Annotated in this window: 104 protein-coding genes and 1 pseudogene (2 of these 105 running past the window's edge); 36 read left to right on the top strand and 69 right to left on the bottom strand. The window is 72.5% G+C overall.

From position 1 onward, the window contains the following. From O7627_RS10295 to thyX, 4 genes are all read right to left on the bottom strand, one after another. Window positions 1-463 carry the 5' portion of an alpha-lytic protease prodomain-containing protein gene (locus O7627_RS10295; protein ID WP_278093268.1) on the bottom strand. It extends 1,103 nt beyond the left edge of the window, so only the first 463 of its 1,566 coding nucleotides appear in the window; the start codon lies at window positions 461-463; the stop codon falls past the left edge of the window. 149 nt (window positions 464-612) lie between these two features. Further along, window positions 613-2,301 carry a ribonuclease J gene (locus tag O7627_RS10290; protein ID WP_278093267.1) on the bottom strand — a complete coding sequence of 563 codons (1,689 nt, stop codon included), beginning with the start codon at window positions 2,299-2,301 and terminating at the stop codon, window positions 613-615. Next, entirely contained in the window at window positions 2,298-3,224 is a 927-nt protein-coding gene (gene dapA / locus O7627_RS10285; RefSeq protein WP_278093266.1) for a 4-hydroxy-tetrahydrodipicolinate synthase, read from the bottom strand. Before dapA ends, O7627_RS10290 begins: the two co-directional genes overlap by 4 nt. Window positions 3,225-3,310: 86 nt before the next feature. Beyond that, window positions 3,311-4,063, bottom strand: a complete 753-nt coding sequence (gene thyX, locus O7627_RS10280) for an FAD-dependent thymidylate synthase (protein ID WP_278093265.1) — start codon at window positions 4,061-4,063, stop codon at window positions 3,311-3,313. A 199-nt stretch (window positions 4,064-4,262) separates the two neighbouring features. Here thyX and O7627_RS10275 point away from each other — a divergent pair, with 199 nt between their 5' ends. Next, window positions 4,263-7,589, top strand: coding sequence for a S8 family serine peptidase (locus tag O7627_RS10275; protein WP_278093264.1), 3,327 nt, complete (start codon window positions 4,263-4,265; stop codon window positions 7,587-7,589). A 13-nt stretch (window positions 7,590-7,602) separates the two neighbouring features. Here the strand turns inward: O7627_RS10275 and O7627_RS10270 are convergent, their stop codons facing one another. The 4 genes from O7627_RS10270 to O7627_RS10255 all read right to left on the bottom strand — a co-directional run bounded on the left by O7627_RS10270 (window position 7,603) and on the right by O7627_RS10255 (window position 12,303). After that, window positions 7,603-9,294, bottom strand: coding sequence for a serine/threonine-protein kinase (locus O7627_RS10270; RefSeq protein ID WP_278093263.1), 1,692 nt, complete (start codon window positions 9,292-9,294; stop codon window positions 7,603-7,605). Window positions 9,295-9,405: 111 nt separating this feature from the next. Then, on the bottom strand, window positions 9,406-9,876 hold the full coding sequence (locus O7627_RS10265; protein WP_347404651.1) for a DUF2752 domain-containing protein: 471 nt from the start codon (window positions 9,874-9,876) through the stop codon (window positions 9,406-9,408). Between the two features lie 5 nt (window positions 9,877-9,881). Then, window positions 9,882-11,108: a crosslink repair DNA glycosylase YcaQ family protein gene (locus O7627_RS10260; protein ID WP_278093262.1), complete on the bottom strand. Its 1,227-nt coding sequence runs from the start codon at window positions 11,106-11,108 to the stop codon at window positions 9,882-9,884. Further along, window positions 11,095-12,303 carry a glycosyltransferase 87 family protein gene (locus O7627_RS10255; protein WP_278093261.1) on the bottom strand — a complete coding sequence of 403 codons (1,209 nt, stop codon included), beginning with the start codon at window positions 12,301-12,303 and terminating at the stop codon, window positions 11,095-11,097. The genes O7627_RS10260 and O7627_RS10255 overlap by 14 nt, the downstream gene beginning before the upstream one ends. Window positions 12,304-12,337: 34 nt before the next feature. On the opposite strand from O7627_RS10255, the gene O7627_RS10250 reads away from it, so the two are divergent. Continuing rightward, a complete protein-coding gene (locus O7627_RS10250) occupies window positions 12,338-12,928 on the top strand; it encodes a GNAT family N-acetyltransferase (RefSeq protein ID WP_278093260.1) in 591 nt (196 codons plus the stop codon). Between the two features lie 81 nt (window positions 12,929-13,009). Here O7627_RS10250 and dapB read toward each other — a convergent pair whose 3' ends face one another. The 6 genes from dapB to truB form a co-directional block, all read right to left on the bottom strand. Beyond that, complete coding sequence (gene dapB / locus O7627_RS10245) at window positions 13,010-13,801, bottom strand: 4-hydroxy-tetrahydrodipicolinate reductase (protein WP_278093259.1); 792 nt, start codon at window positions 13,799-13,801, stop codon at window positions 13,010-13,012. Between the two features lie 78 nt (window positions 13,802-13,879). After that, entirely contained in the window at window positions 13,880-15,208 is a 1,329-nt protein-coding gene (locus O7627_RS10240; RefSeq protein WP_278093258.1) for a pitrilysin family protein, read from the bottom strand. 10 nt (window positions 15,209-15,218) lie between these two features. Continuing rightward, on the bottom strand, window positions 15,219-17,567 hold the full coding sequence (locus tag O7627_RS10235; RefSeq protein WP_278093257.1) for a polyribonucleotide nucleotidyltransferase: 2,349 nt from the start codon (window positions 17,565-17,567) through the stop codon (window positions 15,219-15,221). A 227-nt stretch (window positions 17,568-17,794) separates the two neighbouring features. Beyond that, complete coding sequence (gene rpsO, locus O7627_RS10230) at window positions 17,795-18,064, bottom strand: 30S ribosomal protein S15 (RefSeq protein ID WP_278093256.1); 270 nt, start codon at window positions 18,062-18,064, stop codon at window positions 17,795-17,797. 175 nt (window positions 18,065-18,239) lie between these two features. Further along, complete coding sequence (locus O7627_RS10225; RefSeq protein WP_278093255.1) at window positions 18,240-19,187, bottom strand: bifunctional riboflavin kinase/FAD synthetase; 948 nt, start codon at window positions 19,185-19,187, stop codon at window positions 18,240-18,242. A 42-nt stretch (window positions 19,188-19,229) separates the two neighbouring features. Then, the gene (gene truB / locus O7627_RS10220) at window positions 19,230-20,123 is read right to left on the bottom strand and encodes a tRNA pseudouridine(55) synthase TruB (RefSeq protein WP_278093254.1); all 894 of its coding nucleotides are present in this window, start codon (window positions 20,121-20,123) and stop codon (window positions 19,230-19,232) included. Window positions 20,124-20,377: 254 nt separating this feature from the next. Here truB and O7627_RS10215 point away from each other — a divergent pair, with 254 nt between their 5' ends. Beyond that, entirely contained in the window at window positions 20,378-20,686 is a 309-nt protein-coding gene (locus tag O7627_RS10215) for a hypothetical protein (RefSeq protein ID WP_278093253.1), read from the top strand. A gap of 9 nt (window positions 20,687-20,695) precedes the next feature. Here the strand turns inward: O7627_RS10215 and O7627_RS10210 are convergent, their stop codons facing one another. Next, window positions 20,696-21,991: an MATE family efflux transporter gene (locus tag O7627_RS10210; RefSeq protein ID WP_278093252.1), complete on the bottom strand. Its 1,296-nt coding sequence runs from the start codon at window positions 21,989-21,991 to the stop codon at window positions 20,696-20,698. A 110-nt stretch (window positions 21,992-22,101) separates the two neighbouring features. Continuing rightward, the gene (locus O7627_RS10205; protein ID WP_278093251.1) at window positions 22,102-22,854 is read right to left on the bottom strand and encodes a TetR/AcrR family transcriptional regulator; all 753 of its coding nucleotides are present in this window, start codon (window positions 22,852-22,854) and stop codon (window positions 22,102-22,104) included. An 89-nt stretch (window positions 22,855-22,943) separates the two neighbouring features. Between O7627_RS10205 and O7627_RS10200 the strand changes: the two genes are divergently transcribed. The 3 genes from O7627_RS10200 to O7627_RS10190 all read left to right on the top strand — a co-directional run bounded on the left by O7627_RS10200 (window position 22,944) and on the right by O7627_RS10190 (window position 25,827). After that, window positions 22,944-23,906, top strand: coding sequence for an ATP-binding cassette domain-containing protein (locus O7627_RS10200; protein ID WP_278093250.1), 963 nt, complete (start codon window positions 22,944-22,946; stop codon window positions 23,904-23,906). 5 nt (window positions 23,907-23,911) lie between these two features. Then, window positions 23,912-24,649, top strand: coding sequence for an ABC transporter permease (locus O7627_RS10195; RefSeq protein WP_278098236.1), 738 nt, complete (start codon window positions 23,912-23,914; stop codon window positions 24,647-24,649). A 164-nt stretch (window positions 24,650-24,813) separates the two neighbouring features. Continuing rightward, window positions 24,814-25,827, top strand: a complete 1,014-nt coding sequence (locus tag O7627_RS10190; protein WP_278093249.1) for a DUF5954 family protein — start codon at window positions 24,814-24,816, stop codon at window positions 25,825-25,827. A 324-nt stretch (window positions 25,828-26,151) separates the two neighbouring features. Here the strand turns inward: O7627_RS10190 and O7627_RS10185 are convergent, their stop codons facing one another. The 9 genes from O7627_RS10185 to rimP form a co-directional block, all read right to left on the bottom strand. Then, window positions 26,152-26,370 (bottom strand): DUF6186 family protein, encoded by a 219-nt coding sequence (locus tag O7627_RS10185; RefSeq protein WP_278093248.1) that lies wholly within the window; start codon window positions 26,368-26,370, stop codon window positions 26,152-26,154. Continuing rightward, complete coding sequence (locus O7627_RS10180; RefSeq protein WP_278093247.1) at window positions 26,367-26,774, bottom strand: hypothetical protein; 408 nt, start codon at window positions 26,772-26,774, stop codon at window positions 26,367-26,369. The genes O7627_RS10185 and O7627_RS10180 overlap by 4 nt, the downstream gene beginning before the upstream one ends. A gap of 51 nt (window positions 26,775-26,825) precedes the next feature. Beyond that, window positions 26,826-27,893, bottom strand: coding sequence for a bifunctional oligoribonuclease/PAP phosphatase NrnA (locus O7627_RS10175; RefSeq protein ID WP_278098235.1), 1,068 nt, complete (start codon window positions 27,891-27,893; stop codon window positions 26,826-26,828). A 32-nt stretch (window positions 27,894-27,925) separates the two neighbouring features. Further along, complete coding sequence (gene rbfA, locus O7627_RS10170; RefSeq protein ID WP_278093246.1) at window positions 27,926-28,444, bottom strand: 30S ribosome-binding factor RbfA; 519 nt, start codon at window positions 28,442-28,444, stop codon at window positions 27,926-27,928. A 74-nt stretch (window positions 28,445-28,518) separates the two neighbouring features. Beyond that, window positions 28,519-28,812, bottom strand: a complete 294-nt coding sequence (locus O7627_RS10165) for a DUF503 domain-containing protein (protein ID WP_278093245.1) — start codon at window positions 28,810-28,812, stop codon at window positions 28,519-28,521. 81 nt (window positions 28,813-28,893) lie between these two features. After that, window positions 28,894-31,887, bottom strand: coding sequence for a translation initiation factor IF-2 (gene infB / locus O7627_RS10160; protein WP_278093244.1), 2,994 nt, complete (start codon window positions 31,885-31,887; stop codon window positions 28,894-28,896). A gap of 121 nt (window positions 31,888-32,008) precedes the next feature. Then, window positions 32,009-32,317, bottom strand: coding sequence for a YlxR family protein (locus O7627_RS10155; protein WP_347404706.1), 309 nt, complete (start codon window positions 32,315-32,317; stop codon window positions 32,009-32,011). Between the two features lie 34 nt (window positions 32,318-32,351). Next, entirely contained in the window at window positions 32,352-33,395 is a 1,044-nt protein-coding gene (gene nusA, locus O7627_RS10150; protein ID WP_278093242.1) for a transcription termination factor NusA, read from the bottom strand. Beyond that, window positions 33,392-34,021: a ribosome maturation factor RimP gene (gene rimP, locus O7627_RS10145; protein ID WP_278093241.1), complete on the bottom strand. Its 630-nt coding sequence runs from the start codon at window positions 34,019-34,021 to the stop codon at window positions 33,392-33,394. Before rimP ends, nusA begins: the two co-directional genes overlap by 4 nt. Before the next feature lie 216 nt (window positions 34,022-34,237). Here rimP and O7627_RS10140 point away from each other — a divergent pair, with 216 nt between their 5' ends. Genes O7627_RS10140 through O7627_RS10115 form a run of 6 tightly spaced genes read left to right on the top strand, consistent with a single transcriptional unit; the run spans window position 34,238 to window position 39,861 of the window. After that, a complete protein-coding gene (locus tag O7627_RS10140; RefSeq protein ID WP_278098234.1) occupies window positions 34,238-34,717 on the top strand; it encodes a hypothetical protein in 480 nt (159 codons plus the stop codon). After that, complete coding sequence (locus O7627_RS10135) at window positions 34,714-35,136, top strand: ferritin-like domain-containing protein (protein WP_278093240.1); 423 nt, start codon at window positions 34,714-34,716, stop codon at window positions 35,134-35,136. The genes O7627_RS10140 and O7627_RS10135 overlap by 4 nt, the downstream gene beginning before the upstream one ends. Window positions 35,137-35,182: 46 nt before the next feature. Beyond that, a complete protein-coding gene (locus O7627_RS10130) occupies window positions 35,183-35,893 on the top strand; it encodes a PadR family transcriptional regulator (protein WP_278093239.1) in 711 nt (236 codons plus the stop codon). A gap of 41 nt (window positions 35,894-35,934) precedes the next feature. Beyond that, complete coding sequence (locus O7627_RS10125; protein WP_347404650.1) at window positions 35,935-36,633, top strand: ABC transporter ATP-binding protein; 699 nt, start codon at window positions 35,935-35,937, stop codon at window positions 36,631-36,633. After that, entirely contained in the window at window positions 36,630-39,326 is a 2,697-nt protein-coding gene (locus O7627_RS10120) for an FtsX-like permease family protein (RefSeq protein WP_278093237.1), read from the top strand. The genes O7627_RS10125 and O7627_RS10120 overlap by 4 nt, the downstream gene beginning before the upstream one ends. Before the next feature lie 49 nt (window positions 39,327-39,375). Further along, entirely contained in the window at window positions 39,376-39,861 is a 486-nt protein-coding gene (locus tag O7627_RS10115; protein WP_278093236.1) for a nitroreductase/quinone reductase family protein, read from the top strand. Window positions 39,862-39,973: 112 nt separating this feature from the next. Here the strand turns inward: O7627_RS10115 and O7627_RS10110 are convergent, their stop codons facing one another. Together O7627_RS10110 and map are read right to left on the bottom strand one after the other, a co-directional pair. Next, window positions 39,974-40,690, bottom strand: coding sequence for a VIT1/CCC1 transporter family protein (locus O7627_RS10110; RefSeq protein WP_278093235.1), 717 nt, complete (start codon window positions 40,688-40,690; stop codon window positions 39,974-39,976). 10 nt (window positions 40,691-40,700) lie between these two features. Beyond that, window positions 40,701-41,558 carry a type I methionyl aminopeptidase gene (gene map / locus O7627_RS10105; protein ID WP_278093234.1) on the bottom strand — a complete coding sequence of 286 codons (858 nt, stop codon included), beginning with the start codon at window positions 41,556-41,558 and terminating at the stop codon, window positions 40,701-40,703. 102 nt (window positions 41,559-41,660) lie between these two features. Between map and O7627_RS10100 the strand changes: the two genes are divergently transcribed. Then, the gene (locus O7627_RS10100; RefSeq protein ID WP_278093233.1) at window positions 41,661-41,975 is read left to right on the top strand and encodes an STAS domain-containing protein; all 315 of its coding nucleotides are present in this window, start codon (window positions 41,661-41,663) and stop codon (window positions 41,973-41,975) included. Window positions 41,976-42,000: 25 nt separating this feature from the next. Here O7627_RS10100 and O7627_RS10095 read toward each other — a convergent pair whose 3' ends face one another. The 10 genes from O7627_RS10095 to O7627_RS10050 form a co-directional block, all read right to left on the bottom strand. Then, entirely contained in the window at window positions 42,001-45,720 is a 3,720-nt protein-coding gene (locus tag O7627_RS10095; protein WP_278093232.1) for a SpoIIE family protein phosphatase, read from the bottom strand. 147 nt (window positions 45,721-45,867) lie between these two features. Then, window positions 45,868-46,425, bottom strand: coding sequence for a pyridoxamine 5'-phosphate oxidase family protein (locus O7627_RS10090; RefSeq protein WP_278093231.1), 558 nt, complete (start codon window positions 46,423-46,425; stop codon window positions 45,868-45,870). A gap of 29 nt (window positions 46,426-46,454) precedes the next feature. Further along, window positions 46,455-47,156: a gamma-glutamyl-gamma-aminobutyrate hydrolase family protein gene (locus O7627_RS10085; protein ID WP_278093230.1), complete on the bottom strand. Its 702-nt coding sequence runs from the start codon at window positions 47,154-47,156 to the stop codon at window positions 46,455-46,457. Then, on the bottom strand, window positions 47,153-47,923 hold the full coding sequence (locus O7627_RS10080) for a 3-oxoacyl-ACP reductase (protein WP_278093229.1): 771 nt from the start codon (window positions 47,921-47,923) through the stop codon (window positions 47,153-47,155). The genes O7627_RS10085 and O7627_RS10080 overlap by 4 nt, the downstream gene beginning before the upstream one ends. 26 nt (window positions 47,924-47,949) lie before the next feature. Next, on the bottom strand, window positions 47,950-49,350 hold the full coding sequence (locus O7627_RS10075; RefSeq protein ID WP_278093228.1) for an aldehyde dehydrogenase family protein: 1,401 nt from the start codon (window positions 49,348-49,350) through the stop codon (window positions 47,950-47,952). Next, on the bottom strand, window positions 49,331-50,701 hold the full coding sequence (locus O7627_RS10070; RefSeq protein WP_278093227.1) for a glutamine synthetase family protein: 1,371 nt from the start codon (window positions 50,699-50,701) through the stop codon (window positions 49,331-49,333). The genes O7627_RS10075 and O7627_RS10070 overlap by 20 nt, the downstream gene beginning before the upstream one ends. Before the next feature lie 126 nt (window positions 50,702-50,827). After that, complete coding sequence (locus O7627_RS10065; protein ID WP_278093226.1) at window positions 50,828-51,655, bottom strand: FCD domain-containing protein; 828 nt, start codon at window positions 51,653-51,655, stop codon at window positions 50,828-50,830. 424 nt (window positions 51,656-52,079) lie between these two features. Next, entirely contained in the window at window positions 52,080-52,580 is a 501-nt protein-coding gene (locus tag O7627_RS10060; protein ID WP_278093225.1) for a DUF456 domain-containing protein, read from the bottom strand. A gap of 4 nt (window positions 52,581-52,584) precedes the next feature. Continuing rightward, window positions 52,585-54,759, bottom strand: a complete 2,175-nt coding sequence (locus O7627_RS10055) for an EAL domain-containing protein (protein WP_278093224.1) — start codon at window positions 54,757-54,759, stop codon at window positions 52,585-52,587. Window positions 54,760-54,763: 4 nt separating this feature from the next. Further along, a complete protein-coding gene (locus O7627_RS10050) occupies window positions 54,764-55,582 on the bottom strand; it encodes an SAM-dependent methyltransferase (protein ID WP_278093223.1) in 819 nt (272 codons plus the stop codon). Window positions 55,583-55,726: 144 nt separating this feature from the next. Between O7627_RS10050 and O7627_RS10045 the strand changes: the two genes are divergently transcribed. Beyond that, the gene (locus O7627_RS10045) at window positions 55,727-56,692 is read left to right on the top strand and encodes a glutathione S-transferase C-terminal domain-containing protein (RefSeq protein WP_278093222.1); all 966 of its coding nucleotides are present in this window, start codon (window positions 55,727-55,729) and stop codon (window positions 56,690-56,692) included. Next, a complete protein-coding gene (locus tag O7627_RS10040) occupies window positions 56,685-57,428 on the top strand; it encodes a DUF998 domain-containing protein (RefSeq protein WP_278093221.1) in 744 nt (247 codons plus the stop codon). Before O7627_RS10045 ends, O7627_RS10040 begins: the two co-directional genes overlap by 8 nt. 10 nt (window positions 57,429-57,438) lie before the next feature. Here O7627_RS10040 and O7627_RS10035 read toward each other — a convergent pair whose 3' ends face one another. Beyond that, complete coding sequence (locus O7627_RS10035) at window positions 57,439-58,278, bottom strand: GNAT family N-acetyltransferase (protein WP_278093220.1); 840 nt, start codon at window positions 58,276-58,278, stop codon at window positions 57,439-57,441. Between the two features lie 134 nt (window positions 58,279-58,412). Here O7627_RS10035 and O7627_RS10030 point away from each other — a divergent pair, with 134 nt between their 5' ends. Further along, window positions 58,413-58,859 (top strand): SRPBCC family protein, encoded by a 447-nt coding sequence (locus O7627_RS10030; protein ID WP_278093219.1) that lies wholly within the window; start codon window positions 58,413-58,415, stop codon window positions 58,857-58,859. A 74-nt stretch (window positions 58,860-58,933) separates the two neighbouring features. Here the strand turns inward: O7627_RS10030 and O7627_RS10025 are convergent, their stop codons facing one another. The 4 genes from O7627_RS10025 to O7627_RS10010 all read right to left on the bottom strand — a co-directional run bounded on the left by O7627_RS10025 (window position 58,934) and on the right by O7627_RS10010 (window position 63,169). Beyond that, window positions 58,934-59,962, bottom strand: coding sequence for a LacI family DNA-binding transcriptional regulator (locus O7627_RS10025; protein WP_278093218.1), 1,029 nt, complete (start codon window positions 59,960-59,962; stop codon window positions 58,934-58,936). A 69-nt stretch (window positions 59,963-60,031) separates the two neighbouring features. Continuing rightward, window positions 60,032-60,904 (bottom strand): carbohydrate ABC transporter permease, encoded by an 873-nt coding sequence (locus tag O7627_RS10020; RefSeq protein WP_278093217.1) that lies wholly within the window; start codon window positions 60,902-60,904, stop codon window positions 60,032-60,034. Continuing rightward, window positions 60,901-61,833, bottom strand: coding sequence for a sugar ABC transporter permease (locus tag O7627_RS10015; RefSeq protein WP_278093216.1), 933 nt, complete (start codon window positions 61,831-61,833; stop codon window positions 60,901-60,903). The genes O7627_RS10020 and O7627_RS10015 overlap by 4 nt, the downstream gene beginning before the upstream one ends. 37 nt (window positions 61,834-61,870) lie before the next feature. Then, the gene (locus O7627_RS10010; protein ID WP_278093215.1) at window positions 61,871-63,169 is read right to left on the bottom strand and encodes a sugar ABC transporter substrate-binding protein; all 1,299 of its coding nucleotides are present in this window, start codon (window positions 63,167-63,169) and stop codon (window positions 61,871-61,873) included. A gap of 201 nt (window positions 63,170-63,370) precedes the next feature. Here O7627_RS10010 and O7627_RS10005 point away from each other — a divergent pair, with 201 nt between their 5' ends. The 3 genes from O7627_RS10005 to O7627_RS09995 all read left to right on the top strand — a co-directional run bounded on the left by O7627_RS10005 (window position 63,371) and on the right by O7627_RS09995 (window position 68,810). Further along, window positions 63,371-65,461, top strand: coding sequence for a beta-galactosidase (locus O7627_RS10005; protein ID WP_278093214.1), 2,091 nt, complete (start codon window positions 63,371-63,373; stop codon window positions 65,459-65,461). 182 nt (window positions 65,462-65,643) lie between these two features. After that, the gene (locus O7627_RS10000) at window positions 65,644-67,215 is read left to right on the top strand and encodes an arabinogalactan endo-1,4-beta-galactosidase (RefSeq protein ID WP_278093213.1); all 1,572 of its coding nucleotides are present in this window, start codon (window positions 65,644-65,646) and stop codon (window positions 67,213-67,215) included. A gap of 26 nt (window positions 67,216-67,241) precedes the next feature. Next, window positions 67,242-68,810 carry an arabinogalactan endo-1,4-beta-galactosidase gene (locus O7627_RS09995; RefSeq protein WP_278093212.1) on the top strand — a complete coding sequence of 523 codons (1,569 nt, stop codon included), beginning with the start codon at window positions 67,242-67,244 and terminating at the stop codon, window positions 68,808-68,810. Between the two features lie 66 nt (window positions 68,811-68,876). Here O7627_RS09995 and O7627_RS09990 read toward each other — a convergent pair whose 3' ends face one another. The 4 genes from O7627_RS09990 to O7627_RS09975 form a co-directional block, all read right to left on the bottom strand. After that, window positions 68,877-71,300 carry a hypothetical protein gene (locus O7627_RS09990; RefSeq protein ID WP_278093211.1) on the bottom strand — a complete coding sequence of 808 codons (2,424 nt, stop codon included), beginning with the start codon at window positions 71,298-71,300 and terminating at the stop codon, window positions 68,877-68,879. Next, window positions 71,297-72,349 (bottom strand): patatin-like phospholipase family protein, encoded by a 1,053-nt coding sequence (locus tag O7627_RS09985; protein ID WP_278093210.1) that lies wholly within the window; start codon window positions 72,347-72,349, stop codon window positions 71,297-71,299. The genes O7627_RS09990 and O7627_RS09985 overlap by 4 nt, the downstream gene beginning before the upstream one ends. Before the next feature lie 255 nt (window positions 72,350-72,604). Continuing rightward, the gene (locus O7627_RS09980) at window positions 72,605-73,786 is read right to left on the bottom strand and encodes a serine hydrolase domain-containing protein (protein ID WP_278093209.1); all 1,182 of its coding nucleotides are present in this window, start codon (window positions 73,784-73,786) and stop codon (window positions 72,605-72,607) included. Window positions 73,787-73,877: 91 nt separating this feature from the next. Beyond that, window positions 73,878-74,372, bottom strand: coding sequence for a type II toxin-antitoxin system PemK/MazF family toxin (locus O7627_RS09975; RefSeq protein ID WP_278093208.1), 495 nt, complete (start codon window positions 74,370-74,372; stop codon window positions 73,878-73,880). Window positions 74,373-74,487: 115 nt separating this feature from the next. Here O7627_RS09975 and O7627_RS09970 point away from each other — a divergent pair, with 115 nt between their 5' ends. From O7627_RS09970 to O7627_RS09955, 4 genes are all read left to right on the top strand, one after another. Then, on the top strand, window positions 74,488-75,810 hold the full coding sequence (locus tag O7627_RS09970) for a PIG-L family deacetylase (RefSeq protein ID WP_278093207.1): 1,323 nt from the start codon (window positions 74,488-74,490) through the stop codon (window positions 75,808-75,810). Window positions 75,811-75,887: 77 nt separating this feature from the next. Next, on the top strand, window positions 75,888-76,805 hold the full coding sequence (locus tag O7627_RS09965) for a sulfotransferase domain-containing protein (protein ID WP_278093206.1): 918 nt from the start codon (window positions 75,888-75,890) through the stop codon (window positions 76,803-76,805). A gap of 149 nt (window positions 76,806-76,954) precedes the next feature. Continuing rightward, window positions 76,955-78,382 (top strand): hypothetical protein, encoded by a 1,428-nt coding sequence (locus tag O7627_RS09960; RefSeq protein ID WP_278093205.1) that lies wholly within the window; start codon window positions 76,955-76,957, stop codon window positions 78,380-78,382. An 83-nt stretch (window positions 78,383-78,465) separates the two neighbouring features. Continuing rightward, window positions 78,466-79,197 (top strand): hypothetical protein, encoded by a 732-nt coding sequence (locus O7627_RS09955; protein ID WP_278093204.1) that lies wholly within the window; start codon window positions 78,466-78,468, stop codon window positions 79,195-79,197. Window positions 79,198-79,625: 428 nt separating this feature from the next. Here O7627_RS09955 and O7627_RS09950 read toward each other — a convergent pair whose 3' ends face one another. The 3 genes from O7627_RS09950 to O7627_RS09940 all read right to left on the bottom strand — a co-directional run bounded on the left by O7627_RS09950 (window position 79,626) and on the right by O7627_RS09940 (window position 81,988). Then, the gene (locus O7627_RS09950) at window positions 79,626-80,267 is read right to left on the bottom strand and encodes a hypothetical protein (protein ID WP_278093203.1); all 642 of its coding nucleotides are present in this window, start codon (window positions 80,265-80,267) and stop codon (window positions 79,626-79,628) included. Window positions 80,268-80,369: 102 nt separating this feature from the next. Next, entirely contained in the window at window positions 80,370-81,365 is a 996-nt protein-coding gene (locus tag O7627_RS09945) for a phosphotransferase (RefSeq protein ID WP_278093202.1), read from the bottom strand. A gap of 197 nt (window positions 81,366-81,562) precedes the next feature. Further along, window positions 81,563-81,988, bottom strand: a complete 426-nt coding sequence (locus O7627_RS09940) for a nucleoside deaminase (RefSeq protein ID WP_278093201.1) — start codon at window positions 81,986-81,988, stop codon at window positions 81,563-81,565. A 106-nt stretch (window positions 81,989-82,094) separates the two neighbouring features. Here O7627_RS09940 and O7627_RS09935 point away from each other — a divergent pair, with 106 nt between their 5' ends. Beyond that, a complete protein-coding gene (locus O7627_RS09935) occupies window positions 82,095-82,604 on the top strand; it encodes a GNAT family N-acetyltransferase (RefSeq protein ID WP_278093200.1) in 510 nt (169 codons plus the stop codon). A 22-nt stretch (window positions 82,605-82,626) separates the two neighbouring features. On the opposite strand, the gene O7627_RS09930 is transcribed toward O7627_RS09935, so the two are convergent. Both O7627_RS09930 and O7627_RS09925 read right to left on the bottom strand, forming a co-directional pair. After that, window positions 82,627-82,842, bottom strand: a complete 216-nt coding sequence (locus O7627_RS09930; RefSeq protein ID WP_278093199.1) for a GNAT family N-acetyltransferase — start codon at window positions 82,840-82,842, stop codon at window positions 82,627-82,629. Window positions 82,843-82,861: 19 nt separating this feature from the next. Next, window positions 82,862-83,728, bottom strand: a complete 867-nt coding sequence (locus O7627_RS09925) for an alpha/beta hydrolase (RefSeq protein ID WP_278093198.1) — start codon at window positions 83,726-83,728, stop codon at window positions 82,862-82,864. A 180-nt stretch (window positions 83,729-83,908) separates the two neighbouring features. Between O7627_RS09925 and O7627_RS09920 the strand changes: the two genes are divergently transcribed. Continuing rightward, complete coding sequence (locus tag O7627_RS09920) at window positions 83,909-84,241, top strand: helix-turn-helix domain-containing protein (RefSeq protein ID WP_278093197.1); 333 nt, start codon at window positions 83,909-83,911, stop codon at window positions 84,239-84,241. 48 nt (window positions 84,242-84,289) lie between these two features. After that, window positions 84,290-85,876: a hypothetical protein gene (locus O7627_RS09915; RefSeq protein ID WP_278093196.1), complete on the top strand. Its 1,587-nt coding sequence runs from the start codon at window positions 84,290-84,292 to the stop codon at window positions 85,874-85,876. A 286-nt stretch (window positions 85,877-86,162) separates the two neighbouring features. On the opposite strand, the gene O7627_RS09910 is transcribed toward O7627_RS09915, so the two are convergent. From O7627_RS09910 to O7627_RS09900, 3 genes are all read right to left on the bottom strand, one after another. Further along, window positions 86,163-86,597 carry a PIN domain-containing protein gene (locus O7627_RS09910; RefSeq protein WP_278093195.1) on the bottom strand — a complete coding sequence of 145 codons (435 nt, stop codon included), beginning with the start codon at window positions 86,595-86,597 and terminating at the stop codon, window positions 86,163-86,165. After that, entirely contained in the window at window positions 86,594-86,854 is a 261-nt protein-coding gene (locus O7627_RS09905; RefSeq protein ID WP_278093194.1) for a ribbon-helix-helix protein, CopG family, read from the bottom strand. The genes O7627_RS09910 and O7627_RS09905 overlap by 4 nt, the downstream gene beginning before the upstream one ends. A 174-nt stretch (window positions 86,855-87,028) precedes the next feature. Beyond that, window positions 87,029-87,979: an NAD(P)-dependent oxidoreductase gene (locus tag O7627_RS09900; RefSeq protein ID WP_278093193.1), complete on the bottom strand. Its 951-nt coding sequence runs from the start codon at window positions 87,977-87,979 to the stop codon at window positions 87,029-87,031. 139 nt (window positions 87,980-88,118) lie between these two features. Here O7627_RS09900 and O7627_RS09895 point away from each other — a divergent pair. After that, window positions 88,119-88,748: pseudogene (locus tag O7627_RS09895) on the top strand (GyrI-like domain-containing protein); the annotation flags it as partial. 124 nt (window positions 88,749-88,872) lie between these two features. On the opposite strand, the gene O7627_RS09890 reads toward O7627_RS09895, so the two are convergent. Continuing rightward, entirely contained in the window at window positions 88,873-89,361 is a 489-nt protein-coding gene (locus O7627_RS09890) for a DUF2690 domain-containing protein (RefSeq protein ID WP_278093192.1), read from the bottom strand. Window positions 89,362-89,835: 474 nt separating this feature from the next. On the opposite strand from O7627_RS09890, the gene O7627_RS09885 reads away from it, so the two are divergent. After that, window positions 89,836-90,849, top strand: coding sequence for a winged helix-turn-helix domain-containing protein (locus O7627_RS09885; protein ID WP_278093191.1), 1,014 nt, complete (start codon window positions 89,836-89,838; stop codon window positions 90,847-90,849). Window positions 90,850-90,906: 57 nt separating this feature from the next. On the opposite strand, the gene O7627_RS09880 is transcribed toward O7627_RS09885, so the two are convergent. From O7627_RS09880 to O7627_RS09865, 4 genes are all read right to left on the bottom strand, one after another. Then, window positions 90,907-91,416 (bottom strand): ATP-binding protein, encoded by a 510-nt coding sequence (locus O7627_RS09880; RefSeq protein WP_278093190.1) that lies wholly within the window; start codon window positions 91,414-91,416, stop codon window positions 90,907-90,909. A gap of 76 nt (window positions 91,417-91,492) precedes the next feature. Next, the gene (locus tag O7627_RS09875) at window positions 91,493-91,909 is read right to left on the bottom strand and encodes a Uma2 family endonuclease (RefSeq protein WP_278093189.1); all 417 of its coding nucleotides are present in this window, start codon (window positions 91,907-91,909) and stop codon (window positions 91,493-91,495) included. 65 nt (window positions 91,910-91,974) lie between these two features. Continuing rightward, complete coding sequence (locus O7627_RS09870) at window positions 91,975-92,169, bottom strand: DUF397 domain-containing protein (protein ID WP_278093188.1); 195 nt, start codon at window positions 92,167-92,169, stop codon at window positions 91,975-91,977. Continuing rightward, window positions 92,160-92,963 (bottom strand): helix-turn-helix transcriptional regulator, encoded by an 804-nt coding sequence (locus O7627_RS09865; protein WP_278098233.1) that lies wholly within the window; start codon window positions 92,961-92,963, stop codon window positions 92,160-92,162. The genes O7627_RS09870 and O7627_RS09865 overlap by 10 nt, the downstream gene beginning before the upstream one ends. 684 nt (window positions 92,964-93,647) lie before the next feature. On the opposite strand from O7627_RS09865, the gene O7627_RS09860 reads away from it, so the two are divergent. From O7627_RS09860 to O7627_RS09850, 3 genes are all read left to right on the top strand, one after another. Further along, window positions 93,648-94,028, top strand: a complete 381-nt coding sequence (locus O7627_RS09860; RefSeq protein ID WP_278098232.1) for a YciI family protein — start codon at window positions 93,648-93,650, stop codon at window positions 94,026-94,028. 18 nt (window positions 94,029-94,046) lie between these two features. Then, complete coding sequence (locus tag O7627_RS09855; RefSeq protein WP_278098231.1) at window positions 94,047-95,261, top strand: RNA polymerase sigma factor; 1,215 nt, start codon at window positions 94,047-94,049, stop codon at window positions 95,259-95,261. Window positions 95,262-95,498: 237 nt separating this feature from the next. Beyond that, entirely contained in the window at window positions 95,499-96,074 is a 576-nt protein-coding gene (locus O7627_RS09850) for a PadR family transcriptional regulator (protein WP_278093187.1), read from the top strand. Window positions 96,075-96,081: 7 nt separating this feature from the next. On the opposite strand, the gene O7627_RS09845 is transcribed toward O7627_RS09850, so the two are convergent. From O7627_RS09845 to O7627_RS09825, 5 genes are all read right to left on the bottom strand, one after another. Continuing rightward, complete coding sequence (locus tag O7627_RS09845) at window positions 96,082-97,011, bottom strand: LLM class flavin-dependent oxidoreductase (RefSeq protein ID WP_278093186.1); 930 nt, start codon at window positions 97,009-97,011, stop codon at window positions 96,082-96,084. 28 nt (window positions 97,012-97,039) lie between these two features. Further along, window positions 97,040-98,209, bottom strand: a complete 1,170-nt coding sequence (ispG, locus tag O7627_RS09840; protein WP_278093185.1) for a flavodoxin-dependent (E)-4-hydroxy-3-methylbut-2-enyl-diphosphate synthase — start codon at window positions 98,207-98,209, stop codon at window positions 97,040-97,042. A gap of 7 nt (window positions 98,210-98,216) precedes the next feature. After that, window positions 98,217-99,464: a M50 family metallopeptidase gene (locus O7627_RS09835; protein WP_278093184.1), complete on the bottom strand. Its 1,248-nt coding sequence runs from the start codon at window positions 99,462-99,464 to the stop codon at window positions 98,217-98,219. Beyond that, on the bottom strand, window positions 99,464-100,687 hold the full coding sequence (gene dxr / locus O7627_RS09830) for a 1-deoxy-D-xylulose-5-phosphate reductoisomerase (protein ID WP_278093183.1): 1,224 nt from the start codon (window positions 100,685-100,687) through the stop codon (window positions 99,464-99,466). The genes O7627_RS09835 and dxr overlap by 1 nt, the downstream gene beginning before the upstream one ends. A 93-nt stretch (window positions 100,688-100,780) precedes the next feature. Continuing rightward, window positions 100,781-103,339 carry a class I tRNA ligase family protein gene (locus O7627_RS09825; RefSeq protein WP_278093182.1) on the bottom strand — a complete coding sequence of 853 codons (2,559 nt, stop codon included), beginning with the start codon at window positions 103,337-103,339 and terminating at the stop codon, window positions 100,781-100,783. 255 nt (window positions 103,340-103,594) lie between these two features. Here O7627_RS09825 and leuS point away from each other — a divergent pair, with 255 nt between their 5' ends. Then, window positions 103,595-106,078, top strand: coding sequence for a leucine--tRNA ligase (gene leuS / locus O7627_RS09820; protein ID WP_278093181.1), 2,484 nt, complete (start codon window positions 103,595-103,597; stop codon window positions 106,076-106,078). A gap of 29 nt (window positions 106,079-106,107) precedes the next feature. Continuing rightward, entirely contained in the window at window positions 106,108-107,109 is a 1,002-nt protein-coding gene (locus O7627_RS09815) for an aldose epimerase family protein (protein WP_278093180.1), read from the top strand. Here O7627_RS09815 and O7627_RS09810 read toward each other — a convergent pair. Then, window positions 107,085-108,047, bottom strand: a complete 963-nt coding sequence (locus tag O7627_RS09810; protein WP_278093179.1) for an LLM class flavin-dependent oxidoreductase — start codon at window positions 108,045-108,047, stop codon at window positions 107,085-107,087. The genes O7627_RS09815 and O7627_RS09810 overlap by 25 nt on opposite strands. Window positions 108,048-108,148: 101 nt before the next feature. Between O7627_RS09810 and O7627_RS09805 the strand changes: the two genes are divergently transcribed. Continuing rightward, complete coding sequence (locus O7627_RS09805; protein WP_278093178.1) at window positions 108,149-108,640, top strand: GNAT family N-acetyltransferase; 492 nt, start codon at window positions 108,149-108,151, stop codon at window positions 108,638-108,640. Window positions 108,641-108,682: 42 nt separating this feature from the next. On the opposite strand, the gene O7627_RS09800 is transcribed toward O7627_RS09805, so the two are convergent. From O7627_RS09800 to O7627_RS09785, 4 genes are all read right to left on the bottom strand, one after another. After that, a complete protein-coding gene (locus tag O7627_RS09800) occupies window positions 108,683-110,179 on the bottom strand; it encodes a class I adenylate-forming enzyme family protein (protein WP_278093177.1) in 1,497 nt (498 codons plus the stop codon). Continuing rightward, a complete protein-coding gene (locus tag O7627_RS09795; RefSeq protein WP_278093176.1) occupies window positions 110,176-110,418 on the bottom strand; it encodes an acyl carrier protein in 243 nt (80 codons plus the stop codon). Before O7627_RS09795 ends, O7627_RS09800 begins: the two co-directional genes overlap by 4 nt. A gap of 71 nt (window positions 110,419-110,489) precedes the next feature. Then, window positions 110,490-111,467 carry an SIS domain-containing protein gene (locus O7627_RS09790; protein WP_278093175.1) on the bottom strand — a complete coding sequence of 326 codons (978 nt, stop codon included), beginning with the start codon at window positions 111,465-111,467 and terminating at the stop codon, window positions 110,490-110,492. Beyond that, window positions 111,460-112,275: a BtpA/SgcQ family protein gene (locus tag O7627_RS09785; RefSeq protein WP_278093174.1), complete on the bottom strand. Its 816-nt coding sequence runs from the start codon at window positions 112,273-112,275 to the stop codon at window positions 111,460-111,462. Before O7627_RS09785 ends, O7627_RS09790 begins: the two co-directional genes overlap by 8 nt. Before the next feature lie 130 nt (window positions 112,276-112,405). Here O7627_RS09785 and O7627_RS09780 point away from each other — a divergent pair, with 130 nt between their 5' ends. Continuing rightward, window positions 112,406-113,233 carry a TauD/TfdA family dioxygenase gene (locus O7627_RS09780; RefSeq protein ID WP_278093173.1) on the top strand — a complete coding sequence of 276 codons (828 nt, stop codon included), beginning with the start codon at window positions 112,406-112,408 and terminating at the stop codon, window positions 113,231-113,233. Beyond that, a protein-coding gene (locus tag O7627_RS09775; RefSeq protein WP_278093172.1) for a pyridoxal phosphate-dependent aminotransferase crosses the window boundary here: on the top strand, window positions 113,230-114,272 show its 5' portion. Its footprint extends 607 nt past the window's final position; the window shows 1,043 of its 1,650 coding nt (coding positions 1-1,043); the start codon lies at window positions 113,230-113,232; its stop codon lies off the right edge, out of view. Before O7627_RS09780 ends, O7627_RS09775 begins: the two co-directional genes overlap by 4 nt.

Genomic DNA, 114,272 nt, shown 5'->3' with positions numbered 1-114,272 from the left:
CGACGTACCAGCCGGCGACGTCCGGGCTGGCCGCGGCGGCGTTGCGGTCCAGGCTGGCCTTGATCGTGTCGAGCTGCCCGGCGCTGCGGCCGACGGTCTTCGGCTCGGCGCCCACCGCCCGGACCCGGGCCGCCTCGGCCGGGTCGGTGACCGCCACGGTCAGGGTGGTGCCGTCCGCGGAGAGCCAGCTTCCGCCGTAGTCGGCGCCGAGTTCGACGCTGAGTTGGCGGGTCATCCGGCTGGCCCACTCCTCCTTGCGCAGCCGTTCGTGAGCCTGGTCCGCGCTGAGGTCCAGATCGCGGCGCAGCGCGGCGATCAGCTCCGGGGCCGGTCCGGCGGCGTCAGCCGACGGGGCCGACCGCCTGGTCGGGCCCTCCTCGGCCACCGCGGGGATCGCTACCGCCGCGACGGCCAGCACGGCCGCCGTGGTGATCCCGGTGACTATCGCCCGTCTGCGGTCCATCGATGCGACTCCCTCCGCCGTGGCGGCGCCGCGGGTGGGCGCCGCCACGGGGTACGGGAAGCGGCCGCAGATCGATGAAACAATCGGTAATGGACAATTTCACAGCCGATCGGGTGAACCGGCGCCGGCTGGCGTGCGTGTAATCCGGGTCAGACCTCGACGACGGTGGGGACGATCATGGGGCGGCGGCGGTAGGCGTCGTTGACCCAGCGCCCGACGGTGCGCCGGACGATCTGCTGGAGTTGGTGCGGGTCGGTGATGCCCTCGGTGGCCGCCCGGCCCAGCGCCTCGGTGATCAACGGGACCACCGGGCTGAACGCCTCCGGGTCGTCGGAGAAGCCCTTCGCCGAGACCGTCGGCCCGCCGACCACCTTGCCGGTGACGGAGTCGACGACCACGGTGGCCGAGATGAAGCCGCCGTCGCCGAGCATCCGGCGCTCGGTCAGCAGCGACTCCCCGACGTCGCCGACGGCCAGCCCGTCGACGTAGACGTACCGGCTCTTGACGTGGCCCACCACCCGGGCCTGTCCCTCGACCAGGTCGACGACGTCGCCGTCCTCGCAGAGCACCACCCGGTCCGGCTCGACCCCGCTCTCGATCCCGAGCCGGGCGTGCGCACGCAGGTGCCGCCATTCGCCGTGTACGGGCATCAGGTTGCTCGGCCGGACCACGTTGAGCACGTAGAGCAGCTCGCCGGCCGGGGCGTGCCCGGAGACGTGCACCTTCGCCACGTCCTTGTGGATCACGGTGGCGCCGGCCCGGGAGAGCTGGTTGATCACCCGGTAGACGGCGGTCTCGTTCCCCGGCACCAGGGAGCTGGCCAGCACCACGGTGTCACCGGGGGCGACGGTGATGTGCCGGTGGTCCCCGGTGGCCATCCGACCGAGCGCGCTCATCGGCTCGCCCTGCGAGCCGGTGGACATCAGCACGATCCGGTCCGGCGGCAGGGTGGTCGCCTCGTCCAGCCCCACCACCAGGCCGGGCTGGATCCGCAGCAGCCCGAGGTCGCGGGCGATGCCCATGTTGCGCACCATCGACCGGCCGATCAGGGCGACCTTGCGGTCGTGCTCGTACGCCGAGTCGAAGACCTGCTGCACCCGGTGCACGTGGGAGGCGAACGACGCGACGATGATCCGCCCGGTCGCCTTGGCGAAGGTCGCGTCGAGGACCGGGCCGATGTCCCGCTCGGGGGTGACGAAGCCGGGGATCTCCGCGTTCGTGGAGTCCGACAGCAGCAGGTCGACGCCCTCGGCGCCGAGCCGGGCGAAGCCCGCCAGGTCGGTCACCCGCCCGTCCAGCGGGAGCTGGTCCATCTTGAAGTCGCCGGTGTGCAGCACCAGGCCGGCGGGAGTGCGGATGGCCACCGCCAGGGCGTCCGGGATCGAGTGGTTGACGGCGAAGAACTCGCACTCGAAGGGTCCGAGCGCCTCCCGGCCGCCCTCGCGGACCGTCAGCGTGTAGGGCTCGATGCGCCGTTCGGCCAGCTTCGCCTCGACCAGGGCCAGGGTGAACTGGGAGCCGACCAGCGGGATGTCGGGCTTCTGGGCGAGCAGGTAGGGCACCGCGCCGATGTGGTCCTCGTGCCCGTGGGTCAGCACGATGGCCTGGATGGCGTCGAGCCGGTCCAGGATCGGCGCGAAGTCGGGCAGGATCAGGTCGACACCGGGCTGCTCCACGTCCGGGAACAGCACGCCGCAGTCGACCACCAGCAGCTTGCCGTCGTACTCGAAGACGGTCATGTTCCGCCCGATGGCGCCGAGACCGCCGAGCGGGATGATCCGAAGGCCGCCCTCGGGCAGCGGTGGGGGTGGCGTCAGATCGATGCCGGGTTGACTCATTCGGGCAGCTCCAGACCCGCGTCCGCGCAGTCGGCGCGCAGCTGCGCGACCTCCGCGTCGGTGGCGTCGACGAGGGGTGGCCGGACCGGACCGGCGGGTAGGCCGAGCGCGGTCATCGCGGCCTTGACCAGGATGGTGCCCTGGGTCCGGAAGATTCCGGTGAACAGCGGCAGCAGCCTGTGGTGCAGGGCCAGGGCGGCGGCGGTGTCGCCCCGGTCGTACGCGGCGATCAGCTCGGCGGTGAGCGCGCCGGTGAGGTGCGTGGAGGTGCCGACCAGGCCGACCCCGCCGATGGCCAGCATCGGCAGGGTGAGGGCGTCCTCGCCGCTGTAGTAGGCCAGGTCGGTGCGGCGCAGCACCCAGGAGGTGGCGGCCAGGTCGCCCTTGGCGTCCTTCACCCCGACGATCCGCTCGTGTCCGGCGAGCCGGACCAGCGTTTCGGTGGCGATCGGCACGCCGGCGCGGTGCGGGATGTCGTAGAGCAGCACGGGCAGGCCGGTGGCGTCGGCCACCGCCCGGAAGTGCCGTTCCAGGCCCGCCTGCGGGGGCTTGTTGTAGTACGGGGTGACCACCAGCAGGCCGTCCGCGCCCGCCTTCTCGGCGGCGGCGGCGAGTTCGATGGTGTGCCGGGTGTCGTTGGTGCCGACCCCGGCGACCACCTTGGCCCGGTCGCCGACGGCCTCGACCACGGCCCTGACCAGGCGCTCCTTCTCGGCGTCCGTGGTGGTCGGCGACTCGCCGGTGGTGCCGTTGACGACGAGCGCGTCGTTACCCTGCCGGTCCACCAGGTGGGTGGCGAGCCGGGCGGCGCCGTCGAGGTCGAGCGACCCGTCCGGGGTGAACGGCGTGACCATGGCCGTGAGCAGGCTCCCGAAGGGGCGCGGCGCCCCCGGCCCGGGAGGGGCAGGATGGTCGTGGGTCATGCAAACAACCTAGCGGACGGTCGCCGTCGGCCTGCCGTGGAACCGGCGGAGCCGGGTGGGATCGCCGGTCCCCGGCGGACGACCGGTCAGGAGCCTTCGGCGTACGGGCTGGCGGCGACCTCGGTGCCGTCGGCGAGGGTGCTGATGGTGAAGTCGGCGAAGACGTTCGGCGCCACCCGGTTCAGCTGGCGCAGGCACTCGATGGCCACCTCGCGGATCTCCACGTCGGCGTGCTCGGTCGCCCGCATCCCGATGAAGTGCCGCCAGGCCCGGTAGTTGCCGGTGACGACGATCCGGGTCTCGGTGGCGTTGGGCAGCACCGCCCGGGCCGCCTGCCGGGCCTGCTTGCGGCGCAGGGTGGGGTTCTCGATGTCGGCGAAGCGCTGCTCCAGCCCGGCCAGCAGTTCGTTGTAGGCCCGCAGGCTCGCGTCGGTGGCCTCGACGAACCGCTTGTGCAGCTCGTCGTCGGCGGCGATGACGGCTGGCTCGACCATCGCGGCCTCCCGCTCCGGCACGTAGCGCTGGGAGAGCTGGGAGTACGAGAAGTGCCGGTGCCGGATCAGCTCGTGCGTGAACGACCGGGACACCCCGGTGAAGTAGCAGGTGACGGTGCCGTGTTCGAGCACCGAGAGATGCCCCACCTCGAGGATGTGGGCCAGGTAGCCGGCGTTGGTGGCGGTGGCCGGGTTGGGCTTGCGCCAGGACTGGTAGCAGGCCCGGCCGGCGAACTCGGCCAATGCCTGCCCGCCGTCGGCGTCGGTCGACCAGGGCACGTCCTCCGGCGGCTCGAACTGCGTCCAAGCGATGACCTTGACCTGCGGCGGGACGATCTGCGGCATTCCCGGGACTGTAGTGGCCGGACCGACGGCGGCGCCAGTCGACGGCCCGCCGCCGGCCGCGCCGGGCCGGGGTGCGGCCCGACGGACACAGACATATGCTTCGGTCGATATAACGTTTGCCCGTATAGACCGGATCAAGGGGAGGCACGTCATGCATCCGCTTAGAAGGCTTAAGGCGGGATCAGCGGCTATCGCACTGTTGATCGCTATCGGCCTGCCGATCGCTGGCGAGCCGACCCGGGTCGCCGCGGCGACCACCAACGCCGCAGGTGCCACCAGCGCCGTGGCGGCCGGCGCACCGGCCGGCCACGACGCCGCCGGGACCCGGACCGTCACCCTGCTCACCGGCGACCGGGTGAGCGTCAACAGCGCTGGCGTGCCCGCCGTCCGGCCCGCCGCCGGCCGGGCCGACGTCCGCTTCGTGACCCGGCGCCTCGGCGAACGCCTGCAGGTGCTGCCGGCCGACGCGCTGCCCGCGCTGCGGGCCGGGCAACTCGACGAGCGGCTCTTCGACGTCACCGCGCTGCTCGACTTCGGCTACGACCGGCGGCCCGACCTGCCGATCCTGGTCACCTACAGCGAGACCGACGCCCGCACGATGGCCCGGGAGAACGTGACCGCGGCCGGCGCCCGGATCACCCGGGACCTGCCGGCCGTCGACGGCTTCGCCGCCACCGTCACCGCCACCGACCTGACCGGCTTCTGGACGGCCCTGACCACCCCGGATCCGGCCGGCCGCACCCTCGGTACCGGCCTGGAGACCGTCTGGCTGGACGGCCTGCGCCGGCCCGCCCTCGCCGACAGCGTGCCGGCCGTCGGCGCCCCGGCCGCCTGGGCCGCCGGCCTGGACGGCACCGGTGTCACCGTCGCCGTCCTGGACAGCGGAATCGACGCCGACCACCCCGACCTGGCCGGTCGGGTGGCCGGCCGGCGGAACTTCACCGAGGGCGCCGAGGACGACCGGGACCGCACCGGCCACGGCACCCACGTCGCCTCCACCGTGGCCGGCACCGGGGCGGGCGGCTCCCCCGGCGTCGCACCCGGCGCCGAACTGCTCGACGGCAAGGTCTGCGTCGACGGCGGCTGCGCCGAGTCGTGGATCCTCGCCGGCATGCAGTGGGCCGCCGAACAGGGCGCCGCGGTGGTCAACCTGAGCCTCGGCGGCCCGGACACCCCCGAGGCCGACCCGGTCGAGCAGGCGGTGCAGTCGCTGACCGCCGCGCACGGCACGCTCTTCGTCGCGGCCGCCGGCAACATCCCCGGCCCCGGCACCATCGGCTCCCCGGCCAGCGCCGACGCCGCGCTCGCCGTCGGGGCGGTGACCAAGAACGGCGAACTGGCCACCTTCTCCAGCCGCGGACCGCGAGCCACCGACGGCGCGATCAAGCCGGACCTGACCGCGCCCGGGGTCGACATCGTCGCCGCCCGGGGCGCCGACTCCGGGCTGGGCGAACCGGGCCAGGTCACCACAGCGCTCTCCGGGACCTCGATGGCGGCGCCGCACGTCGCCGGGGCGGCCGCGCTGCTCGCCCAGCGGCATCCCGACTGGTCGGCCGGCCGGCTCAAGTCCACCCTGATGGCGGCGGCCCGACCCGACCCACGACTCGACGTCTTCGCGCAGGGCGCCGGCGGACTCGACGTCGCCCGCGCCATCGCCCAGTCCGTCGTCGCCGAGCCGGCCAGCCTCAGCTTCGGCCGGCAGTTGTGGCCGCACGGCGACGACGCCCCGACCACCCGCAAGGTGGTCTACCGCAACCACGGCGACGCGGCGGTCACCGTGGACCTCTCGGTGCGGGCCGCCGGGCCGGACGGCGCGGCGGTCCCGGCGGCGATGTTCACGGTGGAGCCGGCCACGGTGACCCTGCCGGCCGGCGCCGCCGTGGAGGTGACGGTCACCGCCGACACCCGGGTCGACGGCCCGGAGGGACAGCTGACCGGCCAGGTGGTCGCCGTGCCGACCGCCGGTGGGGGCGCCGGCGCCGACGACCCGGCCGTGGTGACCCCGCTCGCGATCGACCGCGAGGTGGAGAGCTACGACGTGACCGTCCGGCATCTGGGCCGCGACGGCGCGGCCACCGCCGGCTACGTGAGCCTGCTGGCGAGCTGGGACGGCGAGTTGGGCCGCAGCCTGGCCGCCAGCGACGACGGCACCGTCACCACCCGCCTACCCAAGGGCCGGTACGCGGTGCTCAGCTCGATCACCAGCCCGGAGGGGGACGGCTACACCAACACGATGCTGGCCCAGCCGGAGTTGACGGTCACCGCCGACCGCAGCGTCGTCCTGGACAGCCGGATCGGCGAGCCGGTGTCGGTCGGCATCGGCCGCACCGACGCCGAGCAGGTCTTCGCGGAGGTGGCGAGCACCGTCTCGGCCCAGGGCCGGACCGTCGAGGTGGGCGCCCTGGGGCGGACCTTCGACGCCGCCTACCTGGGGCGGGTCGGCCCGGATGTCGCCGCGCCCGGTTTCGTCTCCCGGGTCAGCGCGACCTTCACCCCGACGGAGGCCGCCGACCGGTCCTTCGCGTACCTGCTCTGCTGGCTCACCGAGGATCGGATGGGCACCGGCTTCACCCGGCAGGTGTCCCCCGCCGAGCTGGCCACCGTCCGCGCCAACCACGCCCAGGAGACCAGCGGCAGCACCGGTCAGAAGCTCTCCTGGGCGGTGCTGCCGGAGTCCGTGCTCGGCGGGTTCGCCCACCCGGTGCCGGTCGCCCTGCCGTCGGAGCGCACCGAGTACTACAACGTGGACGGCCGGGCCCGCTGGTTCCGGTCCTTCGACGAGATCACCGGCACCGGCGATCAGCGGAAGTACCTGACCAGTTCGGTGGCGCCGCCGGCGGCGTACCGGGCCGGTCAGGCGTACCAGGAACAGTGGAGCCGGGGCGTGTTCGGGCCGACCGTGGCGGCGCCGCCGTACGAGCACCAGTGGGTGACCCGGCGCGGCGACACCCTGTCGGTGCTGGCCCCGCTCTTCGGCGACGGCCTGGGCCGGGCCGGCTACTCCTCGATCGCCACCGGACGGATCACGGTGTTCCGGGACGGCGAGCCGTTCGCCGAGCTGGACGGGCTGCACGGCGAGTTGACGGTGCCGCCGCAGGAGGCGGACTACCGGCTGGAGATGGTCGCCGAGCGGGCCGGACCGGCCACGTTGTCGACCCGGGTGGAGGTGGCCTGGACGTTCCGCTCCGGACACCGGGCGGGGGACGAACCGGTCCGGTTGCCGCTCTCCACGGTGCGCTTCTCGCCCGCTGTGGACAGCAACAACACCACCCCGGCGGGAACCACCGCGAGCGTGCCGATCGCCGTGACGGCGCAACCGGATTCGCCCGCCGGCGGCAACGACGAACTGCGGGTGGAGGTCTCCTACGACGACGGGGCCAACTGGACGGTCGCCACCGTCGTGGACGGCCGGGTGCAGCTGCGGCACCCGGACTCGCCGGGCTACGTGTCGCTGCGGGCGGCGGCGACCGACACGGCGGGCAACACGGTACGGCAGACGGTGCTCCGGGCGTACCGGATCGAGTGACGCGCCGGCCCGGTCACCGGCGGTAGGTCTCAATGGTCGCCTCGGGCGTGCCGGTGGCACAGGTGATGGTCACCCGCTCGTTCTGGTTGCCCTTGCGGAAGACCACCGTGGGTGTCCGGGCCGGCCCCGGCGCGACGGCGTCCACGTGGTAGGTCCGCGCCGCGGACCAGGAGAGCAGCCGCCCCCGCCCGGTCGACTCGCAGCTCGCCCGGACCGTCCCGCCGGCGGTCGTGAAGCTGCGCTCCGCGGGCGGTGGCGGCGGCTGCGGAGAGTCGACCGGCGCCGGCTGGGTCGCCGACGTGCCGGGTGGGGAATCCGGTACGGCCGGACCCCGGTCGGTGGCCGGTGGGACGCTCGCGTCGCCGGCGGCCGGCGGCGGGACGACGCCCGGACCGGCCTGACCGGACCGACCGTCCTGGCGGTCCGGTCCCGCCGAGGGTGCCGGCCGGCCGCTGGGACCCGGCGCCGCCCCGGTCGACGGCGACCGGGCCGGCGCGCCGGAGCCGAGGCCGAGCGGGCTGGACAGCCCCAGGGTGAGGGCGACGGCGGCCACCAGCGCGCCGGCCACGGCCAGCAGCACCGGCCGCCGCCGGCCCGACCACCGGCCGCCCGGTCCCGACGCCGCCGACACCGGCTCCGCGCCAGCCGAGATCGGCCTCGCGCCAGCCGAGATCGGCCTCGCGCCAGCCGGCCCCGGCTCGGCGCCCACCGGCATCGGCCCGGCCCCGGCCGGCACCCGCTCGGCGCCGGCGGCCGGCGGTCCGGCCACCGCCGGGCTGGCCGGCTGGGACCCGGCCGGCCCGGACCCGGCCAGCCCAGACCCGGCCAGCCCGGACCCGGCCAGCCCGGACCCGGCCGGCGCTGGCTCCGCCGGTGCCGGTCTGGCCGGTGCGGCGTGGGTCAGGATGGCCGCCATCTCGCGGGCGGTGGGTCGGTGCGCCGGTTCCTTGCGCAGGCAGCGCTTACACAGCTCGATGATCTCGGCGGGCACGTCGGGCAGCGGCGGCAGCGGCGCCGGCTCGACGTAGACGTGCGCCATCAGCATCTGGGTGGCGGTGTCGGCGCTCCACGGGGCCCGGCCGGCGAGCAGACGGTAGAGCAGCACCCCGGCGGCGTACACGTCGGACGCCGGTTCGACGGAGTCGTCGGTGACCCGCTCCGGGGCCACGTACGCGGGAGTGCCGAGCAGTTCGGCGTCCACCCCCCGGGGGCCACCCGGCCGGACGGCCGCGGCGATGCCGAAGTCCACCACCTTCGCCCCGGCCGGGGTCACCATCACGTTGGCCGGCTTGATGTCCCGGTGCACCAGCCCGTGCTCGTGCGCGGCGGCCAGCGCCGCGGCCACCTCGGCGCAGATCCGGAACGCGTCGCCGGCCGGCAGCGGGCCGGCCTGCAGACGCTGCTCCAGCGTCTCGCCGACGACCAGCTCCATCACCACGTACGGGACGTGGAAACCGTCCTCGATCGACTCGCCGAAGTCGTACACCTGGGCGATGTGGGGATGCGAGAGCAGGGCCGCCGCGCGGGCCTCGTCGCGGATCCGCCGCCGCGAACGCGGGTCGAGGGTGTGCCGTTCGGAGAGGAGCTTGACCGCCACCGGCCGCCCCAGCACCTCGTCGCGGGCCCGCCAGACGACCGCCATCCCGCCGCGGCCGAGCTCGTCCTGAAGCCGGTACCGACCGCCGAGCACCCGCCGCGCCGCCATCTCGATCGTCCGCCCCCATCCACCGGCCGCCCACGCGTTCCGACGACGAGTCGTACGCGCCCGGTCACCTTAGGACCGTGCGCCGGCCCGGGCAACCGGAGTGGACCTGGGCTAGACGTAGAACCAGGTGAACGGCGCCCAGGGCAGATTGCGCAGCACCGAGAAGACCATCCAGCCGCCGAGGAAGACCCCGAGCATGGTCGGGGTCACCCGCAGCTCGGGCAGCCGCCAGCCGAACAGGTGCCGGCCGGCCCAGGCGAGGTAGAGGTAGAGCAGGAACGGCAGCACGAAGACGAACATGATGTGGTGCCGGGCGGCGGCGGGCAGGTCGCCGTTGAGCAGGTACCAGGCGGCGCGGGTGCCGCCGCAGCCCGGGCAGTCCAGCCCGGTGGTCAGCTTCACCACGCAGGTGGAGATGGCGTCCGGGGCGCTGCGGGTGGGGTCGGAGTAGAGGGTGTAGCCGACCGCGGCGGCGGCGCAGCCCAACACGGCGACCGGCGCCGCCCAGCGGGGCGCGCGGGCCTGCACCCGGTTGACCAGGCGGGTGAGCCGATCCGGCTCGGGATAGTCATAACCGACCACCCGACTCACGGTACACCGACCGGGCTCGCGGCCAGGGCCGCGGTCAGCGGTCCGGCCAGGTCTCCCCGGGCCGGCGGCGCCACCGCCGACAGGCCGAGCCAGCCGGCCAGCCGGCGCAGCTCGGCGGCGAGCGCGAGGGCGGTCCCGACCGGGTCGGCGCCGGGCTCGCCCCAGGCCGCCGGGATCAGCAGGACGCCGGCCTTCCGGTCGGCCTTCAGGTCCACCCGGGCGGTGAACCGCTCCCCCTGCAGGAACGGCAGCACGTAGTAGCCGTGCACCCGCTGCGGCGCGGGCACGTAGATCTCGATCCGGTACGCGAGGTCGAACAGCCGTTCCGTCCGGCCGCGTTCCCAGATCAGCGGGTCGAACGGGCTGATCAGGGTGTTGACCCGCGCCCAGCGGGGCAGCCGGGCGTCGGCGTGCAGGTAGGCCGGCTGGCGCCAGCCCTGCACCCGCACCGGCCGCAGCTCGCCGGCCTCGACCAGCTCGGCGACGGCGGTCCGGGCGCCGGCCACCGGCAGCCGGAAGTAGTCGCGCAGCTCCGGCTCGGCGGCCACCCCGAGGGCCCGCGCCGCCACGGCCACCAACCGCCGGTGGGCGTCCGCCGTGCTCGGCGTCGCAGCGTCGAGTACGGCCGCCGGCAGCACCCGTTCGGGCACGTCGTAGCGGCGGGCGAAGGAGGTGGTGCGGCTGGCGGCGGTGACCTCACCGGCCCAGAAGAGGTGTTCCAGCGCGGTCTTGACCGCGGTCCAGTTCCAGCCCCAGTTGCCGGTCTGGCGGGGGGCGTCGTGTTCGATCTCGGCGGCGGTCAGTGGGCCGTTGGCGTGGACCTCGTCGCGGACCCAGGCGACCAGTTGCGGCTGTTCGGCGGCGATCCGCCCGACGCCGCCCCAGGCGTGGCCGCGCGCCATCCGCCAGCGCAGCGCGGGGTGCAGGTCCAGCGGGATCAACGACGCCTCGTGTCCCCAGTACTCGAAGAGCTCGCGGGGTCGCCGGTAGGCCGCCCGGTCCAGCAGGTCGGTCGGGTAGGGGCCGAGCCGGCTGTAGAGCGGCAGGTAGTGGGCACGCTGCAGCACGTTCACCGAGTCGATCTGGAGCAGCCCGATCCGGCCCAGCACCCGGCGCAGGTGCCGCATGGTCGGCACACCGCCGGGCGCCGGGTCGGTGAAGCCCTGGGCGGCGAGGGTGATCCGGCGGGCCTGTGACAGCGAGAGTGATTCAGGTACGGGCATCGGCGAGCACCCTATCCGCGGGGTCCGACACCCGGCTGCGGATCGGCAGCGCGACCAGCAGGGCGATGCTGATCCACACGTACGCGTTGCTGCCCAGGAAGCCGGTCACGCCGTCGGAGCCCCACTCCCAGATCCAGACCAGCCGGCTGATCAGCAGCAGGTAGCCGACGACGGCGAAGGTGAGCAGCCCACGCCGCCGGCGGCTGCCCGCCGGGGCGGCGTACGCGTTGTCGATGAGAAGGATCAGCGCGGGCAGCAGCCAGACCAGGTGGTGGACCCAGGTGACCGGGCTGACCAGGCAGCCCACCACGCCGGTCAGGGCGAAGCCGGTGGCCTCGTCGCCGGCCCGGACGGCCGCCCGGCTGCGCACCGCCCAGATGGCGAGGGTCACCAGGACCAACCCGAGCCAGGCCAGGGAGTTCGGCTCGGCCGGGTTGAGCCTGGCCACCACGCCCTGCAGCGACTGGTTGGAGATGAAGGCCAGCGAACCGACCCGGTCGGTGTCCCAGAGCGCGGCGGTCCAGAACTCGCGGGAGGCGTCCGGGGCCAGCGCGCCGGCGAGCAGCGTCGCGGCGGCGGCCGTCCCGCTGGCCACCAGCGCGGCCCGCCACCGGCCGGTGACCAGCAGGTAGACCAGGAAGATCCCGGGGGTCAGCTTGATCGCGGTGGCCAGCCCGATGCCGACGCCACCCCACCGGCTGCCCCGGCCGACCAGCCACAGCAGGTCGACCGCGACCAGGAAGAGCAGCAGCATGTTGACCTGGCCGAAGTCGACCGTCTCGCGCATCGGTTCGAAGGCCGCCGCCAGGCAGAGCGCCACGGCCAGGGCGAACCAGCGGGTCCAGCCCTGCCGGCGGGCCACCGGATCGACGAACCACCAGATCACCAGCGCGCTGGCCAGCACGGTCGTGGTGACGCTCAGCACCATCGCCACCGGCCAGGGCAGGTAGGCCAGCGGCAGCATCAGCAGGGCGGCGAACGGCGGATAGGTGAAGCCGTACTTGCTGGCGGGCTTGAGCCAGTCGTAGAGCTGGCCGCCGTCGTGCGCCCAGTGCCGCAACGCGCCGTAGTAGATCTTGAGGTCGAAGAACCCGTGCCCGACCGCGGCCACCGCGAGGAAGGCCGCCACCACCAGCGCCAGCGCGACCACGATGAGCACCTGCCGGCGGGTCGATCCGCGGGCACCCTGCGTCATCGCCGCCCTCCCCGCCTCCGTACGCTGCTCAGTCATGGCTCTCGGGTACGTCCGCCCGGCGCGTCCGGAGGACGCCGCCGAGATCGCCCGCATCCAGCTCGCGACCTGGCGGGTCGCCTACCGCCGGATGCTGCCCAAGCACGTGCTCGACAACCTCGACGAGGCGTACCTCGGTCGGCGATGGAGTGCCGCGATCGAAGCCCCGCCGTCCGAGCGGCACCGCGTGCTGGTCGCCGTCGAGCAGGCCGAACGATCGTATCTGGTGGGTTTCGCCGCCGCCGGACCGGCCGACGAGCAGGCGCTGGCGCCGGACGAGCCGGCGGACCGGCTCGGCCCGGCGGTCGCGGCGGTGACGGACCTGCTGGTCGAGCCCCGCTGGGGCCGGCGCGGCCACGGCAGCCGGCTGCTCGCCGCGGCCGTCGACATGTGGCGCGAAGACGGCTTCGACACGGCGGTGGCCTGGGCGTTCGACGACGACGCGGCAACCCGCAAATTCCTCACCAGCACCGGCTGGGAACCGGACGGCGCAACCCGCGCCCTCGACGTCGACGACCTCCTGATCCCCCAACAACGCCTACACGTAGCGATCCCCCCCACCCCGGACCCCACCCACGGCCGCCCTTGATCAAATGATGAAAAGTGTCGTGCCAGGGCGCTCAAGCGACACTTTTCATCATCTGATCTTGCTTCCCTGAGGGCGCGGGAGTCAGTCGAGGAGGGGGTCGAGGCCGACGGTCAGGCCGGGGCGGTGCACCACCGAGCGGACCGCCAGCAGCACCCCGGGCATGAACGACGCCCGGTCCAGCGAGTCGTGCCGGATGGTCAGGGTCTCGCCGGTGGTGCCGAAGAGCACCTCCTGGTGGGCCACCAGGCCGGCGGCCCGCACCGAGTGCACCCGGATGCCGTCGACCTGGGCGCCGCGCGCCCCGGGCAGCTCGTCCTTCGTCGCGTCCGGCGGGTCGGCCAGCCCCGCCGCCGCCCGCGCCTGCGCGATCACCCGCGCGGTGTGCCCGGCCGTGCCGCTCGGCGCGTCGAGCTTGTTCGGGTGGTGCTGTTCGATGATCTCGACCGACTCGAAGTACCGGGCCGCCCGCGCCGCGAACTGCATCATCAGCACCGCGCCGATGCCGAAGTTGGGCGCGATCACCACCCCGACCTCCGGCCGCTCGGACAGCCAGCTCCGGACCTGCTCCAGCCGCTGCTCGGTGAAGCCACTGGTGCCGACCACGACGCTGATGCCCTGCCCGATGCACCAACGCAGGTTCTCCAGCACCACGTCCGGCGTGGTGAAGTCGACCACCACCGCCGCCCCGGCGTCCGCGACGGCGGAGAGCCGGTCGTCCTGGTCGATCGCCGCGACCAGGGCCAGATCCTCGGCGCCGTCCACCGCCTGACACACCTGCGCGCCCATCCGGCCCCGCGCCCCGAGCACCCCGACCCGCAGCAGCCCACCGGACGGGTCCGATCCGTTACTGGGAAATCCCCGCGCGTCGCTCACGGCCTCAACCTATCCCACCCGCAATCGCCACCGGCCGGACCGCCCGTGATCGCGGAGGCTTCACCGGATCCTTCGTGATCACTGGCGACCCGGGGCGAAGTCGGCCTGGTCGAAGGGGCCGACGACGGCCAGCGACATCGGTCGGGCGAGCAGTTCGGCGGCGAGCGTGTTGACCTCGCCGACAGTGACCGCGTCGACCCGGGTCAACATCTCGTCGACGGAGAGCACGTCGCCGTAGAGCAGCTCCCCCTTGGCCAGCCGGCTCATCCGCGAACCGGTGTCCTCCAGGCCGAGCACGTACGAGCCCTTGGTCATCCCCTTGCCGCGGGCCAGCTCGGCCTCGGTGAGACCGTCGCGGGCCACCGTCGCCAACTCGACCCGGATCAGCTCCAGCACCTCGTCCACCTTGCCGGGTGCGCAGCCGGCGTAGACGGCGAACAGGCCGGTCTCGGCGTACTGGCTGGAGTAGGAGTAGACCGAGTAGGCAAGCCCGCGGCGCTCCCGGACCTCCTGGAACAGTCGGCTGGACATGCCGCCGCCGAGGATGTTGTTGAGCACCCCGAGCGCGAACCGCCGGTCGTCGTGCCGGCCGATGCCCGGGCAGCCGAGCACCACGTGCGCCTGCTCGGTCTCCTTGTGCTCGACGGTGGTGTCCGGCGGCTGGGTCCGTACCCGGGTGGTGGCCGACCGCAGCGGAGCCGGCGCCGCCGGCTCGCTGTCCAGGGCGGTGCCGCGCAACGCCCGGCGGACCTGCCGGAGCACCTCGGCGTGGTCCAGGTTGCCGGCGGCGGCGATCACGATCGCCGGCGGGGTGTAGCGGCGCCGGTAGAAGCCGTTGATCTGTCGCCGGGTCATCGGGGAGATGGTCTCCTCGGTGCCGGAGATCAGCCGCCCCAGCGGATGGTCGCCGTAGACCGCCCGGGTGAACAGGTCGTGCACCTCGTCACCGGGCTCGTCGTCGTGCATGGCGATCTCTTCGAGGATCACGCCGCGCTCGGTCTCGACGTCCGCCTCGGCCAGCTGCGAGTCGGCGACCAGGTCGCACATCACGTCGATGGCCAGCGGCAGGTCCTGGTCGAGCACCCGGGCGTAGTAGCAGGTGTACTCCTTGGTGGTGAAGGCGTTCGTCTCGCCGCCCACCGCCTCGATCTCGGCCGAGATCTGCAACGCGGTGCGCCGGCTGGTGCCCTTGAAGAGCAGGTGCTCCAGGAAGTGCGAGACGCCCGAGAGAGGCCCCGTCTCGTCCCGGGAGCCGACCCCGACCCAGATCCCGAACGACACGCTGCGCATCGCCGGGATCGCCTCGGTGAGGACCCGCAGCCCGCTGGGCAGCACGGTACGGCGTACCGTGCCGCCCAGCGGGTCGGTGGCGATGGTGCGGGTGACGGCCCGGGGTGGTTGGCTCATCCGGCGCGGATCAGCTGTGCCGGTTGCGGCGGCGGCGCTCGCCACCACCCTCACCGTCACCGCGGCCCGGGCCACGCTCGCCGCGCTCCCGGTCGCCCCGGTCGCGCGGTCCCCGGTCGCCGCGGTCGCGGCCGGCGGGGCGCTCTCCACCGTCGGACTCGGCCGCCGGCGCGGCCTCCCCCTCGGGCCGGACCTTGTCCAGGTAGATCTTGCCGCGGGCGTCGATGTCGGCGATCTGCACCTCGACCCGGTCGCCCACGTTGAGGTAGTCCTCCACCCGCTCGACCCGCTTGCCGTCGCCCACCTTGGAGATGTGCAGCAGGCCGTCGCGGCCCGGCAGCAGCGAGACGAACGCCCCGAACGGGGCGGTCTTGACGACCGTGCCGAGGAACTTGTCGCCGACCTTCGGCAGGGTCGGGTTGGCGATGGCGTTGATCCGCTCCACCGCGGCGTCGGCCGACGGGCCGTTGGTGGCGCCGACGTAGATGGTGCCGTCGTCCTCGATGGAGATGTCGGCGCCGGTCTCGTCCTGGATGGCGTTGATGGTCTGGCCCTTCGGCCCGATCACCATGCCGATCTTGTCGACCGGGATCTTCACCGTGGTCACCCGGGGGGCGTGGTCGGACATCGAGGCCGGGCCGTCGATCGCCTCGCGCATCACACCGAGGATGGTCTGCCGGGCCTCGTACGCCTGCTGCAGCGCGGCGGCCAGCACGTCCGACGGGATGCCGTCGAGCTTGGTGTCGAGCTGCAGCGCGGTCACGAAGTCCGGGGTGCCGGCGACCTTGAAGTCCATGTCGCCGAAGGCGTCCTCGGCGCCGAGGATGTCGGTGAGCGTCACGTACTGGGTCTTGCCGTCGACCTCGTCGGAGATCAGCCCCATCGCGATGCCGGCCACCGGCGCCTTCAGCGGCACGCCGGCCGAGAGCAGCGACATGGTGGAGGCGCAGACCGAACCCATGCTCGTCGACCCGTTCGAGCCGAGCGCCTCGGAGACCTGGCGGATCGCATACGGGAACTCCTCGCGGGCCGGCAGCACCGGCACCAGGGCCCGCTCGGCGAGCGCGCCGTGGCCGATCTCACGCCGCTTCGGCGAGCCGACCCGGCCGGTCTCGCCGGTCGAGTACGGCGGGAAGTTGTAGTTGTGCATGTAGCGCTTGGACTTCTCCGGCGCCAGGGTGTCCAGGGTCTGCTCCAGGCGGAGCATGTTCAGGGTGGTGACGCCGAGGATCTGCGTCTCGCCCCGCTCGAACAGTGCCGAGCCGTGCACCCGGGGCAGCACCCCGGTCTCGGCGGTCAGCGGGCGGATGTCGCGCGGCCCGCGGCCGTCGATGCGGACCTGGTCGCGCAGCACCCGGGCCCGTACCTCGGACTTGGTCAGCGACCGGAACGCGGCGCTGACCTCCTTCTCGCGGCCCTCGAACCGCTCGGCGAGCTGCTCGACCACCCGGTCCTTGAGCTGGTTGAGGGTCTCCTCGCGCTCGGCCTTGCCGGCGATCCGCAGCGCGTTGCCGACCTCGTCGCGGGAGATGGCGACGACCTCGTCGTAGATGTCGTCGGTGTAGTCGAGGAAGACCGGGAACTCGGCGACCGGCTTGCCGGCGACCTCGGCCAACTCGCTCTGCGCCCGGCACAGCTCGCGGATGGCCGGCTTGGCGGCCTCCAGCCCGCTGGCCACGATCTCCTCGGTGGGGGCGGTGGCGCCGGCGGCGATCAGGCCGACCGCGTGCGGGGTGGCCTCGGCCTCGACCATCATGATCGCGACGTCGCCGTCCGGCAGCGCCCGGCCGGCCACGACCATGTCGAAGGTGGCCCGGCCCAGCTCCTCCAGGGTCGGGAAGGCGACCCAGTGGCCGTCGACGTGGGCCACCCGGGTGGCGCCGATCGGGCCGGAGAAGGGCAGGCCGGAGAGCTTGGTGGACATCGACGCCGCGTTGATGGCGATCACGTCGTAGGGGTGCTCCGGGTCCAGCGCCAGGATGGTGGCGACGATCTGGACCTCGTTGCGCAGGCCCTTGGCGAAGGTCGGGCGCAGCGGCCGGTCGGTGAGCCGGCAGGTGAGGATGGCGTCCTCGCTGGGACGGCCCTCGCGGCGGAAGAACGAGCCGGGGATCCGCCCGGCGGCGTACATCCGCTCCTCCACGTCGACGGTCAGCGGGAAGAAGTCGAGGTAGTCCTTGGGCTGCTTGCTCGCCGTGGTGGCCGAGAGCACCGTGGTGTCGCCGAGCTGGGCGATCACCGAACCGGCGGCCTGCTGGGCCAGCCGGCCGGTGGAGAAGGTGACCTCACGGGTTCCGAAGGATCCGTTGTCGATCACGGCGGTGCGGTGTTCGGTGCCGAGGATGTTCTGCTCGGTCATGGGTAGGTCGTGCTCCTTAGGTCATGGGGCTCACGACCTGGGCGGAGCTGTTCAGACGGCCGGTCTTCGATCGAAGCGCCCGGGGTGCCGTGTGGTCCGGCCGGCCCGGGGGCCACTACCGAGGACCGGTACGCTGACCGGCTCCCCATCGGGCGGTCGCGTTCGGGCCCCTGTTGTCGGGTGGTGCGGCGGGGAGGCGACCCGACCGGGTCACCTCCCCGCGCGGGTCACCGGCGCAGGCCGAGTCGCTCGATGAGCGACCGGTAGCGGTTGATTTCCTTCTTCTGCAGGTAGTTCAGGAGCCGGCGGCGGCGGCCGACGAGCAGCAGCAGGCCGCGGCGGCTGTGGTGGTCGTGCTTGTGCACCTTCAGGTGCTCGGTGAGCTCGGCGATCCGCTTGGTCAGGACCGCGACCTGCACCTCGGGCGAACCGGTGTCGCCCTCGGCGGTGGCGTACTCCTGGCGGATCTTGCTCTTGGCTTCCTGGTCGAGCGCCATTTTCTCCCTGTTCTTGTGGGTTCGTTGTGGTTCGGGCCGACCCGGTCGGTGCCGGTGTCGGAAACCTCGCACCCGCGGCGTCGTGCAGGCAGGCGAGGACCCAGTCGGTGACCCGACGTCCCCGCCAGGTTACCAGCCCGACCCCGCCGCGCCACGGCAAGGGCACGCCGCGCGGTCAGACGACCAGCCGGCGGGTCTGCTCCACGTCCTCGGCGATCTGCGCCAGCAGCGGCTCGATCCCGTCGTACCGGCGGGTCTCCCGCAGGTAGGCGACGAAGTCCAGCGCCACCCGCTCGCCGTACAGGTCGCCGTCGAAATCCAGCGCGTACGCCTCGACCCGGCGCTCCCGGCCGGAGAAGGTCGGGTTGGTGCCGATCGAGACGGCGGCCGGCAGGACCGTCCCGGCTCCCCCGCCGGCCCGGCCGCCGTGCCGCACCAGCCGGGCCGCGTAGACCCCGTCGGCCGGCACTGCCGCGTACCGGTGGCAGAGCAGGTTGGCCGTGGGGTAGCCGAGTTCGCGGCCGCGCTGGTCGCCACGGACCACCACGCCCTCCAGCCGGTGCGGCCGGCCGAGCACGGCGGCGGCGGCCGCCACGTCCCCGGCGTCGACCGACGCCCGGATGTAGGTGGACGAGAAGATGGTGCCCTCGTCGACGACCAGCGGCGGCGCCTGGACCCCGAACCCGAACCGGCGGCCGAGCTGTTCCAGCAGCGGCACGTCGCCGGCCGCCCGGTGTCCGAACCGGAAGTTCTCCCCGACCACCACCAGGGCGGCGTGCAGGTGATCGACGAGCACGTCGTGCGCGAACGCCTCGGCCGGCAGCCGGGAGAAGTCCGGGGTGAAGGGGACCACGCAGAGCACGTCCACGCCGAGCGCCTCGATCAACTCGGCCTTGCGCCCCGGCTCGGTCAGCACCGCCGGGTGCGACCCGGGCCGCACCACCTCGGCCGGGTGCGGGTCGAAGGTGACGACCACCGACCGTACGCCCAGCTCCGTGGCCCGTTTGACGGTGTGCCCGATGATCGCCTGATGTCCCTTGTGGACACCGTCGAAGACGCCGATGGTCACCACCGACCGGCCCCAGCCGCCCGGCACCCCGTCATACCCCCGCCAGCGCTGCATCCTGCGTACTCCCCCTCCACCGGGTCGGGCGCGGCCTGTCGGTCAGGCCGGCGCCAGCACGATCTCCGCCCGGGCCCGGCCCTCGCGTTCCCGGACGATGGCGATCAGCGTGCCATCCGGATCGAAGACCGCGTACGGGCCGTCGATGCCGGCCACCGCCAGCGGGCCGCCGTGCGCGAGCACCCGGCTCTCGGCCGGATCGGCCTGCCGCTGCGGGAAGAACCGGCGGGCCGCCTCGGCCAACGGCAGGCGCACCACCTCCGGAGCGATCTCCTCCAACTGCGGCAGGGTCGCCGCCTCGGCCAGCGTGAAGCCGCCGACCGCGGTACGCCGCAACGCGGTCAGGTGCCCACCCACTCCGAGCCCGGCGCCGAGGTCCCGGGCCAGCGCCCGGATGTAGGTCCCGGAGGAGCAGTCCACCGCCACATCCACGTCGAGCACGGCCGTCTCGCCCGCGCGCCCCGGCCGGATGGCGAGCGCGTCGAGCCGGGTCACCGTGACCCGGCGGGCGGCGATCTCGACCTGTTCCCCGTCCCGGACCCGCTGGTACGCCCGCTGACCGTTGATCTTGATGGCGCTGACCGCGCTCGGAACCTGGTCGATCTTGCCGCTCAGCGCGGCCAGGCCGGCCCGGATGGCGGACTCGGTCACCCCGGCGGCCCCGGCGCCGGCCAGCACCTCGCCCTCGGCGTCGTCGGTGAGCGTGGACTGGCCGAGCCGGATGGTGGCGGTGTAGCTCTTGCCGGCGCCGATCACGTAGGTCAGCAGGCGGGTGGCCCGGCCGACGCCGATGACCAGCACGCCGGTCGCCATCGGATCGAGAGTGCCGCCGTGGCCGACCCGGCGGGTCCGGGCCAGCCGGCGGATCCGCGACACCACGTCGTGCGACGTCATGCCGCCGGGCTTGTCCACCACGATCAGGCCGTCGGTACTCACGACGGTCAAGCCTGCCAGACCGGGCGACCGCCCGGCCGCCGGGGCGGCGAACCTGACCCCTAAACGCGACCACGACCGGTTCAGCCGAGAAACCGGTTCAGCCGGCCGGATCCCGATTCTGCCGGCTGAGAACCCGGTTCTGCCGGCTGAGAACCCGGTTCTGCCGGTCGAAAATCCGGCAGCGCCGGAGGCGCGGCATTGCGACAATCGATGGCGCGCGCCGCATCGGGCGACGCGGACCACGGGGAGGTCGGATGAACGGCACGACAGGCGGGGCACCCGCTCCGCCCGAGCAGCCCAACTGGGAACGCCGGCAGTCGACGCTGCCGGACTGGATGCGCGACCCGCCGCCACCCCGGATGACCCTGGGCCGGCGGGTGTCGACGGCGCTGGACCGGCGGCCGGCCTGGCGGGCGCTGCAGCGGCGCTGGTGGGCCTGGCAGGAACGTCGCCGCCTCTACCAGCGCTTCCCGGTCGGCTTCAAGATCGTGGCGTTCTTCGTCTCCTGGCTGCTGGCGCTCGCCATGGTCCTCGGCGCGTACGCGATCTTCTCCCTGGTCTGAGCGGGCCGGTCAGACCCGCACGGCGCCGGTCACCGCCCAGCGGCCGGAGCGCAGCCGCAGCAGCAGGCCGACCAGCCGGAGCACCACGAAAAGGGTGAGGCCGGCCCAGATCCCGCCGAGTCCGAGGTCCAGCGCGTACGCCGTCCAGATCGCCGGCAGGAACCCGCCGCCGGCGGCCAGCACGGTCAGATTGCGCAGATGGCGGATGTCACCGGCGCCGATGAGCACACCGTCCAGGGCGAACACCACCCCGGCCAGCGGCTGCATCGCCACGAACCACGGCCAGGCGGTCAGGGCCTGCCGGTGCACCTGCGGGTCGGGGCTGAACCAGGTCGGCACCGCCCAGGCCCCGGCGGCGATGAGCAGGCCGAACCCGCTGCCGCAGGCCAGCCCGATGAACGCGATCCGGCGGGCCAGCCGGCGGGCGCCGGCCGCGTCACCGGCGCCGAGCGCGGCACCGACCAGCGACTGGGCCGCGATGGCCAGCGCGTCCATCGCCAGTGCGGTGAAGAACCACAACTGCAGCGCGATCTGGTGTGCGGCGACGGCGGCGACCCCGAACCGGGCCGCGACGGCGGTCGCCGACAGGAAGCTCGCCTGGAAGGCCAGCCCCCGGATGAGCAGGTCCCGGCCGAGGACGAGCTGCCGGCGGATCAGCCGTGGCCGGGGCCGCAGCGCCACCCGCTCGGCCACCAGGGCGGCGGCGAAGAGCGCCCCCGAGAGGGTCTGCGCGACCACGTTCGCCACCGCCGAACCGGTCAGCCCGAGTCCGACCGGATAGACGAGCACCGGGCAGAGCAGGGCGGAGAGCAGACACGGCCCGAGCACGAACCAGAGCGGCCGGCGGGTGTCCTGGACGCCGCGCAGCCAGCCGTTGCCGGCCGCCGCCAGCAGCAGGCCGGGGGCGCCCAGCGCCGCGATCCGCAACCACCCGGCGGCGGCGCCGGCCACGTCCGAGTCAGCGCCGGCCAGGGTACGCGCCAGCGGTTCCGCCGCCGGCTGGGCGAGCACCGCCAGCCCGACGCCGACGGTGAGGGCCAGCCAGCTGGCCTGGACGCCCTCGGCCACCGCGGCGGGCCGGTCACCGGCGCCGAACCGGCGGGCGGCCCGGCCGGTGGTGCCGTAGGCGGTCACCGTGCCGAGCCAGGCGATCAGCGTCATCGTGGTGCCGCCGATGGCCAGCGCCGCCAGCGGAACCGACCCGAGGTGCCCGACCACCGCCGTGTCGACAAGCACGTAGAGCGGCTCGGCGGCAAGCACGGCCAGGGCGGGCAACGCCAGCGCGGCGATCCGCCGCGCCGACACCGTCCCAGACGCTGGTCCGGTCGGTGTCGCCGACCCGGTCCCGGACGCCGGTTCAGTCCCGGACGCCGACCCGGTCGGTGTCGACGACCCGGTCCCGGATGCCGACCCGGTCACTCGGCGCGGGTTCGGACCAGGACCTCGACGCCGTCCAGCACCCGCTGCAGCCCGAAGTCGAAGTCCTCCTCGGAGTAGCCCTCCGGAATGTCGAAGACTCCGTCGGCCACCATCTCGGACAGTGCCGGAAAGCGCTCGGTGTCGATGAGTTTGGCCAGCATCCGGCCGTAGCTGACCGGCTCGCCGCCGGCGGCGACCGCCGCCGCCTCGGCGGCCAGCAGGTCGCGGCTGAGCTGCGCCTCGTTGCGGACGTACCCGGCGACGAGCTGGATCACGCCGACCTTCTCCTCAGCCCGCAGTCCGGTGGCGCCGAGAATCCGCAGCCCCCGCTCGAACCAGAGCAGGTTGTTCGGGGTCAGCGGCGGACCGCTGATCGGGATCTGCAGCAGCCACGGGTGGCGGTGGTAGATGGCCAGGTGCTGGCGTACCCATTCCTGCAGCCCGGCCCGCCAGCCGTCGTCCGGTCCGGGCAGCGGCGGCGGCGGGCCGATGGCGGCCTCCTCCATCAGCATCAGCAGCTCGTCCTTGCTGCGCACGTAGCGGTAGAGCGACATGGTGGTGAAGCCGAGCCGGTCGGCCACCCGGCTCATCGACAGCTGAGCCAGCCCCTCCGCGTCGGCGACCTCGATCGCGGCCCCGACCACCCGTTCCAGGCTGAGGCCGGGCCGGGACCGGCGCTCGGCTCCGGCGCGCTCCCCCCAGAGCAGTTCCAGCCGGCGGGCCAGCCCGTCGGTGTCGGTCGCGTCCATATCTCCCCTGTGTCGTGGCTGCTTGACCCCACATCCTAGGTCTGTGTATAACGTACACATCAGTTTATGACATACACGGAGGCGGGGAGATGGCAGCTCGGACGGTTGTCCAGGCAACCGGAATCAGAAAGTCGTACGGCCAGCTCAGGGTGCTCGACGGGGTCGACCTGACGGTGGAACGCGGCACCGTGCGGGCCCTGCTCGGCCCGAACGGGGCCGGCAAGACCACCATGGTGCGGATCCTGTCCACCCTGATCAGGGCGGACGCCGGCACGGCCCGGGTCGCGGGCCACGACGTCCGCCGCGAGCCGGGCCAGGTCCGCGCGTCGCTGAGCCTGACCGGCCAGTACGCCGCCGTCGACGAGCTGCTCACCGGCGAGGAGAACCTGGTGATGATGGCCCGGCTGCACCGGCTGGGCCGGGCCGAGGCCCGCCGCCGGGCCGCCGAACTGCTCGTCGAGTTCGACCTGGCCGACGCCCGGGGCCGGCTGGCGAAGACCTACTCCGGCGGCATGCGCCGACGGCTCGACCTCGCCGTCAGCCTGATCGCCCGGCCGTCGTTGATCGTCCTCGACGAGCCGACCACCGGGCTGGACCCGCGCAGCCGCCAACAGGTGTGGAGCGTCGTCCGGGGCCTGGCCGACGCCGGCGTCACCGTCCTGCTGACCACCCAGTACCTGGAGGAGGCGGACCGGCTCGCCGACCGGATCACCGTGCTCGACCAGGGGCGGGTGATCGCCGAGGGCACCGCCGACGACCTCAAGGCGCAGGTCGGCGGCGAGCGGGCCGAGCTGGCGTTCGCCACCGCCGGCCACCTCGACCTGGCCGCCGCCGAGCTGGCCGGCCGGGCGGTCCGGCTCGACCCGCCGGGCTGGCGGCTCGACGTTCCCACCGACGGCAGCGCCGACCAGGTCCGGCAGCTGCTCGACCTGCTCGCCGGCCGGGGCATCCCGGTCGAGCGGATCATCCTGCGCCGGCCGAGCCTGGACGACGTGTTCCTGGCCCTGACCGCGCGCCCCACCAATCGGCCACTCGAAGGAGCGCGACCGTGACCGCAATGATCATGATCGGACGCAGTCTGCGGCACAGCACCCGCAACGTCGACTCGCTGCTGCTGTCGGCGGCGTTGCCGGTCATGCTGATGCTGCTCTTCGTCTACGTCTTCGGCGGGGCGATCGGCACCAGCCGGGCCGAGTACGTCAACTACGTGGTGCCCGGGATCATCCTGCTCTGCACCGGCTACGGCGCCTCCACCACGGCGGTGAGCGTCGCGCACGACATGACGAGCGGGGCGATGGACCGGTTCCGGACGCTGCCGATCCGCAGCACGGCGGTGCTCACCGGGCACGTGGTGGCCAGCCTGGCCCGCAACGCGTTCGCGACCGTGCTCGTCATCGGGGTGGCCGTGGCCGCCGGCTTCCGCAGCGACGCCGGCCTCCCGCGGTGGCTGGCGGTCACCGGGCTGCTGGTCCTCTACGTGCTGGCGATGTCCTGGGCGTCGGTGGCGCTCGGCATGCTCGCCAGCAGCGTGGAGGGGGCCAGCGGGTTCACCTTCTTCATCCTCTTCCTGCCCTATCTGAGCAGCGCGTTCGTGCCGACCGACACGATGCCGGCCGGGCTGCGCGCGATCGCCGACAACCAGCCGGTGACGCCGATCATCGAGACCGTCCGGGGCCTGCTGCACGGCACCCCGATCGGCGCCAGCGGCTGGCTCTCGCTGGCCTGGTTCGGCGGCATCCTGATCGCCGGGTACCTGGCCGCGACGTACCTGTTCCACCGCCGCACCGCCCGCTGACCGAGACCGGCCCGGGGCCACGGGGGTCGCGCTCGGTCTCCGACCGGAGGCCGAGCGCGCCCGGAGCCGCATGAGCGTTGCACTGAGGGACTTGATCTCTATTTGTCGATAAATGTGGGGCGTTGGGGGCTGCGCATCGATGGGCGTTAGGGCACACTGCGTGCATGACCTATCACGGTGAGCAGGTTCCGGAACACCTGCTGATCAGGATCGAGCACCGCGACGACCCCGTCTCGGCGGTCTGCGAACAGGACGCGCGGATCCGCTCGCGCAGTTACCCCAGGCTCCTCTGGGGAGCACCGGCCTTCGGCTACGCGGTGGAGGTCGCCGGCCGGTGGCGGATCCTGAGCATGTACGCCGACTCCCAGCCGCAGGGCGCTCGCGACGGGCTCGGCTCGTACTTCCGGATGCGGCTCAGCGAGACCCCGGACGTCCCCGGCAACGCGGCCGAACGGGCCGAGTACCGGGCCGCGTTCCGGACGCTCGACTGGGAGGTGGTCAACGAGCTGACGGTCCACGGCCACCGCTACCGGATCATCCGCGGCCAGCCGTTCATCCGGATGGGGACCGACGGCCCGGAGCCGCCCCGGCCCACCGACCCGGACCCGTATCCGCCGGGCGAGTCGCACCGGGCGCCGTCCCCGTTCGAGAACTTCGTCATCGACCCCGCCGCGGCCACCGGGCTCTCCGACGGGTTGCTGCGGATGGAGATGGTCCCCGCCTTCTACCAGGCCGGCATCGTCCCCGAGGCGGTCCGGACGGACTCCCGGTTGGCGCTCGTCACCCACCCGAACGTGGTGCTGCTACCGGTCGGCTTCACCGTCGGGGAGTTCGTGGCCGGCCGGTGGCAGCCGCGGTCGTTCGCCACCTACCCGACGCCACAGGCGGCGCGGGACTCGGCGGCGTTCAGCTTCACCGACATCCTCCCGCACGAGGACGCCACGATCGAGGAGGTGATGGCCGCCTACGACCGGGCCCGCCGGGAGCGCAAGCCGCCGCGCACCGACGAGTTCGAGGTGCAGGGCGTCCGGTGCCGGATCACCCGGGTGGAGACCTTCGTCCGGGTCGGACCGGACGGACCGGAGGGGCCGCGACCATCCGACTGGGACCCGGAGCCGCCACCGGAACTGCACATCCAGCAACTCCGGGAACAGGGCCTGATGCCCGATCTGGAGTGAGCGGGTCGGCGGCTACTGACGGGTGTCCATCGAGGTCTGCAGGGCCCGGCGGGCCTGCTCGCGGGCGTCGTCGACGGGCTTGGGCGTGGGCTTGGTGGCCATCGGGATGGTGTCCTTCCAGGGTGCGCACGGCCGCGCACGGGCGGCGTACGGCGGGCGGTTCTGCTGAGCGCCCTCGTCGCCGGCACCCGGGATCGCCGGGTGGGTGGGCCAGGGCAGCGAAAGCCCGGGTCGGTTGACCCTGGAGCGGTGCCTATCAACCCAAGTTATCGTTCAGGTCCACATGGTGCGCACTGTTCCCACCATCCGGACAGGTGAGCGGATTCACCGGGCGAAGAAGTGCCAGCCCACCCACCACCAGAAGCCGAACAACCCGATCCGGCCCACCGGCACCGACCCCACCTCGTACTGCATCACGTAGGCACAGACCTCGCCGAGGGTGGGAATCCGGGACCCCTCCCGGCGGGCCGCCCACTCCACCACGGCGAACAGGACCAGCGCGGTGAGGAAGCCGCCGATCGCCAACGCCCGGGTCGCGCTCATCGGCGCACCAGTCCCCAGAACGCCGACAGCCACGCGAAGTACGCCACCGAGCGCACCATCCGGTCCTCCAGCAGCGGGTCGGCGAGCCCGGAGAAGGTCGGGAAGTCGTCACCGGAGCCGAGCACGAAGGTGGCGCCCTCGAAGATGCCGAACAGCGCCGCCGGCAGCACCCACCAGACGGTGCCCGGCCCGAGCCGGCGCGGCACCTCGCGGCGCGGCATCCGGTTGCTGAGGCCGAGCCAGATCAGCGCACCCCCGGTGCCGATGGTGTAGATGTTGGCCTGGGTCGAGAAGGACGGCAACTGTCCGCCGACCAGCGACAGGCAGACGAGCACCGGCACGGTCACCACCGGTCTGTCCCACGCCTTCGGCACCTCGGCTGCGATCTCCGGCTGCTGGTCCATCCGTCAATTGTCCCTGCCATCCCGGGAAGCGGGAAGCAAGGCGCCCCCGGGTTATCCCTGATCTTCGCCCGGTTCGCCGGTGCCGGGCAGTTCGGCGCGGACCGCCGCGACGACCTCCTCCACCTCGCCGCGGCCGGTGAACCCGGCGGCGAGCCGGTGCCCGCCGCCGCCCAGCGCCACCGCGACGGCGCTCACGTCGACACCGCCCTTGCTACGCAACGAGACCGCCCACTCCCCCGGGGCGACCTGCTTCACCAGGCAGCTCACGTCGGCCTCCGCGGTACACCGGATCGAGTCGATGAGCGGCTCCAGCACCGGCGGCCGCTGCCGGTGCCGGGCCAGGTCGTCCAGGGTCGCGTACGTCCAGACCAGGCCGCGCCCGCCGACCGCCTCGGGCTCCAACCGGGTACGCCGCAGCACGTCGCCGTAGAGCCGGACCGCGCCGAACGGCCGGGTGTCGAAGATCCGCCGGGAGATCTCGCCGGGCCGCAGGCCGGTGGCGAGCAGCCGGGCCGCCATCTCGTGCACGGCCGGGGTGGTCATCTCGAATCGGAACGAGCCGGTGTCGGTCGCCAGGGCCACGTAGAGGCACTCGGCGATCTCCACGTCCAGCGGTACGCCGAGCCGGTCGAGCAGCTGCTCGACCACCACCGAGGTGGCGGCGGCCGTCGGGTCGACCAGGTGCACCGTGCCGAACCGGGTGTTCGAGGCGTGGTGGTCGATCACCACGGCGGTGGCCGGGCCGGTCAGCCGGTCGGCCAGCTCGCCGAGCCGGGACGCGCTCGCCGCGTCGAAGGAGAGCACCAGGTCCGGATCGGTCCAGGCGGCCGCCGCCGGTACCAGCAGGTCCAGGCCGGGCATCGCCTGGAACGCCTCGGGTAGCTCGGGCCGGCCCGGGAAGGTGGCCTGCACCGCCCGGTAGCCGAGCCGGCGCAGACCGAGGGCGAAGCCGAGCATGCTGCCGAGCGCGTCGCCGTCCGGGTTGACGTGACAGATCAGCAGCACCCGCCGGTCGGGCGGCAGGTCCCGGACGGCCGCGACGGCGGCCGCCCACTCCGCCTCGGTCGGCCCGGTAGCGTCCCCCGCGACCGGCCCCTCGGCACCGGCGGGCTCCCCCACGGCGTTGTCCCGGCCGGCCACGGCGAGCGCTGTCACCGTCGGTCCCCGCCGGCTGTCGACCGGCCGCCGGCAGGCTCGTCCGTCTCGTCGTCGTCCGCATCGTCGTCGTCCGCGCCAGCGTCGTCGGCGTCCTCGTCGTCGATCCGGTACGGCTGGGCGTCGCCGGCGTACTCGGCGCGGGCCGCCAGTCGCTGTACCTCCGCGTCGGCGTTGCGGGCCGCCACCAGCAGTTCGTCGATGTGCTTGACCTGGTCCTGCACGTCGTCGAGGACGAAGGCCAGGCTCGGCGAGTGCCGCAGCCCGAGGGCCTTGCCGACGGTGCTGCGCAGCATGCCCTTGGCGCTCTCCAGCGCCGCCGCCGTGCCCGCCTGGGCGGCCGCGTCGCCGAGCACGGTGTAGAAGACCGTCGCCTCCCGCAGGTCGGCGGTGATGCGCGCGTCGGTGATGGTGATCATGCCCAACCGGGGGTCCTTGATCTGGGTACGCACCACCGAGGCGACCAGCTCACGCACGCGCTCGGCGTGCCGGCGTACCTTCGCCGGATCCGACATCTTCCGCACCTCCACGGCATCAAACCAACCTCAGGAACACTACCCGCGACGGCCGCTGGGGAACCGGCGGTGGCTCAGTCGTCCAAGCCCAGCAGCCGACGCCGGACCGACAGCAGTTCGACCTCGGGTCGGGCGGCGACCATCCGCTCGCAGGAGTCGAGGACCTCGCCGGCGTGACCGGGTTCGGCGGCCACCACGGCCACGCCGATCAGCGCCCGGCCGTGCAGGTCCAGCGCGCCGACCTCGGCGGCCGAGACCTCGAACCGGCGCAGGGCGGCGACGATGGGGCGTACGTATGATCTCTTGGCCTTCAGCGACCGGGCGTCGCCGGGCAGCAGCAGGTCGAAGATCGCGGTTCCGGTGAACATCGTGGGGCACGATACCTCCCGCCCACGATCGAGGGGTTCCCGCCAGGCCGGCGGGAACCCCTCGATCAGATGTGAGCCGGATCAGGCGCGGGGCTTCTCCCGCATCTCGAAGGTTTCGATGATGTCGCCGACCTGGACATTGTTGTAGTTACCCAGGGTCAGACCACACTCGAAGCCCTCGCGCACCTCGGTCGCGTCGTCCTTGAACCGCTTGAGCGAGCTGATCGTGAGGTTGTCCGCCACGACCGCGCCGTCGCGGAGCAGCCGCGCCTTGGCGTTGCGGCGGATGACCCCGGACCGGACGATACAACCGGAGATGTTGCCGACCTTGGACGAGCGGAAGACGTCGCGGATCTCCGCGCTGCCCAGCTCGACCTCCTCGAACTCCGGCTTGAGCAGGCCCTTGAGCGCCGCGTCGATCTCCTCGATGGCCTGGTAGATGACCGTGTAGTACCGGATCTCCACGCCCTCGCGGTCGGCGATCTCGCGGACCTTGTTGGAGGCCCGCACGTTGAAGCCGATGATCGTCGCCGCCTCGTCCGACGCGCTCGCCAGCATCACGTTGCTCTCCGTGATGGCACCGACGCCCCGGTCGAGGATCTTGAGCTGAACCTCCTCGGGGATGTCGAGCTTGAACAGCGCGTCCTCGAGCGCCTCCACCGAACCGGAGACGTCGCCCTTGAGGATGAGGTTGAGCGAGGTCTTCTCGCCCTCCTTGATCTGCTCCATGAGCGTCTCAAGGGTGGCCCGGCCACGGGAGTTGGCGAAGCTGGCCGCCCGCCGCCGTGCCTGGCGCTGCTCGGCGATCTGCCGCACCGTGCGGTCGTCCGCCGCGGCGAGGAAGGTGTCACCGGCGCTGGGCACCGCGGTCAGGCCGAGCACCAGCACCGGACGCGCCGGACCGGCCTCGCTGACCTGCTTGCCGTTCTCGTCGAGCATCGCCCGGACCCGGCCGTGCGCCCCACCGGCGACGATCGAGTCGCCGGCCCGCAGGGTGCCCTTCTGCACCAGTACGGTGGCCACCGCGCCGCGCCCCTTGTCGAGGTGCGCCTCGATCGCGACACCCTGCGCCGGCCCGTCGGTCGGAGCGGTCAGCTCCAGCGACGCGTCGGCGGTCAGCAGGATCGCCTCGAGCAGCTCCTCGATGCCGATGCCGGGCTTGGCCGCCACGTTGACGAACATGGTCTCGCCGCCGTACTCCTCGGCGACGAGGCCGTACTCGGTCAGCTGCTGGCGCACCTTGTCCGGGTTGGCCTCGGGCTTGTCGATCTTGTTAACCGCGACCACGATCGGCACCTCGGCCGCCTTCGCGTGGTTGAGCGCCTCGATCGTCTGCGGCATGACGCCGTCGTCGGCCGCCACCACCAGCACCACGATGTCGGTCACCTGGGCACCACGGGCCCGCATGGCGGTGAACGCCTCGTGACCCGGGGTGTCGATGACGGTCAGCGCCCGGTCTTCCCCCTCGTGCGGCACGTGCACCTGGTAGGCACCGATGTGCTGGGTGATGCCACCGGCCTCGCCCTCGACGACGTTCGCCTTGCGGATCGCGTCGAGCAGCTTGGTCTTACCGTGGTCGACGTGACCCATCACGGTCACCACCGGCGGCCGGCTGACCAGCCGGGCGCTGTCGACCGCGGCGTCGAGGTCGATGTTGAACTGCGCGAGCAGCTCGCGGTCCTCGTCCTCGGGGCTGACGATCTGCACGTCGAAGCCGAGGTGCTCGCCGAGCAGCAGCAGCGTCTCGTCGGAGCACGACTGGGTCGCCGTGACCATCTCGCCCAGGTTGAACATCTCCTGGACCAGCGAGCCCGGGTTGCCGTTGATCTTGTCGGCGAAATCGGAGAGCGAGGCACCGCGCGACAGCCGGACCACCTGGCCCTGACCCCGGGGCGCACCCGAGCTCATGGTCGGGGCGGAGAGGTTGTCGAACTCCTGTCTGCGCTGCTTCTTCGACTTGCGACCCCGGGTCGGCTTACCGCCCGGACGCCCGAAGGCACCGGCCGCACCGCCGCCACGACCGCGACCGCCGCCACCGGGGCGACCGCCACCGCCCGGCGCGCCACCCGGCCCGCCGCGGTAGCCACCGCCGCCACCGGCACCGCCACCGCCACCGGGACCGCCGCGGTAGCCACCGCCACCGCCACCGCCGGGACCGCCGCGGTAGCCACCGCCACCGCCGCCACCGCCACCGGGACCGCCGCGGTAACCACCGCCACCGCCACCGCCACCGGGACGACCGGCCCCGCCACCGGGACCGCCGGGACGGCCCGGCCCGCCGCCGGGGCGACCCGGCCGCTGGGTGGGCATCGAGGCGGGACTCGGCCGGGGCGGCATCGAGGCGGGACTCGGCCGGGGCGGCATCGACGCCGGGTTGTTCGGGCGGGGGCCGCCGGCAGCCGCCGGCCGCTGACCGCCCGGCGTGATGCCGAACGGGTTGTTACCGCCGCTACGCGCCGGCGGTCGACCGCCGGCGCGGCCGGGCGGCGCGGTGGGGGTGCCGGGAGCCGCCGGCCGACCGGCCGCCGGGCTGCCCGGTCGCGGCGGGACCGCCCCGGGGCCGGGCTTCGGCCGGGAGGGCGCGGCGCCACCGTCGGCCGGAGGTTCCCGGCGTACGGTCTCCCGCTGCTGCTGACGGGCGGCCTGCGCCGCCTTGACGGTGGCCTCCTGCTCCGCCTTCAGCGCGGCGGCCCGCGCCTCGGCGGCCGCCACCTCGATGTCGTGCGCGCTGGCCGGCTTCGCCACCGGCGCCGCCGGCTGCGGCGGACCGGGGACCGGGCCCTTCGGCTTCGCCGTCGGGGCCGGCCGACGCGGCGGCGTCGGGCGCGCGGAGATTCGGGGCTCACCCGGGCTAGCCGCCGGGGTGGCCGGAGGGGTCGGGGTCGACGGCGCGGTCGGTGCCGCGGAACCCGACGACGCGACGAAGGCACCGCGCAGCCGCCGGGCGACCGGCGCCTCGACAGTGCTCGATGCGGACTTGACGAACTCGCCCATTTCCTTCAGCTTGGCGAGAACGGTCTTGCTTTCGACCCCGAGCTCTTTAGCCAGCTCGTGTACGCGGGCCTTGCCTGCCACTGCACTCCTCACTCCGAGGTCGTGCGGGCAGCACCCGCAGCGACCTCACTCGTGCACTTGAAGCCTGGTCATTTCTGGGACTTCATCGTGTGCTCATGCTGGTCGTCCTACCTTGCTTGCGTTACAAGCCTCGTCCGGTCGGATGACCGGACGCTGTGGTCGACGCGTCGAAGTGCGCCGCGAGTTCACTGGTGTCAGGGACACCGGTGATCCGCAGTGCCCGCCCGAAGGCGCGCCGTCGAAGTGCCTGCGCGAAGCAGGCGGGATCGGGATGCAGGTTCGCTCCCCGTCCCGGGAGCCTGCGGGCCGGGTCAGGTCTGAGCCTGGGATCAGACTCCTCGCCGACCGCGACGATCCGCAGTAGCTCGCCGGCTGGCGCGCGCTGCCGGCAGCCCACACAGGTGCGCTGCGGCAGAGCGCGTCGAATCAGCGACGCACGTCGTACCACTGCGGTAAGTCTACCCCTACCCGCCCGAGATCGCGCCGCCCGGCTCCGGCACCTGGTCTGCGACTGCGGGCGCATCCGCGGGCGTCGGCTCGGTATCCGGACGGATGTCGATCCGCCAACCGGTCAACCGGGCGGCGAGTCGGGCATTCTGCCCTTCCCGCCCGATCGCCAGCGAAAGCTGGAAATCCGGGACGGTGACCCGGGCGGTCCGGGTCGCGGCGTCGACCACCTCGACCCGCAGCGCCTTGGCCGGCGAGAGGGCGTTGCCGACGAAGGTCGCCGGATCCTCCGACCAGTCGATGATGTCGATCTTCTCGCCGTGCAGCTCGCTCATCACCGCCCGGACCCGCTGGCCCATCGGCCCGATGCAGGCGCCCTTGGCGTTCACGCCCGACACCATCGACCGTACGGCGATCTTGGTCCGGTGGCCGGCCTCGCGGGCGATCGCGGCGATCTCCACGGTCCCGTCGGCGATCTCCGGAACCTCCAGGGCGAACAGCTTCTTGACCAGGTTCGGATGGGACCGGGACAGGGTGATCTGCGGGCCGCGGAAGCCCTTGGCCACATGCACTACCACGCACCGGATCCGCTGGCCGTGCTCGTACAGCTCGCCCGGCACCTGTTCGGAGCCGGGCAGCACCGCCTCCAGCTTGCCCAGGTCGACGGTGACGATGCCCTTCTCGCTGCGTGCCTCGTGCGCCTGCACCACACCGGTCACCAGGTCGCCGTCGCGACCGACGTACTCACCGAAGTGCGCCTCGTCGGTCGCCTCCCGCAGGCGCTGCAGGATGACCTGCTTGGCGGTCATCGCCGCGATCCGGCCGAAGTCGTGCGGAGTGTCGTCCCACTCCCGGGTCACCGTGCCGTCGGCGTCGAGCTCCTGGGCGTACACCAGGGCCGCGCCGGACTTGCGGTCGATCTCCACCCGGGCGTGCGCCTCGGCGCCCTCGGTGTGTCGGTATGCCGTCAGCAGTGCCGTCTCGATCGCCGCGAGGATCGTCTCGAACGGGATCTCCCGCTCGCGCTCCAGTGCGCGCAGCGCCGCGAGGTCGATGTTCACCGCTCCTCGCCCTCCACATCTTCTTCGTCGTCGATCTCGTCGTCGATCTCGTCGTAGTCGATCTCATCGGGTTCGTCGCCCGGCCGGTTGAACTCGATCTGCACCCGACCCGGCCCCAGCTCGGGGTGGCCCCAGGTCACCGTGCCGCCGGCCAGGTCGAACGTCACGCCCGCGTCGTCCGCCGCCACCACCCGGGCGACGACCGGCCGCTCCCCCGCGGCATCCCGGACGGTCACCTTGACCAGCCGGCCCACGTTGCGGCGCCAGTGCCGGGGCAGCGTCAACGGACGATCCACCCCGGGTGAGCTCACTTCGAGCTGGTACTCGCCGGCGATCAGGTCGCCGTCGCTCTCCTCGGCCTTGTCCAGCGCGGCCGAGACGGCCCGGGAGGCATCGGCCACCGCGTCCAGGCTGACCCTGCCGTCGCCGTCGATGATCACCCGGACCACGTGCCGCCGGCCGGCCCGGCTGACCGTCAGCTCCTCCAGGTCGTAACCGGCGTCCCGCAGCACCGGTTCGATCACCGTCCGCAACCGGAGTCGGCGCGCGCCGAGGTCCTCCCGGGGCGGGCCGCCGGGGCGGCGTCCCCCCGTCGACCTGCCGGCGGCGCGGCCACGCTGCGTCATCCCGCACCCCTTCATGATCGACTTACCCTCGGTCGGGCGGCCATGCCGGCCGGCCACCGGGTCGAACGCCCCGGCGGCTGCGCAGAGCGTAACGCGCTGCCCGACCGAGGGCCCGGCCGGCGCACCGACGCACCCGCAACCCGCCCGATGGTGTTCACTTGACCGGTGCGGATCTCGGACCCCGACCAGGAGCGCCGGGCACCGTCCCGGCGGGACGTGCTGCGCGGCGGCGCGCTGGCGGCGCTCGCCGCCGCCGTCGGGACGCTGACCGGTTGTGATCTGCTCGACCGCGAACCGGAACCGGCCCCCGAGCCGGACCCGCTCGCCCCGCTGCTGGCCGGCGCGCTCGACCTCGCCGCCCGGCACCAGCGCGCCATCGCCGACCACCCGCAACTGGCGGACCTGCTCGGCCCGATCGAGGCCGCCCACCGCGCGCACGCCGAGGAGCTGGCCCGGCTCACCGGCACCGGCCTCCCCTCGTCGACCCCGGCACTGCCGTCGTCGAACCCGCCGGCGCCGACCGGCGGCCCCGCGTCGGCCGGCGACCCGGCCGCGGTACGGGCCGAGCTGCGCGCCGCCGAGCAGCGCGGACGCGAAGCCGCGGCGGAGGCGTGCCTGGCCGCACCGGCGGAACGGGCCACCCTGGTCGGCACCATCGCGGCCGCCCGGGCCGCCCACGCGGAGGTGCTCACGTGAGCGGGGAGTTGGATCGGGCGCTGGCCGCCGAACACGCGGCGATCTTCGCGTACGGGCCGATCGGGGTCCGGCTGACCGGCGCCGCGGCACGCGAGGCGCGGGCCGCCGAAACCGCGCACCGGGCCCGCCGGGACGCCCTGGTGGTGCAGCTCACCGCGGGCGGCGCGACCGCCGCCCCGGCCGCCCCGTCGTACACTCTGCCGTTCCCGGTCACCGACGCGGCCGCCGCGCTGCGGCTGGCGGTCGAGATCGAGGAGCGGACCGCGGCCGTGTGGCGGGCCGCGTTGGCGGCCACCTCCGGTGCCGAGCGGACCCAGGTGCTGGCCGGGCTCACCGACGCCGCCGTCCGCGCCACCCGGTGGCGGCGGCTGGCGCAGGTGACACCGGCCACCGTGGCCTTCCCGGGTCGGGTCGTCTGACGGACAACTTGCCAGTTCACATACCGGGTATGCATACTCGGACACCATGTCCATCCGGCACGGACTCCTCGCCCTCCTGGAACGCGGACCGATGTACGGCTACCAGCTCCGGTCGGCCTTCGAGGAATCCACCGCCGCCACCTGGCCGCTCAACATCGGCCAGGTCTACACGACCCTCGCCCGGCTGGAACGCGACGAGCTGGTCCGACCGCTGCCGGAGAACGACGGGGGGCAGCGCCCGTACGAGATAACCGACGCCGGCCGGGCCGAGCTGACGCTCTGGTTCAGCACCCCGATCAGCCGCACCGACCGGCCGCGCGACGAACTGGCGATCAAACTGGCCCTCGCCATCACCACACCCGGCGTGGACGTCCGGACCGTCGTGCAGACCCAGCGCACCGCCACCATGCGGGCGCTGCAGGAGTTCACCCGGCTCAAGGTGCGTGACGACCGTCCGGACGACCTGGCCTGGCGGCTGGTGCTGGACGCGCTGGTGTTCCAGGCCGAGGCCGAGGTCCGCTGGCTGGACCACTGCGAGTCGAGCCTGGCCCGGCACCGACCCATCCCCGGCGACGCCCCGGCCACCCCCGGCGGCCCGGCCACCCCCGGCGGCCCGGCCACCCCCGGCGGCCCGGCCACCCCCGGCGGCCCGGCCACCCCCGGCGGCCCGGCCACCCCCGGCGGCCCGGCCGCCGACCGGGCCGGCAGTCCGACGGCCGGCCACCAGCTGGGCGGGCCGCAGCGGGCCAACCGGTGACCGGACCGGACGGGTCGGCCCCCGTTCTCGAGCTGTCCGAGGTGCGCCGGACCCACGGGGTCGGCGCGGCGGCGGTGCACGCGCTGCGCGGTGTCACGGTCGCCGTCGACGCCGGTGAGCTGGTGGCGGTGATGGGCCCCTCCGGGTCGGGCAAGTCCACCCTGCTGAACCTGGCCGGCGGGTTGGACAGTCCGACCGAGGGGACGGTACGGGTGGAGGGGCGGGTGCTCGGCGCCCTGAACCGACGGCAGTTGGCCCAGGTCCGGCGCCGCAGCGTCGGTTACGTCTTCCAGGATCTCAACCTGCTGGCCAGCCTCACCGCCGCCGAGAACGTCGCGCTGCCGCTGGAGCTGGACGGGGTGAGCGTCCGCCAGGCCCGGCGACAGGCGCTCGCGGCGCTGGCCGAGGTGGGTCTCGACGGCGCCGGACCCCGGTTCCCCGACGAGCTGTCCGGCGGCCAGCAGCAGCGGGTGGCGATCGCCCGGGCGCTGGTGGGCGACCGGCGGCTGGTGCTGGCCGACGAACCGACCGGCGCGCTGGACTCGCAGACCGGGGAGGCGGTGCTGCGCCTGCTGCGGGCGCGGGTGGACGCGGGCGCGGCGGGCGTACTCGTCACCCACGAGGCACGGCACGCCGCCTGGGCGGACCGGGTGATCTTCCTCCGGGACGGGGTGATGGTGGACAGCTCCGGCCCGCTACCGGCGCCGGAACAGCTGCTGCCGGGCGGCGCGGTCCGGTGAACCCGGGCGGCTGGCGCACGGCGCTGCGGATCGCCGTGCGGGAGGCGCGGCGCGCCAAGGGACGCAGCGCGCTGGTGCTGGCGATGATCGCGTTGCCGGTGGCCGCCCTCACCTTCAGCGCGGTCAGCTACGACACCTTCCAGCTCACCCCCGCCGAACGGCTCGACCGGCAGCTCGGCCCGAACGACGCCGAGCTGGTCTGGGTCGGCGGGCCGCTGCGGCAGGACCCGACAAGCGAGAGCTGGCAGTCGGTGCAGGAGTCCGCTCCCCGGCAACCGGCGCCACCGCCCGCGGCGATCGCCGCGCACCTGCCGCCGGGCAGCAGGATCGCCCCGGTCCGCCCGCCGAGCTGGCATTCCCTGCCGACGCCGGACGACGAGGTGACGGAGGTCGAGTACCGGGAGATCGACCCGGCCCATCCGGTGACCCGACATCTGGCGGTGCTGCGGGCCGGCCGACTGCCCGCCGACCGGACCGAGGCGCTCGCCACCGAGCAGGCGCTACGCCGGCTCGGGCTCTCGGTGGGCGAGCGGACCGAGCCGCTGGACGGCGCCCCGGCGCACACCGTCGTCGGAGTCGTGGAGGTGCCCGACCGTCTCGACGCGGTGATCGTCGTGCCGCCGGCCACCGGAGAGCAGGAGGCCGAACAGTGGCTGGCCGATGTGCCCGGCGGACTCGGCTGGGACGACGTAGGCCGGCTGAACGCCAACGGGCTGCTGGTCATCGCCCGGCCGATGCCCGACGCCCCACCGCCGGCGTCGACCGACACCGCGGTCGGATCGGGTATCGGCGGCAGCCGGGAGGACATCTCGGTGGCGGTGCTGGTCGGTGGGCTCGGGTTGCTGGAGGTGGTGCTGCTGGCCGGTCCGGCGTTGGCGGTCGGCGCGCTGCGCCGCCGCCGCGACCTGGCGCTGGTGGCCGCCAACGGCGGCTCCGCGGCCCACCTGCGCCGGATGGTGCTGGCCGACGGAGTGCTGCTCGGCGGCTGCGGCGCGGCCGTCGGCCTCGCCGTGGGCGTGGTCGGCGCGCTGGCCGCCCGCGGTCTGCTGACGGAGTACGTCTTCCAGACCCGGCCCGGCGCCACCCGATACTTCCCGGAGGCGCTGGCGGCCATCGCCGGCCTGGCCGTGGTCGCCGGGGTCCTCGCCGCGCTGGTACCCGCCTTCACCACCGCCCGGCAGGACGTGGTCGCCGCCCTGACCGGCCGCCGCGGCCAACTGCGGTCCCGGCGCCGCTGGCTGGTGGCCGGGCTGGCGCTGGCCGTGGCCGGCACCGCGGTGGCCATGTTCGGTGCCACCCGGCCGACCACCAGCCTGATCCTGTTCGGCCTCACCCTCGCCGAGATCGGCCTGGTGCTCTGCACGCCGAGCGTGGTCGGGCTGATCGCCCGGCTCGGCCGGTTCCTGCCGTTGGCGCCCCGGATCGCGTTGCGCGACACGGCCCGCAACCGGGCCTCCGCGGCGCCGGCCATCTCGGCCGTCCTCGCGGCCGTGGCCGGCAGCGTCGCCCTCGGCGGGTACGCGGCCAGCGCGGACAGTCGGAATTTCGCCGCCGCCGAGCCGACGGTGCCACCCGGTTACGTGCACGTCAGCTTCCGGGGTCCGTTCCCCGGGCCGCCGACGCTGCCGGTCGACCGGGTGGCCGAGTTGGCCGAGGCGCACCTGCCGGCCACCGGTGTGACCACGCTGCGGATGCCCGGCTGCCCCGACTCGGTCGATCCGGACTCGTACTGCGGGTTGACCGTCCGGACGCCGCCCGGCAGCGAGTGCCCGTACCGGCCGGACCGGCTCAGCGAGCGGGAGCAGGAACTCGCGCTGGCCGACCCCCGCTGCGCCCGGCCGGACGAGAACTTCTACTTCGACGGCCCGCCGATCATGGGCGTCGTCGCTGACGACGGATCGGGGTTGGCGGCGTTGACCGGCGCCGGTGACGAACAGGTCCGGCGGGCGACCGAGGTCCTGCGGGCCGGTGGCGTGGTGGTCAGCGACCCGCTGCTGATCGACGACGGCATGGTCTCGATGGATCTGCTGCGGTCCCCGCCGGATGAGCCGGACCGCCCGCCGTCACTGGTGAGGCTGCCGGCGTACGCGCTGGACTGCCCGTACGGCGCCAGCCGGCAGATCGTCGCGCCCGCCACGCTGGCCGGGCTGGGGCTGGCGAGCCAGCCCGTCGGCTACCTGGTGGCCACCTCGGGCCGGCCCGGCGACGAGCAGGTCAAGGAATTCGGGACGGCGTTGCGGGCGCTGTCGCCGCTGGTTTTTGTCGAGGTGACCGGCCAGGTTCCGTCGACCACCGCGCCGACCCTGCTCGTGCTCGCCGGCGCGGCCGGGCTGATCACGCTCGGCGCGGCCGGGATGGCCACCGGGCTCGCCGCCGCCGAGGGCCGCGCCGATCTGTCCACCCTGGCCGCGATCGGCGCCAGCCCTCGGGTACGCCGGTTGCTGTCGCTCAGCCAGGCCGGGGTCATCGCCGGGCTGGGTTCGCTGCTCGGCATGGCGGCCGGGCTCTGCGCGGCCGTCGCCGTGATCACCGCGCTCAACCAGGGCCGGCCGGTCTGGCCGGTGGAGCAGCCGTACCCGATCGTGGTTCCCTGGCAGGCCCTCGGGGTGCTGCTGGTGGTGCCGCTGGTGGCCATGCTCGGTGCCGGCCTGCTGACCCCGTCCCGGCTGCCGATCGAGCGCCGGCTCGGCTGAGCTGCCGGCGGGGCTTCGCATCCGGGTGTCCGACCGGCACACTGGGCGGATGTCGCGCCTGCGCCAGTTGACCCGTTCCCTCGGCCACCGCCGCTGGTTCGCCCGCGCCGGCCGGTTCCTGGTCCCGGCGGACCGGCTGGTCGGCCGGTTGACCCGGGGCCGGGTGGTAGCGCTCGGCCTGATGCCGTCGCTGATCCTGACCACCACCGGACGCCGGTCCGGTCAGCCGCGCAGCAACCCGGTGCTCTACGTGCGCGACGGTGACGCATTCGTGGTGACCGGCTCCAACTGGGGCCGGCCCCAGCCGCCGGCCTGGGCGTTGAACCTGCTCGCCGACCCGGCCGCCACCGCGCTGGTACGCGGAAGAAGCATCGCGGTCCGAGCCACCGCCGTCACCGGCGCCGAACGGGACCGGCTCTGGGAGCTGCTGGTGGCCGAGTGGCCGGCCTACCTGACGTACCAGCGCCGGGCCGCCGGCCGGGAGATCCCGGTCTTCCGGCTGACACCGGCTGCCGATCCGACGGCGGCCGGCTGACCCCGCGGACGGGCCGGCCCCGGAGCTGGCCTGGCGGCCCTGTGACCCATCGGCCCCGTGGAGGCGGTGGTCTCGTGACGCGGTGGTCTCGTGACCTGATGGCTCCTCACAGTCAGCCGAGGCCGGCGCCCACGCCGATCAGCCGGCCGATCAGATACGTCGCGGCCGCCGCGGCGGCACCGAGCAGCAACTGGCGGGCGCCACTGAGCCACCAGCGGCGGGCGGTGAACCGGGCAACCAGGGCGCCGGCCAGGAAGAGGCCCAGGCCGCCCACCGTGAGCGCCAGCCACAGGCTGGTGAAACCGAGCAGGTAGGTAAGCAGCGGTACCAGCGCCCCGACCGAGAAGCAGACGAACGACGAGCCGGCGGCGGCCCACGGGCTCGGCTGTTCGTCTGGGTCGACGCCGAGCTCCTCCTGCACGTGCACCCGCAACGCCTCACGCGGATTGTCTCGCAGCACGGCGGCCACCTGATCGGCCAGCTCCCGCGGCAGGCCCCGGGCGACCCAGCCGTCGGCCAGCTCCGCCGCCTCGGCGTCCGGATGACGCTCCAGTTCGCGGCGTTCCTTGGCGACCTCGGCGGCGATCTGCTCGTTCTGGGACTGGACGCTCGTGTACTCGCCCAGCCCCATCGAGATCGCCCCGGCGACCAGGCCGGCCACCCCGGTGAGCACGATGGTGTCCGGCGCGACTCCGCCACCGCCGACGCCGGCGATCAGGGCGATGTTGGTGACCAGGCCGTCCATCGCGCCGAAGACCGCCGGCCGTAGCCAGCCGCCGGAGACGTCGGCGTGGTGACTCTCCCGGACGGTGTTGGACGTCTCGGTCATGGCTGGACGATCACGGCAGGGTGAGGATCTCGTGGCCGTCGTCGGTGACCAGGATCGTGTGCTCGAACTGCGCCGTCCAGCGCCGGTCCTTGGTGACCACCGTCCACCCGTCGGCCCACATGTCGTACTCGTGGGTGCCGAGCGTGATCATCGGCTCGATGGTGAAGGTCATCCCCGGTTCCATGATGTCGGTCGGCCGGGGGCTGTCGTAGTGCGGCACGTAGAGGCCACTGTGGAACGCCTCACCGATGCCGTGGCCGGTGAAGTCGCGTACCACGCCGTACCCGAAGCGGCGGGCGTAGGACTCGATCACCCGCCCGATCACGTTGATCTGCCGGCCGGGGGCCACCGCCCGGATGCCGCGCATCATCGCCTCGTGGGTCCGTTCGACCAGCAGCCGCACCGGCTCGGCCACCGTGCCGACGCAGAAGGTGGCGTCGGTGTCCCCGTGCACGCCGTTCAGGTACGCGGTCACGTCGACGTTGATGATGTCGCCGTCGGCCAGCACGGTGGAGTCCGGGATGCCGTGGCAGATGACCTCGTTGAGGCTGGTGCAGCAGGACTTGGGGAACCCCTTGTAGCCGAGGGTCGAGGGGTAGGCGCCATGGTCGATCAGGAACTCGTGAACCACCCGGTCGATCTCGTCGGTGGTCACCCCCGGCTTGCAGTGCTCGCCGGCGAGCTGGGTGGCCTGGGCGGCCAGCCGGCCCGCGACCCGCATCCGCTCGATCGTCTCCGGGGTCTGCACGTGCGATCCCCGCCAGGGCGTCGGCCCCTTCTTTCCCACGTACTCGGGGCGGGCGATGTGCGGTGGCACGGGTCGCCACGGCGAGAGCCGGCCGGGGGTGAGCGGGGCGCGCACGGTCATGGTTTCAGCCTATCGCCGACCGGCCGGGGTCCGGACCCGGCGGCGAGCCACGACCGGGCGGCGATTCTTGCTGTCAGTGAGGCGCTGTGCCATCGTGTGTGCGTGGATCAAGGAGGGACGGAAGCCGCTTTCTCCGCCGCAACCGAGGTGGACGGGGATCACCTCCTGGTGGTGGTAGCGGGTGAGGTCGACATGTCGACGGCCGGGGCGATGATCGACGCGACGACCGAGGAGAAGGCCCGCCGGCTCACGCTGGACCTGCGGCAGGTGACGTTCTTCGACTCCGCCGCCATCCACGCGGTTATCCAGCTCGCCGACCGGTTCGCCGCTGGGCTGGCGGTGCTGCCGTCCCGGCAGGTGCGCCGGGTGCTGGAGATCTCCGGGCTGGGCGACCAACCCTGGCTGCGGCCGGACTGACCCCCCGCGCGGCTGCTCCCGGCCGTCAGTCCTGCAGGACCCGACGCAGGTGGACCTCGGTCCCGGCCGGGGTGCGGCGGACGGTCAGCTCGCCGAGCGCGCCGATCAGCGCCAGTCCGCGACCCCGGAATCCCGAGTCGGTCGACTCCCGCCACTGGCCGGTGTCCCGGACAGTGATGTCCACCACACCGTCGGCTATCTGCGCCGTGACCGCGATCACCGGTTCGCGCGGGTCCACGGGATGTTCGATGGCGTTCGCGGCCGCCTCGGAGACCGCCACCGTCAGATCGAACAGGTCGGTCTCACCGACCTGGTGGGCGATCAGGAAGTCCTCCAGCCGCTTGCGCAGCACACTCAGCCGGGTCGGGTCCGCCGGCAGCCGCAGCGCGAACCGGTTCAGCTCGCTGGCCTCCAGCGCCAGGATCGCCACGTCGTCCCGGCGCGGCCGCCCGGCCACCCGGTCGATCATGACGCTGACCAGGTCCTCCACGTGGTCACAGCTGGTCGCGGCGTCCAGCCGGAGCTGGTCCAGCCCGGTGTCGATGCCCTGCCGGCGATCCTCGATCAGCCCGTCGGTGTAGAGCAGCAACCGCTGCCCCGGCTCCAGCCGTGTCTCGACCGTCCGGTAGACCGAGTCCGGCAGGGCACCCACCGGCGGCCCGAGGGCCCGTTCGTGCGTGAACCGGACCGCCCCGTCGGTGCCGATCAGCAGCGCGGGCGGGTGTCCGGCGCTGGCGAACCGGAGCCGGCCGGTCTGCGGGTCGAACCAGAGGAACGCCACCGTGGCGAAGGAGCGCTGGCCGGTGGAGCCGACCAGCCGGTTCAGCCGGGTCAGCGCCTGCCCGGGGTCGAACCCCTCCAGCACGTACGCCCGCAGCGCGTTGCGCAGCTGCCCCATCGCCGCCGCGGCCGCCACCCCCTTGCCGACCACGTCGCCGATCACCAGCACCAGCTGGCCGTCGTCGACCGGAATCACGTCGTACCAGTCGCCGCCGACCTCGACGTCGGTGTTGCCGGGGAGGTACCGGCTGGCGACGATGGCACCGGGGAGCCGCGGCAGTGACGACGGCAGGAGGCTGTGCTGCAGCGTGGTGGCGATCCGGTGCTCGGCCTCGTACAGGCGGGCGTTCTCCAGCCGCAGCCCGACCAGGCGGGCGAGCTGGGCCAGGGCCGCCTCCTCGGTGTCGGTGCTGAGGTCGTGCCGGGGCCAGACCCGCAGCTCGCCGAGCTCCTCACCGGTGGTGCCGGTCATCGGCACCACGCTGGACGGGTCGTCCGGCGACCGGCCACCACCGTCCGCCTCGTAGCGCAGCCCCGGCGCGCTCGCCACCACCCGGCCGGCCTGCACCATCTCCAGCGCGTGGTCCGCCGCGACCCGCAGCACGTCGGCGGTGGACCGGGCGGTGTTGACGGCCACCGCGGCGTCGGCCAGCGCCCGCAGCTGGCGGATGATTTGCCCGCGGAGCTGCCCGAGCTCGACGTTGGACCGGACCCGGGCGATCAGCTCCTGGCCGGAGAAGGGCTTGACCAGGTAGTCGTCGGCCCCCGCGGCCAGTCCCTCGACCTCCTCACCGGTACCGGCCCGGGCCGACAGGATCACGATCGGCACGTGCCGGGTCCGCCGATCGGCGCGCAACCGGGTGACCAGCGCGAACCCGTCCATCTTCGGCATCATCACGTCGGTCAGCACCAGATCGAACGGGCTGCCGACCGCGGCGTCGAACGCCGCCGCGCCGTCCGCCACGGCCACCACCTGCCAGTACGGGGCAAGCAGTCGGACGACGTGGTCCCGCAGATCGGCGTTGTCGTCGGCGACCAGCACCCGGCCACGGGACTGGCCGGGTGGCTCGGCCGGCTCGGCGCCCACCGGTGCGGTCCCGCCGACGGTGGTGCCCGGCGCCGACCACCAGGCGGCCTCACCGAGGTAGAGCCGGGCCTCGCGGGTCTCCGCCGGCGGGCCGTCGGCCGGGCCGATCCGGTCCGGCGGCAGGTGACCGCCGCCGAAGGGCACCGCCACGGTGAAGATGCTGCCGGCCTCCGGCTGGCTGCGGACGCCGACCGTGCCGCCGTGTGTCTCGGTCAGCTCGCGAACCAACGCCAGGCCGATGCCGGTCCCCTCGTGGCTGCGCGAGCGCACCCCGATGACCCGGTGGAAACGCTTGAAGATCTGGCCGATCTCGTCCGGGCTGATCCCGACCCCGGTGTCGGCAACCTCCAGCCGGGCCATCCCGTCGACGGCGCGGAGCCGGACGGTGATCTCCCCCTCGAAGGTGAACTTCAGGGCGTTGGAGAGCAGGTTGAGCACCACCTTCTCCCACATGTCCCGGTCGACCAGGACCGGTTCCGGCAGCGGCGGGCAGTCCACCACCAGCCGCAGCCCGGCGCGGTCGATCGCGGAGCGGAACGTGCTGGCCAGCCGGGCGGTGTAGTCGGCCAGGTCGGTGGGCTGGAAGAACGGCAGCAGCCGGCCGGACTCCAGCCGGGAGAAGTCGAGCAGGGTGTTGACGAGCTTGAGCAGGCGTAGCCCGTTGCGGTAGACCACGGCCAGTGACTCGCGGTGCCCGACCGGCAGGTCACGGTCGGCCAGGGCGTCCTCCAGCGGGCCCAGGATCAGGGTCAGCGGGGTCCGGAACTCGTGGCTGACGTTGGCGAAGAAGTTGGTCTTGGCCCGGTCGAGGGCGGCCAGGTCGGCGGCCCGGGACCGCTCGTGCTCGTAGGCCCGCTGGCTGGTCACCGCGCTGGAGATCTGCGCGGCCACCAGGTCGAAGAAGTCGCGGTAGTCGGCGGTCAGCGCCAGGTGCCGGCTGATCCCCACCACCAGGGCCCCGGCCGGCTCGGCGGTCGCGGTGATCGGCAGCACCAGTACCTGGTCGGCCGCGATGTCCGGCCCGGCGGCGAGGAAATCGGAGAGCGGCCCGGTGGTCGCCGCACCACCCGCCAGCACCCTGGCCAGCGCCGGCGGCATGGTCGGGCCGGCCGGATCCAGGTCCGGACCGCGGGGGGCGATGATCCGGTCCGGGGTCACCCCGCTCCAACCGGTGAGCCGTTCCGCGCCCGGCTGCCCGTCGCCGAGGTAGACCAGCGAGAAGGGCACGTCGGCCTGATACCCGTCCAGCACCCGGGCCGCCTCGCGACCCAACTCGGCCCAGGTGGCCAGGTCGGACAGGCGCGAGCCGAACTCGGCCAGCGCCCGGAGTCGCCGCTCGCCGAGCACCCGCCCGGTGGTCTCGCTCACGATGCAGAAGATGCCGCCCACCGTGCCGTCGTCGCGCCGCAGCGGGTCGTAGGAGACGTCGAAGTAGGTCTCCTCCAGGTAACCGTGCCGTTCCAGCAGGAAAGGATGGTCCTTGCCCCGGTAGGCACGCCCGGACCGTCGGACGCCGTCGAAAAGCGGTTCGAGCACCTGCCACAGCTCGGACCAGTGGTGGCGGGCCGGCCGGCCGAGGGCCGCCGGGTGCTTGGCACCGATGGTCGGCAGATAGGCGTCGTTGTAGAAGGCGAGATACTCGTCGCCCCAGTACATGACGATCTGCGACTCGGAGGAGAGCATCATGGCGACGGCCTGCCGCAGGCTCGCGGGCCAGGTGTGCGGGGCGCCGACCGGGGTCGCGGACCAGTCGAGGGCGGCCAGCCGGCCGCCCATCTCGCCGCCGTTGGCGAAGGCCGCCGCGAGGCTGGGCGGCAGTGTCCCGTTCACCATGCCGGTGCGCCGGTCGCCGCCCTCGTCCTGCGGGGCCGAACCCATGAATCCTCCCGCCCCAGGCGATGCCGGTACCGCCCGGTCGATCCACCCGTCGTCGCTGCGCCCGTCGTGCCCCGCGTTGTACCCCAGCGGACCAGTGCCGTAACGCTTCTGAACCGATCATCGCTGGTCCGCTCGGCGGACCCGGCATCAGGGGAAGGTCGGCAGGCCATCGATGCTGGCGGCGTTGCGGGTGGCCCGGTACTGGGCGAGGTCGGCCTCGGTGCGCCGGGAGTGGCTGCGCAGCAGCAGATCGCGGTCGCCCTGGTAGCTCATCAGCGGAACGCCGTAGCCGCAGGAGTCGCTGACCCGCGCCACCTCGACCTCGATCACGGCGCGCACGCCGTGCCGGTCCGGACCGTCCGCGGGGAAGGCGGCGAGCAGTTCGGCGGCGGCCGGATCCTCGATCGGCACGAACCTGCCCCGGCCGTGCAGCCGGACGATGTTGGGCGGCCCGGTGAAGGCGACGAACATCAGCGTGATCCGGCCGTTGTCGCGCAGGTGGGCGATGGTCTCGGCGCCGCTGCCGTAGTAGTCGAGGTAGGCGACCCGGTGTGGTCCGAGGACGGCGAAGGTGCCGACCATACCCTTCGGCGAGACGTTCACATGACCGTCCGCCATGGACGGCGCGGTGGCCACGAAGAAGACCTGCTGATCGAGAATGAAGTCACGGAGCCGGCCGTCGATCGCCTCGTACACCTTGCCCATGCGGCCAATCCTCGCACACGGCCGATCGGTCACCGGCCGGCGCCGGCCGCGGCGACCAGCGCCGCGAACAGCCGGGCGTCGGCCACCGTCTCCGGATGCCACTGCACGCCGAGGACGAACCGGCGGTCGGGGTCCTCCACCGCCTCGACCACCCCGTCGTCGGCCCAGCCGGTCACCGTCAGCCCGCCGGGGTCGGCGACCGCCTGGTGGTGGTAGCTGTTGACCTCGACCGCGGCGCCGGCCAGCACCGCCGCGATCCGGCTGCCCGGGGCGAACCGGACCGGGTGGCTGCCGTACCGGCCGGGGGCGGGCTGGTGCCGGTGGTCGCCGGTCAGCTCCGGCAGGTGCTGATGCAGCCGGCCGCCGTACGCGACCGCGAGCAGCTGCATCCCCCGGCAGACGCCGAGCACCGGCAGGTCGGCGTCGAGGGCGGCGGTGAGCAGCGTGAACTCGCCGGCGTCCCGGTCCGGCCGGCTGCTGGTCAGCGGATGCGGGGCCGCGCCGTAGCGGCTCGGGTCCAGGTCGGCGCCGCCGGCCAGGATGAGCCCGTCGAGGGCGCGCAGCACCCCGGCGTCGGCACCGTCGGGGGGCAGCAGCACGGCCCGCGCCCCGGCCGCGGTGACCGCGCGCACATAGTCGTACGGAACCAGCGCGGCCGGCACCTCCCGCCAGACGCCCCAGGTCGCCGGTTCGACGTACGAGGTGATCCCGATGATCGGCCGGTCGGTCACAGGGGGGTCACGTAGGCGCCGGTGATGCCGCCGTCGACCACGAACTGGGTGGCGGTCATGAACGACGCGTCGTCGCTGGCCAGGAAGGCCACCGCGGCGGCGATCTCCTCGGCCCGCCCGAACCGGCCCATCGGCACGTGCACCAGCCGCCGGGCGGCCCGCTCCGGGTCCTTGGCGAACAGTTCGGTGAGCAGCGGGGTGGCGACCGGGCCGGGGCACAGCGCGTTCACCCGGATCCCCTCCCGGGCGAACTGCACGCCCAGTTCCCGGGTCATCGCCAGCACCCCACCCTTGCTCGCCGTGTACGCGATCTGCGAGGTGGCGGCCCCCATCAGCGCCACGAAGGAGGCGGTGTTGATGATCGAGCCGGAGCGCTGCCGGCGCATGTGCGGCAGCACGTACCGGCAGCACAGGTAGACGCTCGTGGTGTTGACCCGCAGCACCCGCTCCCAGGCGGCCAGGTCGGTGTCGAGGATCGAGTCGTCCTCCGGCGGCGAGATGCCGGCGTTGTTGAAGGCGATGTCGATCCGCCCGTGCCGCTCGGCGACGCCGTCGAAGAGGTCCCGGACGGCGGTCTCGTCGGCCACGTCGCAGCCGACGTACTCGCCGTCGACCTCGCCGGCGGCGGCCTCGCCGGCGGCCGCGTCGATGTCGACGCAGACCACCCGGGCGCCCTCGGCGGCGAACCGCCGGACCGTGGCCAGTCCGATGCCGCTGCCCGCGCCGGTGACCACGGCCACCCGGCCGGCCAGCCGATCCCGCACCATCCGTACCTCCTCCTGCCGCGGATCGCTCACCCGTCGGTGGCGATGAAGACGTTCTTCACGTCGGTGAAGGCGTGCAGAGCGTCCGGTCCCAGCTCCCGTCCCAGGCCGGACTGTTTCATCCCACCGAACGGGGTGCTGTAGCGCACCGAGGAGTGTGAGTTGACGCTGAGGTTGCCGGCCTCGACCGCCCGGCTGACCCGGATCGCCCGGCCCACGTCGCGGGTCCAGATCGACCCGGACAGGCCGTAGGCGGTGTCGTTGGCGAGCCGGATCGCGTCGGCCTCGTCGTCGAAGGGCAGCACCGAGACGACCGGTCCGAAGATCTCCTCGCGCCAGTGCCGGTCGGCCGGCGAGTCGGCCAGCAGCACGGTCGGGGCGTACCAGAAGCCGGGGCCCTCGGGTGCCCGGCCGGTGCAGGCCACCTCGGCGCCGGTCACGTAGCCGGCCACCCGGTCGCGCTGCCCGGCCGAGATCAGCGGTCCCATCTCGGCGGACTCCAACGCCGGGTCCTCCACCCGCACGGCCCGCACGGCCGGTTCCAGCAGCGCCAGGAAGCGGTCGTGCACAGACCGCTCGACCAGGATCCGGGACCGGGCGCAGCAGTCCTGCCCGGCGTTGTCGAAGACCGCGGACGGGGCGGTCGTGGCCGCCCGTTCCAGGTCCGCGTCGGCGAAGACGATGTTGGCGCTCTTGCCGCCGAGTTCGAGGGTGACCCGTTTCACCTGGTCGGCGCAGCCGGCCATGATCCGCTTGCCGACCTCGGTGGAGCCGGTGAAGCAGATCTTGCGGACCGCCGGGTGGTCGACGAACCGCTGCCCGACCACCGCGCCGGGACCGGGTACGACAGTCAGCACGCCGTCCGGCAGGCCGGCCTGCCGGGCCAGTTCGCCGAGGCGGATCGCGGTGAGCGGGGTCAACTCGGCCGGTTTGAGCACCACCGTGTTGCCGGCCGCCAGCGCCGGAGCGAAGCCCCAGCCGGCGATCGGCATCGGGAAGTTCCACGGGACGATCACGCCGACCACGCCGAGCGGTTCGTGGAAGGTGACGTCCAGCCCGCCGGCGACCGGGATCTGGCGGCCGGTCAGCCGTTCCGGGGCGCCGGCGTAGTAGTCCAGCACGTCGCGGACGTTGCCGGCCTCCCAACGGGCATTGCCGATGGGGTGGCCGCTGTTGCGGACCTCCAGCTCGGCCAGCTCCTCGGAGTGGGCGTCGACCTCGGCGGCGAACCGGCGCAGCAGCCGGGCCCGGTCGGCCGGGGCGAGCCCGGCCCAGCCCGGCTGCGCCCGCGCGGCCCGGTCGATGGCGGCGTCGGTCTCGGCCGGCCCGGCGGCCGGCACCCGCGCCACCACCAGCCCGGTGGCCGGGTTGACGACCTCGGTCTCGGTCGGCTGCCGCGGGGCGGACGCCTCAGAGCCGTTCGAAGCCACGGAACATCTCCCAGTCGGTCACCGCCGCGTCGAACGCGGCCAGTTCGACCCGGGCGTTGTTGGCGTAGTGGTCGACCACCTCGTCGCCGAACGCGGCGCGGGCCAGCTCGGAGCCCTCCCACTCGGCGAGCGCGTCGCGCAGGGTGCCCGGCACCCGGGGGGCGTCGGCGTCCGAGTACGCGTTGCCGGTCAGCTCCGGCTCCAGCGTCAGCTCGGACTCGATGCCGTGCACGGCGCCGGCGACCAGGGCGGCGATGGCCAGGTAGGGGTTGACGTCGGCGCCCGGCACCCGGTTCTCCACCCGCATCCCCTGGCCGTGCCCGACCAGCCGCAGGGCGCAGGTGCGGTTGTCGGTGCCCCAGCGCAGCGCGGTCGGGGCGAACGAGCCGGGCTGGTAGCGCTTGTAGGAGTTGATGTTGGGGGCGAAGAAGAGGCTGAACTGGCGCATGGTGTCCAGCAGCCCGGCCAGCACCCGCTGCCCGGTGACCGAGAGGTGGGCCGGCCCGTCGCCGAGCATCGCCGAGCGGCCGTCGGTGCCGCGCAGCGAGAAGTGGATGTGGCAGGAGTTGCCCTCCCGCGCGTTGGGCTTGGCCATGAAGGTGATCGCCAGCTGCTCCTGGGCGGCGATCTCCTTCGCCCCGTTCTTGTAGATCACGTGGTTGTCGGCGCAGGTGACGGCGGCGTCGTAGCGGAAGGCGATCTCGTGCTGGCCGAGGTTGCACTCGCCCTTGGCGCTCTCCGGCACCAGCCCGGCGCCGGCCATCTCGTTGCGGATCCGGCGCAGCAGCGGCTCCACCCGGGCGGTGCCCAGCAGCGAGTAGTCGACGTTGTAGAGGTTCGCCGGGGTCAGGTCGCGGTAGCCGCGCCGCCAGGCGTCCTCGTACGAGTCGCGGTAGAGAACGAACTCCAGCTCGGTGCCGGCGTACGCGGTCAGGCCGTGGTCGGCGAGCCGGGCGAGCTGACGGCGCAGCACCTGCCGCGGGGAGGCGAGCACGTCGCCGGAGCCGTCCAGCCAGGTCAGGTCGGCCAGCAGTAGGGCGCTGCCGGGCTGCCAGGGCATCCGCCGCAGGGTGCCCAGGTCGGGCACCATGGCGAAGTCGCCGTAGCCGCGCTCCCAGCTGGACATGGCGTACCCGTCGACGGTGTTCATGTCGACGTCGACGGCGAGCAGGTAGTTGCAGCCCTCGCTGCCGTTCGCGACGACGTGGTCGAGGAAGTAGGGCGCGTGGAACCGCTTGCCCTGCAGCCGGCCCTGCATGTCCACCAGGGCGAGCACCACCGTGTCGATCTCGCCGGAGTCGACGGCCAGGCGCAGTTCCTCGACGGTCAGCGCCGGGCCTGCGGATGTCATGCGGGAGCCTCCATGCGAAAAGGTCTACCGGCAAACCATTGGGGCGTCAATCCCGCCGGCTCAGCCCGAATGGCCCGCCGGCTCAGCCCGAATGGCCCGCCGGCTCACCCCGAGCGGTCCGCCGGCTCAGCCGAGCAGGCCGCGCAGCAGTTCGGCGGTGGCGTCGCAGTGCTCCTCCATGCCGGCGCGGGCGGCGGCCGGGTCGCCGGCCAGGATCGCCTCGACCACCCGGGTGTGCTGCCGGTCCGAGTGGTCCAGGTTGCGCGGGATCACCGGGATGGCCGCGAGCAGCCGGTCCAGGGTGAGCTGCACGTCGGCCACCGCCGCCGCCAGCGACGGGCTACCGCTGGCCCCGGCGATGGCCAGGTGCAGCCGGGAGTCGGCGACCCGCCGGACGGCGGGGGCGCGGTCCCGGGAGGCCACCAGGCAGGACCGCAGCCGTTCCCGGTCGGCGTCGGGCAGTCGCCGGCCGGCGGCCAGCGCGGCGGCACCGGGCTCCAGGACCCGCCGGAAGTCCAGGGCGTCGGGCAGGCTGGCGCCCATCTGCCGGGCCACCTCGGCCGCGACCGGTCGGGGCCGGGTGGCCACCGCGGGCCCGGCCGCCCGCCGCCCGGACCGCCCGCCGGACCGGGAGACGACGAAGGTGCCCCCGGTACGCCCGCGGCGCGACTCCAGGTAGCCGGCCTCCCGGAGCGCCCTGATCGCCTCCCGCAGGGTCATCCGGCTCACCTGCAGCTTGTCGGCGAGGTCCCGCTCGGCCGGCAGCCGTTCCCCCTCGGCGACCAGGCCGAGCCGGATGGCCTGCGCCAACCGGGCCACGGTGATCTCGAAGGCGTTGCCGCCGCGGACCGGCCGCCACATCGGCACCCCGAGGTCGGCGGGCGGCTGCGGATCGCCGGCTACCGGGCCACCCGCGGGCAGGCCGAGATCGGCGGCCACCGCGTCGGTCGGCATCGGCGGACCCCCACTCTGGTCGCGGCGGTGGGCCGGCGGATGCCGGCCGGTGCCTCGATGGTACGACCAGCGCCCACCGCCGCCGGCCGCTGACAAACCCGGCCGTCCCGTCGCCGCCAGGCCCCGCGACGGGGTAAATCCGTTGCCTGGTCACCGGCGCCGGCGCATGCTCATAGCTGTGGCCCGCCGGGCCCTCGGACGGCCCGGCCAGCGCGGCGGCGCGGGGCGCCGTCACCTCTCTCTCACCCGTACGGTTGGCGGCCGTACCCGTGGCCGCCCCGCGCCGCCGCGCCTCCACCCCGGCCGGCAGGTCCGCCCAGCGCCGGCCCAGGCACGGCGCTGACCCAGGCACGGCGCCGGCCGGCAGGGCGGCCGCATCTCAGGCCGGCCGGGCGGGCCGGCCTGGGCAGCGGGGCGGGGTGGTTCAGGCGATCAGCAGGCCGGCCACCCAGAGGCCGGCGATGCCGAGGGCCGCGGTCAGCTCGATCAGCATGGCCAGGCCGACCGCCCGCAGCGCCCGCTTCGTCGCCGGCCAGGCCAGCCGCGAGTCGCCGAGCCGGACCCGCTCGGCCAGCCAGAGGCCGAGCACGAAGCCGAGCAGCAGCCCGACCACCGGCACCACGAAGAACCCGACCAGCCCCAGCACCCCGCCGGCCACCAGGGAACTGGTCGGCACCCCGGAGCGTTTGAGGTCCCGGCCGGGCCAGAGGTACTTCACCACCGTCCCGGCGGCCGCCACCCCGGTCGCCAGCAAGAGCACCGGCCACCGCTGCCAGCCGTCGCCGCCGAGCAGTGCCCAGCCGAGCACGCCGAGCCAGCAGAGCGCCAGGCCGGGCAGCACGGGCACCACGACGCCGACGATGCCGATCAGGATGGCCACCCCGCTGAGCAGGGTGACGAGGGTGCCGGTGTCGCCGAGGTCCACCCCGTCAGCCTTCCCTACCGGCGCCGCCGTCGCGCAGCCGGGCGGTCACCGACGCCGCGTCGGTCGGGGCGCCGAAGTAGCGGCCCTGGGCGGTGTCGCAGCCGAGCCCGCGCAGCAGCGCGGCCTGGGCGGCGGTCTCCACCGCCTCGGCGGTGACCGTGAGACCGAGTGCGTGGGCCAGCCGCACCAGCGCGTCGACGAGCCGTTCGTCGTACGCGCCGGGCGGGCCGCCCGACGGCAGCCCTTCGATGAACGGGCCGGCCAGCTTGAGCGAGTGGATCGGCATGCGGCGCAGGTAGGCGAGGTTGGAGTAGCCGGTGCCGAAGTCGTCGATGGCCAGCCGGACGCCGAGGGCGGCCAGCCGGCGCAGGATCCGCAGCGGTTCGCCGGTGGTGGCCATCAGCGCGCTCTCGGTCAGTTCGAGCTGCAGCAGCTCGGCCGGGAGCCGGGTGCGGTGCAGCGCCGCGGCGACCGCGTTGACGATGCTCGGGTCGCTGGCCTGCCGGGCGGCCAGGTTCACGCTCACCACCAGTCGGACCCCGGGGAACTCCCGCAGCCATTCGGCGGCGTGTTCGCAGGCCCGGTCCAGCACCCATTCGCCGAGCCGGCAGATCAGCCCGGTCTCCTCGGCCAGGCCGATGAACTCGTCCGGGCCGAGCAGTCCCAGCTCCGGGTGGCGCCAGCGGACCAGCGCCTCGACCGCGACCGGCGCGGCGTCGGCGAGCGCGACGATCGGCTGGTAGTCCACTTCGAACTCGCCCCGCTCCAGGGCCCCCGGCAGGCGGGCCGCCAGCGCCGCCTTGGCCAGGTCCCGGGCGTTGCGCTCCGGGTCGTGCAGCGCCCACCGGCCGCGGCCGTCGGCCTTGGCCCAGTAGAGCGTGGTGTCGGCGGCCTTCATCAGGTCCGACGGGTTGGTGCCGGCGACCGGCCACTCGACGATCCCGATGCTCGCCGTCACGGCCAGCTGCTGGTCCTCGATCTGGACCGGTTCGGCGACCGCGGCCAGCGCCGTCTCGGCGACGGCGACCGCGTCGTGGTCGCCGGTGGTGTCGCCGACCAGGATCACGAACTCGTCGCCACCCATCCGGGCCACCAGGTGGCCGGTGTCGGCGACGCAGCCGGAGAGCCGCTGGGCGATCACCACCAGCAGTCGGTCGCCGAGGTCGTGGCCGAGCGTGTCGTTTATCGCCTTGAACCCGTCCAGGTCCAGGAAGCAGACCCCGACCCGGTCCCGCTCCGCGGCCCGGTCGAAGACCGCGGCCAGTCGCTCGAAGAAGAGGGTACGGTTCGGCAGCCCGGTCAGCGGGTCGTGCAGGGCCTGGAACCGCAGCCGCTGCTCCAGTTCGTACCGTTGGGTGATGTCCTCGACCATGGCCACGGTGAAGCGGGGTCGGCCGTCGTCGTACCGGATCAGCGAGACGGCCAGGTCGGTCCAGACGAAGTCGCCGTCCTTGCGGTAGTAGCGCTTCTCGGTCCGGGCGTTGTCGATCTTTCCTTCGATCAGGTCCCGGTACACCTCCCACATCCCGGCGGCGTCGTCGGGGTGGAAGAGTTCGGCGACATTGATCTGCCGCATCTCCTCGACCGTGTAGCCGAGCAGGTCCGCGAAGGACTGGTTGACGTCGAGGATCCGCCCGTCCAGGTCGCCGATGCCGATTCCGATCGCCGCGCCGGTGAAGACCGCCCGGAACCGGGCCTCGCTGTCCCGCAGCGCCTGTTCGACCTCGTCCCGGGCCTCCCAGGCCGACCGGGCGATCCGCTCCTGCTGGCTGAAGGTCCGTTCGCGCAGCCCGTCGGCGTACCCGGCGGCGAGCGCGCCCTGCAGCCGGGCGATCCGGTCGGCCAGCGCCGGTTCGGCCGGCACCGGGCCGTGGGCCGCCAGGACCGTGGTCTGGAACTCAGCCCCGAGCGCCCGCACCGACCAGTCGACCATCGCCGGCTCGGTCAGGTGCGCGTCGACCAGCCCGCGACCGACCAGGTACCCCGGCTCGGCGGTGAACGGTTCGGCGCGGACCGCCTCGGCCAGCCGGAGGGTGTACGCGTAGAGCAGCCGTTCGGTGTCGGTCGAGCTGAGCGGGAGGAACCCGAGCCGGCCGACCTCGCGCGCCCAGCGGCGGGCGAACCGACCTGCTCCGTCGTCGGCGGTGCCGCCCTCGGCGGCCGGGGCGGGGGCGGTCACGGGTCTAGCCGGCGGGGTCGTCGTGCCGGCCGACCGCGCCGTACGCCCCGGACCGCGCCGGGTTGTCGTCCACGTCGGACGGGTCGTCCGGGCGCCAGAGTGGCATCTGGACGATCCCCGGCTCGACGATCGTGAAGTCGCCGAAGTAGTCGGCGATCTGCACCTTCGACCGCAGGGTGATCTCGGTGGCGGTGCGCTTGGAGAGCCGCTGCGCGGCCAGCATCTCCGGCGGCTGGTCCTCGAAGGTGGAGTGGGAGATCACCAGGTAGCTGCCGGGCACGGTGGCGGCCCGCAGCGTCGCGAGGAGCTCCGCCGGTCGGTCGGCGTCGGGGATGAAGTGCACCACCCCGGCGAGCAGGATGGCGACCGGCCGGTCGAAGTCGATCAGCCCGGAGCGCTTCGCCTCGGCGATGATCCGGTCGGGCTCGCGCAGGTCGGCGTGGATCACGCCGGCGTTGTCGACATCGGCCAGGATCGACCGGCTGTGGGCCACGGCGACCGGGTCGATGTCCACATAGACGACCCGGGCGGCCGGGTTGGCGGCGTGCGCGACCTCGTGCACGTTGCCGACGGTCGGAATGCCGGAGCCGATGTCGAGGAACTGCTCGATCCCCTCGTCGAGCAGGAACCGGACCGCCCGGCGCAGGAACGCCCGCCCGGCCCGCATGGTCTCGGCCAGGTTGGGGGTCATGCTCGCGATCTGCTGGGCGAGCTGCCGGTCGATCTCGAAGTTGTGCGCGCCGCCGAGGAAGTAGTCGTAGACCCGGGCCGCGCTCGGCCGGCTCAGATCGATCTCCGCGGGGAGCCCTTCGGGCAGTTGCATGCTCAGCCTCACTCGCTCCGCCGGGTCGGCGCCCCCGCGACCGGCCCGGACGATTGATCAGCTCACTGTAGGGCCTGTTCCGCGGAACTTCTATCGGCCGGTCACCGGGCCGGCCGGGATGGCCGGGCGGGATAGGTTGACCGCATGGCTCGGGCCCAGTTCACCAAGGAGACCGACGCTGGCGGGCAGTTCGTCCGCCAGCCGAACAGATTCACCGGGCGGATCAGCGCGGATTCGCAGGCACCGCCGGGTGGCGGGCCGGACGCCGAGGGCCGCTGGCCGCTGCAGGCCGGCCGCTACCGGCTGGTCTGGTCGCGGGCCTGCCCGTGGGCGCACCGGGTCCGGATCGTACGCGGCCTGCTCGGCCTGGACGAGGCGATCTCGCTGGCTACGGTGGACCCGATCCGCGACGACCGGGGCTGGCGGTTCTCCCTCGATCCGGACGGTCGCGACCCGGTGCTCGGCATCGAGTACCTGGCGGAGGCGTACCGGGCGACCGATCCCGACTTCGCCGGCCGGGTCACCGTCCCGGCGCTTGTCGACACGGTGACCGGCCGGGTGGTCAGCAACGACTTCCCCCAGTTGACCCTCGACCTGTCCACCCGGTGGGGTCCGCTGCACCGCCCCGGCGCCCCGGACCTGTATCCGGAGCCGCTGCGGGCCGAGCTCGACGAGCTGATGGAGGTGCTGTACCACGAGGTGAACAACGGCGTGTACCTGTGTGGATTCGCCACCTCCCAGCGGGGTTACCAGCGGTCGGTGCGGACTCTCTTCGACCGACTGGACGACCTCTCCAGCCGGCTGACCGACCGCCGGTACCTGATGGGGGACGCGATCACCGAGGCGGACGTGCGGCTGTTCACCACGCTGGTCCGGTTCGACGCGGTCTACCACGGCCATTTCAAGTGCAACCTGCGGAAGCTGACCGAACTGCCGGTGCTCTGGGCGTACGCCCGGGATCTGTTCCAGACGCCCGGGTTCGGCGACACCGTCGACTTCGACCACATCAAGCGGCACTACTACGGCACCCATCCGGCGATCAACCCGACCGGGATCGTGCCGCTGGGCCCGGACCTGTCCGGGTGGACGGTTCCGCACGGGCGTGGCTGAGCCGCTCCGCCGGGCGGCCGGCTGGGGTGCCGCCGGCTGCGCGCTGGCCGGCACGGCCGCGGTGGCGGTCGCGGTCGTCGCCGGTCCGGGTCCGGGTCCGACCGGGTACGTCAGCGAGGCCGGCATCGCCGGCAGCGACTACGCGACCGCGTACCGGTCGGGGGTGCTGGGGTTGGCGGTGGCGCTGCTGCTGCTCGCCGCGGCGCTGCCGGGAGCGCCGCGGATGGCGGCCGGGCTGCTCGCCGCCGCGGCGGGCGGCACCGCGGTGTCGGCGACGGTGAACTGCAGCGTGGGCTGCCCGCTGCCGCCGTTCGAGTCGGCCACCACCGCCGACCTGGTGCACGGCGCGGCGAGCATCGCCGCGGTGGCCTGCTGCGTCTTCGCGATGCTGGCGCTGGCCGTCGCACCGGTGCCCGCCGATCCGGCCCGGCCGCCCGGGGTGGACCGGCTGCTCCGGGATGCCGGCCGCACCCTGCCGGCCGGGATCGCCCGGCTGCCCCTGCCGCCGTGGGTGACCGGCCTGGTCGATCGGCTGCCGGCCCCGCCCGCCGTCGTCGGCCGGCTGGCCCGGGCGGCGGTCCTGGCGGCGCTGCCGCTGTCGGCCCTGGTCGGGCTGGCCATGCTCGGGCTCGGCCGGGGCACCGTGGTCGGCGTGCTGGAGCGGCTGCTGCTGCTCGTGATCGCCGGTTGGCTGGTCGGCACCGCACTGGCGCTGACCCGCCACCGCCGCGACTGAGCCGCCGGGCTCAGAAGAGGATGGTGGCGAAGGTGCCGACCGGGCGGAAGCCACACCGGGCGTAGACCCGGCGGGCGGGCACGTTGAAGTCGTTGACGTAGAGGCTGACCGTCGGGGCCACCCGGTCCAGCGCGTCGCGCACCACGGTTGCCATCGCCGCCGCCGCGATGCCCCGGCCGCGCCAGGCCGGGTCGACCCAGACCCCCTGGACCTGGGCGGTGCGCCGGGTGACGACGGCGAGTTCGGCCTTGAACACCACCTGGCCGTCGACGAACCGGGCGTACGCCCGGCGGGCCCGGACCAGGTCGGTGAGGCGGCGGCGGTAGCTGTGGCCGCCGTCCTCGGCCAGCGGCGAGACGCCGACCTCCTCGGTGTACATGGCGACCGCGGCCGGGAAGAGCCGGTCGAGTTCGGCCGGGCGGACCGGTCGGACCTCGGGATCGGCCGAGATGCCGGGCGGCACGTCGGTGGCGAGCAGCGGCTGGTTGGGGCGGACGTCGCGGGCCGGTCCCCAGTGCGGGGCGAGCCGGTCCCAGAGGGCGAGCACCGCGTCGGCGCTGCCCACGATCGATGAACAGACCCGTTCCTCGCCGCCGAGCAGGTCGGCGAAGGCGGCGATCGCGGGCGCGGAGGCGTGCACCGGGGTGACGTGACCGCCGAGCCAGCAGAGCGACTCGACCCGCCGCCGGGCGCCGTAGCCGAGCACCCGGCCGTCGGCCCGCCACCAGCTCAGGCCGTGCTCGGCGACCCGCTCGGCGACCTGCGCCGCGGCGAACGGGTCCCGGTCGAGCAGCCGTTCGACCGCGCCGCGTTCCGTCTCTCCCAGTTGCCGCACCGGCGCCATCAGCACGCTTCCAGCGTGCCAGATCACCCGGGGCGGAGCGGACCCGAATTCACGTTCCGGGCCGCCGCGCCATCGTTGACATGTGACCATTTGGTCACCTAATCTCGACGGCAGACGCGACGAGGCACGTGGAGGACCCCATGGAGAAGATGTTCGAGATCTACATCCGCACCACCCCGGAGCGGCTCTGGGAAGCGATCACCGACAGCGAGATCCGCAGCAGATACAACTTCGGCTCCCGGGTCCACTCGGACTGGACCGCCGGGTCGGCCCTGCGGATGACCCACCCGAACGCCGACGGGCTGCTCGGCGAGGGCGAGGTGCTCACGATCGACCCGCCCCGCCGGTTGGTGCACACGCTGCGCGCGCTCTGGAGCGACCAGGTACGCGAGGAGGGCACCTCCCGGGTCACCTGGGAGATCGAGCCGGTCGGCGACTCCTGCCGGTTGACCGTGGTCCACGACGAGCTGCGCGACGGCGCGAACGACGAGCTCTACGGCGGCTGGCCGATGATCCTCTCCGGCCTGAAGACCTGGCTGGAGACGGGCGAGATCCTGACCACGCCGGGCTCGCTGATGTACCGCTGACGCCGGCCACCGGGCTGACGTCCGGGCCGGGACCGGTCAGGCGCGGGCGCCGCCGACCGGACCGGGGCGGCCGGTCAGGCCGAGTCGCGGACGACCAGTTCGGTCGGCAGGATGACGGCGGCCGGCGACCCGCCGGCCAGATGCCCCAGCAGCAACCGGACCATCTCCGCGCTGAGCCGGGCCCAGGGCTGGCGGATGGTGGTCAGCGGCGGCACCGAGGCGGTCGCGATCTTGGAGTCGTCGAAGCCGCCGACCGCCACGTCGTCCGGGACCCGCTTGCCCGCCCGGTGCAGCGCGGCGATGGCGCCCGGCGCCATCAGGTCGGAGCTGACGAAGACCGCGTCGAGGTCGGGGGCCTGCCGCAGCAGCTGCTCCATCGCCGCCTCGCCGGCGGCGTGGGTGTAGTCGCCGGTGACCACCAGCCGGGGGTCGGCGTCGCCGAGCACGTCGTGGTAGCCGGCGAGCCGGTCGACGCCGCCCGGGGTGTCCAGCGGCCCGGTGATGGTGCCGATCGTGCGGTGCCCCCGGGAGCGCAGATAGCTGACCATCTGCCGGGCGCCGTCCCGGTCGTCGGCCGCCACCCAGCTGCAGTCGCGTTCGTGGCCGAGCGGCCGGCCGCAGGTCACGAACGGCAGCCCGCGCCGCTTCAGCTCGTCCAGCAGCGGGTTGCCGGCGTGGGTGGAGACCAGCAGCGCCCCGTCCACGTGGCCGGCGGTGACGTACCGGCCGACCCGCTTGCGGTCCTCCTGGGTGCCGGCGATGGTCAGCAGCAGGGTGATGTCGTGGCGGGCCAGCTCCTGGGTGCAGCCGCGCAGCAGGATGTTGAAGTTGGGATCCTCGAAGAGCCGGTCCTGCGGCTCCGACAGGATGAAGGCGACCGAGTCCGACCGCTGGGTGACCAGGCTCCGGGCGTGCTGGTTGATCACGTACCCGGTCTTGCGGATCGCCCGCTGCACCGCCTCCAGCGCCGGCCCGCTCACGTTGTGCCCGCCGTTGAGCACCCGGGAGACGGTGCCCCGGGAGACCCCGGCGACCACCGCGACGTCGTCCATCGTCGGTCGGGCCCGCTGCGGGCGGTGCTGGGTGCGGTCCGGCTCGGCCACGGTCACATCGTCCTCACGGTGCTGCGGATGCGCTTGGCGGGACCGACCGGGATCGCGGCGCACCCCGCCCTACGCCTTGATCGACCCGGACAGCAGGTCGATGCGCCAGTACCGCTGCAGGGAGAGGAAGAGCGCCACCAGCGGGATGATCGACAACAGCGATCCGGTGATGACCAGACTGTACAGCGCCGGGGTGGTGGAGCCCTGGTTGAGCAGCGTGTAGAGGCCCAGCGTCACCGGGAACTTGTCGTCGTCGGAGAGCATGATGAACGGCAGCAGGAAGTTGTTCCAGATCGCCACGAACTGGAACAGGAAGACCGTGATCAGTCCCGGCACCATCATCGGCAGCGCCACCGTCCGGAAGATCCGCCACTCCCCCGCCCCGTCGGTGCGGGCCGCCTCCAGCACGCTGTCCGGTACGGCCGCCGCCGCGTAGATCCGGGCCAGGTAGATGCCGTACGGGCTGATGATGCTGGGCAGCAGCACCGACCAGTAGGTGTCGGTGAGCCCGACCTTTGCCAGCAGCAGGTACTGCGGGACGGCGAGCGTGATGCCCGGCACCAGCACCCCGGCGAGCAGCACGTTGAAGATCGTCGACCGGCCGGCGAACCGGTACTTGGCCAGCGTGTAGCCGCTCAGGCCGGAGAGCCCCGCCGAGAGCAGGGCGCCGACCCCGGCGTAGAGGGCGGTGTTGAACATCCACCGCCAGAACAGCCCGCCGCCGTAGGCGGACAGCTCGGCGACGTTGTCCAGCAGCGAGGTGCTGGGCGCGAAGGTGAAGCTGGTGAAGAGCGTCGAACCGGCCTTGGTCGAGGCGGCCACCACCCAGGCGACCGGCAGCAGGCAGTAGAACGCGCCGACCAGCAGCACGATCGTCGGCAGCAGGCTGGGCCGGGGCCGGTGCGGCGCCCGGCGGGTCTCCGGACGGGTATGCACGGTCATTGCTGCTCCTGACCGAACGCCCGGCGCTGCACCAGCCGCAGGAACCCGAACGACAGCACCAGCGTGATCGCCGCGATTAGCACGGAGCTCGCGGCGGCCAGGAACCGGTCGTCGGTGGCGAAGGCGTCGCTGTAGATCTTCATCAACGGGGTCCAGCTCGACGAGATCGAGTTGGTCAGCGGCCGCAGCGTCATCGGCTCGCTGAACACCTGGAGGGTGGCGATCATCGTGAAGACCGTGGTCATCACGATCGCCGGGGCGAGCAGCGGGATCTTGATCCGGAAGGCGATCTGCCACTCCCCGCAGCCGTCCAGGCGGGCCGACTCGTACAGCTCCGCCGGGATCGCCCGCAGGGCGGTGAACAGGACGATCATGTTGAACCCGACGCCGCCCCAGAGCGCGATGTTGACCACCGAGTAGAAGACCGTGCCGGTGCCGAGCAGGTCCGGTTCGGGCAGCCCGAAGCGGGCCAGCAGCCAGTTGAGCGGGCTCATCGCCGGCAGGTAGAGAAACCCCCAGAGCAGGCTGGCGATGACCGCCGGGACGGCGTACGGCAGGAAGATCGAGATTCGGGAGAAGCTCCGCAGGCCGACCCGGGGCCGGTCCAGCAGCAGGGCGAAGAGCAGGGCCAGACCGAGCATGACCGGCACCAGCAGCGCCCCGTAGCCGAGCACCCGCAGCGCGCCGGACCACAGCTGCTCGTCGGTGGCGGCGGCGCGGTAGTTCTCCAGGCCGGCGAAGACCTGGCTGCGAGCGCCCCGGCCGAGGCCCAGACCGGTCACCTGGATCTTGTGCAGGCTCAGGTAGCCGGCGTACCCGATCGGGAGCAGGAAGGTGAGGACGAACAGGATCACCGCCGGGGCGAGGAACGCGTACGGTGCGGCCGTACGCCTTCCTCGGCGGCCGACGGAGGTCGGGGCCGTTGGCATCGCGTTCAGTTCTCCGTCCGGTACCCGATGATCGGCCTCAACCGGCGATCGTGAAGCCGTTCTTGCGCATGTCCTCGACGGTGGCGGTCTGCATCGCCTCGACCGCCGGGCCGAACGGCGCCTTCTCGGTGATCGCCTTGGCGAACGCGTCCTGGTACGCCTGGTAGGTGACGTTGACGTTCGGCCCCCAGACCACGCCGGCCGCGCTGTCGGAGATCTGCCTGGCGATGTCGTAGAAGTCGGTCTGCTCGGCGAAGAAGTCCGGCGGCTGCTGCAGCGCCGGCCCGGTCTGGGCGTCCCGGGCGGCCGGGTAGAGCGCGGACTCGCGGACCAGGATCTCGGTGGCGACCGGGTCGGAGTTCATCCAGGTGGCGAACTTGACCGCCGCCTCCTTGTGGGTGGACTTCTCGGTCACCCCGGTCGACGAGCCGCCCCAGTTGCCGGTGCGGTTCTCGCCGGCGGACCACTGCGGCAGCGGCGCCATCGCCCACCGGCCCTTGGTGTCCGGCGCGTTGCCGGCCAGCACGCCCGGTCCCCAGACCGCGCTGGGCCAGGCCAGCAGCGTCCCGTCGTTGAGCGCCTTGTTCCACTCCGGGGTGTACATCGGCTGGCCGGCGACGACCCCCTCGTTGACCAGGCCGCCCCAGTACTCGGCGACCTTGCGGGTGGCCGGGTCGTTGACGGTGACCTGCCAGGCGTCGCCCTGCACGCCCCACCAGGACGCGCCGGCCTGCTGGGCCAGCCCGGCGAACCAGCCCGGGTCGTTGGCGGAGAAGGTGGTCAGGAACTTCTTGTCGTCCTTGCCGCGCAGGGTCCGGGCGGTCTGGGCGAACTCGTCCCAGGTGGTCGGCACGGTCAGGCCGTACTCGTCGAAGAGATCGGCCCGGTAGTAGAGCATCATCGGCGCGGCGTCCTGCGGGATCGCGTACACCGCGTCGGTGCCGAGGGTGACCTGCTCCCAGAGCCCGTCGGCGAACCGGTCCCTGACCGGGTCGGCGTCGGCGGCGATGTCGGCGAGCACGTCGTTGCTGACCAGGGTGGGCAGCGCCTGGTACTCGACCTGGGCCAGGTCCGGCGGGTTGCCGGCCTGGTTGGCGGTGAGCAGCTTGGTGACCATGTCACCGCCGCCGGCCTGCTTGCTGAGCTTGACCGTGATGTCGGGGTTGTCGGCGTTCCACCTGTCGACCACCGCCTCGATGTTCGGCGCCCAGGACCAGAAGCTCAGCTCCACCGGACCGGTCGTCTCGGGCTCGTCGTCGGAGTCCGACGAGCAGCCCGCCAGCAGGCCGCCCAGCAGGGCTATCGCCAGCGCCGAGGCGCCGAAGGAACGTCTCATCTCGACCTCTCACAATCTCGTCCGGACGGCCTTGGACAGTGCTGTTCATCGACGGGTGACCTGGGTGAAACACCTGTGAGCGCTCACAGTCTTGGCCCGTCGTGGCCATGTGTCAAGGGCCACAGATCTCCTAACACCCCTGCTAATCCTTGTGTAATCATGCGTGGATCGGTTGGGAGCGTGCACAGTTCGGAGTCGTTCATGGGTCAGTCATCGCAGTCGTCGGGATCAGCCCTGGCCGCCGCGCCGCCCCTCGGGCCGGCGCGGCCGATCCCCCGGCTGGACCGGCTCGGTTACGGCGGCGACTACAACCCCGAACAGTGGCCGGAGCAGGTCTGGGCCGAGGACGCCGAGCTGATGCGGACGGCCGGGGTCAACCTGGTCAGCGTCGGCATCTTCGCCTGGGCGCTGCTGGAGCCGACGCCGGGCCGGTACGAGTTCGACTGGCTGGACCGCGTGCTCGACCTGCTGCACGACCACCAGATCTCGGTCGACCTGGCCACCCCGACCGCCGTACCGCCGGCCTGGTTCCGCCGCCGACACCCGGCGGCGACCCTGGTCAACGCCGACGGGGTACGCCTCGGCGGCGGCGCCCGCCAGTCGTTCTGCCCCAGCTCACCCGCGTACGCGCAGGCGTCCGCCGCGATCACCGAACAGCTCGCCCGCCGGTACGCCGACCACCCGGCCCTGGTGCTCTGGCACTCGCACAACGAGTTCGGCGGGGCCAACGCGCTCTGCTACTGCCCCACCTCGGCCGAGGCGTTCCGCGCCTGGCTGCGCGAGCGCTACCCCGACCTGGCCGCGCTCAACGACGCCTGGGGCACCACCTTCTGGGGCCAGCGCTACGGCGACTGGGCCGAGATCGAACCGCCGACCACGGCCCCGACCTCGGTGAATCCCGCCCAGCAGCTCGACTTCCTGCGGTTCTCCTCCGACGCGCACCTGGCCAACTTCCGCCGCGAGCGCGACATCCTGCACCGGCTGTCGCCGGGGGTGCCGGTGACCACCAACTTCATGCTGGCCAACTGCAAGACGCTCGACTACTGGCGGTGGGCGGCCGAGGTGGACGTGGTCTCCAACGACCACTACCTGCGGGCCGAGGAGCCCGACAACCACATCGAGCTGGCGATGTGCGCCGACCTGACCCGGTCGGTGGCCGGCGGGGCGCCGTGGCTCCTGATGGAGCACTCCACCGGCGCGGTCAACTGGCAGCCCCGCAACATCGCCAAGCGCCCCGGCGAGCTGCGCCGCAACAGCCTGTCGCACCTGGCCCGGGGGGCCGAGTCGGCGCTGTTCTTCCAGTGGCGGGCCTCGGCGTTCGGCGCCGAGAAGTTCCACTCCGCGATGCTGCCGCACGGCGGCACCGGCACCCGGATCTGGCGCGAGGTGGTGGCGCTCGGCGCCGACCTGCCCCGGCTCGAACCGCTGCGCGGCACCCGGGTCGCCGCCGACGTGGCGGTGCTCTGGGACTGGCCGTCCTGGTGGGCGTTGGAGCTGGACTGGCGGCCCTCGGTGGACCTGAACTACCGGGACCGGATGGCCGCCTACTACGAGCGGCTCTGGCGCGACGGGGTCACCGTCGACTTCGCCCACCCGGAGTCGCCCCTGGACGCGTACCGGCTGGTGGTGGTGCCGAGCCTGTACCTGACGACGGCCGCGGCGGCGGCGAATCTGCGCCGCTACGTGGCAGCCGGCGGGACGCTGCTGGTCTCCTACTTCTCCGGCATCGTGGACGGCAACGACGCCGTACACCCGGGCGGCCACCCCGGCGCGCTGCGGGACCTGCTGGGGGTGACGGTGGAGGAGTTCCTGCCGCTGCGCACCGGCGAGTCGGTCCGGCTCGGCGGCGGCACGTCGCCGGCCGGCGACCCGCTGACGGCCGGTGGTCCGCCGTTGACCGGGGACGTATGGGCGGAGGCGCTGGTGCCGGCCGGGGCCGAGACCGTGCTGAGCTACCTGGACGGTCCGGCGGCCGGCGGCCCGGCGGTCACCCGGCACGGGTACGGCGCCGGCCACGCCTGGTACGTCTCCACCCGGCTCGGCGCCGCCGAGCTGGCCCCGGTGCTGACCGGGGCCTACCGGGACGCCGGTCTGGTCCCGCCGGCCGGGCTGCCGGCCGGGCTGGAGCTGGTCCGCCGGATCGGGCCGGACGGCGCCGAGTTCCTGGTCGCGATCAACCACGCCGACCGGGAGGCCCGGCTGCCGGCCGCCGGGGTGGAGCTGCTCACCGGCGCCGACTGCGACGGTTCGCTGACGGTACCGGCCGGCGAGGTGCGGGTGCTGCGCCGCTAGCCGGCCCGGGACGTCCGTCGAACGGCCAACCCCTTGACAACCGTCGATGGCAATGGTTCCGTGAGCGCTCTCAGCATTGCACCACCGTCACCAACTCAATACGGACATGTTGCCTGGTAACGAACGGGCAATCTGGCTGTGAGCGCTCCCAGTCGCCCGTCCCGCGTCACGTCAGGAGGAGCATGCGCATCAGGAAGATCCTGCTCGGCGTCACCGTACTGGCCACGGCCGCCGCTGCCGTCGTACCCCAGCCGGCCGCCGCGGCCGGGAGCGGCCCGACCAACCCGGGCTTCGAGTCCGCCGGTGACGGCCAGGTGCCGACCGGCTGGTCGGAACGCGGCCACCGGGCCGCCAGCTTCGTCGAGGCCGGCGGCCGCACCGGCGAGCGCCGGCTGACCCACTGGGCCGAGGTGCCCTACCGGGTGCAGACCACCCAACGGCTCACCGGACTGCCCCGGGGTACCTACACCCTGCGGGTCTCGGTGCGGGCCAGCGGCGGCCAGCGCGACGCGTACGTGGCGTTGACCGGCTGCGGCGGCCGACCCGTTCGGGTCGACCTGCCGCGCACCGGTGACGAGTGGTGGGTGCAGCTCGCGCTGACCACCGAGGTCCGCTCCGGCCGGTGCACGATCAGCCTGGTCTCCGACGGCAACGCCGGCGACTGGGCCAACTTCGACGACGTCACCTTCGACCGCGCCACCGGACCGGCCGGCACCCCGCTGCCGATCGCCGGCGCCGACGTGTCACACCTGACCAAGAACGAGGACCACGGCGCGGTCTACCGCGACCGGGTCGGCCCACCCCGCGACGCGCTGAAGATCCTGCGCGCCAACGGCGTCAACTACGCCCGGCTCAAGGTCTGGGTGGACCCGGCCGACGGCTACAACGACAAGGCCGACACCCTGGCCAAGGCCCGCCGGGCGCACGCGCTGGGGATGGGGCTGCTCATCGACTTCCACTACTCCGACGCCTGGGCCGACCCGGGCAAGCAGAACAAGCCGGCCGCCTGGGCCGATCTGCCCTTCGACCAGCTCAAGCAGGCCGTCTACGACCACACCTACGACGTGCTCGCCAGCCTGCGCCGGCAGGGCACCCCGGCCGACCTGGTCCAGGTCGGCAACGAGATCAACGGCGGCCTGCTCTGGCCGGACGGTCGCTGGGACAACTGGGACGGGCTGGCCGCCCTGCTCACCGCCGGCAGCACCGCGGTCACCGACGCCTCGCCCGACAGCAAGGTGGTGCTGCACCTGGCCGAGGGCGGCAACAACGGCGGCCACCGCTGGTGGTTCGACAACGCCGTCGCCCGGGGTGTGCCGTTCGACATCATCGCGGTGTCGCACTACACCTACTGGCACGGGCCGCTCGGCTACCTGCAGGCGAACCTCTTCGACCTGGCCGCCGCGTACGGCAGGCCGTTGATGGTGGTGGAGACCGCGTACGGCTTCACCCTCGAAGAGAACGACCACGAGACGAACATCTTCAACGCCGCACTGCAGGCCGCGGCCGGCTATCCGGCCACCCCGCAGGGCCAGGCCGACGCGGTACGCGACATCGTCAACACCGCCGCCGCCGTACCCGGCATGCTCGGCGTCTTCTACTGGGAACCCACCTGGACCGCGGTGGACGGCGCCGGCTGGGACCCGGCCGACCCCACCTCCGGCGACGGCTGGGAGAACCAGGCCCTCTTCGACTACTCCGGTCGCGCCCTGCCCGCCCTGCGGGTGCTCGGCGCGACCGCGCACCCCCGGCGGTGATCCCGATGAGTGTGGCGGTGAATCCGATGAGAACCAGATGGCGGACGGTGGCGGCCGGCCTCGGGCTGGCGCTGGCGTTCGGCGTGCTGGCCGCCGGCCCGGCGGCGGCGGCCAGCACACTCACCAACACCGGCTTCGAGGCCAACGGCGGCACACAGACCCCGAGCGGGTGGTCCGAGTACTCCTCGACCGGCCAGACCAGCGCCAGCTACACCGAGGCCGGCGGGCGCTCCGGCAACTACCGGCTCTCGCACTGGGCCTCGGGGTCGTACCAGGTCGAGACCTACCAGTACCTCGACGGCCTGGCCAACGGGTCGTACACCGCACGGGCCTGGGTCCGCTCCGGCGGCGGACAGGCGGCGGCGTACCTGGCGCTGCGCAACTGCGGCGGCGCCGAACAGCGGGCCAACCTGCCCACCACCGGCACCTGGACACAGATCTCGGTCACCACCACCGTCTCATCCGGACAGTGCACGGTGAGCATCGTCTCCGAGGCCCGGGCCGGGAACTGGATCAACGTGGATGACGTCGAGTTCGTCTTCAACGGCGGCACCCCGCCACCCTCGGCCAACCTGATCCGGGGCGCCGACCTGTCGACGCTGAAGAAGAGCGAGGACCGCGGCGGGGTCTACCGGGACCCGGCCGGCAACCAGCGCGACGCCCTGCAACTGCTGCGGCAGAACGGCGTCAACTATGGCCGGCTGAAGGTCTGGGTGAACCCGGCCGACGGCTACAACAACCGGGCCCGGGTGCTGACCATGGCGGCCCGGATCAAGGGCCAGGGCATGAAGCTGCTCGTCGACTTCCACTACTCCGACACCTGGGCCGACCCCGGCAAGCAGTACAAGCCCGCCGCCTGGACCGGCTACACCTTCAGCCAGCTCCGCGACGCCGTCTACCACCACACGTACGACGTGCTCGACGCGCTGCGGGCGCAGGGCACCCCGGCCGACATGGTCCAGGTCGGCAACGAGATCAACGACGGGATGCTCTGGCCGGACGGGCGCAGCAACAACTTCGCCAACCTGGCCCAACTGCTCACCGCGGGCAGCAACGCGGTGAAGGCGGTGAACGGCTCGACCCCGGTGATGCTGCACCTGGCCGAGGGCGGCAACAACACCCAGCACCGGTGGTGGTTCGACCAGGCCACCTCGCGAGGGGTGCCGTTCGACGTCATCGGCCTGTCGCACTACCTCTACTGGCACGGCTCGGTCGGCAGCCTGCAGTACAACATGAACGACCTGGCGGCCCGGTACGGCAAGCCGATCGTGGTGGTGGAGACGGCGTACGGCTTCACCCTCGACGCCGACGACGGCGAGCCGAACATCTTCAACGCGTCGCTGCAGTCCGCCGGCGGCTACCCGGCCACCCCGCAGGGGCAGGCCGACGCGCTGCGGGCGGTCTTCAACGCCGTCAAGGCGGTGCCGAACGGGCGCGGCCTCGGGGTCTTCTACTGGGAACCCACCTGGACCGCGGTGAACGGCAACGGCTGGGACCCGGCCAACCCGTCGTCCGGCAACGGCTGGGAGAACCAGGCCCTCTTCGACTACAACGACCGGGCGCTGCCGGCACTGTCGGTCTTCAGCACGGTCTGACGCCGGGGATCGGTGGCCGTCGGAGGCTGACCCTCCACCCGACGGCCACCGGTCCAGGTCGGTACGTCACCGATTCGCCGGGAGATGCCGCAGGCGCTCCGCCGCACATGTGGCCCGGGTCAGCACGACCCTGATCTCGGCCGCCCCCCGACCGCACTTGATCATGTAGAAAAGGAAAAGGTTTATCGACGCGACCGACAATGCGTACACGTACACGTCCCGCAGCGCGCCCTGATAGAGCGGGATGCCGATCACCCAGACGACCCCGGCGTAGAACAGGGAGCTGGGCGTCCATTCCGCGAAGGACGCCAACCCGGTGACGTTCGCGTCCGTCGGTGGGACGGTGCTCAGGCCCCGGCGGCGCGCGTCGGCGAGCGCGCGTCGCGCGAAGAGCAGCCCCGATCCGTTGGTCAACAGTGAGAACGTCTGCCCGATCGCACTGTTGATGGGCCAGAACCGGGGATCGTAAAGCACGATCGGCAGGACCAACGCGGCTCCGGTCACGGTTTGTACCCGCATGAACCACTGCGCGGCCACCGCGCGGGTGGTGAGCCCACCCGCTCGCCATCCGGCAACCAGCGGGTTCATGCCGGCGAAGATGTTCTGGTAGTACTTCGCCGAGACCATCGCGTAGGTGAGGCCGACCAGTAGAGCCGGCGCGTTCTCCGTCAGGTTGGGCATCTCGTAGCCCGGCGCCCGGAGTGAATCGAGGAAAGGGAAGTTGTCATCCGAGCCGCCAAGCGACCACTGCACCGCCTCTACCATGCGATTTCCCCAGGACCAGTCGAGCTGGCGGATGATCCAGATGGCGGTGATGGTGAATGTCACCGCCCAGGCCACCGAGGAGAGCCAGGACCATGCCAGCAGTCGGGCGGCGGCGAAGGTGGACGCCTGACCCGCGACACCCGGCTCCTCGCGACGGATGCGGTAGATGCGACGGAGCTGTCCGGGCACGCCGGCCAGCGGCCGGAAGAGTCCAAAGGTGAGCCGGGTCTGGAACAGGTTCCAGGTGCCCCGGACTATGTGGTTGTCGGTGGGTGGTATGCGCGCTGCCTCGGCGTCGAGTTCGGCGAGGAACGCCGTCCGCAGCTGGTCGTAGTGGGAACCGGATTCCGGGTTGACCGACCACGAAGAGGAGAAGACCAGCAGCCTGCGGTCGGATCGTTCGTCGATGAGGTCTTCGATGAAGCGGGCGAGTAGCGGCGCGTGCGCGTAGAACGCGTCCGGAACGATGTCGCCGGGTTCCCCGCCGCCGAACATGATCAGGAGCTTCCCGAGGGAGTACAGGTCGGACTTCTCCCCGACAGCTCCGTCGGCCTTCACCTCGGGGGCGACAAACCGTCCGTCCGGTCCCTCCAGCGCGCCGAACGTGTAGGTGTAGAGGTAGTTCGCGCCAATGTCGATCAAGCGGAAGACCGGACTGCCGTTTCGGTAGGTGACGATGATGTTCGATGGGGTCAGATCGCCGTGTCCCCGACGGAAGGCGTCCGGGATGTCGGCGTGGTTGAGCAGGCGGTCGAGTTCTGCCAACGCGAGCAGCACCGCGGTGCCGTAAGCGCGCAGGTCATCAAGGAGGACGTTCCGGTTGACCGCCGAGCCGCCAGGTCGGCTGTCCCGCCACCGGTCGACGCGCTCCCGCCACACCTCGTCCAACGGTCGTCCGTCGACGAAGTCCATCAGGATCCAGCTCTCCGCGCTCGCCCAGATCCGCACCAGATGCTCCGCGCGGCTTCCGACCAGGTCGTAGAGCCAGGCGTACGCCCTGGTCGTGCCCGCGATCCGCGGGATTCGCAGGTAGGGATAGAGAATCAACTTGAGCGCGAACGGACGACGCTGTCCCCCGCGTTGGTGGCCGGATCCCCGCAGGATCATCGAGGTGGTGCCGTGCTCGTGGAATTCCAGGGTGGCGAAGTCGATCCCCCCGGTCCACTCGGCGACGGCGAGGGCCTCGCCGTCCGCCGCCTCCGGGGTGGCCCCGGTTTCCGGTTGGTACAGCTCCCGGATCACCTCGCGCACCGGTTCCTGGCGAACGAGGTGTCCGCAGATGCCCGGGCAGTCGTGGCCGCCTGATCGACCAGGCCCCTCTCGATGTCCCGCCCCGGTCGGGGCGACACCGGTGCGGCGGTCGCTCGACTCGCTCAGCCCGGTCATGGTGATCAGGAGGAGAGCGAGGAGGCCTACCACCTGGCGCGAGAGTGACGGGGCATCATCGGAGGCCGGGCCGACGTACCTACCGCACGCTCCGGTCAGCCCGTTCACTGTCGCCTGCCAACTGCCAGGGCGGAAGCGGTCGTCGAAGGAGCGCCGGTCGAAGGGGATGTCTCTCAGTAACGACCGCCAGGCCGCCAGGTCGGCTGCGGTCAGCCGTGCGGGATCCGCCGACCGGGCCGGATTCTCCGGCAGCAGCAGCCGGACCAGGGAAGCAAGATCAGGTACCGCCGGCCGGGACAACTCCTCAACAACCTGGTCGAGCGTCAGCGACCCGGTCACGGACACGGATCCACGACGGTCAGCCGCGGCACCGAGTGCAGCCGGCCCTCGCGGAGCAGGGCGACCGGGCGCCCCTCAACCGCGCAGTACATCAGGGAGTAGGCCCGGCGGGCCGCACTGATCAATAGATGCGAACGCAGTTCATGCCGTTTGACCTCGGTGTCCTCCGGCAACGGTGCGAGATCCAGCACGTACGGCGGCGGGTGGTGGCCGCCGCGCCGGACGGCAAGGTCCAGTTGATCCCGGTGCCGCTGTCGGACGGATTCGAGATAGGCCGATCCGAGACCCTTCTTGATCCGCTCCAGGTACCGGTGGGTGTAGTGGTGCTGAACGCTGAGCCGGCCGGCAGATGGCCGCATCGGACGCGTACTCAACGAGAGGACGTGGGTGCAGTCGTCGAGCAGCGCCAACCGGAACGGCAGGGCGGTGACCACACCACCGTCAAGGGCCCGCCAGCCACGGAAGGTTGCCGTGCCGCGAACGGCGATCGGCAGCCAGGAGGAGGCGAGGAGCGCGGCTTTGAGATCAGCCCGATCCGTGAAATCGGATATCAGCCGGGTGCTGATCCCCTCGACATCGGTGATCGCGATATGCAGTCGGACCGGAGACGCCAGGACACGATCGTAGTTCAGCGGCTTGATGATCTCGACGACCTCGCCGAAGGCATAGTCGAGATCAAGAACGTTCCCGCCACGGAATGCCCTGGTGAAACTGATGAACCGGCGGGTCGTCAGATCGTCGTAGTAGATCGACACCGGATACCAGGTGCCTCCGGCGAGGAAGTAGGCGCTGTTGATGGAGCCGGATGAGCAGCCGTAGACGGCATCGAAGGCATAGCCGAAGCCCCGATCTTCGAGTGCGGCGAGCATTGCGGCGGAGACAACTCCCCGCATCCCGCCGCCCTCAACAGCGAGACCGACCTTGGCCGTGTCACCGTCGGCGCGTGAGCCGGGCCGACTGTTCGTCGCCCGCCGCTGACGAAGGATCTCGAGAACCGGATGTTTACTGTCCCACGGGCTTGCCCCATCCTCCACGAGGTCGAACTGCATCTGCGCGCTCCTCAACACGTCCTGGTCGGCGGTGCTGTGGCCGTGGGGCGGCAATCATCTCAACTGATCCAGTCGGCATCGCAACCGAGACTGTCGATGCTGCCATTCGATCAATGTCAGCGCAACCATCCCATTGATCGGGTCTGAAAATGGCAACAAACAATTCGCTGATCAATTGCACAGTGCGCAGATCCTCACTTTTCGACGGTAACGGCGACGGGTCCGGCCCCCGTGGTGCCGGACCCGTCGCGATCGTCAGCGGCCCGCGCAGAGCTCCTCGTCCACCAGGTCCAAGGTCCGCAGCGTCACCGTCTCGGACGGCTGGCCGGCGAGCTGGGTGCTCAGTGAGAAGACCACCGCCCGATCACCCCGATCGGTCACCCCGTTGGCGGTGCTCATCCCCGGCACGTCACCGCCGTGCCCCCAGAACCCGCCGCACTCCCCCGGCAACCACATCACCCCGAGGCCGTACCGTGATCCGGGCAGCAGCCCCTGGAACGTCTCGGCCAGCACGGTCTGGCGCAGCTGCGCCTGCTGGGCCGGGCGCAGCAGCCGACCCGACAGCAGGGCCTGCCAGAACCGGGTCAGGTCGGACGGGGTGGTGACCAGGTCCCCGGCGGTCCAGGCGGCGGTGGGGTTGAACTCGGTCACGTCGACGAGCGGCCCGTCCGGGACGTACTGCTGGTAGCCGCGGGCGTGCGGGCCGGGCAGGGTGGCCCGGTCGCCGGGGGTGGCGGTCTCCCGCAGCCCCAGCGGCCCGAGGATCCGCCGCTGCAACTGTCGGGCCCAACTCTCCCCGGTGACCCGCTCGATGATCATGCCGACCAGGATGTAGTTGGTGTTCGAGTAGTCCCAGCCCTGGCCGGGCGCGAACGACGGCGGGTGCCGCATCGCGATCGCCACCAGGTCGGCCGGGTCGTAGTGGTCGAACCGGTGCTCCTCGAACGCCTCCGGCGACGCCAGCGCCGGGAAGTCGTTGGTGTAGTTGAAGATGCCGCTGGTGTGCTGCAGCAGGTGGCGCAGCGTGATCCGGCGGCCGTCGTAGCCGTTGCCGGCCACCAGCCCGGGCAGCCAGCGGTCGACCGGGTCGGTCAGCCGCAGTCGCCCCTCCCCGACCAGTTGCAGCGCGATCACCGCCGCGAACGTCTTGGTGTTGCTGCCCATCCGGAAGTAGCCGTCGTTCGGCACCGGTGCGCCCGTGGTCAGGTCGCCGACGCCGGCCCGGGCGGCCCGGTAGCGGCGGCCGTCCGCCACCGCCCCCTGGACCCCGGTGACGCCCAGTTGGTGCAGTTCCGCCACGGCCGCCTGAAGGTGTCGCTGTCGGCCGTCGACGCCGGCCCAGGCCCGGGTGCCGCCGGGCACCAGCAACAGCGCGACGGCCAGCAGGGCGACGGCCACGAACCGGCCGGCCCGCGCGAGCATCGAGTTGTCAGACATGCCATCGACGGTAGGAAAATCCGGCGCCCCGAACCATGGCGGCACCTCGACACTCCATGGTGGTGCTGGCACTACCCCCCGCGGCGCGGCGTCAGCGCCAGCCGTACCCGGCGCGCAGCGCCTGCGCGATCCGGTCGAAGCGGGTCCGGTCCAGCACCGCGCCCTCGCGCCGGATGCTGTCCTCCCGCATCGTCAGGACCCGGTCGAGGCGGACCCAGCTCGGCCGGTTCTCCCGGTCCCACTCCCCCGGCCCGAGTCCGAACCAGTGCCGCTGGCCCTGCCGCTCGCCCTGGCTGGAGAGCATCAGACCGAACAGGGTACGGCTGGAGCGCCCGACCACCAGCACCGGTCGGTCCTTGCCCTGCCGCGGGTCGTCCTCGTACGCCACCCAGGTCCAGACGATTTCGCCGGGATCGGCCTGCCCGTCCGGCTCCGGCGCGTACGAGAGCTGCCGGCGCTGCAGGGCCGCCACCTGCCGCCGCCGGGCGACCTGCGCGGGGCTGGGCCGCTGGGTCGGGATACCGGCCGGGGTGCGTCGGGTCAGCCGGCCGACCTTGGCCGCCATGTCCCGGAGAAGATTCGCCACGGCCGGCACCCTACCCCGATTCGACGCCGATGATCACGGGACGGTTCGCAGGGTTCAGGTGGACCACTGTCCATGCTAGAAAGGACAGACACGCTACCGCTACGGGGAGGTAACTGTGCGTCGATTTTTCCTGCCATCATTGCGCTCGTCGGCCCGCTGGCCGCTGGCCGTCGCGCTACTGGCCGCCGCCGCCCTGGCCCTCGGTGACCCGCACCCCGCCGAGGCGAATCCGAACTGTCCGCAGGGCGCCATCCTGAACGTCGTCGCCCACCAGGACGACGACCTGCTCTTCCTCAGCCCGGACCTGATCCACGACATCCAGGCCAACCGCTGCGTCCGGACCGTCTTCGTCACCGCGGGCGACGCGGGCCGGGACGCGACCTACTGGGAAGGCCGGGAGAACGGCGCCAAGGCGGCGTACGCCCAGATGGCCGGCGTCGCGAACAGCTGGACCACCGCCGACGCCGGCATCGCCGGCCGGACCATCCCGGTGGCGACCCTGGTCGGCAAGCCGACCGTGTCGTTGGCCTTCCTGCGGCTGCCGGACGGCTACCCCGGCGGTTCGGGCCACCCCGACACCGGTTGGCAGAGCCTGCAGAAGCTCTGGCTCGACGACGTGGCGATGGACTCGCTGGGCACCGGCACGTCCACCTACACCCGCACTGGCCTGATCAACACGCTGGCCGCTCTGATGTCCGCGTACCAGCCGACCGAGGTCAACACCCAGGACCACGCCGGCAGTTTCGGCGACGGCGACCACAGCGACCACCACGCCACCGCCTACTTCGCACAGGCCGCCGAGCAGGCGTACGCGGGATCGCCGACCTTCGTGGGCTACCACGACTACAAAATCAAGAACTACCCGGTGAACCTCGGGTCGGCCGACATCACCGCCAAGCAGAACGCCTTCTTCACCTACGGCTGGTACGACGACGGCGCCTGCACCGGGCTGCCCTGCTCCGGCCACGACTACCCGGCGTTCCTGCAGCGGCAGTACCAGGTCCTCGGCCCCAACCTGGCGCGGACCGCCACCGCCACGGCGAACAACCAGGACGCCGGCACCGGCCAGCTCGCGGCCAAGGCGATCGACGGAGTGGTCTCCGGCTGGCCGGACGACTCCACCCGCGAGTGGGCGACCGTGTCCGGCGGGGCGAACAGCACCCTCACCCTCACCTGGTCCAGCCCGCGGCAGATCCGCCGGGTCGTGCTCTATGACCGCCCCAACCCGTACGACCAGGTCACCGGCGCGCAGGTCCGGCTCAGTGACGGCACCGTGAGCACCGTGGGCGCGCTGGAGAACGGCGGCGGACCGATCGAGATCATTTATCCCGCCACGAAGACCGTGACCAGCATCGAGTTCACGGTCACCGCCGTCAGCGGTTCCACCGCCAACGTCGGCCTCGCCGAGATCGAGGTCTTCAACAACACCGGCCCCTGAGCCGGCGACTCGACGAGCGGGGCGGCGGCCGCGAAAACGGGCCGCCGCCCCACCCGTCGATCGCTACCATGCTGCCAATGTCCGAGGACTTCGTGCGCTACCGCTCGCCGGAGGAGGACAGCGGCCGGTGGGCCGGCTTCCCGTTCCGCCCCGGCGACATCGTCATCAGCACCCGCTCCAAGAGCGGCACCACCTGGCTGCAGATGATCTGCGCCCTGCTGGTCTTCCGGAGCCCGACCCTGCCGGCCCCGCTGGCCGAACTGTCCCCCTGGCTGGACTGGCTGCTGCTGCCCCGCGACCAGGTCTACGCCCAGCTCGAAACCCAGTCGCACCGCCGCTTCATCAAGACCCACACCCCACTCGACGGCCTGCCGCTCGATCCCCGGGCCAGCTACCTGGTGGGTGCCCGGCACCCGCTGGACATGGCGGTCTCCCTCTACCACCAGGGCGCCAACCTCGACCGGGACCGGATCCGTCAACTCAGCGGTCAGCCCGAGCCGACGCAGCCACCCCGCCCACGGCCGCCGCTGCGGGACTGGCTGCTCTCCTGGATCCACCAGAACGCCGACCCGCGCGCCGAGCTGGACTCGCTGGCCGGGGTGATGTGGCACCTGAGCGATGCCTGGCGCCGCCGGCACGAACCCAACGTGCTGCTGGTGCACTACGACGACCTCTCCACCGACCTGCCCGGCCAGATGCGCCGGCTCGCCGCCCGGCTGGACATCACCGTGCCGGACGAACAGTGGCCGACCCTGGTCGAGGCGGCCACCTTCGACCGGATGCGCGCCCGCGCCGGCGAGCTGGCCCCCGACCCGCAGGGGGTGCTCAAGAGCCCCGAGGCTTTCTTCCGCCGGGGGCGGTCGGGTGGTGGTCGTACCCTGCTCTCCGACGCCGAACTGGCCGACTACCTGGCCGTCACCGCGGCGCTCGCCCCGCCGGACCTACTCACCTGGCTCCACCGCGACAGCCCCGCAGTGGACGACCGGCCGGCCTGAGCTGACCCCCGCTGGATCCCTACGGCCTGGTCCGGCACGGCAGCGGCCGCAACCCGGCGATGGCCTGATCCGGCCACGCAGGCCCGCCGGGCCGGTGCGGCGGCGACCATGGGACGGGTGCGCCGTGGTCGGTGCCGGGAGGGGATCAGATGGGTTATTGGCATCGATCGATCCCGCAGCCCTCGCTCGCGGCGCGGGCCCGCGATCCGTTGGCCGTCGCGATCGGCAACGCGTCGCTGCTCGGCGCCGGCTATCTGCTACTGGGTCGGCGGCCGCTCGCCGCGGTCACCGGGCTGGTCACCGTCGCGCTCGTGACGTTCCACACCGCGGTCGCCCGCTCGGTGTGGTCGGAGACCGTCGTGCTGCTCTGGTGGGCGGCGCTGGTCGGGCACGGCTACCTCCTGGCGGACGGGCGCGTCTGCGGGCAGCGGTCACCGGTACGCGGACAGCGGCTGGTCGCGCTCGGGGTCGCCGTCCCGGTGCTGCTGGCCGTGGGGCTGCTGCGCCTCGACGCCGCCGGGATCGAAGGGGCCGTCACCGACGCCCGCCGCAGTGGCGACTGCGCGCGGGCGCTCACCGCCCTGGACCGCGTGCGGCCCGAACACCGGGTGGTCGACGCTGCGCTGACCGTCCGCGGCGAGCGGACCGGCGATGCGTGCCGGCGGTTGCAGCTGGGCGGGGCCAACCTCACCGCGGCGTTGACCGGCAACACCCTCGCACTGCAGGCCGGCTTCGACGTGCTCGCCGGCGTCCTGGCCGAGCTGCCCGGCCACGAGCAGATGGTCGACGCGGTCCTCGGCGGCTTCCTGGAGCGCCTGCCCAAGGCGGAACCGTGCGCGCTCGCCGCGCTCACCGACTGGCTGCGGCAGCGGCCGCCGGACGGCAGCGTGCTGGACCGGTCGGCCGACGTGGTCGCGCCGACCGCGCCCGCCGCGCTCACCGGCTGCGGGGACGAGCTGATGGCCGCCGCGGACTGGACGCAGGCGCGCGGCCGCTACCAGCAGCTGCTCGACCAGTATCCGGGCGACGCGCTGACGGCGACCGCGTCGGCCGGCGTCGAACGGGCCACCGTCGCCATCGAGCTGGCCACCGTGCGGAGCCTTCTGCAGGGGCCGACCAGCACCCAGCCCGAGTACTGCTCCTCGCCGGCGCGGTACCGCGCCGCCGCGCCGTACCGTAAGGGCAGCAACCGCGCGATGATCTTCGGCAACGACGAGTACGCCAACCGGCTGCCGGCCTCGTGGCGGGCCACCGACGCCGCCCAGGCCGTCCTGGTGGTCTGCGCGGGCGAGGAGAGCCACGGCGCCGCCGTCCGAACCTGCCCCTACGAGAACAAGAGATTCCCGGAGTTCCCCACCTACGTCACCTTCCACAAGGTGGCGATCCCGGTGCAGGTCTACGAGCTGCGGACCGGAAAGCTCGTCGCCGACACCAAGGTGCAGATCGGCGGCGCCAGCTGCCCGCGGGTCCTCCACTACACGACGTACTACACCGACTTCGGCCCGCCGGCGGACGTGTACGTCGCCGCCTCCGACGCCGACGTCCGCGCCGGCTTCCGCGCGCTGCTCAACCGCTGATCCACGCGGTCCCCAACGGCACAAAACCGATGGGGTACGCCGGCAGCCGGGTGTTACCGTACCGGCTGCCGTAGGGAGGAATCGTGCCGAAGCTCAACCAGATCATCGCGGTGGAGAAGGGCGTCAAGAGCAAGTCCTTTGCGGACCTGACCGAGGCCCATCACGCGCTGCAGAAGACCGCCCCGCTGTCGGGAATCTCGCGGACCTACCAGCCGAAGGACGAGGAGGGCGAGCAGTTGCCGCCCGAGTCGACCCGGGTGCAGATCCACGGCGAGGAGATCCTGCGGCAGGTCTCGACCACCCTGACCCGGCTCTTCGACGTGACCGCCACCAAGGACTGGGCCAACTGTGTGGCCCGCGCCGACGTGGTGGTCGACGGGCGCACCATCGTGGCCGACGTGCCGGTCTCGTACCTGCTGTTCCTGGAGAAGCAGCTCGTCGACCTGCACACGTTCGTGAAGAAGCTGCCGGTGCTGGACGCCGCCGAGTCGTGGCTGCGGGACGACTCCACCGACAGTTGGCGGACCGAGCCGGTGCGGACCATCCGGACCCGGAAGGTGCCCCGCAACCACGTCAAGGCGGAGGCGACCGAGAAGCACCCGGCCCAGGTGGAGGTCTACTACGAGGACGTGCCGGTCGGCTACTGGACGACGGTGAAGTTCTCCGGCGCGCTGCCGGCGAAGCGGGTCAACGAGATCCTGGACCGGGTGGTCGAGCTGCAGACGGCGGTCAAGTTCGCCCGGGAGGAGGCGAACAACACCGAGGTCACCGACCAGCGGGTCGGCGCGGCGGTGTTCGGCTACCTGTTCGGGTAGCCGTCACGAGTTCCCCCGTGGAGCGCGGGGGTGCGCCTCGTGCGCAAAGTTGAGGCTGAAGCCGAAGCTGACGAAACGTGGTCCCAGTGCGGGTTCGATCCCCGCCCCCGGCACCCGGGCCGGGGTAGCCCAACTGGCAGAGGCAGCCACGATCAAGCTCAGATTCTCGCTCCAACCTCAGCATTCACCATCGAACACCGGGTCGAACGGGACCGGACGATGACGCCGGATGCTGGTTCAAGTCCAGCTCGCCGCTCCACCATGCGGCGGTAGTTTAATGGAAAAACCCGACGTCCTGACGAATGATCCGCGCCCTTAAACGTGCCGGTGTGTGCAATTCGGTGGTACCCGGAGGCCCGGGGACTGGACATGTCCCCGGGCCTCGCCATCTCGTGGGCCTGCCAACAACCGCGCGGCCCCGCCGGGTTCTACGACCAGCGCGCCAGCGCCGTCACCGTCCCCGGCTGCACATCCGTCAGGCCGGCATCGGTGACCGTCACCTGCGCCCGTGCCCGCAGCGACCGCCAACGCTCCGCCGCCGGATGCTCCACCCGGACGGCGAAACCGGCGGCGGCCCAGACGGCTCGCCGGTCATCCGGCATCGTCATCCAGGCGATCTGTGCCGCGTGCCCGGCCGCCGCGGCCGCCTTGCCCGTCGACAGCACCGGCTCCGGCGTGATCGACACCACGACCGGACCGGCCGGCTCCGCGTCGATCGCCGAATGTCGGGCCGTGGGCTCATCGGCCAGGTCGAGCCCCTGCAGCTGAAGCTTGGCGAGCTGGTGGGGCACCGCGTCCAGCGAGGTCGGGACCACCGCGCGGACCTGGGCACCGGCATGGTTCACCGTCACACCCGGCAGCTCCTGCACCCGCTCCCACGCCGCGCCCTTGGCCCGGCGGGCATGCTTCCGGATCCGGCCGGCCAGCCACCGCGTGACCTCGCCACCCCACGACCCGCCCGGCCGGCACCGCTCGTCCGCCACCAGCCGCACGACCGCCCGCGCCGCCGCCTCGCACACCGGGGTGTGTCCGGGTGGCGCGGCGCGGTCCAACCTGATGACGAGCTGCATACACCACGGGGCCTCGCCCTCAGGGTCGGCATGGCCCGACAATGCTGGCTGCGGCAACCGGTTCACAGCCACCATCCTGTCGGCGGCGTCAACGCATTTCGCCTATCCGGCAGCCCGCTGGTCCCGGGGCAGCAGGCTCAGCGCCGATGGTCCCCATCCGGTCGGGTCGTCGCCACGGGGCACCATCGCCAGCGCCTGCCAGCGCAGCAGGATGTCCAGCCACCTCGATTCGGCCGAAGTCAGCGGGCGGACGGACTGGTAGCCGGCGAGGAACTCCGCGCGTACCCCGGCCGGGACCGGCCCCCAGTCGTGGTACCGGGTGCCGAGCAGGACCGCCGCACGGGCCAGCTCGACGAGCGGGTGGTCGTGCCGGGCTTCCTCGAAGTCGATGACCGCGGCGACCTCGCCGCCAGCACACAGGACGTTGGCGGAGCGGAAGTCGAAGTGGACGAGTTGCGGCGGGACCCGGCCGGCCGGCGCGTCGGCGACCAGTACGCGCAGCGTGGTGCGGGCCGCCTCCGGCAGGTGATCGGCTTGGGAGTCGAGCCAGTCGGTGACCCGGGCCGGCAGCGGCGCAGCCGCGGCGTCGTGGGCCGGAATCCGTTCGGCGTCCGGGTACGCCCTCAGCGCGCCCTGCAGCCGGGCCAGCACCACACCGGCCGCCCGGACCTGGCGGAGATCGGCGGTGTCGAGCAGGTCGCCGACGATCTCGCGCTGCACGCCGATCGAGACACCGCCGACCTCGACCTGAAGGCGACCGTCCCGCGCGGGAACCTGCGCGGAAACGGGCAGCCCTTGGCCGTGCAGCCAGCTCGTGAGACACGCCGTCTGCGCCAGCAGCGGAAAGCGCCAGGGCAGCACCGACCACTTCACGAGCAGCCGGCCGGACGGCGTGGCCACCCACGCCAGCGCGTTGCCCGCGCTCATCACGATCCGCTCGCAGGCGTCCGCCCGAACGTCCCAGAACTCGTCCAGCACGGCGATCACCCAGCGGCCGGCAGACTCCGCGTCGCTGAAGCCGAACCTTCCGTCGAGCACTTCGTGGGGGTCCTGTGCCTCCCACAGCATCTCCAGCACCGGCGCACGCGATTCGACCATGCGGCGTATCCCATCACAGCACCGGCGGGACCGGCCGCACCCGTCCGCTCCGGCTTGGGGCGGGATGGCGAGCGGGAACGTGGGCGGATCCGGGCCAGCGATCACTTCGGAGTGGTCGCGGATCTGGAGCCGCCCGGGTGACGGTTGCCGGACAGGGCGTGCCGGCGGAGCATCGACGCGCTGCGGTGCCGGGTGCCCTAGTAGTAGTTGTCGATCGGCCGGCGGGCCTCGTCGAAGAGCGCCGGTCCCTCGTACCGCACCGGCGGAAGTGCCGGGGTGGGCGGCTTGACCTCCTCGAACTGTTCGGCCGACAGGGCGTACACCACCCGGCCGAGGCCGGACCGGGCGATCGCGGTCGCGCACATCGGGCAGGGTTCGCAACTGGTGAACATGGTGGTCGCGGCGGCCACCTCGGGGGCGAGTTCCCGGGCGGCCCAGCGGGCCAGCTTCAGCTCCGGATGGGCGGTGATGTCCGAGTCGGAGACCACCGTGTTGTGGTCCTCGATCAGGACGACGCCGTCCGGGCCGACCAGCAGCGAGCCGAACGGCCGTTCGCCGGACGCCCCGGCCCGGTTCGCGATCTCCACCGCCCGGCGGAGGAACTGCTCGTCATCGGACATCATGGGTCCTCCAGGATCTCTGGTTCGCAACCAGCCAGCTGACCGCTGGCGAGAGGGCGGCCCGCAAATCACTGCCGTTCGCTGCGGCGCGTTCCCTAAGGTCTGTCGTATGAGGGTCACGCTGCGCGCGCTGACGGACGAGGATGTCGAGGCCCACAACGCCGGCGAGGACGAACACACGGTTCGCTGGCTGACCGGAGGTTACGGCACCGTCGGCTCGACGACCGCCCATTTCCACAGGCTTGCCGAAAATGCTCGGGCTGGGTTCGGCAAGCGGGGCTTCGGAGTGTGCCTCGATGGTCGTCTCGCCGGGTACGTCGACTGTGATCCCGAGGTCGGCGATGGCCTCGAACCCGGAGATGTCAACATCAGCTACGCCGTCCACCCGTGGGCTCGCGGGCGTGGTGTCGCGGGGGAAGCCGTCCGCCTCATCTGCGAGTACCTGCACGCGCACCGGATCGGTAGGCGGGCCGCCATCCGGGTCGTCGCGGACAATCATGCGTCCGTCCGGGTGGCCGAGAAGAGTGGCTTCACCTACGTCCACGACGTCGTATCCGGCGCTGAAGACCGGCACGGGAGCACCCCGGTCACCATGCGACTCTACGTACGCGACCTGTGAGTGTTGGGCTGGACATCTCGCTTCATGGCAGCGGCAGTTTCATTCCTTCATGACTGGCGACGAATCCGAGCCGCTCGTAGAAGCGGTGTGCGTCCACTCGGGACTTGTCGGTGGTGAGTTGGACCAGTCCGCAGCCGCGCCGACGCGCCTGCGCTATCACCCACTTGCCCAGCACGTCATCAGCGAGGAGCGCCACGATCGCAGGCAGGTCGGCGCGCACCGCTTCCCGGAAGATCACGTTGCAAGGGTACGACGCGTCAACGCGAGCCGAGGTGACGGTGCAGGAAGGTCGCGGTCGCGTCGGCGGCTCGGCTGACGTACGGTTCCACGTCGTAGAGGTCGATGTGCCGTTCGGCGTCGAGCCAGCAGATCTCCTTCGGTCCTGGCACCTCGGCGTGAAGCGCCTCGGCGAGGTCCGGTGCGCAGTAGTCATCCCGCCGGCCGTGGACGACAAGCAGCGGGGTGGCGACGAGCAGCGGCGCCGCGGCCAGGGCGTCGAAGGTCATGAGCGCGTGCAGCGAGCCGTAGGTGACCCGGTTCTCCCAGTGCGCGGCCGCGGATCGTGGGGTGCCGTAGTAGTCGAAGGGTTCGTCGCCGCCCATCGCTGCCGTACCGCCGTCGGGGGCGACCGCCGGCAGTTCATCGTCGTACCGCTCGATGAAGGAGGTGAGCGCCCGGCGGTAGCCGTCGGCGTCGCTCGCGCAGAAGCGGACCGGGCTGTTGTAGGCACCCGCGATGCCCACCACCGCGCGGATCCTCGGATCGGCGGCGGCGGCGCGCACCGCGTAGCCGCCGCCGAGGCAGATCCCGACCGCGGCCACCCGGGCGGGGTCCACCGCCGGGTGGGCGGTGAGCATGCCTACCGCCGCGCGCAGGTCGGCCAGTTTGCCCTGGCTGTCCTCGTGCGCGCGGCGCCCGCCGCTCTCACCGAAGCCGCGGTGGTCGAAGGCGAGCGTGGTCAGGCCGCGCTCGTGGAGCCGGGCGGCGTAGGTGCCGACGACCTGCTCCTTGACGCCGGTGAACGGCCCGGTGAGCACCACGGCGGGCGCGCCATCGGGGGCCAGGGCCAGGTTTCCGACAAGCGTGACGCCGTCGGCGTCGAACGTGACGCGCTCGGTGCTCACGCCACCACCGCCTCGGCGGCGGCGTACGTATGGATGTGGTACTCGGACATGTCGGTGGTGTTCCCTTCGGCGTCTACTGTTGGCTCGACGCTAGGGCGCCCGGCGCTTGCCGGACAGAAGGCACTTTGCGGTGCCCTTCGACGAGCTCGAGCGGCGCCGTCCGATCCTCGGGAGTTGCTCATGTCGCTTGTCGTTCCGGATGTGCTCGAAGAGAGCTGCACGACGCGGCAGGCGCTGGAGCGGCTCGCCTCGAAATGGCGGGTCCTGCTCATCTACGCGCTGCTCGCCGGCCCCCAGCGGCACGCCGAGTTACGTCGACGCGTCGCTGGGATCACCCAGAAGGTCCTGACCGAGACGCTGCGCGACATGGAGCGCGACGGGTTGGTGGAGCGACGCGTGATCAAGGAGACACCGCCACAGCACGTCGAGTACGGGTTGACCGCCCTCGGCAAGACGCTGCAGGAGCCACTCGCGGCCATCTGTGACTGGGCGACGAAGAACAACGCCGCCTGACCCGGTCGGGACAGTGCGGCGAGGCAGGGTCGGGTACCTTCCACCCCCATGTCTTCTCTCAGGATCCGCTTGGCGGCGGGCGCGGCCGCACTTATCGTCGCCGCGTCCGTCGGCGCTTCGATACCCTCGCCCGTGCTGGCCGCGGGACCGCAGCTGTCGATGTCCTACAACATGTCAGGTGATGTCGACAACGGCGGCCGGCAGTTCGGGGTCTACGCCTACAACTGGGGCGACGAGCCGGCCAGTGACGTGACGACGACGTACGACGCCAGCGGTCTGCGCGACGTCGAGATCAGCGTGCCCCGCTGGGTCGACGACTGCCAACTCGACGGCAAGATCGTCACGTGCCACTTTCCGGTCCTGGCCGCGGAGCAGACGAGCTCATTCCAGGCGTTCGAGCTGACCAGCAGGCAGCAGTCCACGCCGGGCCCGGCCGGGACGGTCAAGGGCACGATTCGCGGGTTCGGTCCCGACGGCGCCGAATACACCGGCAGCGGTGACCTGGACGTCACGATCATCGCCAGTGGCCCCGATCTGGTCGCGTTCGCCGAGGACATCAACAGCGCGGACGACCCCGTCGGCGGCGGCGACGTGCGTCCGGTGGTGGCCGGCATCTACAACGACGGCGACACACCCACCGGCGACTGGTACGTGCAGATCTGGGTGCCCACGGGCGGCGGCATCGTCGAGCAGTACTCGGACTGCGAGTACCGGGACTGGTGGCCGGGCGAGCATCCCCCCGGTTACGTGTACGGCCCCAGCGTCGTCACCTGCCCGGCGCCTGCGGACCTGGACCCGCTCGGGGTCGGCGAAGGGCTCGTCTTCGTCGACGAGTCCGGCGAGTCGCTCTTCCACGTCGCGTTCGGCAAGAACCTGCGCGGCCCCGAGGAGACGGGCGGAAGCGTCCAGGTCGGCCTCGTCGACGACCTCAGGGCCGAACGGGCGCCGCAGCGGCTGACCCGGAAGGGCTCGTCGGACAAGACGTTCGCGGAGGCGGTCGCCGGGCTGGCGCCGACCACCCGGGCGGCCAGCCGGCGGGAGGGCAACACCGAGAACAACTGGGCGGAATTCGCCGTCTGGACCAAACCCAACAAGCATGATTTCGCGGTCACCGCAGGGCCGGTCAGCGGCAACATCGGCGACATCGTCGAGATCCCGTACACGGTGATCAACAACGGTCCGTCCGACGGCAGCGCCGGTTGGACGTTCACGGCACCGACCGGCACGCTGTTCGTCGACGACGGTGATCACGAGAACGGGCCGTGGTGCTACTTCAACGACGAGGACGGCCGCCCGGTCGAGGAACTGCCCGTGGTCAGTTGCAGCACCGAGGGCGAGTTCCCGGCCAAGGCATCCGGCTACCAGGGCGTCCAGGAGAAGATCAAGCTCCGGATCGTCTCCACCCCGGGTGACGACGGCACCCTGCGGGTCCGGCCGTACGGGGAAAACGCCGAGTCCAACCCGGCCAACGACGAGGTCAAGCTGGTCGTCACGGTCGGCGGCAGCGGTGGTGGTCTCCCGATCACCGGCGTCAACGCGGCGCTCGTCGGCGCGGTCGGCGGTGGTGTGGTGGCGGTCGGCGCGGCGCTGTTCCTCCTCGCCAGGCGACGCCGGATAGTCATCGTCAGCGAATAGCAGCGAGCACGCCAAGGCCCGGGGACCGACTCGTCCCCGGGCCTTGGCGGTGACGATCTGTCCCGTCTTGGCGATGCCGGCGACGATCGCCGTGTGGTTGCGGCTGATGGCGCGCGGCGCCTCCAACCCACGTGGGCGCGCTTTTCAGCAAGCCCGGCGCCCGCGACCGGGCGGCCGTGATCGTCTTCGCGTACGACGCCGGCCTGGTCCGACCAGGCGGGTCTGGCGCACTTTGAACCGCAGGTGTGGTGCCCGTAGCCCTGCTGGGTGCCTATGCACCGGGCTCTCAGAGATCGTCGGGCAGGACCCGGAACGCCGGATGACTGCTCAATGGACGGATCGCCCGGAAGTCCCGCCGGTCCAGCGTCAGGACTGCATCCGTCTCGTACCGCTCGGCGAGCACGACGTTCACGGCGTCCGCGAGATCCAAGCGCAGGGCCGCGTACCGGGACTGGACCGTGCGGGCCCTGCGCAGCGCGGTCGCGGTCACCTCCGGGACCAGGACCCGCTGGTTCCGTTCCTGCCCCAGCAGCCAGTCCTGCACGGCGTGTGCTGCCTTGCGGTCCACGTTGCGCGTGATGATGTGCTCGAGCTCCCCGAACACCAGCGGTGAGATCACCGTCGCCGACGCCTCGGCGAAAGCCTTTCGCGCGGCGGCGTGCTCGGGATCGTCGATGTTGAACGCGGCCACCAGCCCGGAGGTGTCCCCAACAAGGATCATGCAGCGCGGCCGGGCGAGCCGTACTTGCGGTCTTCGGCCTCCGCCACCGCCGCCCGCACATCGTCATCGCTCACCGGCCCGCCGAACCCGATCTCCGGGATGTCCCACTCCCCCGACCAACGACGCGCCCGCAGCGCCGCGATGTGGAACGCCTCCCGGAAGTACTCCGACTCCGGACGCCCCTCCCGAGCGGCGGCCTCCTTGATGACCCTCAGATCATCCTCGTCGACCATCACTGTCGTCTTTCTCAGCGCCATATGGTTATGGTACCTCCACCACCGGCGCAGCCGGCTTCATCAGGGCCGGGACCAGGCCGCCCGGACGATATGGCTGCGGCGGACGACTGGGTTGTACGGACCGTACCTTCACGCGACGATCAGCGGGTCAGCGTGGGCGACACCGTCGGAGTGCTCGACCGATCGGGATAGCCGTTACCGGTCGTGGCCCGCGCGCAGCCAGGCGATGTAGTCGGCGGCGGCGCGCTCGGCGTCGTACGAGGGTAGGTAGCCGGTGTCGTCGTGCAGCCGGGTGATGTCGAGCCAGGATGCCGGGGCGGCGGACCCGCGCGACGGCAGGGACAGGTCGGCGGACGGAACCACGGTCCGGATGGCGGTGACGATGTCGGCGTTCGAGGTGGCCCGGCCCGAGGCCACGTTGTACGTACGGTGGTTGAGCTTGTCGGCCAGGTGCAGCAGGGCGATCGCCCGCCCGGTGTCCTTGACGTAGCACAGGTCGAGGGCGTCCTCGGCGTACGGGGGCCGGGCCTGCGACGACAGGTCGGGCTCGGTGCCGCGGGCGGCGGCGTGGGCGAGCGCGGGCGCCGGGAAGAACGGGTCCTCGTGACCGCCCGGCCCCCAGGTCCCGGAGATCCGGTAGTTGACGACGTCGAGCCCGGCCGCCGACGCCAGCCAGTCGTCAAGCAGTTCGCCGATTTTCTTGAAGGTCGGGATGACGTGGACCGAGTCCATCGACAGCGGCAGGTCCTCCGTCAGCGGACCGTCCCCGGAGACGCCGTGGTAGACGCCGATGGTGCTGGCGACGCCGACTCGCCGTACGCCCCACTCCTGAGCGACCTGGAAGACGTTGAGCAGGCCGCCGAGCGCCATGCGGGCGCCGGGGATCGGCTCGTCGGCGCCGACCGGCCAGGGCATGGAGCCCGCCAGGTGCACGATCCCGGTGATCTTATGGCGGGCGCCGAGGCCGAGCAGGGCCGGCATGTCGGCGACGTCGGCCCGCTCGATCGCGACCCGGGCGTCGGCGAGCACGGGTGGCAGCCCGGTGGCGCGGCGCTGCACGAGTACGCACTCCTCGCCCTGGTCCAGCAGCGCCCGCACCGTGTGCGACCCGATGAAACCGGTACCTCCGGTGACCAGGACAGCCATGGCGTGTCTCCTCCGAGATAAACGGAACGTTGTTCCACAACAATACGGAACGACGTTCCGCATCGTCAACCCGAGCCACGGCTCCGACGCTTGACGGGGGTCTGATGATGGTGACCTCCGCCCCGAATCGAGGTACCCGATGCCGAGCAGCACTGCCGACAAGATCGACTTCCGAAGGACCCTCGACGCCTACCGAGCACAACGAGGGCGGTTCAGGATCGTCGACGTGCCGGACATGCGGTACCTCATGGCCGACGGCCACGGCGACCCCAACACCTCGCCCGCCTTCGCCGAGACGATCGAGGCGCTCTATCCGGTGGCGTACAAGATCAAGTTCGCCAGCAAGCGGGAGCTCGGGCGCGACTACGTCGTACCGCCGCTGGAAGGGCTGTGGTGGGCCGAGGACATGGACTCCTTCACCACCGCGCGGGACAAGTCACGGTGGAACTGGACCCTGATGCTCATGGTCCCGGACTGGATCGAGCCAGCCATGGTCACCACCGCCATCGAGCAGGCCCGGGCGAAGAACCAACCGGCCCGACTCGACGCCGTCCGTCTCCAGACGCTCTCCGAAGGACGGTGCGCGCAGACCCTGCACGTCGGCTCCTTCGACGACGAGGCCGAGGTCCTCGCGCGTTTGCACCACGACTTCATCCCCGGCCACGACCTGCGCCCGACCGGCACCCACCACGAAATCTACCTCAGCGACTTCCGCCGGGTTCCACCCGACAAACGCCGCACCATCCTCCGCCAACCGGTCACCAACGACGGTGTCGGGATCGCGCACCGCACCTCAGGAGCACCGACCGACGGTGCGGCACCGCGCGCTCGCCGGTCGTCGGACCGGACGACCACGCGGTGGCCACCACCGACTCTGCCGCCGGGCCGGTCGGCTAGAGCCAGTCGCCGTAGTGGGTACCGCTGCTGGTGACCGCGACCGCCCGGCTGTAGTAGGCGGACGAGTACATCCGCGACCAGCCGGTGTTGCCGCGCCAGGTCACGTACTGGCGGACGTTGCCCGCGGTCAGCCTGGTCTCCAGGTGGGCGCCGAAGGACGCCACGTTGCCCGAGACGTAGGTGGCACGTACCCACACCGCCCGGCAGGTCGGAGAGTACCGGTGCTCGACCCGGTACCCCATGTAGGTCCACTCGTCGAAGTTGGCGGCACCGGCCGAACAGCCGGTCGCCTGCGGGTCCTGGTAGTTGCAGGAGTTGCCGGAGCAGGTTGCCAGGGTGCCCTCCGCTGCACCCTGTGACGGCGCCGCCGAGGCGGGACCGGCGCTCAGCACGCCGGCGACCAGGACGATCGCGAGGGCCAGCAGCCGTAGGCCACTCTTCGACAGAGTCGATGAGCGGCTCGCCGCCCAGGTTTGCATGCGCATCTCTTCGTACCTCTCTGGACGTGTCGTCGCGAATGCGATTCATCCGCGGGCCGGACGGTGGCCGACGCGGCTGTCCCGCCGCCGGCTCGTGTCCGCCTCCAGGCTCGCCCCACCTCGCCCCTGGGGGCGAGGCCTTTCGACGGAGCCGCAAAGCCCACGGTCGACGGCGGTCCCGTCGTTCCCGCTCGGTCCCGTCGTGGCCGAGCGGGGCCTCTCTTGGCCGTCGCGAGCGAGCGATCCGCCGCACGGGTGGCCGATCCGGCGCACGGGTGGCCGGTCCGTCGCGGGTGGCCGGTCCGTCGCGGGTGGCCGGTCCGTCGCGGGTGGCCGGTCCGTCGCGGGTGGTCGGCAGACCCGAGCCACGCCCGCGAGGCCGACGCGTCGTATCCCCGACCGAGGACGGCGGTCGATCGGCTTGCGGAGGATCGCCAGCCCGGACCAGGCTGATGAGCGACGGTCAGGGGGAGGCCCGAGATGATCCGAATCCATTTCACCGAGCGCGACCTGGTCCGTCTCCGGCTGGCGGGCGGTCCGGACCCGATGTGGGAGACGCTGCTCAGCCTGCACCTGTTGCAGAACCGGACCGGCGGGCCGATCTTTCAGCAGTGGCGGAACACGGTACGGCGACGGCTGTCCCCGCCCCTGCGACCGCTGCTCGAACTGGCCCCGCCGTACGGGTACTCGCCGGACTTCCTCACCCCGACGGCCGGTGCCGACGGAGTGGACGCCGGGATCGAGGCGCTGCTCGCCACCCCTCGGCAGCGGCTCCGCACCGACCTGCGCCAACTCGCCGCGTACCGCCCGCTGTCCAGTTGGACCCGGTCGCTGGCCGACGGTGAGCGCGAGAGCCTGCGCCTGCTTGCCACGGCGGTACGCGAATACCACCGCATCGCGGTGGCCCCGTACGCGAGCCGGATCCAGGCCGCGACCGACGCCGAGCGGCTCGCCCGGATCCGGGTGCTGGCAGCGACCGGCATCGAGGGAATGATCAGTTCGCTCCATCCCGACCTGCGGTGGCGACCACCCGTGCTGGAGGTGCACGGTTTCCGGGTCACCCGGGACGTCCACCTCGACGGGCGGGGACTGAGCCTGATCCCGTCGTTCTTCTGCTGGGAGCAACCGACCCTGCTGCGCGAACCCGACCTGCCACCCGTGCTGGTGTATCCGGTGGCGGATCGGCTCGGCCCCTTGGGGGCGACGGCGACCGGGCCGGCCGGTTCACCCGACGCGCCGCTGGTCGCTCTGCTCGGGCCGACCAGGGCGGCCGTGCTGGAGGCGGTCGACGCGGGCTGCACCACCACCGAGTTGGCGCAACGGGTCGGGGTGTCGATCGCCTCGGCCAGTCGGCACGCGAGCGTACTGCGCAACGCGGGCCTGATCAGCACCCGGCGCCTCGGCGGTTCGGTTATGCACAGTCTGCGCCCGCTCGGCGCGGAGATCCTCGGCACCGCGCGCACCGATGCCACGCTGGATGGCCTTTCCCACTAGTGGCGTCACCGCCAATGCGCCGCGGGCGATGACCGGTTGCCGCACTGCGGGCAGGCGTCAGGAGACCGATGGCGGCCAGCGGTGGGTGCGCCACACCTCCCAGGTCGCGAATCCGGCCGGCGGGTCGTCGATCGGCTCGGTGCCGTCGAGTTCTCCCGGCGTCGGGATCTCGATCCTGGTCGCCCACTCGGCGAGTTCCTCGTCGGACATCGGCCAGGTGGTTTCTGGCGCTTCGGCCTGGCGCCTGTCGATTCGCCTGCGCTGCTCGGTCGGGGCGAGTTCGAAGTAGCGCAGCTCAACCGTCGCGCCGAGGTCCGCTGCCGCCTGTCGGAGGGCGGAACGCTCGTCCCGACTCCACAGACCGAAGTCGATCACGACGTTCGTGCCGAGTTCGAGCGCCCGCAGCCCGATCTGGATGAGCCGTCCCTCGATCACGTCCTGAGCCGATGGCGGGTTCTCGTGGCCGTAGAGGGCCTTCACCCACTCGTCCTTGGTGAGCCGAAGCGCCTCCCGCTCGGCTTCGATCCGCCGGGCAGCCGTGGCCTTCCCGGTGCATGGCAGCCCCACAGTCAAGAACAGGGTCGGCCGTCTCATCCTCACCCGCTTGCCACCGGACGCCCCATCCTCAGGGAGTCGTGCCGGCTCACAACTGGTCCTCGACTCGCCAGAAGTGCGGGATTCCCGCCTCCGCGTAGAGCTGCGGCTTGCGGGCACGGTCGCGGATCTCGGAATCGGGCGACACCACCTCCACCGCCAGCACCACCGCCTCGGCCGGATACCAGGTCCGATCGGTCCCGGTTTCGGCCGCGGCGTCCACCACGATCAGGTCGGGTTCGGGGCGCTGCCGTTCACCGAGCACGACCGACATCTCCCGCCGCACCCGGAAGCGGTCCCAAGTTGCCCAACGCCGTAGGCCCTGCTCCAGCAATGCCAGCGTCAGCATATGAAAGAGATTCTGTGGACCTGGGAAAACGAGGCTCCCGTCGACAAGCTCGGTGCGTGGCGGAGGATCAGGGAGCCGATCGAGATCCCCCGCGTGCAACCTTTCCGTCTGCGGCATTGGGCAATGCTGCCATGATCCGGGAGTGTTCGGGTCGATCCGACGACCCGAACACTCCCGGATCATCAGACGACGGCGTCAGGGAGGGCGTGGAGGAAGGCGCGCCAGGCGGGTGGGGTGAAGAGCAGCGCGGGGCCGGCGGGGTCCTTACTGTCCCGGACTCCGACCACCCCGACCAGGTTGTCGGCCACCTCCACACAGTCGTTGCCGCTGGGGCCGCTGCGGGTGGACTTGCGCCACCGGGCGCCGGTCAGGTCCATGGCTTCACCACTCTTTCGATCAGGTCGATCGACTGCTGCCGGGGCAGCGCGTCGGCCCGGACAGTTTCCCAGACCCGCAACAGCGTCGCCACACCCTCCGGGCTGTCCACGTTGTCCCCACCGACCTGGCTGTCCAGGAACCCCACCCAGCCGTCCTCCGCCGAGCGGGCCAGAGTGAACGGCCCCGCCAACCCGACATGCAGCCCAGTGGAGGCCGGCACGATGTGCACGCTGATATGCGGGCGGCGGGCACAAGCCAACAGGTGTACGAGCTGCCCGGCCATCACCCCCGCGCAGCTCTCGGCGAACCGGTGCAGCGCCGACTCGTCGAGCACCGCGATGAACTGCGGCGGACGCTCCTGGTCCAGGATCGCCTGCCGGGCCAGCCGGTTCGCGACGACCTGTTCCACGTCAGCCTCGCTCAGGCTGACGTCCAAGCGGACGATCGCCCGGGCGTACTCCTCGGTCTGCAACAGCCCCGGAATCAGGTTCGGCTGGAAGCAGCGGAGCTGGGTGGCGGTCTCCTCGGCCTCCCGGAACGAGCGGAACCAGGTCGGTTCGCCGTCGCGCAGGGCCAGCTTGAACAGCGAGACGAAGAGGCCGCCGGTGTTCAGCACCTCGTCGCCCCGACGCAGGTAGGGCAGATCCAGCGCGCGGGTGCCCAGCTCCACCGCCGAGACCGTCGACGACGCGTAGTGGGCGCGTTTGCCGTACTCCTCCTGGCTGAGGCCGGCGGCCGTGCGCAGCCGCCGCAGCTGGGCGCGGATCAGGTCCGACGTGCTGCCCCGTTCGATCGCCACAGTTCCTCCACAGTGTCCGCCATGGTCACCGGCCAGGCACCGACCGGCGAGATCGACTGCGACCCGGACGCCGGCCCAGGAGCCGATCCCTTCCCGACCGTAGGGCATCCACAGCAGAGTGTCACCACCTGATTCCGACCGGAGGGCCGCAGAGATGAGCTGGTTTCACCGACGCACCCGATCAGTTCCGCTGACGCCCACCCACCGCAAACGCCTGTCGCGGTGGGGCCGCTTCTGCCGGTGCGGGCTGCGCTGGCCCTGCCCCGACCGGCCCGGCTCACCGCTGGAGCCGCCCTACCCGTACCCGAGGAACCAGGGTCGGTGGCGGTGAGCCGGCCGCATTACCCACGGCGCCCGCACTGGACGTGCCGGGTCTGTGGCCTGCCGTGGCCGTGCGGCGAGGCCCGGTTGGCGCTGGTGCGCGAGTACGCCGGGGCGACCGCGTCGCTGCGGGTCTACCTGGCGAGTTGTCTGCACGAGGCGACCCGCGACCTGGTGACCCTGAACCGCTACGACGCGCCCGGACCCGAGGCGCTGTGGAACCGCTTCCTGGCCTGGGCCGCACCCCGCACCCCGGATCCGGAAAAAAGTCCCGGCCGACTGTCGTTCCGGCCGCCGACAGTTCGTGTAGGTGGTGAGCGACCGGCATCGGGCCGGCGAATCACGGAGGATGACACCATGACGATGTACCTGCTCAGCGTTGTCCAGCCCACCGGCCCCGGGCTGCCGGAGCCCGAGGTGCTCGACAAGATCATGGCGGACGTGCACGCCGTCAAGAACGAGATGCGCGACGCCGGGGTCTGGGTCTTCTCCGGCGGGCTGCACCCGCCGAGCACCGCCACCGTGGTCCGGGTCCGCGACGGCGAGGCGCTGTTCACCGACGGCCCCTACATCGAGGGCAAGGAGCACCTCGGCGGGTTCACCATCATCGAGGCCGACGACCTGGACACGGCGCTGCACTGGGGCGGCCGGCTCGCCGCGGCGACCACCCTCCCGATCGAGGTACGCCCCTTCGAGGGCATCGACGACGGCACGAGCGACGGCGTGGGCGAGGGCTGACCGGTTCCCGGCGACGACATCGAACGGATCTTCCGCGCGGAGTACGGCCGGGCGGTGGCCGTCCTGGTCCGCGCCCTCGGCGACATCGACCTCGCCGAGGAGGCGGTCCAGGACGCCTTCGCCGAGGCGGTCCGGCGCTGGCCGGTGACCGGACCGCCGCCCAGCCCGGCCGGCTGGATCATCACCACCGCCCGCAACCGCGCCATCGACCGGCTGCGCCGGGAGGCCACCCGGGAGGCGCGGCACGCCGAGGCCGCCCTGCTGCACTCCCCCGACGAGCCCGCCGAGGAGGGTCCGGTGCGTGACGAACGGCTCCGCCTGATCTTCACCTGCTGCCACCCGGCGCTGGCCCCGGACGCCCGGGTGGCGCTGACGCTGCGGCTGCTCGGCGGCCTGCGTACCGTCGAGATCGCCCGCGCCTTCCTGGTGGCCGAGCCGACCATGGCGCAGCGGCTGACCCGGGCCAAGGGCAAGATCCGCGACGCCCGCATCCCCTACCGGGTGCCGCGCGACGCCGATCTGCCCGACCGGCTCCGCTCGGTGCTCGCGGTGGTCTATCTGATCTTCAACGAGGGCTACGCGGCCAGTTCCGGCGAGTCCCTGGTACGCGCGGAGCTCTGCGCCGAGGCGGTCCGGCTGGGCCGGCTGCTGGCCGAGCTGATGCCGGACGAGCCGGAGGTGTGGGGCCTGCTCGCCCTGATGCTGCTGACCGAGTCCCGCCGGGCGGCCCGCACCGGCGACGACGGCGCGATCGTGCTCCTGGCCGACCAGGACCGCGCCCGCTGGGACCGCGAGCTGATCGCCGAGGGGCAGGCCATCGTCCGCCGCTGCCTGCGCCGCAACCAGCCCGGCCCGTACCAGATCCAGGCCGCGATAAACGCGGTCCACAGCGCCGCGATCGCCGCCGCCGACACCGACTGGGTCCAGATCCTGACGCTGTACGACCACCTCGTGGCCCTCTCCCCGTCCCCGGTGGCGGCGCTGAACCGGGCCGTCGCGCTGGCCGAGGTACACGGCCCGGCCGCCGGCCTGACGGCGGTCGACGAACTCGGCGGCGGCACCGGCACCGGCCTGGACGGCTTCTACCTCTACCACGCCATCCGGGCCGACCTGCTACGCCGCCTCGGCCGGGAAACCGACGCGCTGTCGGCCTACCGGGCAGCGGTTGCCCTGACCGGCAACGCGGCCGAACGCGAGTTCTTGGAACTCCGTGCCGGGACGCTCACCGGGTAGCCTCCGCCGCACCCATCCGCCCGTGCACCACCGGCACTTGGCGACTCCGGACGTCCGGCTCCGGCTGGAACATATATGCCGGTTGAGCAATATGCCGCTCCGTCATTTTTATGACTCGGTGGAATATTACCAACTCGGCATATGACGCTTAGAAGCGAGAGCGACTCATCTGAGTCTTGTCGGCGATGCGTTTACGATATATCGTTGGCACATCAAGGACAACCACAGGAGGTTCTGATGGGGTTCCATCGAGGGTTTCGCGCCGCCCGAGAGGCGCGCATGCGCGGCGGCGGCTTCGGCTTCCCGCCGTTCGGTCCACCCGGTGGCCACGGCCACTGGCACGGCCGGGGTGGACGCGGCGGGCGGGGACGCCGGCCGAATGTCCGGGCCGCCGTCCTCGCGCTGCTGCACGAGCGGCCGATGCACGGCTACGAGATGATCCAGGAACTCGACTCCCGCACCGGCGGGGCGTGGCGGCCGAGCCCCGGCTCGGTCTACCCCACCCTGCAACTGCTGGAGGACGAGGGCCTGATCATCGGCAGCGCCGAGGGCACCGGCGGCGGGCGGAAGAGCTTCGCCCTCACCGACGCCGGTCGACCGGAGGCCGAACAGGCCGCCCAGGCCGCGCCCTGGACCGAGTTCGCACCGGAGACGATCGAGAGCTGGCACGAGATCCGCGACGCCGGCTTCCAGGCCATGAACGCGCTGCGTCAGGTGATGATGAGCGGCACCGACGACCAGCGCGAGCGCGCCGCCAAGGTGCTCGACGAGACAAAGCGCAAGCTGTACGCGATCCTCGCCGAATCCGAGTGACAGCGCGTCAGAGCTGGGGGCGGTTCAGTTCCGGCAGCACGTCCGAGGCCACCGTCTCCAGCACCGCCTCGTCACCGGCGTACCAGCTCGACGGGCGCGGCCAGTGGGTGACCACGTCGGTGAAGCCCAGCTGCCCGGCCCGCCCGATCGCGTCGGTGAACGCGGCCACGCTCGACATCGAGTAGACCGGCGCCGAGTCCAGCGACAGGAACCGGTCGACGCCGTCGCGGTCGCGGCCGACCGCCGCCAGCGTCTCGTCGAACCGCCGGGCCAACCCGGCGACCCCGGCCCACCAGGCGTCGAGATCGTCGCCGCCGGCGCCGGTGGTCACCCAACCCTGCCCGTACCGGGCCGCGAGCCGCATCGCGCGCGGCCCGTTCGCCGCCACCAGGAACGGCACCCGCGGCCGCTGCCGGCACCCGGGGGTGGTCCGCGCGTCGACCGCCGCATAGTGCTCACCGGCCCAGTCAACTCCAGGACCCGCAGCACCCCGGCCGGCGTCGCCCGAGCCAGCAGCACCGGCGCGCAGCAGCAGGTCCAACAGGTCGACGAACTCGGCGAACCGGTCGGCGCGGGCCCGGGGCGACAGCTCCGGCCGGCCGAGCACATTCGCGTCGAAGCCCAGGCCGCCGGCGCCCACACCGACCGTCAGCCGGCCGGCGGAGATGTCGTCGAGGGCGGTGATCTCCCGGGCGAAGTGCACCGGGTGCCGGAAGTTCGGCGACGCCACCAGGGTGCCGAGCCGGATCCGGGAGGTCGCCACGGCGGCCGCGGTGAGCGTCGGGACCGCGTCGAACCACGGTCCGTCGACCAGGTCCCGCCAGCCGAGGTGATCATAGGTCCAGGCGTGGTCGAAGCCGTACTCCTCGGCCCGCCGCCAGCGCCAGCCGCCGTCCGACCAGCGCTGGTCCGCCAGGATGACGATGCCGACCCGCATCAGCGCACCCCGGACGCGCTCGCGCCCATCAGTGCACGGTGACGGTCGGGCCGACCAGGTCGCGCAGCTCCTCGGGCAGGTCGACGCCCATCTCGTCGGCGATCCGCAGCGCCTCCTCGACCAGGGTCTCGACGATCTGCGACTCGGGCACGGTCTTGATGACCTGCCCCTTGACGAAGATCTGGCCCTTGCCGTTGCCGGAGGCCACCCCGAGGTCGGCCTCCCGGGCCTCGCCGGGACCGTTCACCACGCAGCCCATCACGGCCACCCGCAGCGGCGCCGGGAAGCCCTCCAGCGCGGCGGTGACCTGCTCGGCCAGGGTGTAGACGTCCACCTGGGCGCGACCACAGGACGGGCAGGAGACGATCTCCAGGCCGCGCTCGCGCAGCCCGAGCGACTCCAGGATCGCGTTGCCGACCTTGATCTCCTCGACCGGCGGGGCCGACAGCGACACCCGGATGGTGTCGCCGATCCCCTCGGCCAGCAGGGCGCCGAACGCCACCGCCGACTTGACCGTGCCCTGGAACGCCGGGCCGGCCTCGGTCACCCCCAGGTGCAGCGGGTAGTCGCACTGCTCGGCGAGCTGCCGGTAGGCGCGGATCATCACCACCGGGTCGTTGTGCTTCACCGAGATTTTGATGTCCCGGAAGCCGTGCTCCTCGAATAGCGAGCACTCCCAGAGCGCCGACTCGACGAGCGCCTCGGCGGTGGCCCGGCCGTACTTGGCCAGCAGCCGCTTGTCCAGCGAGCCGGCGTTGACGCCGATCCGGATCGGCGTACCGGCGTCGCTGGCCGCCTTGGCGATCTCGGCGACCTTGTCGTCGAACTGGCGGATGTTGCCCGGGTTGACCCGGACCGCCGCGCAGCCGGCGTCGATCGCCGCGAAGACGTACTTGGGCTGGAAATGGATGTCGGCGATCACCGGAATCTGGGACTTCTTCGCGATCGCCGGCAGCGCCAGCACGTCGTCCTGGGACGGCACCGCCACCCGGACGATCTGGCAGCCGGAGGCGGTCAGCTCCGCGATCTGCTGCAGGGTGGCGTTGACGTCGGCGGTAAGCGTGGTCGTCATCGACTGCACCGACACCGGTGCGCCGCCGCCGACCGGCACCGAGCCGACCATGATCTGCCGGCTGGCCCGGCGCGGGGCGAGCGGCGGGGGCGGCACGGCCGGCATGCCGAGACTGACAGCGGTCACTTGCAACTCACCTCGAGAAGAGTGTGATCGGGTTGACCACGTCCGCGGTGACGGTCAGCAGCATGAACGCGCCACCGATCAGCAGCACCCCGTACGTGAGCGGCATCAGTTTGAAGTAGTCGACGCGGCCGGGGTCGGGCTTGCCGAGCCGGGCGAAGAGCCACGACCGGGCGCGTTCGAACCAGGCTATCGCGATGTGGCCGCCATCCATCGGCAGCAGCGGCAGCAGGTTGAACACCCCGACGAAGAAGTTCAGCGAGATGAACAGCAGCAGAAAGAACTCCCAGAGCCCGTGCTGGACGGCCTCGCCGCCGAGCCGGCTGGCGCCGACCACGCTGATCGGGGTGTCCATGTCGCGTTCGGCGCCGCTGATCGCCGCGAACAGGGCGGGGATCTTCTCCGGGATGCGCTGCATCGCCTCGAAGGTGCCGACCGCCATGTTGCCGGTGTAGTCGACGGTGGCGCCGAGCGCGTCGATCGGCCCGTAGGTGACCATGGCCGGCTTCTGGATGTTCAGGCCGACGCCGATCGCCGAGACGGTCTCCACGGCGCCGTCGGTCTGGCCCAGCGGCGGGCGCTTCACGGCGGCCAGCTCGACCGTCGTGGTGTCGGCGACGCCGTCGCGGACGTACGCGATCTCCGCTGTCTTCGGCGGGGTGGCGCGCACCACCTCCAGCATGTCGCCCCAGGTGTTGACGGGCGTGCCGTCGATCGCCGTGATCCGGTCCCCGTCGCGCAGCTGGGCGGCGATGGCCGGGCTGACCGGGTCGCCCGGGGCGCAGGCGCGGGCGACGTTCTCCACCACCACGCACTCGCCGACGCTGATCACCGCCGGCTCCTGGCGGGCCTGCTCCTCGGAGGCCGGGAAGTCCGGGTTGGGCAGCCCGACGAAGACCGCGCCGAACCAGAGCGCGACGACGGCGAGCATGAAGTGCGCGGCCGAGCCGGCACCCATCACCACGGTCCGCTTCCAGAGCGGGAAGCGCCACATCGCCCGCGGCTCGTCCGCCGGGTCGACGTCGTCGTCCTGCGGCGTCATCCCGACGATCTTGCAGAAACCGCCCAACGGGATCGCCTTGAGACCGTACTCGGTCTCGCCGCGCTTGAAGGACCAGATCGTCGGGCCGAAGCCGACGAAGTAGCGGGTGACCTTCATCCCGAACCGCTTGGCGGTCAGCATGTGACCGGCCTCGTGCAGGCTCACCGAGATGAGGATCGCCAGGGCGAACGCGACCACCCCGAGCAGATAAAGCATCAAGCCCCTTCCACCGGCGCCGACTGCGACGCTCCGATGATCTCCCGCGCGTGCCCGCGTGCCCAGGATTCGGCCGCCAGCACATCTTCGACCGTACCCGGTTCGTCGAAGTCCGGCGCCGCCTCCAGGACCCGCTCCAGCGTGTCGACGATGCCGAGGAACGGTAGCCGACCCGCCACGAAGGCGGCCACGCACTCCTCGTTGGCCGCGTTGTAGATCGCCGGCCGGCAGCGCCCGGCCGCCCCGGCCTGCTTGGCCAGCCGGACCGCGGGGAACGCCGCGTCGTCCAACGGCCGGAACTCCCAGTCGTGGCCGGCGGTCCAGTCCACCCCGGTCGCGGCCTGCGGCACCCGGTCCGGCCAGCCCAGTGCCAGGGCGATCGGCAGCCGCATGTCCGGCGGGCTGGCCTGGGCGATCGTCGACCCGTCCACGAACTCCACCATCGAGTGGATCACCGACTGTGGGTGGACCATCACCTCGATGTCGGGATACGGCACGGCGAACAACTCGTGCGCCTCGATCACTTCCAGTGCCTTGTTCACCAGGGTCGCCGAGTTGATCGTGACGACCGGGCCCATCTTCCAGGTCGGGTGGGCCAGGGCCTGCTCCGGTGTGACGGCGGTCAACTCCGCCCGCCGCCGGCCCCGGAACGGGCCACCGCTGGCGGTCAGCACCAGCCGCCGCACCTCCGGCCGGGAGCCGGCCCGCAGGCACTGGGCCAGCGCCGAGTGTTCGGAGTCCACCGGCACGATCTGCCCCGGCCGCGTCATCGCGGCCTTGACCAGGGGGCCGCCGGCCACCAGCGACTCCTTGTTGGCCAGGGCGAGGGTACGTCCGGCGCGCAGCGCCGCCAGCGTCGGCGGCAGCCCGAGCGAGCCGACCACCCCGTTGAGTACGACGTCGCACGGCCATTCGGCCAGCTCGGCCATTGCCGTCGGCCCGGCGAGGATCTTGGGAATCCGGAACCCGCCGGTCGGGTACCCCCGCTTCGCCGCCTCCGCGTAGAAGGCGAGCTGCAGGTCCTGCGCGGCCGACGCCTTCGCGACCCCGACCGCCTCCACCCCCAGCTCAAGCGCCTGCCCGGCCAGCTCGGCCACGTTGCCGCCGCCGGCGCCGAGCGCCACCACCCGGAACCGGTCCGGGTTGCGGCGGACGATGTCGATGGCCTGGGTGCCGATGGAGCCGGTGGAGCCGAGCAGCACGATGTCCCGGGGAGCGCTCACCCGGCCATTCTCCCCGACCCGTCCGGCCGCCGCCGCCGACCCCGGCTGCGGTCCGGTCGGCGGCGGTCGGCTCGGGGCTGGTGCCCATCGAGGCTAGTGCCCACCGGTCGGGTTCTCGTCGATGCGGTCCAGTGCGGCCTCGATCTCCGCGAGTTCCTTCCGCAGCCGGGAGACCACCTCCGCTGGCGCCTTCGCCAGGAACGCCTCGTCGGCCATCCTGGCGCGCAGCCGGTGCCGCTGTTTGCGGAGCCGGTGCCGTTCGGAGCGCCGGGTGTCGGCGGCCACCCCGGCCGCGTCGAACCGGACGGAGACCGGGCTGCCGGCGAGCGCCACCGCGCCCGGCGCCGGTTCCGGCACGAGTCGCACGCCGGCGAGCTCGGCCAGCAGCTCGGCCGGCTCGCCGGTCAGGAAGCCGCCGAGATGCAGGTCACCGCCGTCGCCGGGAGCGACGCCGAAGTCGGTGCGCAGGCGGCGCAGTTCCTTGAGCACCGACCGGACGGCCGCCACCTGCCGGCCGGCTTCCGGGTCCGGCCCGGCGCCGGACGGCACCGGCCAACTCGCGCCGGCGAGCAGCCCCGGCTCGTCCCCCAGCCGCTCCCACAGCTCCTCGGTGGCAAACGGCAGGAACGGATGCAGCAGCCGAAGTAGCCGGCCGACGACGTCCCGGGCGATCCGCGCCGACGCCGCCGGTACGGTGCCCGACGCCGACGGCAGCAGGTAGAACCCGTTCAGATCGTTGGAGACGAACTCGTCCAGTTGCCGGATGGCGAGGCGGAAGTCGTAGGCTTCCATCGCCCCGGTGACGGTCCGCGTCACCTCGTCGAGCCGGATCAGCATCCAGCGATCGACAAGCGACAATTCCCGCCGCTCGGGGCAGCGGCGCTCGAACACCGCCGCGCAGCGTTCGGTGAGGGTTTTCACCAGGCGATGGAAGCGGCGGATCCGCGCCTCGTCGAAGCGTACGTCCTGGCCGGTCAGCGCCACCTCGGCCGCCCATGCCCGCAGGGCGTCGGCACCGTACCGGCCGATTACGTATTCGGGCGCGACGGAATTCCCTTTGGCGGTACTCATCTTGACCCCGTCGACCGACTGGACGAGGCCGCTGATGACGATGTTCCGGAACGGCACCCGACCGGTCAGCTCCAACGACACCGCGACGGTACGCACCAGGGCCAGGCCGATCACCTCGCGGGAGAAGATCCACGCGTCGAGTGGGAAGAAGGCACGCAACTCCGGTGTCTCGTCCGGCCAGCCGAGCGTGGCGAACGGCCACAACGCGGAGGAGAACCAGGTGTCCAGCACGTCGGGGTCCTGGCCGAGCCGGTCGCTTCCGCACCGGGGGCAACGCTCCGGCTCGGCCACGGTGGCGAACACATGATCCTGGTCGCACGTGTAGACCGGGATGCGATGGCCCAGCCACAGTTGCCGACTGATACACCAGTCCCGCTGTTCGGTGAGCCAGTCGAGATAGCGCTGCTCGTGTCCGTCGGTGCGCCACCGGGGCAGCCCGTCCGCCGCCGCGGCCAACGCGGGCTTGCAGAGCTCCGCCATCCGGACGAACCACTGATCGATCGCGAACTGGTCCACTGTCTCGCCACACCGGTCGCACTCGCCGGCGGCCCTGGCCGGCACGGGGTGATCGCCGATCGCGCCCGCGTCGGTCAACCGCTTCGCCAGTTCCTCGGCCACCACCGTGACCGGCCGGCCGTGGAACGCCGGCAGGTCCGGGCAGTGCACCAGCCGGTCGGGCCTGACCACCGTCCGGACCTCGATCCGGCCGTCCCGGGCGAAGTCGAGGTGGTCGGCGTCGTGGGCGGGCACCAGCAGGACCGGTTCCGCGCCGGCCGGCGGATACGCCACCACCGGCACGGTGCGCCCGCTCACCGGCAGCTCGACCTGGCCGCCGACCAGCTCGGCGAACGCCGGGTGATCGGGGCCGACCCCCACCGCGGTAACCGCCAGCAGGTGTTCGGGGCGCCGAAGGATGGCGGTGGTGGGCACCGGCGGCCGGTCACCGGCCACCTCGAGGCGCAGCCGGAACCCGGTCGCCCGCGCCGGGCCCGGTGCGACCTCCATGTCCGAGAGCACCGCCCGGCAGGAGGGGCAGTAGTTGATCACACGCGGGGCGCGGAAGATGAAGCCCTTCTCCCAGAGCTGGACGAACGCCCGGCGCACCGCCGCCTGGTAGGCGGCGTCCATCGTGAACCGCTGGCGGGTCAGGTCGACGGAGGCCCCGATGGCGACCGCCTGGTCGAGAATCCGGCCGGCCATGCTGTCGAACCACTGCTCACTGACGACCCGGAATGCCGCACGGCCGATCTGCTCGCGCGAGCGGCCCTGGCGCTGCAGGTCCTGCTCGATCGCCCGTTGGGTGCTGATCGCGGCGTGGTCGGTGCCCGGCAGCCACAGGACCTCGTAACCCGCCATCCGGCGATAGCGCGCGAGTACGTCCTGTACGGAGATCTGCAGGGCGTGGCCCAGGTGCAGGACGGCGTTCAGGCTCGGTGGCGGCAGCACCATGGCGAACCGGGGACGTTCGCTGTGCGGGTCGGCGGTGAACAGGCCCGCTGTCTGCCATTCCCGCGCCCAGCGGGCCTCGGCGGCGGACGGGTCCCGGCGTCGACGGTCGCCGACTGGCCCCGCGTTGGTCATCTGGGATACCTCTGTGGTCGGTCGGCGTCCGGCCGCAGACCCTACGCGAGGGCCGAGTCGCCGGGCAAGGCGGCGAGCACGCCGCCGAGTGGGCGGTTTGTCGCAATAGTCGCGATCGGCCGGGCCGCTCCACCGGCGCCGCCGAGGCCGGGGCCGCGTCCCATCCCCGCGCGGTCACACGGGTATCCTGAACGGCGGCCCGCAAGATCGCTGCGGGATCCGCACATTGTCAAACAGCGGCCGATGAGGCGAAACATGGACAAGCAGGAAACGTACCGCCCGCATGCGCTGACCGAGAAGTGGATGCGCATCTGGCAGGAGCGTCAAACGTACGAGGCGCGCGGCCTGACCGAGGAGATCGACTCCGAGCAGCCGCGCACCTATGTCGTCTCCATGTTTCCCTATCCCTCCGGCGACCTGCACATGGGTCACGGCGAGGTGTATCCGATCTCGGACGCCATCGCGCGTTTCGCGCGAATGCGCGGCGACAATGTGCTGAATCCGATCGGCTGGGACTCGTTCGGCCTGCCCGCCGAGAACGCCGCCCTCAAGCGCGATCTCGATCCGCGCGACTGGACGTACGCGAACATCGCGACCCAGGCCGAGTCGTTCCGGCGGCTGGGGATCTCCTTCGACTGGCGCACCCGCCTGCACACCTCGGACCCCGAGTACTACCGGTGGAACCAGTGGATCTTCCTGCGGTTCCTGGAGAAGGGGCTCGCCTACCGCAAGGCCGCACCGGTCAACTGGTGCCCGAAGGACCAGACGGTCCTCGCCAACGAGCAGGTGCTGCAGGGTCGCTGCGAGCGGTGCGGCACCGAGGTGGTGCGACGCAACCTGACCCAGTGGTTCTTCCGGGTCACCGCCTACGCGCAGCGCCTGCTCGACGACATGGACAAGCTCGAGGGCAACTGGCCGGACGACGTTCTCGCGATGCAGCGCAACTGGATCGGCCGCTCCACCGGGGCGTACGTCGACTTCTCCGTCGAGGGCCTCGACGAGGCGGTCCGGGTCTTCACCACCCGACCGGACACCCTCTTCGGAGCGACGTTCTTCGTGGTGGCGGCGGACGCGGCGCTGGCGGAGCGGCTGGTCACCGACGAGCACCGGGCCAGCTTCGAGGAGTACCGCAGCGCGGTGGCGGCTACCTCCGAGATCGACCGACTGTCGACGGAGCGGCCGAAGACCGGGGTCTTCCTGGGCCGCCACGTCATCAACCCGGTCAACGGCGAGCGGCTGCCGGTGTACGCGGCCGACTACGTCCTGGCCGAGTACGGCACCGGCGCGATCATGGCCGTGCCGGCGCACGACCAACGCGATCTGGACTTCGCCAAGGCACACGACCTGCCGATCCGTGCCGTGGTCGACACCGGCGAGGACGACCCGGCGAAGACCGGGGTGGCGACCAGCGGCGACGGCGTGCTCATGGCGTCCGGCCGTTACAGCGGACTGGCCAAAGCCGAGGCGATCCAGGCCATCACCGCCGATCTGTCCGCCGACGGCAAGGGCGAGGAGGCGGTCACCTTCCGGCTCCGCGACTGGCTGCTCTCCCGCCAGCGGTATTGGGGCACCCCCATCCCCGTCGTGCACTGCCCGTCCTGCGGCGAGGTGCCGGTGCCCGACGAGGAGCTGCCGGTGCTGCTCCCGGAGTCGGGCTACACACTGCGGCCGACGAACGGGGAGCCTCCGCTGGCCACCGCCACCGAGTGGCTGAACGTGCCGTGCCCGCGCTGCGGCGGTGACGCCCAGCGGGACACCGACACCATGGACACCTTCGTCGACTCGTCCTGGTACTTCCTGCGCTACCCCAACCCGCACTACGCCGACGGCCCGTTCGACCCGGCCGGGATCGCGCGCTGGCTTCCGGTGGACGAGTACATCGGCGGCAAGGAACACGCGACGGGCCACCTCATGTACGCCCGCTTCTTCACCAAGGCGCTGCACGACATGGGCCACCTGCCGTTCACGGAGCCCTTCCGCCGGCTCACCAATCAGGGCCAGGTGCTGATGGGTGGCCGGTCCATGAGCAAGACCCTGGGCAACCTGGTGAACCTGCAGGAACAGCTCGCCCTGTACGGCCCCGACGCGGTGCGTACCACAATGATCTTCGCCGGGCCGCCGGAGGACGACATCGACTGGGCGGACGTGTCGCCCTCGGGCTCGATGAAGTGGCTGGCCCGGGTCGCCCGGCTGGCCGGCGACGTCGATCCAGGCACCATCGGCGCGGACGTCGCCAAGGGCGACCCGGCACTGCGCAAGCAGGTGCACCGCCTGGTCGACGAGACCACCAAGCTCATGACGGAGAAGCGGCTGAACGTCGCGGTGGCCCGCATGATGGAGTTGACGTCGCTGCTGCGCAAGGCGATCGACTCGGGGGCCGGCGCGGCCGACCCGGCGGTCCGGGAGGGCGCCGAGGCGCTGGTCCGCATCGTCTCGGTGATCGCGCCCTTCACCGCCGAGGAGGGTTGGCAACTGCTCGGCCACCCCGCCTCGGTGTCCGAGTCCGGCTGGCCGACGGTTGACCCGGATCTGCTGGTGGAAGAGACCGTGACCTGCATCGTCCAGGTGGCGGGCAAGTTGCGGGACCGGTTCGACGTGGCGGTGGACGCCACCGAGGAGACGCTCCGCGAACTCGCCCTCGCCTCACCGGCGGTCGAGCGGGCGTTGAACGGCGCCGGGATTCGCAAGATCATTGTGCGGGCTCCCCGGCTCGTCAACATCGTGCCCGACAAGGACTGAGGACACCGGCGGTTGACCGAGGCTCGCTGATGAGGCTGCGCCGGGAGACGATCGGCCGGACGGCGGGTTCCCGTTGGCAACCCGCCACGGCGGTCGAGGCGTACACGCTCGCCACCGACGACGGATTCGGCATCACCGTCTGGACGTACGGAGCAACGCTCGTCGAGGTTCTCGTGCCCGACCGCGCCGGGGTGCCGGGGAACGTCGTCCTGCGCCTCGGGGAGCTGGCACAGTACGAGGACCGCGCGCTGAACGCCTACCTCGGCTGCACCATGGGCAGATACTGCCGGTGCGTCGCCGACGGGCGACTCACGCTCGACGGGGTCACCCACCAGTTGGACCGCAACGACGGCCGGCATCATCTGCACGGCGGCCCCGACGGTTTCGACCGCCGGGTCTGGACGGCCGAAGCCGGCCGCGACGGCGACGACCTGGTCGTCCGGATGCGGCTGATCAGCCCGGACGGCGACCAGGGCTACCCCGGCGAGCTCACCGGCTGGACGGTCTACCGGCTGAGCCCCGAGCGCCGGTTGACGATCGACTTCGGGGCAACCACCACGGCCAGCACCGTCGTCGGCTTCACCAACCACGCGTTCTGGAACCTCGCCGCGGGCGGCACCATCGACCGGCAGGTGCTGCGGCTCAACTCGTCCCGGTCGGTCATGTTCGACGACGAGGCCATCCCGGTGGCCGGCCCACCACGGGACATCACCGGCTCGCCGCTCGACTTCCGCCGGCCACGGCCGATCGCCGGCCAGCGGATCGACAACTTCTTCGTGCTCGACGGCCCGGACTGGGCCGCTGAGCTGGCCGACGAGGCGAGCGGACGGTCGATGCGGGTGTTCACGGATCAGTCCGGCCTGGGGGTGTATTCGGCCGACGGCTATCCCGGGCGCCGGCGGGCCGGGTTGTGTCTGCAGACCAGCGCCTGGCCGGACGCACCGAACCGGCCGGACTTCCCGTCCGCCCGCCTCGACCCGGGTGGGACCTACCGGCACCGGGTCGGCTACGAGTTCCGCACCGCCGGCTGAGCCCGCAGGGCGGGGACGACCTCGGTGGCGAAGACCTCCAACGTCTCCAGGTCCAGCGGGGGGCGCAGGGCGAGGAGGAAGTCGGTGACGCCGAGCGCCCGGTAGCGTCCGAGCACGTCGAGCAGGTGCGCAGGGCTGTCCGCGTCAAGCTGCTCGGCCAGGTCAGGGTGCTCCGGGCCGAGAGCCGCGCGGTAGGCGTCCCGACGCGTCCGGGTCCGCGACGGTGCCGACGAGAGCACCGTGCGGAACGTCATCGAGCGACGGATCGCGGCCGGATCACGCTCCCGCGCGACGCACCAACGGTCAAGCACGTCGCGCTTGCGAGCATAGACCGGTTCCGGGAGCACGATGGTGTTCCAGGTGTCCGCCCACCGGGCCACCGCGCGCAGCCCCCGGCGCTCGCCGGTGGCGCCGATGGTCAGGGGCACGGGCCGCGCCGGCCGGGGGCTCACGTGCGCGTCCCGCAGCCGGTAATAGCGTCCGGAAAAGGAGAACGACGGCTCACGCAGCAGGCCGGTCACCACCGCGCAGTACTCGTCGAGAATGTCGTGCCGCTCACCGGCGGGCGGCCGGTCGATGCCGAACTGCTGGTAGCCGCGGTCCCCGCCGCCGGCACCGAGGCCCAGCTCGGCGCGTCCGTTCGAGATCTGGTCGATGGTGGCGATGGAGTACGCGAGCAGCGCGGGGTGCCGCCAGGCCGGCGCCGCCACCATGAGGGCGCACCGGACCCGGCGCGTGTGGGCGGCCAGCGCGGCCAGCGTGGTCAGGCCGTCCAGGCAGGGGTCGTCCACGTCGCCCAGGACCGGCCGGTAGTGGTCGAAGAGCGACACCCAGTCCAAGCCCGCGTCCTCGACGGTCTCCCAGAGGGACTGGATCGCGCCGAACGTGGCGTACTGTTGTCCGGAATGGACGCCCACTCGGACCGGATAGGCGCTCACGATCGATGTCCTCCCCCAACGGATGCCACCGGGACGGTACCGGACCCGCCCGCCGCGAGGCCGGCCGGTGTGCCGGCGCGAGCGGCTCCTAGACTCCGCCCATGGGCCAGTGGTACCAGGCGTCCGACCCGACCCGCGTGCACCGGCTGCTGGAGGCGTCCGACCGCGCGAGCGCCGGCGACTCGACGGACCCGCCGAAACGGTCGATGCGCAGCACCGAGCGGGCCGTCGCGGCCGGCTGGGTCTGGGTCCTCCGGGAGGACGACCAGGACGTCGCCATGATCACCGTGTCGACCGAGTGGAGCGGTGACGCCGCCCTGCTCGCGCACTTTCCCGCCACCGACTCCCCCCGCTACATGCGCCGGCTCGCCGTCGCGCCGGACCGGCACGGCACGGGCAGCCTGCTCTCCATGCGCACCATCAGGAAGGCGCTCGAGATCGCGCAGTCCGACGGCGGCACCGCTATGCGCTGCGAGACGAATCCGCGCGACGAGGGTGCGGTGCGGGTTCTCCACGCGCTCGGCTTCCACCGCTACGGACCCGAGATCGGGCGGCCGCCGACCAGCGCGATCCTGCTCAGCCGAGCCCTGTAACCCCCGAGCCGCACCGCCGCGCCCCGGCCGGTGCGGGTGCACTCAGGACCCGTCGATGACGGCGCGGAGTTCGTCGCGGCGCAGCTTTCCGGTGCTGGTGCGCGGCACGGCGTCCACCGTGACGATCCGGCGGGGCATCATCCGCTCCGGCCACCCGGCCCGCAGCTGGGCGGCGACCGCCTCGGCACCGCCGTCGCCCCGGAACACCACCCCGGCGACCAGCCGTTCGCCGTCCCGGGCGTCCGGAACGATGACACAGCCCGCGTCGGCCACCTCCGGCATGGTCCGGAGGATGTGTTCCACCTCTTCACAGGAGACCTGCTCGCCGCGCACCTTCGCCACGTTCTTGAGCCGCCCGGTCAGATACAGCAGCGCCCCGACGCCGGGCTCGTCCCGCAGGTAGCCCAGATCCCCGGTCCGGAAGACACCGTCGCGAAGCACGGCCGCCGTCGCTTCCGGGCTGTCGAGGTACCCCGACATCAGGGCCGGGCCGGAGATCCGCACCTCGCCCACCTGCCCTGGCGCGACGGGCGATCCGTCCGGGTCACAGACCGTCAGCGTGACGTCGGGGATGGCGAGGCCGACACTGGGGACCGGCAGGTCGAGCATCAGGGCGCGGTACCGCCCCGGCTCCAGCCCGACCGGCATGGTGGTGCTGAAGTTGACCGTCTCGCTCAGCCCGTACGCCTGCACCACCCGCAGGTCCAGCCGGTCGAACAGGCCCTCGGCGGTGGCCCGGGACAGCGGCGCCGCCGCCGACAGGGCGTAGCGCACCGATGCCGGCAGCGCACCGCCACGCCAGATCGTGAGCAGCGCGTCGAGGACGCTCGGCACCGCGCTGATGATGGTCGGCTCCACCCGGGCGATCCACCGCGGCAGGTCGAGCAGGGACGACGGCGGGACGAGCACCGAGTGCCCACCCGACACCAGCGGGCTGATCAGGCAGGTGTTGACGGCGTTCGAGTGGTGCAGCGGGAGCGGCGTCAGGATCCTGGTGCCGGAATCGAGTCCGTGGTGCGACCGGAACGAGTGGGCGTTCGCGAGCACCGCCGAGTGGGACAGCGCCACCGCCTTCGGGATGCCCGTCGAACCGGACGTGTTGAAGACCAGCGCCGTCTGCCCGGCGGAGACCGCCGCGGGTGGGCCGCTCACCACCGCCGGCCCGTCGGGCGACACCTCGCCCTCGATCAGCACGGCGCCGTACCTCGCGGCGATCTCGGTGCGCTGCCGCGGCGACCAGGCCGGGTCGAGCATAAGCACCCCGGCGCCGGCCAGGATGCCTCCCCACATCGTCAGCACGCTGGCCAGACCGCTGGTGGGGACGATGGCGACCAGTCCCCCCGGCCGCACCCCGTGGGCGTGCGCGAGCCGGGCGGCCAGGTCCAGGCCCGCCAGCCACGCCTGCCCGAAGGTCAGGGTCGCCAGCTCACCGTCCGCGTCGACCGTGCTGACGTACGGCGCCGCCGGTGTCGCCGCCGCCCGCGCCGCGAACGCCGAGCCGAGATTTCGCGGCCGCCCGGGCGCCGCCGGCCCGGTCAAGGAAGGCGCCTCTGCACCAGCTGGACGATGGTCCCGAGGGTGTTGAAGTTCGTACCGCTGATGTCGGCCTCGCCGAACCGGATGCCGAACCCCTGCTCGATCCGGGCGATCGCCTCCACCTTGGTGAGTGAGTCGAAGCCGAGGTCGGTGAGGGGCTCGTCGCGGTCGGGTACCTCGCGGCCCTGGGAGACCTCGGACAGGATCGCGCGAACCTGCGACTCGACCGCTTCATCCGCCACTGTGCTCGTTCCTCCCCCGAGGCGACCGGTACCCCGGCAGATTAGCAAGACCCGGCCGCCGGCTCCGGCCGTCACCGGGCCGCGAACGGTCGCACGCCGCGATGCCGCGCCAGGGCGTACCCCAGATCGACGCCGAACCCGAGGTGCCACAGCGGCCACCACGGTTCCGGCACGCCGGCCGCGCCGGCCGAGGTCAGCGTCACGACCGTGCGTCCACCCCCCGCTCGCGCCCGGGCCACCAGGTCGGCGCCCGCCTCGGCGGCGCCGGCGGGGAGGTCCAGCACGATCAGCGGGCTGCCCGGCGGCTCGGCGAAGCGCGCGACATGCCACCACTCCTCCAGGTCCTCGGCCCGCGCCGGAATCCCCGCGGTCTCGACCACCTTCGCCGCCGCGTACCGGGCGGATCCGAGATGCGCGCCCAGCGCCGCGAACACCGGGACGCCCGACCCCCGCCGGTCGAGGATGCCGGGCAGCAGCTCCCGCACCAGCTCGTCGTGCGCCCCGTAGGACCGCTCGACAGTGGCGGCGAGCGCGGCCCCGCCGTCCGCCGCCAGGCCCGGCACCAGCGCCATCAGGGTCAGCAGGCTGGCCTGGTAGGTCCGGACACCGGGGCAGGGTGCCAGCCCGGCCAGCCGCCACCCGACGGTGTGTTCGGCGGCCCGCGCCAACGGACTCGCCGGGTCACCCGTCACCGCCACGACCGGCAGCCCGAGCCGGCGCAGCCGCTGCGCGACGGCGACCGCCGCCGCGTTCCCCCCGGACGCCGAGACGACCACCGCGAGCCGGACGTCCGCGAACTCGGCCGACCGGCGGCTGAGCACCGCGGTCGGGGTCTCGGTCCGCACCAGCACCCCGGCGTCGGCGAGCGCGATCGACGCCGCGTGCCCGGCGGCCCACGAGTCGCCGCTGCCCACCACGAGCACGCTGCGGGGCGGCGGACCGGCCAGCACGGCGCCCCACCCCGGCGTCGTCTGCGCCAGCACGGTCCGCACGTCGTCGGCGAGCAGGTGACGTTGCCGGGCAACCTCCGCCAGGTCGTACTCAGCCATGGCGCAGACTCCGCGGCAGACTCCGCGCACGATCGACGAAGCTCCTGACCCGCTCCGCGCTCATCTCGCCGTACCAGGAACGGTCCGTGAAGGCCCGGGACACGAAGGCACGATCGACGAGCGGTAGCAGGCGGGGCGCATTCTCGTCGGTGCAGTGGCCGGCCAGCACGACCGGAATGTCCGGGGCCCGCTCCCGGACGAGCTCCAGCGTCGCCCGGGTCCGGTCGGTGTCGGGCACGCCGACGCAGACCGCATCGGCACCGGCCACGATGGCCCGCCGCGCCACCTCGTCGGTGCCGGCGGTCGACCCGTACCAGCTGAAGTGGACCGTCTCGACGTCGGCCAGGATCTCGACGTCCCAGGCGTCGAGTCGCTTGCGGTTGGTCATGATCGCGTACGCGTCCGGCTGCACCCAGCCCTGCGCGGACGCGGTGACCCCGACCAGCGCGCTCGCCCGGATGAACCTGGCGCCCGCGATCTTGGCGACCGCGAGCGAGGCCGAGACGGCGTTCCGCATGATCTGCACACCGACGCTGAAGGTGTCCGGTACCCGCTCCACGACCGATCCGGTCAGCAGCGCCATGGCGGCCACCCGCGCCTCGTCCGCCGAGTCGGCGGCGGGGTGGACGCCGTCGGAGGTCTGCAGGAGCACGCCGTCGGCGCCTCCGGCGACCAGCGCCGCCACCGAGCGGAACGCCTGCTCGGTGAGCTGCCGGACGGAGTCTCCCTTGTGGAACGGCGTGCCGGGCAGCGGTGGAAGGTGGACCAGACCGTAGAGCACCAGGTCGTCCTGTCGCTTGCCGCTCACTACCTACCCCCGCCTCGCGGCCGGCTGCGCGGTCTCCGACAGACCGCTTGACACCCCCACGGCATCAGGCATACTACCGACGCTGACGGCAGACAGTGATCGGGGGAAGTCTGTGCTGTTCGCCTTTACTGTGGATGATCATGTCCTGGATCCGGTCCGCGATCCGGTTCTGCGCCCGTCCGGGCGGCTGGCCGCACCGGCCCTCGCGCCCCATCACGCCACCTCGATCGACGCGGCGGAGACCGCGCTGCGACACCAGCTTCGGCAGTACGGCCTGGGCCTGGTCCGGTTCGAGCAGGCCCTCGATCCCGCCGACTTCGTGGACCTGGGCAGGCGTCTCGGCGAGCTCATGGTCGAGAACGACCCCGCCGTCCAGCCGTTCGTCGAGGACGGTGTCGTGCTCCACCTGCGTCAGGAGACCCTCTCCGGCCGCGTCGAGCACGCGCCGTTCGAGCCTCGTGAGCTGCTGCTGCACACCGAGGGGAGCCGGCGACCGGCCGGGCGGCAGCCCCGGTTCATCGCGCTGTACTGCGTCGACCCCGGAGACGATCCGGGCTCCCAGACCGTGCTGGTGCCCTTCTCCGCCGTCCTGGGTCGGCTCGCCGACCAGACCCTGGCGGTGCTTCGCGAGACCCGCGAGGCGCGGGTCGACGGAACCCCCACCATTCTGGTGCCCTGGCAGGAGACCGAGCGGTTCTCGTTCCGGGACCTCGGCGACGAGGCGTACCTGTGGGAGTCGCCCTTCCCCCAGGAGCGCACCGAGCGCGCCCTGCTCGACCTGCTGACGGCCTGCTACGACTCCGGGCAGTCGTACGGCTCGCACTGGTCCGAACGCGATCTCATGGTGATCGACAACACCCGCTGGTTCCACGGCCGCACCTGGTCGCGTGCGCCCGGTGGGGCGGCGGCCAGACCCCGCCACCTGATGCGGCTGCGCATCCAGGATCCCCGCCCGTGAGCCGCCCGGCCCTCTTCCCCGACTGCGACTACCCGCCCATCACCGATCTCGACGCCGCCGCCCGGGCCGCCGCCGCGCGCAAGCGGCTGATGAGCCGGCGGAGCACCCGCCTCGATCCGACTCCGGACGCCAGCCTCCTCGAGGTCTACGAACGCGCCGCCGACCCGACCGACAGTCGCGAACTGCTGCGCCTGTATCTGGGCCGGGTCGAGGAGCAGGTCGGCCCGGTGGCGGGCGTGCCCGTCCGGCAGGACCTGATCGACGCGTGGCGCAGCAGTCGCCGGCGAAGGTCTGTCACCCCGGCCGAGGTGCTGGCCACCCGGGCCACCGTCGGACTGGTCAAGGAGCTGTTCAACAGCTACTTCCGCGACGACCTCTACGGACGGCTGCGTAGCGACTCGACGGTCGTCCTCTCCAGCGGCTCCGTCGACGAGGAGCTCTTCGGCCTGCCGGACGCGCTGCGTGACTGCATCCGCTTCGCCCTGGACCGCGACTGGTACGGCTACAGCGACTCGCGCGGCAGAGACGCCTCGCGCGAGGCGATCGCGCGTTACGAAACCTCCCGCATCGACGGGGTGGAGTACACCCTCGACAATGTCTGCATCGGGCTGGGCGGCACGGTCCTGATCGGGGCGGTCGCCGACTTCCTGATCGCCGGCTCCGCCGCGCGGTCGCCGGTGCTCTGCGCGATCCCGAACTATCCGCCGCTGGTGCAGGCCATCGCCCGCCGCTCGGAGGTGCGCCTGGTCCCGGTCCCGGTCACCGGGACGGGGGTGGACCTGCAGCCGCTCATCGACGCACTGCGACCGGACACCCCCCTGGTGATGCTGCAGACGGCGATGAACCCGACCGGGGCGGGGGTCGCGGACCGGGACCTGGCCCGGCTCCTCGACGCCGCGGGTCCCGACACGATGGTGATCCTGGACGAGTGCCACGAGTGGCTGCGCCAGGACCCGGGGACCGAGCCCCGCGCCTCGGCGGTCCGTGGCGATCCCCGCGTGGTCCGGATCAGTAGCCTGGCCAAGACCTGGTCGGCGCC

The sequence above is a fragment of the Solwaraspora sp. WMMD1047 genome (assembly GCF_029626155.1).
Taxonomy (GTDB): domain Bacteria; phylum Actinomycetota; class Actinomycetes; order Mycobacteriales; family Micromonosporaceae; genus WMMD1047.
This window is presented reverse-complemented; position numbering and strand designations above follow the sequence as displayed.

Coding starts and splice junctions, on each gene's coding strand:
- O7627_RS10215 (WP_278093253.1), top strand. CDS start 20,378: ATGAACGGCACGACAGGCGGGGCACCCGCTCCGCCCGAGCAGCCCAAC.
- O7627_RS10250 (WP_278093260.1), top strand. CDS start 12,338: ATGGCTCTCGGGTACGTCCGCCCGGCGCGTCCGGAGGACGCCGCCGAG.
- O7627_RS10260 (WP_278093262.1), bottom strand. CDS start 11,108: ATGCCCGTACCTGAATCACTCTCGCTGTCACAGGCCCGCCGGATCACC.
- O7627_RS10065 (WP_278093226.1), bottom strand. CDS start 51,655: ATGCCGACCGACGCGGTGGCCGCCGATCTCGGCCTGCCCGCGGGTGGC.
- O7627_RS09910 (WP_278093195.1), bottom strand. CDS start 86,597: ATGATCCTTGTTGGGGACACCTCCGGGCTGGTGGCCGCGTTCAACATC.
- leuS (WP_278093181.1), top strand. CDS start 103,595: ATGGACAAGCAGGAAACGTACCGCCCGCATGCGCTGACCGAGAAGTGG.
- O7627_RS09885 (WP_278093191.1), top strand. CDS start 89,836: ATGATCCGAATCCATTTCACCGAGCGCGACCTGGTCCGTCTCCGGCTG.
- O7627_RS10010 (WP_278093215.1), bottom strand. CDS start 63,169: ATGAGACGTTCCTTCGGCGCCTCGGCGCTGGCGATAGCCCTGCTGGGC.
- O7627_RS10110 (WP_278093235.1), bottom strand. CDS start 40,690: ATGACCGAGACGTCCAACACCGTCCGGGAGAGTCACCACGCCGACGTC.
- O7627_RS10005 (WP_278093214.1), top strand. CDS start 63,371: ATGGGTCAGTCATCGCAGTCGTCGGGATCAGCCCTGGCCGCCGCGCCG.
- O7627_RS10190 (WP_278093249.1), top strand. CDS start 24,814: ATGACCTATCACGGTGAGCAGGTTCCGGAACACCTGCTGATCAGGATC.
- O7627_RS09790 (WP_278093175.1), bottom strand. CDS start 111,467: ATGGCTGAGTACGACCTGGCGGAGGTTGCCCGGCAACGTCACCTGCTC.
- O7627_RS09935 (WP_278093200.1), top strand. CDS start 82,095: ATGAGGGTCACGCTGCGCGCGCTGACGGACGAGGATGTCGAGGCCCAC.
- O7627_RS10015 (WP_278093216.1), bottom strand. CDS start 61,833: ATGCCAACGGCCCCGACCTCCGTCGGCCGCCGAGGAAGGCGTACGGCC.
- rpsO (WP_278093256.1), bottom strand. CDS start 18,064: ATGGCGCTCGACCAGGAAGCCAAGAGCAAGATCCGCCAGGAGTACGCC.
- O7627_RS09920 (WP_278093197.1), top strand. CDS start 83,909: ATGTCGCTTGTCGTTCCGGATGTGCTCGAAGAGAGCTGCACGACGCGG.
- O7627_RS09960 (WP_278093205.1), top strand. CDS start 76,955: ATGGGTTATTGGCATCGATCGATCCCGCAGCCCTCGCTCGCGGCGCGG.
- O7627_RS10225 (WP_278093255.1), bottom strand. CDS start 19,187: ATGCAGCGCTGGCGGGGGTATGACGGGGTGCCGGGCGGCTGGGGCCGG.
- O7627_RS09860 (WP_278098232.1), top strand. CDS start 93,648: ATGACGATGTACCTGCTCAGCGTTGTCCAGCCCACCGGCCCCGGGCTG.
- O7627_RS10255 (WP_278093261.1), bottom strand. CDS start 12,303: ATGACGCAGGGTGCCCGCGGATCGACCCGCCGGCAGGTGCTCATCGTG.
- O7627_RS10235 (WP_278093257.1), bottom strand. CDS start 17,567: ATGACCGAGCAGAACATCCTCGGCACCGAACACCGCACCGCCGTGATC.
- rbfA (WP_278093246.1), bottom strand. CDS start 28,444: ATGTCGGATCCGGCGAAGGTACGCCGGCACGCCGAGCGCGTGCGTGAG.
- O7627_RS10270 (WP_278093263.1), bottom strand. CDS start 9,294: ATGGCGGCGCGGCGGGTGCTCGGCGGTCGGTACCGGCTTCAGGACGAG.
- O7627_RS09870 (WP_278093188.1), bottom strand. CDS start 92,169: ATGGACCTGACCGGCGCCCGGTGGCGCAAGTCCACCCGCAGCGGCCCC.
- O7627_RS10115 (WP_278093236.1), top strand. CDS start 39,376: ATGTCGCGCCTGCGCCAGTTGACCCGTTCCCTCGGCCACCGCCGCTGG.
- O7627_RS10070 (WP_278093227.1), bottom strand. CDS start 50,701: ATGACATCCGCAGGCCCGGCGCTGACCGTCGAGGAACTGCGCCTGGCC.
- O7627_RS10240 (WP_278093258.1), bottom strand. CDS start 15,208: ATGAGCCAACCACCCCGGGCCGTCACCCGCACCATCGCCACCGACCCG.
- O7627_RS09900 (WP_278093193.1), bottom strand. CDS start 87,979: ATGGCTGTCCTGGTCACCGGAGGTACCGGTTTCATCGGGTCGCACACG.
- O7627_RS10045 (WP_278093222.1), top strand. CDS start 55,727: ATGGCTCGGGCCCAGTTCACCAAGGAGACCGACGCTGGCGGGCAGTTC.
- O7627_RS09825 (WP_278093182.1), bottom strand. CDS start 103,339: ATGACCAACGCGGGGCCAGTCGGCGACCGTCGACGCCGGGACCCGTCC.
- O7627_RS09950 (WP_278093203.1), bottom strand. CDS start 80,267: ATGCAGCTCGTCATCAGGTTGGACCGCGCCGCGCCACCCGGACACACC.
- O7627_RS10000 (WP_278093213.1), top strand. CDS start 65,644: ATGCGCATCAGGAAGATCCTGCTCGGCGTCACCGTACTGGCCACGGCC.
- O7627_RS10050 (WP_278093223.1), bottom strand. CDS start 55,582: ATGCAACTGCCCGAAGGGCTCCCCGCGGAGATCGATCTGAGCCGGCCG.
- O7627_RS10020 (WP_278093217.1), bottom strand. CDS start 60,904: ATGACCGTGCATACCCGTCCGGAGACCCGCCGGGCGCCGCACCGGCCC.
- O7627_RS09965 (WP_278093206.1), top strand. CDS start 75,888: ATGTCCGAGGACTTCGTGCGCTACCGCTCGCCGGAGGAGGACAGCGGC.
- O7627_RS10290 (WP_278093267.1), bottom strand. CDS start 2,301: ATGAGTCAACCCGGCATCGATCTGACGCCACCCCCACCGCTGCCCGAG.
- O7627_RS10200 (WP_278093250.1), top strand. CDS start 22,944: ATGGCAGCTCGGACGGTTGTCCAGGCAACCGGAATCAGAAAGTCGTAC.
- O7627_RS09915 (WP_278093196.1), top strand. CDS start 84,290: ATGTCTTCTCTCAGGATCCGCTTGGCGGCGGGCGCGGCCGCACTTATC.
- O7627_RS09905 (WP_278093194.1), bottom strand. CDS start 86,854: ATGGCGCTGAGAAAGACGACAGTGATGGTCGACGAGGATGATCTGAGG.
- O7627_RS09985 (WP_278093210.1), bottom strand. CDS start 72,349: ATGCAGTTCGACCTCGTGGAGGATGGGGCAAGCCCGTGGGACAGTAAA.
- O7627_RS09835 (WP_278093184.1), bottom strand. CDS start 99,464: ATGCTTTATCTGCTCGGGGTGGTCGCGTTCGCCCTGGCGATCCTCATC.
- rimP (WP_278093241.1), bottom strand. CDS start 34,021: ATGACGCAGCGTGGCCGCGCCGCCGGCAGGTCGACGGGGGGACGCCGC.
- O7627_RS09850 (WP_278093187.1), top strand. CDS start 95,499: ATGGGGTTCCATCGAGGGTTTCGCGCCGCCCGAGAGGCGCGCATGCGC.
- O7627_RS10030 (WP_278093219.1), top strand. CDS start 58,413: ATGGAGAAGATGTTCGAGATCTACATCCGCACCACCCCGGAGCGGCTC.
- O7627_RS10165 (WP_278093245.1), bottom strand. CDS start 28,812: ATGTTCACCGGAACCGCGATCTTCGACCTGCTGCTGCCCGGCGACGCC.
- O7627_RS10080 (WP_278093229.1), bottom strand. CDS start 47,923: ATGGTGCGGGATCGGCTGGCCGGCCGGGTGGCCGTGGTCACCGGCGCG.
- thyX (WP_278093265.1), bottom strand. CDS start 4,063: ATGCCGCAGATCGTCCCGCCGCAGGTCAAGGTCATCGCTTGGACGCAG.
- O7627_RS09995 (WP_278093212.1), top strand. CDS start 67,242: ATGAGAACCAGATGGCGGACGGTGGCGGCCGGCCTCGGGCTGGCGCTG.
- O7627_RS09875 (WP_278093189.1), bottom strand. CDS start 91,909: ATGCCGCAGACGGAAAGGTTGCACGCGGGGGATCTCGATCGGCTCCCT.
- O7627_RS10095 (WP_278093232.1), bottom strand. CDS start 45,720: ATGGGTTCGGCCCCGCAGGACGAGGGCGGCGACCGGCGCACCGGCATG.
- dapA (WP_278093266.1), bottom strand. CDS start 3,224: ATGACCCACGACCATCCTGCCCCTCCCGGGCCGGGGGCGCCGCGCCCC.
- map (WP_278093234.1), bottom strand. CDS start 41,558: ATGACCGTGCGCGCCCCGCTCACCCCCGGCCGGCTCTCGCCGTGGCGA.
- O7627_RS10205 (WP_278093251.1), bottom strand. CDS start 22,854: ATGGACGCGACCGACACCGACGGGCTGGCCCGCCGGCTGGAACTGCTC.
- O7627_RS10130 (WP_278093239.1), top strand. CDS start 35,183: ATGTCCATCCGGCACGGACTCCTCGCCCTCCTGGAACGCGGACCGATG.
- O7627_RS09845 (WP_278093186.1), bottom strand. CDS start 97,011: ATGCGGGTCGGCATCGTCATCCTGGCGGACCAGCGCTGGTCGGACGGC.
- O7627_RS10090 (WP_278093231.1), bottom strand. CDS start 46,425: ATGGGCAAGGTGTACGAGGCGATCGACGGCCGGCTCCGTGACTTCATT.
- O7627_RS09980 (WP_278093209.1), bottom strand. CDS start 73,786: ATGTCTGACAACTCGATGCTCGCGCGGGCCGGCCGGTTCGTGGCCGTC.
- O7627_RS10185 (WP_278093248.1), bottom strand. CDS start 26,370: ATGAGCGCGACCCGGGCGTTGGCGATCGGCGGCTTCCTCACCGCGCTG.
- O7627_RS10180 (WP_278093247.1), bottom strand. CDS start 26,774: ATGGACCAGCAGCCGGAGATCGCAGCCGAGGTGCCGAAGGCGTGGGAC.
- O7627_RS10195 (WP_278098236.1), top strand. CDS start 23,912: ATGATCATGATCGGACGCAGTCTGCGGCACAGCACCCGCAACGTCGAC.
- O7627_RS09815 (WP_278093180.1), top strand. CDS start 106,108: ATGAGGCTGCGCCGGGAGACGATCGGCCGGACGGCGGGTTCCCGTTGG.
- O7627_RS09940 (WP_278093201.1), bottom strand. CDS start 81,988: ATGATGTCCGATGACGAGCAGTTCCTCCGCCGGGCGGTGGAGATCGCG.
- O7627_RS09890 (WP_278093192.1), bottom strand. CDS start 89,361: ATGCGCATGCAAACCTGGGCGGCGAGCCGCTCATCGACTCTGTCGAAG.
- O7627_RS09805 (WP_278093178.1), top strand. CDS start 108,149: ATGGGCCAGTGGTACCAGGCGTCCGACCCGACCCGCGTGCACCGGCTG.
- O7627_RS09945 (WP_278093202.1), bottom strand. CDS start 81,365: ATGGTCGAATCGCGTGCGCCGGTGCTGGAGATGCTGTGGGAGGCACAG.